This window comes from Dictyobacter formicarum (genome assembly GCF_016587435.1).
The window spans coordinates 173014-284205 of record NZ_BNJJ01000012.1 but is presented as its reverse complement, the minus strand read 5'-3'; the positions used below and the strand labels follow the sequence as shown (position 1 = coordinate 284205).

The following is a 111192-nucleotide window of genomic DNA, read 5'->3' as shown; positions in this document are numbered from 1 at the left end:
GTAGAGTCAAAGGTGAAGGGAATGGCAATCTTTACACGCCAGTATTCTATGCACCGGAGAAAAAACTGCTCTGGCATAATGAGAACTCCTTCAACGCCAGTTGGCCCAGGAAAATCTGGTTTTATTGTGCTCAACCTGCCAATGTCGGCGGCGAGACTCCCATTGTCGATAGCCGCGCCGTCTTCCAGCGCATCGACCCCGACATCCGCGAGGCGTTTGTGCGCAAACAGATTATGTATGTTCGCAACTATGGCGAAGGGCTCGGATTATCCTGGCAAACCGTCTTTCGTACCACCGAGAAAGAGAAGGTGGAAGCCTATTGCCGCCAGTCGGCCATTGAGTTTGAGTGGAAAGATGGCGACCGGCTCCGCACCCGTCAGCGCCGTCCCGCCATCCTCACCCATCCTCTCAGCCATGAACTCCTCTGGTGGAACCAGGCAACTCACTGGCATCCTGCCTGCCTGGATGCCGACATTCGCGCGTCCTTACGCTCGCTCTTTGCCGAGGATGATCTGCCGCGCACCTGCTTCTATGGGGATGGCTCTCCGATTGAGGATGCGGTGATGCAGGCCATTTGCCAGGTCTATGCCGAGTTGGAAGTCAGCTTCCCCTGGCAGCGGGGCGACATTCTGATGCTTGATAATATGCTCGCTGCTCATGCACGCAATCCCTTTGAAGGTCCACGCAAGATTTATGTCTCCATGGGCGATATGCTGAGCCTGCACGATGTAGAGAAAGAGGTAGAGTAGTGCAACAAATAAGTGAGGGATTTTCCCTCTCTCCCCAACAGACACGACTCTGGTCACTCCAGCAACAATGTACAACATACCGGGCGTATTGCATGCTTTTAATCGAGGGAGAACTCGATATCGTAGCTCTGCGTCGAGCTACCGAAGCTGTTTTTTTGCAACATGAAATCTTTCGCACGACCTTTTACCGTTTGCCTGGTATGGAGTTCCCGGTACAGGTAATCAATGATCGCCTTCTCTATACCTGGCGACAGGTTTCCAGTGAAGCTGATATCGATCAACAGCAGGAGGAGATGGATAGCTTCCTCCTGGAGTCACAGCATGCGCCCCTCGATGTTGAAAAGGGGCCGCTTATACATTGTTCTTTGCTATCTTTTCCAGATCAAAAACATGTACTTTATATAGGTGCATATCCATTACATGCCGATGTACAGACGCTCTCTAACCTGATACGAGAAGTCTGCCTCCATTATAATAATTCTGCTACAACGAATCAAAGTCAGGAGACCGAGATTCCTCAATATACACAATTTTCTGAGTGGCAGAATTCCCTGCTGGAGGAGGATGGAAAAGCATATTGGTCAAGGCAGAATATTTTTCCTGCCTTGATGCCCACGCTCCCCTATGAGCGCCAGGAAAACCTGTCAGCACAATTCAGGCCACTCACCGTTCATGCTTCTATTGAAGCTGAATTCCAGAAAAGTATATATGCTTTGCTTAAACGATATGAGTGTTCCCTCCCGGTCTTTTTCTTTACTTGCTGGCAAGTATTACTCTGGCGCTTTCTAAACCAGGATGAACTGGTGTTTGGCCTGGGTGTCACTGACCGTCTCTATGATGAATTACTTGATATCGCCGGGCCTATCGCGAAATATATTCCATTTCTCTCTCATCCGAACAAACAGCTACGATTCTGTGATTTTTTACGCAAAGTACAGGAAGACTATGACGCGCATGGTGAACAGCAACTTTACTTTGCTGTAGACGATCCCACGACCACATTGTTGTATCCCTTCGGCTTTGATTACTACAAATTTTCCCCGGAGGTTACGAACGGAAAAATCTCTTTTAGCCCTCACCAGTGCTCTATCAGTAGCGAGCCCTTTAAAGTAAGGTTACTGATACAGGAACATGCTGAGGCTTCTCTAAACCTCACTTTAGAGTACAATGCTAATCTATATGATATTCAAGATATACAACTGCTCTCCGGTCAACTGCAACATCTGATAAAAGACGCGGTGCTACGACCTGAGTGTAAACTGAGCGAGCTAGAGATCCTGAATGTAGCTGAGAGAGATCTGGTGTTGATGAAATATAATCAAACAACCACACCATATCCTCAAGAGATGCTTCTACACCTGCTGTTTGAGCGTCAAGTAGCTCAAACTCCAGATGCTATCGCAGTTGTTGATAAAGATCATCAATTAACCTATCAGGCCCTGGATACCCTCGCGCATCAAACGGCTCAGTACCTACAAAGATTACCGATAGGGGCAGAGGATCTTGTCGGCATTTATCTAGAGCGTTCGGTAGCGCTGGTTATAGCAATCCTGGGAGTGCTCAAGGCCGGAGCTGCCTATGTACCACTCGATCTCTCTGCGCCATTGCCGCGTTTGCGCTTTATCGCGTCCGATGCTCAACTCAAGATAGTACTGACGACTCAGCAGTTACAATCACAGATGACGGAGTGGCCTGAGCAAACGCCAATCGTTTCTTTAGAAAGTATGAGAGAGCAGTTCACCAGCACACGAGAGCTGCCTCCACTTGCCAGCCATTATCTTTCTACTAATAACCTGGCCTATGTCATCTATACCTCCGGCTCTACAGGTAAACCGAAAGGGGTAATGATTTCTCATCAGGGGGCAGCCCACTATGTACAGTGGTGTAGTCAGCACTACGAAGTTGCCTCTGGCTGGGGGGTGCCAGTACATTCGCCGATAAGCTTCGATCTGACAGTAACGGCTCTATTTGCCCCATTAGTGGTAGGCCGTGTGGCGTGGCTATTGGAGGAGGGTAAGGAGTTAGATGAACTTGCTGAAGTGCTGCGCCAAGCAGACCAATGGAGCCTGTTGAAGCTAACGCCAGCCCACCTGAATCTGCTCAACCAGCAATTAGAACCGCATGAACTCTCAGAGAGTAGCCGGGCCTTGATTCTTGGTGGAGAGGCGTTAAAAGGCGAACACATACGACGCTGGCAACAGGAAGCACCTCAGACGCGCTTGATCAACGAGTATGGACCGACAGAGACGGTTGTTGGTTGCTGCATCTATGAGGTCACGCCCGATGAGGAGATCAAGGAGCAGGTTCCCATCGGACATCCTATTGCCAATACACGATGCTATGTGCTGGATGAGCGAGGGCTACCGGTACCGATTGGCATTGTTGGTGAACTCTATATAGGAGGCATTGGCCTGGGCAGGGGCTATGTGGGTCGTGCGGATCTGACGGCAGAACGATTTGTACCAGATCCATACTGCAATATAGCAGGAGCCAGGATGTACCGGACGGGAGATCTGGCTCGCTACAAAAATCAGCAGGGCATATTAGAGTATCTGGGAAGGGTCGACCGTCAGATAAAGTTGCGTGGGTATCGTATTGAGTTGGGAGAGATTGAGAAACTACTAGAGCGACATGAGAAGATAAGAGAATGTGTGGTGGAAGTGTTTGAAGAGCCAGATCTTGATAAGAGTCTGGTTGCCTATGTCGTACCTAATAGCAAGACAATGCTTGAACCGGCAACACTCCGTGATTATCTCAGTGACCACTTACCAGCTTACATGATTCCCGAAAGTTACGTTATCTTAGAGGCATTGCCACTCACAACCAACGGAAAAGTCAATCGCAGCTTGCTTCCGCCTCCGGATAAGAGCCGCAAGGTGTCTGATGAAGACAAAGCTGTAGCGCCACGTGATATGGTAGAATTTCAGCTCCTGCAAATCTGGGAAAAGACATTAAAGGTACACCCCATTCTCATCACCGATAACTTTTTCGACCTTGGGGGCCATTCTATTCTCGCAGTTAGCCTGATAGCGCAGATCCGTAAGCGGCTGGATGTAAACCTTCCACTGGCAATTCTCTTTGAGCACAAAACTATTGCTGAGCTTGCTGCGGTCGTACGACAACAATTAAATGTCATTGAGGACCAGCTACCAGCAGATGTCACCGCAATAGTGCCACGTGATGTCGTAGAGTTCCAGCTACAGCAGATCTGGGAAGAAGTGTTGCAGGTGAATCCTATTCTTATCACCGACAGCTTCTTTGAACTTGGGGGAAATGACCTTCTAGCAGAACGTGTCATAGCTGCGATTCGCGAACAACTGGATATTAATCTTGCGCCGTCGCTTCTCTCTGAGCACAGTTCCATTGCTGAGCTTGCCATTGTTGTGCGACAACGGAGCAATGCATTAAAGACCCCGGCGCTCGTGACTATCCAGGCAGGAGCAACAACAAAGCGTCCTCTTTTCTGTGTGCATCCAGCCGGGGGAACCGTCTTCTGTTATACCAATCTCGCGCGTCACCTGGGGGCTGACCAGCCATTTTATGGGCTACAAACTCCAGATCTCGTTGAGAACGGCGGGACATATATCTCGATAGAGGAACTGGCCGCTCTCTATGTTCGAGAGATACAACGTATTCAACCGCAGGGACCTTACCAGGTGGGAGGCTGGTCCTCAGGAGGGGTAATGGCGTTTGAGATTGCCCAACAGTTAAGCAAACGCCATCAAAAAGTATCATTACTGGCACTCCTGGATGCCAATGTTCCTTTTACCGTTCGTAATCCAGATGCACAGATAAGGGAACTGGATACGAGCGATGCCGCAATAGTAATGGATATTATGTCGCGCAAAACATTTTCAATGGATGAAGATATCTCTATGCTTCCTCCCGTAGAACAGTTGCGCGCTGTGATGGAAGAAGGGAAAAAAGCGAACCTGGTACCTGCGGATACCGATCTCGACCAGTTTCGTCGTCTATGGCGCATTCAGATGATGAATGTACACGCCGTCAGAAGTTATATTCCTGATGTCTATCCCGGTCAAATTGACCTCTTCCGAGCAGAAGAATCTATCAAACTCGGGCGAGGGGCAAAGAAGGCATCTGTTCTTCCTATGACCTGGGCACTGACCGGTGGTTGGGAGACTCTGACCAGCCAGGAAATCCTGATTCACCAACTTCCGGGAGGTCATCGGGACATGATGAGCGAGCCAAATGTGCAACTTGTTGCAACGACCCTTAAAAGCCGTATGGAACAGATTGAAGCTTTTTTAATAAAGGAGGGCCAGGACGATAATCAGTAGAAGCATAAAGCAAAAAGATCATCCTCGTACAATTTTATCGATACCTCTAAATAGAGCATTATCAAGGGCACGTTATGCATCAATTGTTAGCAACCTTGATCGAATTTCTTGCCATTTCTGTTGTAGCTGCGCTGGTCTTTTTGCTCATCTACAAGGCAATACGTCTGTTTCATCGCTCGGAAAAGTGGATCTTGCCAACAATAGGCTGCCTACTTCTCTTATTAGTCCTCGAACGCGCTCTTCCCGTGCTCATCTATCGACCAGGTCAATATGCGCTGGCGGCATTCTCGCTGAGTTCCACAGTGGGCCTGGTTGCGGTCGTTGGGGCACTCTATGCATTGGGCCAGTTTGTTACACGCAAGAGCTATCTACTGGTCAAAAAACGGCTACACTCATGGGGAGCTATAAGCCTGAATAATATTCTGCGTATTTTGCGCTCATTTCACCCTTTTTTAGGCTGGAGCGTTCTGATTGTAGCGGCAATCCATGCTCTGTTATATATCCCCTGGCTGCTGGCACCTCCATCCCACACAGGCATGCCCTCCGGAGCCTCACTGATCAGTGGAAGTATTACCTGGGGCATACTGACAGTGCTGGTGGGATTAGGCACACTGGTGGAGAAAGCCATACGCCAGAAACGTATCGCATCCAGATGGCGGTTGATTCATGCTGCTACATCCTTTGTATTCTTCCTTACCATGATCATTCATATTGGCATCAGATAGGTTGCACGATCAAAGAAATCATAGCAAGGATATACCACAGCTATTTGTTGTGTCGTTGATCAATCAGGGAAGTTGTCAGTCAACTTCAGTTGGAAAGGATTACTGTTCGTTTTGAAGCAATTGTTCGGCTCACTGGACCTTGGATGTGGCCTCTTTCTTGCTTTTCACAATGACGTGATAGCGTGGAGCCGGTTTGGGATGAAAGCCAGGGGCTCATCCCGGCGATTTTCCACAGCAGTGTGGTGGGAGGCGATCCGTTGTTGATCGAGAATCCCCACCCAACTGCTAGGTTCCTCAGGCAAGAGCATCACGGTCGAGAATTGCCAACCGACGTTGATCGGTTTCCTGCAACGCGGCAAATTGGAAACGTAGATGATGCCTCGATGCGCACTCGTATGCGCCTCAGAGCGAGCAATGTTGCTACTATCAACACTGATCCACACTGGCTCGTGTGGCTTCACATGCTTCAGCAAGGCGGTAATCCCTGCTTCGCGCAAGACATCGACATTGATGTGCCCATCGTGCAACGCCTGATGCAGACTGGGCCATTGCCGTATAAAAAGGGCGGTTGAGACAATTCTGGCAAACTGCGCGCTTGACTTTCGCTGAGCAATGCATCGCACAGATTGAACAAGGCATCAGAACCGCGTTCAAAACTGTGGTACACCTGCTGACGAAACTGTTTCAATGTGTTAAAGTTCAAGAGGTAATGTCCTTTTTCTTTGTTTTGTTGATTCTAAACAACATTACCTCATCAGGCAGACTTTGACAATCAAAGCTGCCTTTTTTCTTGGGGTTATCTAAACTTCAATACAGTGGAACAATCATATTTTCCTTGAGAGAAGGGAACGCATATGACTTCCGAAGGTCAACTGCAAGAAGAGCGTGAAATGGGATTTTTGGATATTAATCCATTCATTAGATCAATGAAGGTTGTTATCCCTGGTAGCGCTGGAGAATTAGTACAAGGGCAAATGAATAATGGTGAACATTTTTTAGTAACAAATCCTATTAGATGTTTTTCAGAAATTCAAGTGAGCATCAGTGCTGGACATGGCATAGTAAGAACTTATCCAAATGAGTGTGTAAAGGTGAAAGATGCAATGCATCTAACCTTAGAACTCTTTAACATCACGGATGTGGATGTTCATGTTCACATCAACTCTCAAATCCCTATTGGGAAAGGGATGGCCTCATCAACGTCCGACATTGTTGGATCTATAGAAGCACTTGTACAAATATTAGGCAAAAACATCACTCCAGAGCAGATTTCGGAAATAGCGATATCTATCGAACCAAGTGATGGTTTGATGTATCGAGGAATAGTAGCTTATAATCATCGTCGTGGCAAACTCCTTGAATATCTTGGTGCTGTTCCACCAACAACCCAATTAATTATCGATACAGGAGGTGTTATTGATACAATGAAATTCAATAATACATCCAATTCATATACTGCAGATGAAATTGATATCCTGGCAAGAGCTTTCAACCTGGTAAAAGAAGGAATTCAGACTTCGAATTTAACAAAAGTTGGACAAGGAGCAACGATGAGTGCCAGGGTAAATCAACGATTCTTACAAAAAGACGAACTCGAATCCACCATAGAAGTGGCACTACGTTGCAATGCTTTCGGAGTTATCTGCGCGCATAGTGGGACTATCCTCTCTTTACTTTTTAGCATTGATAATACGCAAGGCCTAAAAAACGCTATCATGGAACTCAAAAATTGCTATCAGCAATATATCGTTGCTCAATCTATTCATTCCTGGTAAAGATAGCCAAAGGCAATAATTGATTTAAGCAGAAAAAGTGTAAGGGGAACGTCTATGTTTAATACCGCCGTTCATTGGATGCTGGCAATACAAACTGAATAAATTAATGTATATCCGCATTGAAAAGTGCAAGCAAACGCTTATAATTATGGATAATGTTCGTATTGCTTGCCAATAATATTTTTTACACATGCTACTTGCATAGCAGGATTGACAAAGATCAACGGTATTCTGCTAGTAACATTTTTCAGCTAAGGAGAAACAAGATGGAGGCAAATCAACACATTGATGCTTCACCTATGCTAGGTGAAGAATGTGTTATCAATCTAAATGATGATGAGAAAGATTCAATAAGGGCAATTACTGATAGGTTGTCCTTATGGGATATTGCTAACTTAGATACGGATGATATTTTTACACAAGTACAAATAGCCCAAAAAGAGATTCCGCACAGCTTGGCCAGCACCCTGATCGATTTTCGTAGAAATTCTAATAATTATGGCACACTCCTTATTCGGAATCTCCCTGTAGATCATGCTCTCCCTCCAACGCCTAACGGTAATCAAAAAGCGTTTTCCAAAACATCTGTGAGTGAATACGCCCTTTTAATGTTAATGATGTATTTGGGAGAGCCTATTGGTTATGCAGATGAAAAGGAAGGAGCAATCATCCAAAACACTTTTCCTGTTGCGGGCCAGGAGGAAAGATTAGAAAATACTGGATCTGTCTATTTAGATTTTCACACGGAATCTTGTTTCCACCCGAACAAACCTGATTACGTTGGGCTGTTCTGTCTTCGCTCAGATCATGATCAGATTGCGAGAACAGCATCAGCTTCAATTTACAGAGCTATACATAAAGTTCCGAGTAAATTGATTTCTATACTAAGACAACCCCTCTATAGAGCTCGAGTTTCCACTGCGTATGTCAAACCGGGTGAACCTGCTCTTTACTCACCATTCATGCCAATACTCTCAGGAGATACAGTCGAGCCAGATTTGTGTGTGAACTTCTTTGGAATGGAGGCAAAGAATCCAATAGCACAACTTGCTTTTGACAGTCTTAAGGCTGCGCTTTTACAAGTCGCTGTTGATTGCGTATTATTGCCAGGAGATCTACTAATCGTTGATAACCGCGTTGCAGCTCACGGCAGGACTGGATTTCATCCACGATATGACGGAAACGATAGATGGCTCCAAAGATTATTCGTGGTCGAGGATTTTCGCCTCTCAAAGCCCAGCCGTTATAGGGGGAAACATGTGTGTCTGCCTTTATCAGTAGAATTTTTTACACATAGTGATGAGAGCACCAAATAAAGGTGACTCAAAATCTCAGTAGGTGCCGTATAAGAAAGGTGTAATTATGGCAGCAAGTAAAAAGAGTTTCTTGAACTGCATTGGACACACCCCTATGCTAGAGGTCACAAAATTGTCGCCAAATCCTGCAGTTCGTATCTTTCTAAAGTTGGAAGGATTTAATGCTAGTGGTAGCGTGAAGGACCGACCAGCACTTTATATGGTTCGGGATGCAATAGCATCGGGACGGTTAAAGACTGGTATGACAATACTTGATGCGACCAGTGGTAATTATGGTATTGCTTTGTCAATGATTGGCAAATGTGAAGGATATCCAGTTACGCTCGTTGCTTCACGAAACATTACAGAGGAGCGAAAAAAACTCCTGCACTTTTATGGAACGAAGATAGTATATATTGATAGCACTTATACAAAAGACTCAATTGAATGTGCCAGGAAACTGGTAGAGCAAGATTCATTCTATTGCTACCTCTTTCAACATGGTAATCCCGCGAATGCGCGCGCTCATTATGAGACTACAGGGGTAGAAGTCATAGAACAGGTCCCGGAGATTGATGCTTTAGTATGTGGACTCGGCTCATCAGGCACACTGATGGGGACAGGGAAACGTGTTCGAGAACATAATGAAAGGGCAAAAATTGTCTCCGTCGAACCACGTGTAGGTTCCCGGATTCCGGGCTTGAGAAACCTCGAAGCGGAGGGATATTCCCCACCTCTCTTTGACCCAAGTTTTCCCGATCATCGGCTTCAAGTTTTGGAAAAAGATGCACGTGCTATGATTCGGACTATAGCACATAAGGAAGGCGTATTTATAGGAATATCAGCAGGGGCAGTACTCCATGCTGCTGTGCAAGTTGCTAGCTCGATAAAAAGCGGAAACGTAGTTGCAGTTTTGGCAGATGCTGGCTGGAAATATATGAGCGTTGGTATCTGTGAAGATGAAGACGCAAGCTAGCAAAGGTATTGTCAACTTGAGTTTGTTACACGCAAGAGCTATCTAATTTCAACGAAGTTCTTCTCCTGTACATTTCACATTAAAAGAAAGAGGTTAATCGTGGAAACCAGGCCAAGCATTCGCAATAGTATTAGAAAGAGTATCCAGGAACGACGTGAAGAGACAAAGCCGGGCAACATCACGTTGACAAAGTCAAGTTATCTGGCACCAGAACTAACGCTTCCGCTGGTCCTAGAGCCAACGATGATGGGGGTCAACCTAGCAACCTGGGCTACGCACAATCGGGAGTACGTGCAGAAGGAGTTAAATAAGCACGGCGCAATTCTATTCAGAAACTTCGCCATCGATTCTCCTGATAAGTTTGAGAATGTTGCACGCTCCATCGCAATTGACGGAGAGCTCTTTGATGAATATGGCGACCTGCCGCGTGATACGCCCGGCTCCAAAGTGTATCATTCAACGCCGTACCCGGCGGACAAGTCGATCTTATTTCATAATGAAAGCTCTCATATGCACCGCTGGCCGATGAAAATCTTCTTCTATTGCGTAAAACCCGCTGATGGGTTGGGTGCGACGCCGATTTTAGATTGCCGCAAAACCTATGAGCAGCTCGACCCGGCTATTATTCGGCGTATGCAAGAGAAGAAGTTGCTGTATGTACGTAACTTCATTGACGGATTGGATGTCAGTTGGCAACAATTCTTTGGCACAACGAATAAACTCAATGTCGAAGCGTATTGTCGCAAAGCAGGCGTAGCATTTGAGTGGAAAGGAGAAAATCGACTCACAACCAGGCAGATCAGCCCTGCGGTGGTACTGCATCCACAGACAGGTGAACCACTATTCTTCAACCAGATTCAATTGCATCACATTTCTTGTCTGGACCCGGATGTTAAAGAGTCGATGCTCTCGATGTTTAGCGCAGAAGATCTGCCGCGAAATGTCCTTTATGGTGATGGTACTCCCATTGAAGATTCCATTGTGAATGAAATCTCTGCAATCTATGATCGCCTGGCAGTACGCTTCCAGTGGCAAAAAGGAGATGTCATCATGCTGGATAATATGATGGTAGCTCATGCACGAGATCCTTTTGAAGGAACACGTAAAATACTTGTGGCTATGGCAGAGATGGTATCACAGAAAGCTATCCTGGACAAAAGTAGTCCACAGTAATACTGGATCTGCATTGACTGCCTGCCTCCTATACGCACCAGAGTTTCCATAGCAGGCAGCAGTGCCGCCATCGAAAGGCCCTAATGATGCAAAGAAAACCCACACACAAAACGCCAGATACACTGAATTTGCTGACACTACGACGGAACTATACCAACCCACATCAGTTGTATACATCCCTGAGAGAGCAAGGTGCTCTCCACTTTGATAGCACTAGCCAATGCTGGCTGGTGACAGGGCACCAGCTTACCGCTTCAATGCTGGACGACCCTCGTTTTATCTCCGGTCTCGGTTCAGGCTCAGCCTCAAAATCAACATCAGGGCGTTTCTCGCCCGTTAGCCGACAAATGTTATTTATGGATGGGGAAACCCATCATAAAGCACAGGCTGTTATGCTCAGACCTCTGGCACAGATGGTCAAGGAGATGCCTCCCACCATCAGCAAGATCGCCCAGGATGCAATTCAAGCAGTGAGCGCCACAGGAGAAATCGACGCCGTAAGCCAGTTTGCAGCGCCCATCTCTTTATTGACAATCGCTCACGTTCTTGGCATCCCTACGGAAGATAGAGAGCTACTTCAACAATTGGAGCAATGGTCTGATACCTTTGGAGACATCACCAGCGGCTATTTCCGTGGTGCGGGTCAGGATGTGCAACGGCTAGAGGAGTATTTTCGTCAGCTGATTACGCAAAAAAGACGCCATCCAGACGAGAGTCTTCTCAGTGCCTTTATCGCTGCCCACGATATCTTCCCAGAGGAAGATGATCTCGTTGCAAACTGCATGATGGTTTTCGCGGCAGGTCGTATTACGTCAAAAAAGTTGCTGGGCAATGGTCTTACCTTTCTGACACAGCATTGGCAGCAGTATCAGGCTGAGATGCAGACCAATCCTCACTTTATAAAAGCACTTGGTGAGGAGCTTCTGAGAATAATAACACCAACCCGCTACCTGATTCGCGAGGCCAGCGAGGATATTGTATTTCCGGTTTCGGCCTCCCACACCCAACGGATTCAGCAAGGGCAACGTGTGTTGCTTTTTCTAGAAGCTGCTAACTATGATCCTGCAATCTTCCCTCATCCTACAACTTTTGATCCACATCGCCGTCCCAATAAACATGTCGCATTTGGCTTTGGACCACACCAATGTCCGGGCGCGACTCTGGCACGGATGGAGACACAATTGGCACTTGAAACAATCTTTACACTTTCTAATCTTCGCCCAAAACCCGGGGTAAAGCCAAGTTGGAACCCTAATCCAAATCTTGGTGGCTATACGCATAACCCTCTCATTTTTAGCCGCTAATCAGGCTCTCTCTGGAAACATTAATCGTTGGGGCTCACGGTCCTCAATGCCTGTGGAGAGTCCGTAAGACCTGGGGCGGTAAAAACCAACCCTGGCAAGACTCAGCGAAGCAGGAAACCCCGCAAGTGATTGTGGGAATCCTCCGGCTTTCGCCGTGGGGAGGATGTCAAGATATTCACTCATTCCCACCTGTATAAGAAAGCTTCCCGCAATGGTCACACTATAAAGATGACCCATCACCGGGTTCTTTTCTGTTTGCAGTCGATGAAAGTATCGACTGCAAACAGAAACCAGACTGCAATCAAACCACTCCGGGCCAACTTTCTATAAAAGAAAAACTTTATGCCAGGGAAAGCTCTGTCTGAATGCATTCTGTAAGCAACTTCATCAAAAAATCAGGATGATGTAAACCAAAGAAATGATCCCCTTCAAATATCTGGACACGAAAAGGTCCCCGGGTATAGCCCTGCCAGGCCCGGAGATCCTCACAATTGGGGACAAACTGATCGTGTTCGGCTCCAAAAACTGTCAGAGGAAAATCAAAAGGTTTATCCAACGGAGATATATCCTGAGACAGCATTTCAGAATCATGCTCTACCGCCGGGATAATTGAGAGAATATAGTTATATTCCGGCGAGCCTGGTTTATAAAAACCTGTCATGACATCAACAAAAGCAGGTGTTTTCATAAATGCAGTCTGTGCTGCCCGCTCATGCGGAGCCATACAACCGATAACAATAAAGTGATCTGGTTGCACTCCAGCTACTTCGCGTAAATAGAGCGCGACCTCATACCCCCAAAGAGCTCCGACACAATAACCATGAAAAACGATTTTCTGTCTTTTGCGAGTATGAGTAAGCAATGATTGACCAACGGCAGCGATAATCTGGGAGTGATCTGTATAGTCTGCCATTTCCTCCCCCCTATTAGGAAGTTGGATGGCACACAATTCTATGGTTTCTGGCAAGCGCCTGGAGTAAGCATCCCACATCCACGCGTCAGATCCACCAGGTGGAAAGCAGACAAGTCGCACTTGAGCATGCTCATTTGGACGAGAGATACGGAGCAAGCCATCAGGTGAAAGAAACATAAAACAATCCTCCATGCAAAAGAATTCTACGGTGTTACTTGATCAGGCGAAATCCCGTAAAGACTATATTTGAGTCATCTTCTCATTGCTCCTATTTGCCCATTATGTCTACTGAAGAAATTAGGGAGCGCAGATTTCTTTCAAGGAGAATACGACCATACGCTAGCAGATCCTTTTCTTGCAATATATCTCTCCCTGTACCGTCACACTAGCAGCTACACTATATAGGTCAGGGTGGCGCCAGCAAATCATACATATCGTACAAAGTTGCGCGAGCACTAAGTACTTGAGTATAGCAATGGCAAAAGGCTTTGAGTAATCACATGGAGGAGAGCATATCGTTCCTTACGCAGAAAAAAATGATCACCAGCAAAGAAATGCATCTTAAAGGCACAGGAAGTTTGCTTTTGCCATGCAGAAATAGCCTCTCGCGTCACATCTTTATCCTGTAATCCCCCAAAAACAGATAGTGGACATTTCAGTAGTAGTTCCTTTTCATATGTATATGTTTCACATAATGCAAAATCGGCACGCAAAAGTGGTATGACCATTTTCAGTAACTCAGCATTTTGTAATACCTCCTCCGGCGTTCCCTTCAACCGACGGATCTCTTCAATAAATGCAGGTTCTGTTAGATTGTGAGATGGAGGATCAATATCTTGAATATCTGGAGCACGCCGACCAGAAACAAAAAGATAAATCGGGCGAGTCTTATGATTCATTCGACGCAATAAACGAGCAAGCTCAAAACTTACAAGCGCCCCCATACTGTGACCAAAGAAGGCGTATGGCATATCGAGATATGGCAACAGAGATGGCATCAGAGATGCCAGCAGCGCATTTAGATTCGTAAAGGGCGGCTCCATCACGCGATTCTCACGACCAGGGAACTGCACAGGACATACTTCAATATTTGGCGGTACATTCTCTGACCAGGTGCGAAAAATCGATGCCCCTCCACCAGCATATGGAAAGCAGAACAATCGCACACGAGCACCTGACTTACGTTGCAAGTATGGAAACCAGACATTTTTAGTTTGAGCATAGTAGATATTCACGCGAGATCACACCCCGGTCGTAGCCCGGTACGAAAAGGATACCAGGCATTATTATACGCAAGCCTTTTGCTTGCAGCCGTCCGGGCATTAACGTTAATAATAGAATCTAATCGAGCCATAATGTCTCCTCACTTCATATTTTTAACTTTTACAGCTCATATGGCGTCATAAAACCTGATTATCAAAAGCATGCTCCGCTATTTTTGCAAACAAATTTAATATCTGCGTAAGAAGATGCTCTATCCTATTCATTCCTATCAATGGATACGCTACAATGGGCAATAATGATTAAATGCGTTATTTGCAAGAGATTACCTATATGATAAATACTGTGCATTTATGAAAAGAGCAAACACGTGATCGTTTTCTGTACACGCTATCTTTTCCAAAATCACTCATAGTAAGTGTACTAGGAGATGTTGCGAAAAGAAATGCTTATGAAGAGGCTAATGAAGATAGAGTAAGGGGCTACTGAGGTTTTTTAGGGGCTTTCAAGAGGCTAGATAGAAATCTGCCTGTTTATAGGCTTCAATACTACCTATAAATATGAATTGGGAATTATTCAAGCAGAAGCTCAACAAATGACACGGACAGTGACCGCGTTGCTCACACTCGCCCGTATAGATACAGAACAGGCAATCTTTGCCCATGAGCCTATCGATGTTAGCGAAGTGATTCTTGATGTCATAGAGCGCCTTGTTCCTCTGCCCAAAGATATCAGGTAGAACTGTCGCTAGGGGCAATATTAACGTTCTTAGTGCGAGGCAATCACGAGTATCTTGCGCTCATGCTTACAAACCTCATCGAGAATGGACTGAAATATACCGCAGGGGTTGGCAGGCACGTCCACATTGAATGCCATACTGAGGAATGCATACGAATACAAGATGATGGTCCAGGTATCGCAGAGGAGCACTGGCCGTACCTTTTTAATCGTTTCTTTCAAGTTGTTCCTACTGGCGTATCCAGGGAAAGCACACGAGCGGAGGACCCCACACCGTCTTCCAGTGGTTGTGGTCTGGGTCTGGCTCTTGTTAAGTGGATAGTCCAGATACATGGCGGCAAAGTGCACCTTCAGAGCCGCGTTGGACACGGATCATGTTTTGAAGTGCAACTACCGATCCACAGGGTTTCAGGCACATCAGCAAACAAGAGAAGAGCCTCTTTGTAGCCTCTCTAGCCTCCTCAAAGCCTTTAATAGCCCCTTGAATTTCCTGGGGTAGCCGCTATAGAGCCGTTTCTTTTCCTCTGGTTTCCTTGTACACTTCACAACAGGAAGTCCTGGGAAAGAAAACGTCAGCATCACAATCCTTTCGTTGTAGCGTTTGCTCCGACAAAAATGAAAAGAAGCACATTTTTCCTACTTGCATAAAGGGTATGGCAAAGTGGCAGGGCGTGTCTGCCATGTTCGGGCATAATGCCCCTGTGATCAATGTGATGACAGTCTGTGATCCTTCTCCAGGAAGTTGCTCATTACCATTATGAGTACACGGAAGCATTGCCGCATTCTCATTTCCTACACACATGCCAGATCACTTGCAGAAATCCACCAGGGTATTTCAAGCCAGCATTCAAATAGTTTACGCCTATTGCATTAAGACGTACCCAGACCCGACACCTAGCAGTAAATACGAAGAGAGTACATCCTCACAAGACACAACTCTTTCAGAATTGCTCACAGCAGCGTGGTCGATTCTGATTTCATTGTTTATCCCATACTCATAGATTATCGGTTTTCCACTGGAAAAGTTGCGAATACGTCAGGAAGAGCTTTATGAAAGTACAAGAATTGATTGCAAGCGTCATGAATGTCCCGTTATCGCTCATTACATCTTCTACAGGTCCGGACACATTGGATGCCTGGAGTAGTCTTAAACACCTGGAATTAATAGAAGCCATTGAAGAAGTGTATAACATAAAATTGACAACACGAGAGATACACACATTAACCTGCGTAGCCGATATATATCATATTTTGCAACAAAGATCGATAAAAATAGATAGCAACACAGTCGATTGACCGACCGCTAAATAAGAGACAACAAAGCAGTTATACGCATCCAAACAGTTCATTAAAAATAATGACAAAAAGGAGATAATGGTGAGCTTGCTACAAAAGCGTCAGAGCTGGCAAAAGATTGTTAGCACTGAACGTGCGGTTCAAGAGCGATTAATAATCTTGAGTACCTTCACAGCGAATCCAATAGTTCCATATCTTGGCCTTGCGTTAGAAGAGCTTGGTCTTCCTACAGATGTCAGGATTGGGCCATATAACCAGATGGCGCAGCAATGCCTGGACGAGAAAAGTGAGACCGCCAGGTTTACGCCTACCATTCTCGTCGCCTGGCCACGACTGGAAGATCTCTGGGCTGGACGGGATCTTCCATTAGCTGAGTCGGCCGAAAGTTTTGTCCAGGAAGCCCTCGAACTGGCAGACATTTTCCTGGAGACTATGCGCAACTGGCAAACAACGCTGGTTTTCGTTTTGCCTGCTATCCCTGAGGAACGACCACTGGGCATTGGTGATGCCTGTAATGTTACAGGCATCTTTGCTATTGCAACCGCAGTACGCGAAGCACTCCGCCTCCGACTCGCAAAGCAATCAGGAGTACTGTTGCTTGATTTAGAAGAAGCAATTCGTTCAATTGGAAGTGCCTCTGCCTACAATCAACGTCTCCTCGCAATAGCACATATACCCTTTTCTGAAACACTGTTTCATTCATTAGGTGAACGTCTGGCGCGGCTGCTTCTGTTGAGCAGAAAACCGGCGCGGAAAGTCATTGTTCTTGATGCTGATAACACGCTCTGGGGTGGTGTCGTTGGTGAAAATGGGCCACTGGGGGTTGATTTAGATGCGAATGGACCAGGAGCTGCTTACAGAGATTTCCAGGCTTTTTTGCTAGAATTACGGCGCACAGGCATGCTTCTTACACTATGTAGTAAAAATGATGAGGCGGATGTCTGGGAAGTTTTTGCGCGTCCTGAAATGCTCCTCAAGCCTGAGATGCTCTCTGCATGGCGCATTGGCTGGCAATCAAAGGCAGCCAGCATCCAAGAACTTGTCGATGAACTGAAGCTTGGAGTTGACAGTTTTGTATTTATAGATGATAACCCCGCCGAAATTGTAGAGGTGCAGGCAGTATTTCCTGAGATCGTCTGTATACAGATTCCGGCAGACCCCGTTGATTGGCTAGAAGCGCTCCAATCGGCAGGTGTATTGGATAGATTACCACCTCTTTCAGAGGATCTCAAACGAACAGGCTACTATCAACAAGAGCGCCTGCGTGCTGCCGCCAGGAAAGAAGTAACATCACCGGAAGCTTATCTGACACAGTTACAAATTGAAGTCAGGATGTTTCCACCAGCAGCCACCAATATACCCAGGTTAACACAGCTTATCGCCAAAACCAATCAATTTAACCTGAATTGTCGTCGTCGTTCCACGCTAGAGCTATCACAGATCTGTGCTGAACAGTCGTATATTGTGCATCTAACACAGGCGTACGACCGCTTTGGAGACTATGGGATAGTTGGCGCCTGGATTGCCAGGCTCAATCATGATGACATAGTATTGGATACGTTTGTCATGAGTTGCCGAGCGATGGGACGTGGGGTCGAGGAGGCTATGCTTGCCGATCTGTTTGAGGTTGCGGCAAAATATGGCAAATCAAACCTTGTAGCAACAGTGGAAGAATGTCAGCGCAACGAACCGGCCCGCACATTCTTCGCTCAATTTGGCTGTGAAACGCCGGGGATGAGCTATCACCTCCGTTGTCCTCAATGGCCATCCTATATCAAACGTCATTGACATCCTCCCCCGGCTGAAGCACGAGGGCTTCCTCGAATCACTTCGAGGGTTTTGACCTTGACCCGTTTTCGTAGAGCCTCCAGAGGTTGGAGCTGAGGAGAATGAAAACGTTTTTACGTACGTAAATTACGTATCTATACTGACGGCTTGCACGGCTTCCGGGTTCTCAAGCCGTTCGAGCAGCGCACACACCGCTTCCAGCGTCCGGCCTTCTCCCACTTCGAGGACCTGATGCCGTTCGACATCACACAGGATGGTGTCGTAGACCTGTCCTTTGCGTCTGGCAAACTCATCTATTCCCAGAAAGCGAGGGGCCGGCAGGCGACTTTCCTCCTCCAGCGTTCGCCCATGCTTCATAAGCTCCTCTTGGAGCACAGCTTGAAAGCAAGCCTGCGCAAAACGCGAGCCGGCGCCAAAGCTCCTGCCGACATCGACCAAGGGCTGCTTGAAAACCTGGTCCCCAATCGTTTGCCGCAAGCGTGCCGTGGTTCGGCGACACCATCCACAGGCACTATCGCGCTCGGTAAACACCTTTTGACACTGGTCGCAGCGAAAGCGCCGTTTGATGAGGATCAATTCCACCTTCATCATTTGACACGGGAGGTCGCGTTTGCGGCGAGGTCGCCGATCATGGATCTTGGAAGAGCTGTGCTGACACACTGGACACGGTTGGCGGCTGGCCGTGGATACGATCACCACGCTGATGGTTCCATCCTCTTGCCACTGTTGGTCACACATGCGAAAGCCGGGAAGGTTCAATGGGACCAACATCCCCTCGGTTTGGGGCGCTGCTGATGATGTGATATGCTGCTTGGACATAGCTTATTATTCGCCTCACTTGGCTGTTTTTTTGTTGGGTACCAAGTTGAACGAATGATGAGCTTGTCATTTTTTCTCCTCCCCTCTTTGTCTCATTTCACCCGCAAGGACAGAGACCCGAAAAAATCTCGCACCGTAAACACATTTTATTGACAAACTCCTCTTTCTGTGGGCATAATGCGAATACATCAATTATTATCTTTTACGGAGGTTCTGACATCTATGCCGGCCCACCGCTAACTCCCACGGGTTGCGCAACGAGGTAAACTCAAGCAAAGAAGAAAGCAAAAGAGATCTATCGAGACGGAGACGAGCTGGTCTCCGCCTCGGGTGAAGAGCGGTGAATTTGCTTACAGGTTGATGGCAGCCAGACCATGCATACCAAGCGTGAACGAGATCTCACCACCATGGTGCAGATCATGTTCGAGTAGATGCCAGATGACCCATTGACGGGTATAGGTTTGTTCTTCTCCATTCCCATCAGTCTCATGGAAAATCTCATCTAAATCGGCAATCGTCCAGCGCTGAAGGGCATCCTGGATCACCCGCCAGGTCTTTTCCAGTCCGCTGACCAGTTCGGCGCCAGATTGCTCAGGCTGAGCTGGAACATTCCGTGTATGGAGTGGAACGAGATTCTTGTCGTTCTCCTTGAGTACATAGTACAGCCATCCGGCGCGTGCCCCAATGATATGGCTCGCAATGGCGCCAATAGAGCGCAGGCGTGGCTCTGCACGCAGGGCAAGCTGCTCAGATGAAAGGGGCGCCAGAGCATGAACCAGGTGTTGCTGGTACCCATCCCAGCCTTTGTAGAAAGAGGCAACCGGGAAAGCATGTTCAGTCATGAATATGTTCTCATTTCTTGTGTGTCAAAACGCGAGGCGCGCTCCAGGGCACAAACGGCCCTAGGAAATTCTTGTTGGAGACAGAAAAAGCAGAGGTGATGCACTCAGGATGGGCAAACGAGGGAGATGATCCCTGTCACAAAGATTGGTTTTCGCTTGCGACCGCTATGCAAGAAAGACGAGAATGCCTGCATATTGCCAAAACGCGGTCCATTTTTGGAGTCGCGAGTTCAGGCTCTTTCGCACATAGCGGGTTCGGTGCATAGCCTCATTGAGATGCGTGTTTTGTCCATACATTTCACCTCCTTTCAGCTATCGAAGAACATTATTCAATAGACTGAGTATATCATCGTGTCTGGCGCTTTACAAGTACTTGCCCCTGGTCTTCCCAGCTCGTTTGGGTCAGTTTTACCTCAACACGTGCTTCCAACTAGTGAGTCGGGATTAGAGGTAGTTCCCTTTTTCATTGTCAAAAGAGCGGCGGTTCCCTTTTTCGTTGTCAAATGGCCCCAGAATCAAATTATCGTTGCCACACTAAAAGGGATTCATTGCCCCGAATCAGATTGGAAATTGGTCCCCAGTATCATTGACAAATACATTCTTGTCTTGCCAGGACTTTTGTCTCAGCTTGAGCAATCAACTCGGTCCTCCACCTTCTGTCTTGGAGAGCTATCAAACGCTACGGTTTGTCACAGGAAATCAACGGTTTTGACACTCTTGCGGACGCCCGCCAGTTCATTCATCAGAACCACTAACGATGCCAAAGCTGATGAATGAACTGGATGCTGTATGGAGACAGGAGCAAACCACTCAGGCTCCCTTACACATCCCACGTATTGCGCAACGAGGTTGTTGAAAAGTTAAACACCGCTTTGATATGCGGGAATTGTCCAGAACGGAGTTCTTTTCGCCTTGAACGAAGCAGAAACAGAAGGCTGAAGAGCGGAAACAAGGGAAGGCAAGAGGGATCGAAGAGCCAGCCGGAGAAGAGAGAAAAAGAAGCGGCCGGAGAAGCACGCTTGTTTGAGGAAGAGGAGCCGCGAGAAGCATGCGGTTACGCTGCGGCCCAACCGAAAGAGGCTGCAAAGCGTTCGGGAACGCCGAACAAGCGGATCGTTACCTGCCCAGACGTTTCGGGACGCGCATTGCGAGCCAACCGCTGTGCCCACGAGAGACGATAATGGGCACGCTCGGCACGGGAGAGTAACGCGGGAGTGACGGCTGGGGGAGCAGCGTTCGGGTCATTTCCTGGCTCTGCCTGGATCTCTATGCGCTGGTGGCGAAGCAGATGGATGCAGGCACGCCGATGAGTTCTACGGCTCCAGTCCTGCCAGAGGAGCGGAGCAGACCCAACCGTCACCGGATGAAGCAGGACGCTCACCTGACGCGGCTTTGCCGTTGCCCCGCCATTCCATTGGCACTGCTCACGTACTGGACAGGGACGGCAACTGCGAATACTGGCTCCATACACCACACGCAGGCTGCCATCGGCTTCCCAGCGTCGCTCATGGGCAACAAGCTGTTGCTTGGCAGGACAGCGTAGTGTGCCATCTGGCTGAAGCGTGAAGTCCTGCCCCGAGAAACGGCCTGCTTTGAAGGCGATGGCAACCGTCGGCTTGCCATATCCACAAGTGGGAGACTGCTGTTCGTTGGTTTCGGACGGAGCTTTCGCAAACTCGGTGGTGCGCAACGGCTCCGGCTTGAGTTGATGGCCCAGTTCCAGGCGTAGGTTCCACACCCATTGACTCACGATGCACCATGCTTCCTGGCCACAGGCAGTGTGACTACACCAACGATCGGGGTCGATCTCCTGATCTTCGTCTGCTAATATTGACTCAAAGGCCCCGCGATGCAGATACAACTCGACAACGTCGCAAACAGTGAACCCCTGCTGTGGCAGGTTCGTGAAGAAGAGTTCGTACACGACGCCCGCGCGGGTGACTCCAACCGGGCTCTTCTTTTCGGTGGCCGGATGGGTAGCCACGACCACGCGGCATACGACGCCCTCGGGTCCCACCGGGACCTCTGGACAATCGTAGAGGCTGCGCACTGTCCGACTTTCGGGACGCTGTTGCATCTGATCGGGAGGCAGATGCAGACGCGCCTGAACCAGCGGGCAATCCAGCACCGTGTATTCTTTGCCACGGGTCACGAAGGCGAAGGAAGCTACATCTGCGACCACAGCTCCCAGGCCATATTGTCCGTCAAGCCGCACCAAAGCACGCGCCTGGGGGAACTGGTATGCCGTGAGATAGCGACCAATGGCACCGAGCGCCTTTCGCAATTCCTCTCGGTAGCGCCCGTTGCCCTTGTTTCCAAAACTGCCGAGCCAGTGGTAGCTGTGGGCCTGACTTACCGTTGTGCGGGTCCGAACCACTTGCCCGCGTTTGCGTCCGGTGTAGCCAGGAGCACACACGTCATCCAACCGACGAAAAGCCAGGGACAGGTCGTCAGTCTGAGGCACGGCACGTTGCCTCGCCGCTTCTCGCGTGCCATCAATGTCAAAGACGATCCAGGCGTGACCCGCTCGATCCACCAGCCCCCCAGTCTGTTTGTCAGGTGTGAGTGGCCGATCGAGCAGATCATCGAAGAAAAGGTGCATAGGGCTTCGACGGGGGCTGGCGTCAACGCTGCTAAAAAACGTGAAAGAGCTGAGCGAGAGGGGAGCCGGTCGCGTTCAAACAAGGCCATGAACGGAACGGCGAACGGCTGGAGGCTCTCGTAAAACTCCTCCAGGGTGCGCTCCCCACTGATCGCATAGCCGAAGAGCACTGCCAGAAAATCGACGACTTCGTACCGCCCGAACCGCTTTCGCGCAAAGCGCACCTGCTCGCTGATCTTGCCGAGGACACCATGCTTGCGAAGATGCGCTGTTAGCACCACGACTTCCCCGAACCAGGAAGGGGTCGAGGGCTCAGACCGCGAGAGCGCCTGGATGCTGACCAGAGAATCAGCCATACCCATTGATTGTTCTCCTTCACGCTTTTTCACGCTTTCAACGCTTCGGACGACTTGCCTCATGCGCTTTCACCAGGCGTAGGTGTGCGCGTGCCTCACTCATTTCTCTTCCCTTTGCTGTGTTTCCAATGCGGGGTCAGTTGGTGATGGTCGCTGGTCTCCTGTTGGGATTGGCGAGCCAGCTCGAATGCGTTGAGCAAACGCGTCGAGAGATCGTGCGAGTGTTGTTGGTTCTTTGAACGGAAGGAGGTGGGTGTTGTCCACCCACTGGAGCGCACATGCCGGGTAGAGGCGTGCGAGTTGTTCACCGCCAGCCCGCCACAGCGCATTGTTGCGCTCAGCACGCTCCCCCTTTTCCCCAGCAGATTTCGTTGCCAGGGCAAGCTCGACAGGACAATCAAGCTGGTCGTAGGCCGAAAGGAGCTGTTCACGGTGCATATTCACCCCAATAGTCAGGTCTGCATACTCGGAAGGCGTGAGTCGATACCCCATGCCAACCAGAGAGAGCAGGCGCGGCCCAACCTTCATTGCGGGCGTATCGAGGCGGCGCTTGAGATCCTCAGGATCAGTTACAAGATTGACCGGGACGGCACCGTCAATGAGAAACAGCCCTGCTACTCTTCCTGGATGTGCTGCTGCATACCAGACAGCCAGATCGGCCCCCAGGGACCAGCCAACCACAAGCGGTTGCTCGCCAGCAACCCGGTCCATGATGACCTCGGCATCGCTCAAGAAGCCCTTGAAAGAGACATCAGACGAGCGCGTTGTTTTGCCATGATTGCGAAAATCGAAGGTGACAAGCCGATACGACTCACGAAGTTCGTGGATGAGTCGCTTCCAACTCACTTGTGTTGCTCCCCCTCCGTTGAAGAACAGCAGCGTTTGCCCCTGTCCTGTCTCGCTGACCGCGAGCTGGACCTCTCCGTTTGCTATCTTGTAGTGTTTTTTCTTTGTCCTCATGCGATCGTGTGTACCTTTCTTTTACCCAAAAAGACCCTGGAGGAGCGCCTCGAGTCCAAAGTCAAACTCCTGATCAGCATTCCACTGGGCAATCTCGGGCAATAACGTGTGGAGCCTGGGATAGTGCTCTGCCGGAAATTGTTGCCAGACCGTGGGACCATTGGGCCCTGGTTCCAGACCTGCGATCGCTTGCGTTCCAGTGCCAAGCAACGTATGCCCAACAATAAAGCCGACCAGGCACTGGAGCGCATAGATGGACTGAACGCCGGTAATCTGTGCCTGATGGAGTGTTTCAAGAAGGCGGTCTAACATCGCAAGAGAGGCTGATGTACGCAACGGGCTGGTTGCGATAAGCGGAAGCACGCGGGGATGAGCGCGCAGAACGTCTCGAAAGGCGTGAGCAATGGTCCATAATTCCTCACGTGGCGTGGCATGAGGATGCACAGGCAACGGAGCCTGAACAATGAGCAGTTCGATTACCCCATCAAAGACAGCTCGCTTATTCTCAACATGGTTGTAGAGTGACATCGCCTCAACCCCAAGCAAAGCGCCGAGTTTGCGCATACTAAAGCCTTCCAGACCCTCTTGATCAAGCAAGCGCAAGGCTGCTTCTAACACCCGTTGCCGTGTGAGTGACTCACCAGATTTCGCCATGACTCTCGTCTCCCTTATACTTACATTGTAAGTTTACAATGTAAGTATAAGGGAGAGCAAGAAGGATGTCAAGAGAACCTTTTCCAGTGTTCATTGGTGAGATTAACTCGTTGCGCAATCAGTGGGTAACTCCATCCTGTTTCATCTTCACTGAGTGAAACAAGCACCACTCTTCTTGCTCAACATACGATGTATCCCAAGAGGGGACAGGCACTCAATTGTCCAGTTTTCTCTCTTGTATCGGTCTGTGATTATCGCGCACAAGACCAATGATGAGAAATACAACGTATTACCGAGCAAACCCTCAATGGTGCTCAGAGGTATGGAGAAGCGCGGCAACAGAGGTGTTTGACAGAGATCTCCGGCGAGCATTCCGCTGACATTTCTTATTGATCCCACCTTTTGCAAGCTCATACTGGCCTTTTGCGCAGCTCTATAGAGAGATACTCGCATCCTGCAATGATTGCCAGAACTCTTCACAACCTCTTTGCGCACCTTAGGTTCCCTCAGCTTACCGTTTCAAACTATGCTGTTGTTTTGAAAGGAAAATGGTATCCAGATGTCACCAATCACGAAACACTATGAACTCGCCAAACACCATATGCTCGCAGGACAATCCTATGATGCGGACCTCCCTGATGGAGAGAGAAATGGATTGAAGAAGGTCAAGGGATAACCGGACACTTCTTGTATATTGGGCAGAAATAAATCAGGGATCAGTGCATATGGCTTCAATTACCCATTAAAAGGATGAAAAAATTGCCGAGTAAAAGAGCAATTTTTGTTCAGGAGCGCGAGGCCATTATGGCACAACAAACAAAGGAGAGCTTTACCATGAGTAATACTGCGTTCACACCCATCTTAATTCCTGATGTCTGTTATGGCATAACTGACGACGGAAAGCCTTTATTGCTCGATATCATGCGACCAGAGCCATTGCCAGAGAATTACATGCCCGTCGTTGTACAAATCCACGGAGGAGGGTGGTATCAAGGGCAGAAAGACGGCGAACATAACCGATTCTTCGCAGAGCAAGGTTTTTTTACCATCAGTATTGGGTATCGTTTGAGTGGTGAGGCTACCTTTCCAGCTCAGATTGAAGATATCAAGATGGCTGTGCGCTGGTTGCATGAACATGCCGAGGTGTACCACCTCGATACACAACGGATAGGTGCCTGGGGTCACTCTGCCGGTGGACATCTTGCTGCCCTGTTGGGAACCTCCGGGAACCGACAGAATCCAGAAGGCACACCAGTTGTTGAACGGTATTCGGTCCAGGTACAGGCCGTCGCTACTCTTGCGGGTCCCACTGATCTGTTGCGTATGGGAGGGTGGCACGATGCTCCTGATTCACCAGAAGCGCGTCTACTGGGTGGACCTATACAGGAACGGATGGAACTGGCTCGCTGTGCCAATCCTATTGCTTACATCACCAATGCTGTCCCACCTTTTCTGATCATTCATGGCACGCAAGATGATATTGTCCCCTTCCAGCAAGCCGTGTTGTTATATGAGGCGCTCAAAGCAGTTGATGCCGATGTGACATTCGTCCCTGTTGAAGGCGGTCATACCTCTCCATGGCGACTGGAGGATAGAGGTTCGTGAGGTGCTGGCCTTCTTCCAAAAACAGCTATGTGGCAGTGTCTAGAGAAAAGCAGAGCAAAGGGCTTCGCAACCGCTCGGAGTTCTCTTTGTTCAAGACGTTTTACAGTCGATGAACCGCCCTGTTGTGATCCAATCAGAGTCAACGAGGCAAGATTGTTTGCCATCTGGCTTGAGTGGACTGACAGAGTTCTCGCTTTCGATTTCGCAATAGCCGTGTAGCTCAGGGCTATTGCGAAATCGCCACTGGCAGATCCAGAAATAGAACAAATTGATTTACTCCACAAAATCGCTAGGACCTTAGCCTACCCTCATATATGTCTTCCATGATGGCAGGTCCAATCGTTGGTGCGCTTGCTGGCAATGAGCTCAGATGTTTTCATGTCGAGATCGACTATGCTGGACAGACAACGTACCTGGAGCAATACACTACGCCCGATCCCCCCGACATGGACCTGGTTGGATGCACCTGGCTACCTCACGTAGATGGCTCCTATCGCGTCCTGGAGATAGCAACGGATAGGGACGCTGCTCAGGTCGTTGAGCAGGTACAGGTGGGCGATCACCTTCTGCGCGTCGATCAACAGGATATACGCACTGCCTGCTTCATGGAGATTTCAGCCCACAACAAATTCTGATCGATGATAAACAAATAACAGGTTTCATAGACTTTGAGTTTCCCAGAAGTGGCGACCCCGCCTGGGATTTTGCCTACAGGGATTATTTCACCGGAAGCCAACCTTGAGGATCACTGTTCCTTACCCAATGGCTTCCTGAAGAAATATCGACCATCACCTTCATCAGCGATGGCCTTTGATGTACGCATTGTTTTGTGGCGCTTAGAACTTGGTCTTAAGCTGTTAGCATATCATCGCCATGACTCCATTCCAGACTACTTTGTACATATCAGCCTGCAATTTTTGCAATCCCTCCAGGAGATGCGTAATTTTCAGTAGAACCAGCGAATAAGAGGCGAACGGTCAGCCAACTCGGTGAGAGGATACCAACATACCAGGAGCTTCGCCTCTTCTGCTATATATGCGGGACCGCTGTTTCGACCAATTCTTGCACCGGTTTCAGGCCTTCAGGCAGAAGGTAAGCACGCAATGCACGATCATGGGCTACTCGCGGCTCACAAACCCATTCTCTCGTTCGTTTCCTGTCGATGGCTGCAAGACGGTTGTGGGAGCATCGCGCATGAAAACGAAAGATACAGCGGCAGCCAGAAGCATAAAGCCACTGCCAATAGAAAGGATGAGCACGATTCCGAGCGGTGCTGCCGCAACACTGCCAAGGGCGTTCCCAATCAATAACAGGAGTGAGAGGGTAGACACATAGGCCCCGAAGACTCGTCCTCGAAGACGCTCCTCGACTTCGGTTTGTAGCAGGGTCTGCATGCTGACGTGCCACCCCACATTCGGCGTCCCAGATAGGACAAACAAAACGAGGATCGGGATCAACGATCTGCTATTGAAGGCCCAGAGATAGGCCAGTCCTTCCCCCAACAGACCGACAGCCAGAAAACGTGTGGGAGAGATCCTTTTCGCCAGCGGCCCGACAAGCAGGCTGCCAACGAGGCTTCCCACCCCTAGTGCCGTGACCATGCCTCCATACTCCGCAGATCCCAAATGCAAGGCGGACGCCGGGAAAACCACAAAAACAGCGGCAATCATTCCATCGGCGAGCCCGGACAACGCGATGACGAGGAAGAGCACACGCAGGAGGCGCGCCTCCTTGACCACGCGGAGTCCCTCTAACAGTCATGCCAGTAGGTCATCCACTTCGTCATCGCCTCGGATCGTGGTGATGATTGGTGGCTCTCCTCTGTTGGAGTGGTTGGAACGAGCACAAGAGCGATCATGACAACAGAGCCAATGTAGGAGAGCCCATCAGCAATGAATGCACTCGCCGGACCCAGAAGGCTCAGCAGCATTCCTCCCAGCAGCGGTCCCACCAGCCGAGAGAAGCTTGCGCCCATGGAGCCGAGGGAGTTGGCCACCTGAAGCTGATCTTTGCTTACGATCTGGGGAGCTAAAGCGACTGATGCGGGATTGAAGAACTGGGTAATACATGCCTCCAAAAAGCTTACCACATAGACAAGCCAGAAAAGCTGAGGGACGACAACCACGAGGAGCAACATCAAGATGAACACAGCTCTCGCAAGATCGGCAATAATCATCGTTCGCTTGTAATTCCAGTGATCAACGAACACACCTGCCACCGATGACAACAAGACCCAGGGAAGTGCAGTCGCCATGAAGGTCAAACCCGCGATCAGCGCTGAGTTCGTGCGCGCATACACATAGAACGGCAAGGCTCCTCTGAGCACCCAATCGCCAAGGCTGGATATAATTCCGCCAAACCAGAGACAGGCATAGTTGCGATTGCGAAGAACGGCGTACATGATGCTACTCCTTTAGCAAATGAAATACATGACTGCTAAAAACGAGTGTAACATATCGCCAATGGCATTTTCTAGCATTCTATTACTTATATTGCTAGCAATTGATATAGTATATTGCCAAATTACCAGAGATGTAGGATACAACATATATGAGCGATAAAAAAAAGACGTATTATATGGCGGCACGGTTTCAGAAAGGTCACGGGCCTATCATTGATTGGCATATATTATCGCTACAACAACAAAATATGAATTTGAAGAATCTATTGGGGCTAGACGCTTATATCGCGGAAGTACAGACACGGTCCACACTCAACATGGTTCTGGTTATCCGCCATTTTAGATCGTTACATAGTAGACACTAAATGTCCCGTACGCCTGAAACCCAATGCGGCGATAGAGCGCACTTCCCATTGGCGAGGCCGCCAGCAGACCAATGCGATACCCACACGATCGTGCCTCATGCAGTGCGGCAAGCGTCATCATCGCGCCAACACCCTGACCTCGATAGCGAGGGAGCGTAAAGATATTTCGCAAGGATGCTGCTTCCACGCCGCAAAACAACAGAGACGTCGCCACCGGTTCACCATCGATGGTTCCAAGATAGAGACGCAGTGGGCTGAGATGATCGAGGTGCAGGCCTGAGTAGAGGGTAAAACACTGCTGAATGAGCTCTTCTGGGCACTCAGAGAAGCACACCCGCAGCCATTGCAGCAACTGCTCGTGGGTGCGAACACGATGAATGGCCAATCGAGACGATACCGGGAGGTCCGTATTCATTCGGAGCAGGTCTACGGCCATGACAGGTTCCGTTTCAGCATGGGTAAATCCGTTCTCCTCTAAGATGCGTCCCAAGTTGTCTGGACGAGAGGAGGGTCCCACGAACCAGAGAAATGGCAGATGGCGCTGTTGAAAATACTTACAGACACGAGAGATGGCAGGAGAAAGGCGGTCAGGCTCCAGCTGCGTCTGCAAAACACCATTGAAACTATCGGCATCGCTCCCCGTGGCATACCAGAGGAGGCCTAGATCATTGTGAAGCTCCGCCTGGGGGAGTCGGCTAAAGAGCATGCGCTCGGCAATGTGATTGGCATCATATGCCAGGGCAACCGTTGATGGCGAGAGATCTTGCAGGGCAGTGTTCACGAACGGGTCCACCTTTCTTCACTATCATATATTTCAATGTAAGAGCTAGAGAGCTCTTCCTCTTTCTTCAGCCCGGGTCGCGTTAGACGCGGCGATAATCCCAATCGTTCGTCCTCCTCCTTTCCTTTTCTGTTACCTCCACTATTTCCTGGCGTAGAGAAACTTCATATTCTAATCGAAGATTTCTGCCCCTTCCCAACTATTAAATGGCTCAGGCAATGTTGTCTTCGTTGCCTCTTCCAGAGGGAGGCCCTTGCTCATACATTCTTCTACTAAAACAACAAGAGCTGTAAGATAATGCCGGTTCAATGCCATGTCCGATCGCCCTCCTACCGGTCCGTGTCCAGGAACAGCAACAGTGAAATTGAGTTGCTCAACCTGTTGAAGAATATGCACCCATTCCTCAGGATCTCCGTCCCCTATCCAGGGATGCGTATGCACAAAAAGCAAATCACCCATGAAAAGTATCTGGTCATCGGGCAGATAGAGAAAGGCATCACTCCGTGTATGGCCGCCACCGTAGGTAAGCACCTCAACGGTTCTTTTGCTGCCATGAAAGGTCAACTGGTGCTCGAGAGTGAGATGAGGGATGGTTGGCTCAAATATGGGAATGGCCGTCAAGATCTCACGGCGTGTCGCTATCTCATGGGCCTGGGAGCGCCTCTTATCTACATCGGGCTCTTGCGCCAACTTGGCTTCCAAATTTCGGATATCGTTCTCAATGCTCAATTGCACCTTCTCTTTGCTCACGTCCACATGTTTGAGCAGATCTGCATAGGTTTTGCCAGTAGCAATAATATTGGCATCAGGATAAAAAACTTGATTACCCCACCAATGATCTCCATTCGGCCAATTGCTCAAGATGAAAGTGCCTGGATGTGGGAAGAGCACGGGCTGGATCAGTCATATTTTCCTCCCTGAAAAATGTCTTTTACAGACAGCCTACGTGAGCAACAACAATATATTGCGCATAAGTAGATGAATAAACCTTAAAGCAATTTTATCACCTAAATGATCTTCACCGTATATAAAAAATCGCTCAATCTTAACCTGTATCAAATCCATAAGCATAATATAAATCATAATGAGACAATATTTTTTATAAGGCTATCATCAACACAGAGCCATTGCATACGTTTGGAAAATGGGATAGTCGAATCTACTACCATGGATAACTTCGCAGCTGTAGCTTTTTGTGGGTCCCTTCATGAGAAGGGTCCCTGTGATCTATTGTAAGATCTTACATTAAGCACACATTTTCCGCTCATGCAGTCAGTTCTTGCTTGAATTAGTGAAGGGAGCCGCTGGCCGAGGCGAAAAAGACAGTATGGGCATGCGAGTAAAGTCCCTTCTTGAAACTACTGCTGAACTGCAGTTTCAGCAGAATTTGAAGCAACAGTATGTTTCTTTGGTGGAGTGAGGGGAGAAACCATGATGCTCGAATTGCTATTGGTAAATGGCCTGGAATCGCCACGGTTTTTGCCCCCAAGTCTGCACATAGAGATAAAGTTTCATGCGGCGGCTCTGGCAGTCACCTGCCCAGGCCGGTCGCAGGTCGCATAAGCACGATGCAAGCTGATCGCGGCCCTGAGGCGCTCGTAGAAGTGAGGAAAGCAGACAACTTCAAGAAGGCTCGTCGCCTACTTGAAATTTCGGCTCACTTAGCCAGATTTCCATCCCAGGAAGGATATCTGGCAACTCGACGCCAGTAATGGTCAACGAGAGCTCCGGGTTAGCGGGATCGGTATCTATCAGGAAATTCCCCTCTGCATCGCGCCAGGCGTCTATACCAAAGCCAGCTACACGGGCCTGAAGGATACGCCCATTCGGCAGACGGAGCTCAAGAGGGTCCCCAGACATAGGCATGATGATGTTGCTGGCAAGACTGCGCAGGAGGATACGCGGAGTGAGCCTGAACTTGCCTTCATAGGAGTTCGCGATGCCTTCAACGGTAAGTAAGTAAACCTGCATAAGAGCCCTCCTAAATGATCATTGCATGATGGAAAGTATCATAGTCGGTTCCGGCAGGAAAAGCAAGAGAGAGGGCTCATGATATACATCATTTTGCTTCGTGGGCGGAAATCGGATAATTCAACTTCGCATCGCCAAGATTGTTTACTTACAATCTTCCATATCGATACCCTGGATGAGGAGCGTCTTCGCCGGGAGAGTTTGTCTCCATGTGCAGAATTGGGGGCACGTGTGCAGGTTTGAGGGCAAAAACCGTGGCGATTCCAGGCCATTTACCAACTATCAAGCACGCTCAAGATACATTCGAGCGGGTATCAAAATGAGATGCAAACCTGAATATTACTAGCGACTGCTGATATAACCACAGTCGGGATGCCTCGATTGCCTAGAGGAGTGTAGAGGGTGGCCTCTCAAAAACACATGTATGGGTGTGAAAGAATGCACTTCATTTCCCCAGCTTTTTTGAGATTCCGCATCAGCCACTTTAATGCGTGCCGAGAGGTTCATCAGTCCAGAATTGCCAGCGCTGAATTGGCTTGCTGGACGGAAAAAAGCTCAGGATCGTAAGACACACCTGCCCACTGACGCATACGCATGTGCTCAGGATGCTTGGGATTCTGCAATGCCTCAAGGAGCAAAGTGTATCCACTGATCCCACCAGCATCCTCTGGGGGGCAAGCTCGTTCACCAGCCAGACAACGAGGGGTCACCCAGAGAGCATCCTCATGCAGATTTTCATCGTCCAGATGCTCAATGTTTTCAATCGTAATCTGGTGCATCCAGCCATCACCCAGGTCATATTCGTACGTCAGCTTCAACCAATCGGCCCAGACGGTCGCATCGAGCTTTGTTCGTCGACTATCTCTGATGCGTATGTCTGCATGCTCCCAATCAGGGTCGGGGAGACCATATATGGTTGTCTTCTCATTGATCGTCAATCTGAACAAATAGAGATGGGCGTTCTCCCACCCCATCACCACCTGAAGCATTTTATGAAGGGTATGCAGGCTGATGGCCCCGGGCACAATCATTTTCCGCCAAATAGGGGGCTCAATGCCAGTTAACTGGATGTGCAGGTAATAACGACTCTCTGACTGATAACTTCCCATGTGCGTCTCCGCTTCTATCTACGTGAAATTGTCACACAACAGACCCCAGCGGCTGAGGGTCAAATTGTTGCACTGGATAGAGCCGCTTGAGCTTGATGCGCGCGTCGGCTGTGCGAAATTGCCAGTTCACCGTGCCCACCTGCTGGTTGCGATGATCTTGCCAACTCTGCACCTGCCGACAAAGTTCCTCAATGGTGGCGATATTGTGGGCCAGACCTTGCCGTGCTAAGACACTCAACTCGATCTCGGCAATGTTGAGCCAACTCGCATGTTTGGGAGTGTAGTGGATTTCCAGGCGGTCGATAAGAGCTTTGGCCTGTGCTGGTGGAAACACCTCGTAAAACGAAGCAAGCGTGTGCGTATTGAGATTGTCCAGGACCAGGACAACTTTCTCCACCTCAGGATACTGCTCTTCGAGCACTTCTCGCATAAAGTGCGCCCAGTCCTGTTTGGCGCGATGCTCGGTCACTTTCAGGCAGCGTTTCCCCGCCAGCGGTTCATAGGCAATGAAGAGATTGGCACGACCCTCTCTCTCGAAGGTATAGTCTTCTCGTGCCACTTGTCCCGGCTTCGCCGGTTCAGGAGGATATTTGTCTTTGACGAGATTCTTCCCCATCTCATCCATACAGATCCGAGGCACTGTCGGGTCATAAGGCTGGCAATACACGTCCAGCACATCCTCCATGTGATAGACAAAGTCTCCGTCCGCTTCCTTGGGGAAGCACCAGGACTTTTTGAGCCACGGCTTGAGTTCGTTTTTTTGAGTGTGGTTCTCACTGTCTCCGGGCTGATATGCTCAACATAGCCCAGGCGCACCATCTGATCAGCGAGCAACTCCAGCGTTGTCGTCCATCGGGAGCTTTGCTACACGCCAGATGAATCAGTTGGGCCTCTCCCTTGCCATCCAGACAGCGTCGTTCAGGATGTTCTCGGGAGAAACTCCCCGCAAGGGCAACTTCCAGATTCTCTTGCACAAACCTCTGCTTGATGCGGATCACTGTGCGGCGACTGATGGAGAGCGCCTCGGCAATCTGCCCATCGGTAGAACGCGGTTTGTCTTGACTTTGATCACTCATCAGCAACACACGAGCTACCAAGTAGTATTTGGCTGGCGTTCTGCTCGTTTGTGCCATCGTTTCCAGAAACGTTCGCTGCTCTGATGTCAACTTCACTGGATAGCGGTAGTGAAAGGTTCTCATGTTTGGACTCCTTTTTCGTGAACATGTGCAGTTGAAAGAGGAAAGCATGCCAGTTCAATGCCACCGAATCAAAGTCGTTTTCTCCCTCCACATATGGATCAGCATTGAACTGGCATGCTTTCCTTCGCGTTTACGTCTCTTCCTTTCCCAGCATCAGCAGTGGCTTTCGTCCGTCTGCATGTGGACCAGTTCTCCCTCATGCTGTGGCATGTGAGAGGATTTCCCCAGGCGCATAGCCCGCGAACTCACCCATCTGCTCAGCAGCAGCACGAGTAGGGCAAGGAGGGCGCAACTTGCTCCGACCCAGCCAAGAAGGGTGACCGATGTGGTATGCAAAACCAGTCCGCCAAGTACCGCTCCACCTGCAATTCCCAAATAGAACGCGGAGTTGTTGAGGGCGAGAATAACGTTCGTGTGTGCTGGTGCCAGGCTGAGCAAACGATGCTGCTGGGGAACAAAGGGCAGGGACCCCAGGCACCCCAGATTGCCAACAGCACGATGCTCCCGATCAGCGTCGTCATCGCTACCGAGAGCAGCACCTCTACCAACACCAGTGCCACCAAGACTGGTAGCAGGAGACGCATCGGCCCAAACCGATCGGAGATCATGCCCCCAGACCAGTTGCCGATCACAACTCCTGCTCCGAACACGATGAGTGGTCCGCTCACATCTGTAATGTGCACATTGTTTCCCAGCAGCAGCGCAATATAGGTATAGATAGTGTACGTCCCTAGATTCCACAGCAGGCCGGGAAGCAAGGCGAGCAAGAGATAGGGCTCGGTGATGGGTGCCAGCCGAGCCTTCAATGATACCCTGCTAGACGCATCTGCTCTGGGCAAACCACACACTAGCAGTGCCAGAAAGGCCACACCGGCCAGTGCAACGATCAGCCCAAAAGACAAGCGCCAGCCGAAATGCTCTCCCACCCAGGTTCCCAACGGCGAACCAAAGACGGTTGCTACCGTGAGCCCCAGAACCACCAGGGCAAGCGCCTGGCCTCGCTTCTCTGGAGGAGAAAGCTGGGTGCCAATGGTATAAGCCAAAGGGGCATAGAGGGCCGCGCAACACCCGGCAAGCACACGAGTCAAGAGCAGAAAAAGAAATGTTGGTGCCAGGGCCGAACCAAGGTTCGCGAGAGAGAAGACCCCCAGAGCAATCATCAGTACGCGCGAGGCTGACCAGCGTCCGGTCAGTGCGGCAAGTACTGGGGCACCCAATCCATAGGTGAGGGAGAAGACCGTGACCAGTTGCCCGGCCAGAGCTTCCGGCGCACTGGTTTCTTTGGTGATCAGAGGAAGGACGCCAGCAATCACGAAGGCATCCGTTCCCAGGGCGAACATCCCCAGGGCGAGCAGCACGATGCGTGGATTGATGCTGCCAGTTTGTCCAGGTGAGGAACCGTCAGGTATCATTTTCAAGAGAGGTTTCCTTCTACCAAAACATTGTTAACAATGTTTGAGTTCAAACTATTATTCCATAACAACGGATGATATGATACCATCAAAAGAGCGCGTATGTCTAGATCAAAGAAGGAGAGTGCACCATGCCACGATTAACGCAGACCGGTGGCGAGAAGCGTGAGCCGAAGGATACTATGGAAGGAGAACGCCAACGAGACACTCCTCTATTGGCTGACGCCCCCTTGCCCCAGATCCGAGATCATACAGACTGGCTGCTCGAAGGGTGGAAGCAGCAGCGTCCAGACCTGGACGTTTCCCCGATCGCTGTCGTGACGCGCCTCAGTCGCTTGCAATCGTACCTGCAACCAGAGATTGCGGCGGTCTTTGAACATGCTGGTTTGACCACTCCTTCCTTTGCAGTCATCGCCACGTTACGCCGGGCAGGCCCGCCCTATCAGCGTTCCCAGCGGGCACTGATGGATGCCCTGCAATTGAGTGGCGGGACCATTAGTGTGCGAATCGATCGTCTGGAAAAGGAAGGCATCGTTCAACGGACGCCTGATCCCTGTGACCAACGCGGGGTATTGGTCCAGCTCACCGAGAAAGGTGTGGCGTTGTTTGACCAAGTGGCTCCTCTGCACTTGACGAATGAGGACCGCCTCCTGTCTGCATTGAGCCAAGAACAGCGTGAGCACCTCACTTCGTTGCTGCGCACACTGCTCTTAAGTTTTGAAGCACTGGACCCCGAAGACTCCCAACATCCGTCACACTGGCTAGGAGCCTCGCTCGCCTCTGCCCACGTAGCTCGGCAGGTGCGCCGGGCTGCTGGATTGCCAGAAGTGGCTGGCCTATTGATCCAGGCTGTCGCGGTGCCGGGTCCGTCAGCCAGGGCAGGATTACGCGAGGGTGACCTCATCATTGCCGCCAATGGCAGGGCCATCCGATCGATCGAAGATCTCTATGAGCAACTCAGGGCGGCAGGTCACGCACCGGTCATGTTGGACATTCTCCGCGGAGAGCAGCGCTTGACATCCCCTCTCCACCCTCATCATCGGAGAGAGAGCGTGTGATCGCTCGTTTCTTGACCTTGCCTGGTGGTTCCTCTCTCAAAGGCTTTCCCCCTGTCGAAGCTGGCTTGTCGGGAAGGAGTTGTGCGAGGGAAAGTTCAACTTGGTCTTTCAAGTCTTTCTGGGGAGAAATACTGAGCGGCGCTGTACTCATTGTTTTCAAAGATGAGGCCACAACTCTCCCACCCATCATTCGGCCTACCCTTTCCTTATCTACACTTGTGTGACAGAGTGAGGTAGTAGAAGCAATATTAGAGAATACCTGCTCCTTCAGTACCTCCAACCCTCCCCTTCCAATACTCCAATGCTCTTCAACCACTCCATCCCCAAGAAACATAGACTGAATAGTGTGCAACACGAGAAAATTACGCTGCATATTAAATTCCGACTAAAACAGTTCATAACAGGAAGGAACTCCACCATGCCACGTACGAGATCACAAACAACAGACACACAGTCAAGTTTGGATAGAACAGCAACACCTTCTGAGCCTTTACCGCCTCCTCCTGAGGCATTGATGGATACGAAGGAATTACTCAGCTTTCTGAAGCTTGGCAAGACGAAAATTTCAGAACTGATCAATCGAGAGGGACTGCCTGTCTATAAATTTGGCAATGCATATCGATTTGATCGCAATGAAGTATGGCAATGGCTTCAAAATCGTCGGCAAATGCGGTAAAGTAGAGGTATCCAGTCTTGCCTCTAACAAGAAAGAAGTACATGCAATGGTTCAAAGAACAACCAATTCTGAGCTTCCGGCAAGAAATGCGAGGCAGAAAAATGATTATGGGGATGGCACCATCTATGAACGTCAAGATGGGCGCTTCGTCGCAAGCCTGAGATCTTCCACTGGAAAACGTATCGAGCGCTACGCCAAAACGAGGAAAGAAGCAAAGGAGAAATTAAAACAGCTTATTCACGAAAATGAGCAGGGTTCTCTGGTCACAGAGCGCAACCAGAAGATAGGCGACTACCTCGACTACTGGCTGAAGATGCGCCGCGATTCCCTTGCCATCAAAGTAACGACTTATGTGTCGTACAGCAGTTATCTACATCGCAATGTTATTCCTGTGCTTGGGAACATTCCATTGCAGCAATTGACTGGTACGCACATCCAGAAGCTCTACACAGCGCTGCGCAACGATGGCATTGCGCCCAACACCATTCATCTCATTCATACCATTTTAAGCGCCGCCCTCAATGATGCCGTCAGGTGGCACAGGATAGCACTTAATCCGTGCAAACATTTGACGGCACCTCGGGCACAACGAACTGAGATAAAGTACCTTACGCATGAGCAGGCGATGCAGCTGGTGGAAGCCGCTAAGGGATATCGCATCGAGCAGATCATCCTGCTGGCCGTTTCTCTCGGACTGCGCAAAGGAGAAATCCTCGGTTTGCGTTGGGATGATATTGATTTTGATCAAGGGATCCTGACCGTCAGAAGGACCGTTTCCTACATTCCACCGCACGATGGAGAACTACACATGTACCTGGAAACGGATCCAAAGACGGCAACAAGTAAGCGCACCATTATCCTGCCAACCTTTATCCAGGAAGCGTTAAAAGCGCACCGCGCCCAACAACTCCAGGAGCGATTGAAGGCGGGAAAAGAATGGGAGCAGCATAACCTGGTCTTCTGCAGTATGCTGGGAAAACATGTCAAGCCATCGTCCTTACGGACACAATTTAAAGGGGCCTTGCAAAAGGCGAACTTACCGGACATACGTTTTCATGACCTGCGCCACTCGGCGGCCACCATCCTGTTGTCCATGGGCGTCAACGTCAAGGTGATCCAGGAACTGCTGGGCCATGCCAACATTAGCATTACGCTCAACATTTATTCGCATGTTACCCCTACCATGCAGCGGGACGCTATGAAAGAACTTGATCAGCACTACCAGATTGCCAGAAAAGGAGAGATCATGGTCGGGTCGGTTTAGCCATAAGAGCAGGTAGAAACAGGGTTTGTTCAATGCGGCTGGACGCCAATTTCTGACAGCCAATTTACCTGAACGAGACGGTTTACGCCGGTTGATAATGGTTCGGTACGCATGCACTTTTGAGCTCAAATCCTCAGAAAAGACATCCTCTACGCTCCCCACGATGAAGCGAAATTGGTAAGACTGGTATAAGACAAGTACATCTTTTTTCATTTCTACACAAAAAAGAGGACTGCAACTGTATTTTGCTGTGGAAAAATTTGGTCACATCTGTATTTAGTCAAACAGGTGATTATGGCGGCATTAAAAAAAGGGCAAAATCGGCTGTAGACCCGGGAAGCTATCTAGGAGATAGTAGAAAGCTCCTCCACGTATACTCAGTTTCATCAGAGGCCAGTAAAACCCAAATACAGTGGAGGATGTCCAGATGAAAAACACGATGGTAACCGACGCAGCACAGACAACAACGATAAAAACAATGAGCATTGAGGCAGATCCGGAAGTACTTAGCCTGAATGATTCTTCTCGTTTTTATCGCTATGAGATCGGGCAGGTGGATCTACTTTCTTCGGATGAAGTGAAAAACCTGGCCCAGCGGATCGAAAAGGCTCGGGTAGTGACGGGTAAACGGCAGCGCGGTCTACAGCGTACCCCAAAGGAGCCGAAAGAGGTCGAGGCAACGCGTGAGGCCGAGGAGGCTAAACGTCAATTGGTCGAGGCGAATCTTCGCCTGGTCATGCATATCGCCCGTAAGTATAGAGGCTTCGGTGTTGACCTGATGGACCTCGTCCAGGAGGGCAATATTGGGCTGATGCATGCCGTGGAGAAGTTTGATTATCGGAAAGGCTATCGTTTCAGTACCTACGCTACCTGGTGGATTCGCCAGTATATTACACGCGCTCTGGTTGAGCAGGCTCATATGATTCGTGTGCCCCTCTATAAAGTAGAGGAGATTAAGCGCCTGGGCCGTGTACGCCGTCGGATGCAGCAGGAATATGGTTTAGAGAGTGAGCCAACGCTGGAGCAGCTGGCACACCAGATGGAGGTCAGTGTCCAACAGGTTATTTCACTGCTCTCGACCCATCAGGAGACGATCAGCCTGGATATGCCTCGTAAAGGGGGCGACGACGAGATTTCTTTGAGCGATATCCTGGAGGATGATCCTATTTATTCGCCCGAACGCGTCGTAATCACCGAAACATTGAGAGAACATATTCACGACTTGCTTGATGCGTTATCCCAGCGTGAGAGGAGGGTATTACAACTCAGATACGGCCTGAATGGCCAGGGTGAACATAGTTTATCGGAAACAGGAAAAAAGTTAGGCCTGAGCCATGAGGCGGTGAGACAGGTGGAGTTTCGCGCCCTACGCAAGCTAGACCCACCCAGTCGCAGCAAAATGCTTCAGGACTTTTTGGGGTGATGCGATTGAGTCATTTCGATGATGAGGAACAGGAACTAAATTAGTTCCTGGATAAGACAAGGTTGAGCCGCTTTAGCGCCCGCCAAGCGCACCAGGCTCGACCTTTTTTTATGCTTTTTATTTAGTGATGCCAAAGGTGCGCGTTGAGCGTGTTCATTACCCCGACCATCAGGGTGAGATGGCTCACCGGCCCGGAGCGCTGAAGGCGCGAAGCGTCAGGGGCCGCAGGCACGACATGCGCGCATTCCAGGATGCCTGGTCAGCATTTTCATCTTGCTATCAGCCGCACATATTCCTTGCCAGGGAATTCCTACTCTGGCCAGGCATCACTCGATGATGAGTAATTCTAGTCTACCATAGCCCTCGGTACAGGTGAATGAAAAAAATATTAAATATTGACATTTCATGACCTGCATGATAAAATAATGACTATATAGTCAAAAAATTACTAAATATCCAATATATAAGCATGTGGTCATGGAAAGACAAGGAAGTCACAGAACCATCATGCGGTCAAGCAGTAAAGGAAGTCCATTAATGCCATCGATTCATACGCACACTTCGCTTAAAGAACGGCAGCGCGAGCAGCGTGAGCAGCTCATTCTGCAGGTAGCGGAGGAGGTTTTGCTTGAGAAGGGGTATTATGAAACTTCGATGGAGGAAATTGCTGTCCGAGTTGGTATCAGCAAAGGTACAATCTATCTACACTTTCGGAGCAAAGAAGAGCTGATTACAGCTATCCTGCAGCGAGATTTACGAATTGTGCTTGATAATCTAGATACAACCATTGCCCGGTATACAACTGCAAGATCGAAATTCGAAGCATTACTCACTTATCTCAATACAGGGCTCCTCTGTAAGAACACACAATTTTTATCTTCAATCTACAGCGGCGTGGATATTCAACGTAAGTTGAAAGAGCAATCTAGCTTTTTCAGGGAAGCCATTGAGTTCCTTTTTCAGCGTATCACCAGAATTATAGAAGAGGGCAAAGAGGCGGGAGAGATTACGACGACAATTGCGACTCCAGTTATGGCACGCACATTTTTGTCGCTGATCACTCCAAGAAGTTATGATGCACTGCTGCAACAAAAATACCATGTATCTATGAACTCTGATGAAACACTTCAACAAATAGGAAAAATTTTCTTTGATGGGATTGTAATTGAAAAGTAAGTTAACATAATTAAAATAAGTTAACTAATCGAAGAAGTGGAAAATTATACATGAAGAGTCCGACACAAGAAAAGCCAATGGACGGGATTATTATCGAGCGCAATTCAACTCCTCCATTGTCAGCTGGAATACACAGCGTTGAGCAGCCACGCTACTCTCAAAAAGAGACCCTATTGACGATGCTGGGTGTTTTGCTGGTCATGCTCCTGGCATCACTGGACCAGACTATTGTATCGACGGCCATGCCGCATATCATTTCTGAGCTGCAGGGCTTTGATCGCTACACCTGGGTCACGACAGCATATATGCTGACATCAACCGTGATGGTACCAATCTACGGAAAACTTTCGGACCTCTTTGGGCGCAAATCAATCTTCTTAATCGGCGTCAGTATTTTCTTGTTTGGTTCGGCCCTTTCAGGTGCGGCCCAGACCATGAATCAACTGATTGCTTTCCGCGCTATTCAGGGTCTGGGGGCAGCAGCCCTCCTACCGATTGCTATCGCGGTTGTCGGCGATCTCTTCACACCACGCGAACGCGGCAAATGGCAGGGCGTCACCACCGCCATTTTCGGACTCTCATCGATTCTAGGTCCGGCGGTTGGCGGTTGGATTACAGAAAATACCACGTGGCGCTGGGTCTTCTATGTCAATCTACCAATCGGCATAGTGGCGCTGTTCGTCTTGATCTTCCTGATGCCTTCCCTGCATAGAAAAGTGGAGAAGACAAAGATCGACTATATTGGTGCCTCATTGTTAGTGCTGGGAACGGTGCCGCTATTGCTTGGCTTTACCTGGGCTGGAGGAGACCTGCCCTGGCTATCGGCTCAGATCATTGGTCTCTTTGCCCTCTCAGTCGTAGCCTTTATCGGCTTCTTTAGCTATGAAATCAGGCTGGCACGCCGTGGAGAGCAGCCCATCATCGATCCACGACTATTCAAAAACAGCATTTTCAGCATCTCGATCCTGGTAACCATGATCATAAACATGGGAATGTTTGGCAGTATCTTCTTCCTGCCACTATTCGCACAGGGAGTGATGGGAGTATCGGCAACCAATAGTGGACTATTGCTCTCGCCAATGATGATCGCCTTAATGATTAGCAGCATCATCTCAGGTCAATTGATTTCTCGCTTCGGCAAATATAAATGGGTCGCGATCGTTGGTTTGCTCATCACAATCGTTGGCATGTACTTCTTGTATCGCCTGAACATTAATTCGGTGAATATGGATCTCTCAATTGCCATGATCATCGTCGGACTGGGAATGGGCTTTGGTATGTCCACATATACTATCGCCGTACAAAATGTCATGCCGGACAAAATTGGAGAGTCAACATCAGCTCTGACCTTTTTCCGCTCGATCGGTAGTACGGTTGCGCTAGCGGCGATGGGTTCGCTGATGTCATCGGCCTATGTACCAGCGTTCCATGATGCACTTCCGACCAGCTTGAAGCAGATGTTGCCAGCGAAACTGATCAATGCCCTTGACAATCCAAACATCCTGCTATCAGCGGATGCGCAGAAACAGCTACACCAGCAGTTCAGCACCTTTGGTCCCCAGGGGCAAACCATCTACAACCAGCTGATCGAAGCCGTAAAAGTCGGGCTGACCCAGGGCATTCACAACGTCTTTATCCTCAGCCTCGTACTGATGGTCATTGGTCTGATGGCAGTGTTCTTCTTGAAAGAGGTTCCCCTGCGCGGTAGTAATGCCAAAAGCAAGACGCAGAATCTCGAAGACATCACTCAAGAAGTCGAAAGTATCAGTCCAGCCATGCTGCATTAAATAGTTGGACAACGCTCAAAAAAGCTTGATTTTTGAACAGAAATCAGGTATACTTAATAAGTAAGTTTGAAGGAGCCGCAAAAGTGGCTCCTTTTTTGATCTATTTTCTTTCACTAGATTCTTCAACGGCCAACATATCTACACAAGTAGTACTGCCTATTCCGGTTACTCCCAATCCTCATTCCTCAAACATGTACAGATATAACAGTGGACATATCACAAATACTGCCGCCATAGTATTTCCTCCCCACGAATACAGGTAAAGAAAGAGTTGAGCCTGTATCCTTTACTTTTTCTCGAAAGCGAGCAAACACATGCGACACCGGTTTGCGCTTATGCTCATGCTCATCGGGTTACTGGTGATCACAGTAACACGCGCTGACACCACCTCGGCGCATCTACTGGCTGGCCGACCTGTTCCCTTTGCTTCCGACGCACGCAAAGCAAAGCCGACACTGGAGCCACAACCAGGAGCACCCTCAACGCCAGCCTCCAGCGTTAAAGTGACAGGACTGGTAAACACGCTCTTTTTCCATGGCTCAGAGAGTCGCAAAGAGGTTGCATTGACCTTTGATGATGGGCCAGACATCACCTACACACCAGAAATCCTGACAACCTTAAGTCAATACCACCTGCACGCTACCTTTTTTATGATCGGACAACACGTTCTGGCCTATCCCCAAATTACCAGGAGGATATATGCAGCAGGCCACATTATCGGCAACCATAGCTGGAGCCATCTCCGGCTAACAGCCATCAGTCCAGCACAGGTATTGTGGCAGATGGAACATACCAACCAGATTATTCAGCAAACCATTGGCATCAAACCGACGCTGATGAGACCTCCATATGAGGCCATCAACAGAATGGTACGTATACAGATTGCAAAAGCCGGATTAGTGCCAACCATAGGGGATGTCGATAGCAAGGACTGGCAACGTCCAGGTGTTGCTACCATCGTCCAGACAACCTTGAGTAAAACCCAGAAATGGCTCCATTATTGTGATGCACGATGGCGGTGGCAATCGCGCTCAGACAGTGGCGGCTCTACCCTTGATTATCCAGGCACTAGAACAGCGCGGCTATACTATCGTCCCCGTACAGCAATTGTTAGACCACTATGCCGGTAGAATAGGCGCCACCGCACACTAATCGTCAGGCCAGGTGTCCAAACAAGCGGTAACTGATTGAGTAATACACAAAAATAGTATCCCTTCCCTCTCAGCAATCTTTATAGAGGGAAGGGTTGAAATCAATTTTAAAATTTATGGACATGTATATCCTTTTATCAGCGATTATTCTCTTGATAAAACTGAAGGCGCAAGGCACATATCGAGGCAAACTCGGCTATCCCCGTTTCAAATCCAAAAAGAAAGGCATCGGTTCCTTTCGCCTCACAGGTGCGATCCATGTTTTCGCGGATGGTATTCAACTTCCCCGCCTGGGAACCCTGCGACTCCATGAGCATGGTTATCTCCCAACCACCGCCAAGGTTTTATCGGCCACCGTCTCGGAGCAAGCAGGTCGCTGGTTTGTGAGTGTGCAGGTTGAGGAGACTGTCCCTGATCCAGTACAAGCTACTGGTCAGGTCATCGGTATTGATTTGGGCATCAAGGCGTTGGCCACCGCCTCTGATGGTACTGTCATTGCAAATCCAAAAGCATTGCGCTCTCACCTCAAGAAGTTACGACGTGCTTCTCGTCAGCATTCCCGCAAGCAGAAAGGAAGCAAGCATAGAGTGAAAGCCACGCGCAAACTTGCTCGTCTGCATGCTCATATTGCCAATATACGCAAAGATACGCTTCACAAAGCCACCTCACAGATCGTGATGAAAACCAAGTCGCGTGATGTGAGACCCGCCGTGATCGTATTGGAAGATCTCAATGTTGCAGGTATGCTCAAAAACAGAAGTCTTTCCAGAGCAATTGGCGATGTTGGATTTGCTGAGTTTCGACGTCAGGTAGAATACAAAGCCCTGGAGATAGGCATCCAAGTGAAATTTGTCTCACGGTGGGAGCCATCCAGTAAAACATGTTCAAGTTGCAAAGCCGTGCGGGAAGAACTGGATTTAAGCGAACGCGTCTTTGTTTGCCATGCATGCGGTTTGGTGATCGATCGTGATGTCAACGCATCCTATAATCTGGCAGACCTGGCATAAGCGAGGAGTACCGTGAGTTACACGGGATTGAAGCCTGTGGACAGGGCAGCGCTGGCTTGATAGCAATATCAAGTGAAACTGCCCTGGATGAAGCAGGAACCAGACATCAGATATGGCTTGTCTATAAATGTCTAAGTTCTGGATAACGGATAGCAGGTAATAGTTAGCCAAGCAAAGTACCACTAAGGGCGCGATCCAGATTGTAGCATGAGCTGATCAAGGCGAGATGGGTAAAAGCCTGGGGGAAATTACCCAGCGCCTCACCGGTCGGGCTGGTTTCTTCAGCGTATAAGCCGACATGGTTGGCATAGCTTAACATCTTCTCCAATACCAGGCGCGCCTCGATCAAGCGACCAGCACGAGCCAGTGTCTCAACCAGCCAGAAACTGCAGGGGCTAAAGGTGCCCTCGCTCCCGGTGAGACCATCGCTGGCGGCTAGACCTGGAATATAGCGATACACGTGAGAATCGGTCGTCAGCTCACGCTGGATGCGGTCTAAAGTACTAAGCATTTGAGGATCTGTCGGTCCACAGAACTTGGTCAAAACCATCAATAGAGAGCTCGCATCCACCTCTTCACTGCCATAATACTGCACGAAACTCTTCTTATCAGCATTCCAACCATTTTCCATGATATCGTCATAAATTTCAGCGCTCACAGCTGTCCAATCGGCGATGGGTGCAGGCAAGCCTCGATGACGAGCAATGCGGAGAGCACGATCGAAAGCCACCCAGCTCATAACGCGAGAATGCAGAAATGGTTGGGGGCCACCGCGTACCTCCCAGATTCCCTCATCGGGCTCACGCCAGTGATCCTCTAACCACGTCAACAAGTGACGCAGATTCTTCCACAAATCATAGGAGATATCCTGGTGACGATTAAAGATATAGATGGAATCTATCAACTCGCCATAGATATCCATCTGCTTCTGCTTGTAAGCCCCATTGCCAATGCGAACAGGACCGCTCTTACGATAGCCCTCCAGATGATCCAGCGTAAACTCATCCAGTGTACACCGGCCATCAATGCCATACATTGGTTGCAGTGAACCGCTCGGTCCCAGGTCATGGCAACGGTCATCCAGCCAGCCCATAAAAGATTCGGTCTCATCGTAAAAACCCAGCGTCAACAGTCCATAGATTGTAAAGGCCGCATCGCGCAGCCACGCGAAACGGTAATCCCAGTTGCGCGGCCCACCAATACATTCTGGCAAACTGGTAGTAGGAGCCGCCACAATCGCTCCGGTTGGGGCATATGTCAACAACTTAAGCACCAGGGCCGATCGCTGCACCATCTCACGCCAGCGGCCCTGATATGTACACTTAGACATCCAGCGCTGCCAAAACTCCATCGTCTCCTGAAAATCCTTTTGAAAACGCCGCTCCGTCATTGGATGCAAGTTCACATCACTCTCACTCGTACATTCCAACAAAAAGTATGCCCGATGGTGAGCATGCAAGGTAAAATGCGCACTGACATTGCCCTGACCATCATCAGTTAGTGGGACATGAGTTGCCAGGCCAAGACACAAATCCTTACTATAGAAAGTAGCTCCATGTTCAAAGAGACGCACCGTATGCTCGTCGCGAGCATAATTAAATCGGGGAGAACAGACCATCTCAAAAGGCAGAGATCCCTGCACCACCGACACAGCTCGAATAATATGGTGAGGATGACCAACATCCCATGACTGCTGGATAGGCATAAAATCAATAATCTCACCGATGCCGTTACTGGTCAAAAAACGCGTCACCAGAATATTAGTCTCTGGAAAATACAATTGCCGTGTCCGACATTCGGACACAGGCAGATCAGGAGCGATCTTAAAAAAGCCTCCTTTTTGCGCATCCAGAATAGCCCCAAAAACACTAGGAGAATCAAAACGTGGAATACAACACCAATCGATAGAACCATTTTTACCAACAAGTGCAACGGTATGCAGGTCACCAATGACCCCATAATCCTCAATTGGCTGATAAGTAGCAGAGTATACTTGCTCCATCGTTATCCCTTTCCACAAACCTGGCAGGATAAATCCTCCCAAACAACCAACAACAGCCGACAGAAAACTGATGAATAAACAAGGTACGCAAAAAGCAGGCACCTACATTGCCAGTCGTAACATGTTGTACAACAAAATATGTTCTAACTCCAAATAAACGGAACCATCAACCATCAATAAAAAAACGCGTGCTTTTCAAGCACTTTCATAGCCATTTGGAGCTAAATAGATTCTTCAAGCAAACGAAACAGTACAATTGTTCGTATAAGACATATAAGGCCTACAACCTAATGGCCACACATATTTGTATGCCTTATTGTGCAGGCCCACAATCAAAAAAATGAAGATAAAGGTATAGCAAATGCTTATTCATTCACAGATTGTTGAATTTAAGGCGGGGGAAAGATCAACATTTAGTTACCTGGCTCACCCTAAAGGTGAAGAAACCTTTCCGGGTGTTGTCGTGCTGCAAGAGTGGTGGGGAATTGATACACATATGCAGCATGTGACCGAGCGCCTGGCCCAGGAAGGTTTCGTGGCGCTGGCCCCTGATCTCTATCATGGTCAGGTTGCCACAAGTGTCGAAGAGGCCCAGCAGCTCGCTCAACAGCTTGACCGTCAGAACGCCCTGCAAGAAATACGGCAGGCCATCGCTTATTTAGAAAACTCAGCCCTGGTTGACCCAAAAAAAATTGGGCTGCTTGGCTTCGGCATCGGCGGAAGCCTGGCCGCCATGCTCGCGTCCATGGGGGATGCCAACCAGGTAGGGGCACTGGTTATCTTTTACGGCGGTAGTGGTGATCCCGATGATCCCAGCCACGAACAGGCCATTCAGGCTACCGTGGCCCCATTCCTGGGAATTTATGGGGGAGAAGACGATACGATTTCCCAGGATTATGTTCAATGGCTACAAGAAAAGCTGGCTGCGCATGAGAAAAAACACCATATCATCGTCTATCCACAGGCAAAGCGCTCATTCTTCCATGCCAACCGGGACACCTACCGGGCTGAAGATGCAGCCGATGCCTGGCAACACACGCTAGCCTGGCTCAAGCAACATCTGGTCAAGGCCTGATTTCATTATAGTAGTGATCGTGCCGGGCATTAAATTTGTCCGGTACATCGACAATTAGAGCTCCACTCAAACATCAACTACCAGTACAGAGATATTATCACAACCACCACCACGCAACGCCATTTGAACGAGCCGATCGCACGCAACAGAGGCATTATCGTTAGCTCGCAACACCCGTTCAATCACTGGATCGCGCACCATCTCCCATAGCCCATCCGAGCACAGCACCAAACGATCGTGGGGCTGAAGATCAACCACAAACGAATCCACATGCAAATCCTCGCCCTGACCCACGCTGCGGTAAATCTTACTGCGCTCAGGGTGGGTATACACCTCATCAGGCGTAATCTGACCAAAGGCCACCAGCGAAGCCACCAGCGAATGATCACGAGTAACCTGCATCAAGCCAGTAGTATCGCGGAACAGATAGGTCCGGCTATCGCCCACATTCACTACATAGGCCCGCATATTGATCACCAGAGCGGCCGTCAGGGTTGTCCCCATCTCGGTGCCATCTGCCTGCGCCCGCTGATAAATCGCCATATTGGCCCACTCACCCCCTCCCACCAACATATCAGTAAAAAACTCGTCACTGAGCTCACGCCCCATAATAATATTCTGCAACACCGTATGCGACATACTCTGCATCGCAATCCGGCTGGCCAGCAAGCCATCCACATGGCCCCCCATACCATCAGCGACCACAAACAAACCGAACGGCAGCAAACGGCCCTGGTACGTATACGTCCCCTGAAACGCCACCACACTGTCCTCATTAGGCGCATCGCGACGTAGCAGACCTGTATGCCAGCCTACACCAATACGCAAAGGCAGGGCAGCAGGATGCTCGGCGGACAGAGCATCCAAAGGCACGGTTGAATGAGCAGGCTCAGCCGCCGGACGCGTCGGAACATCGGCCAGGCCTTCAGACACAGGCCTGCGGGGCAATACTAGCGATCCAGAATCGCCAGAGAGAGGAGAACGCTGTGGAAGGCGTAAGCGCGGCACAGCCACCCCCAGGCTATCGCCGCCATGCAACTGAGAAGAAACAGCCAGCGACAGTTGACTGGCTGGCAGCCAGGAGCCACTTAACGGTTGAGCCACCTGCAGCGACAACTGCTGATGATGTTGAAAAAGTGCCATGCAGATCTTTAACACCACAAACCATAAACATCCCCAGATCACCGACCAGATCAATGGATTCACCACACTCGTAAGGGCAAAGATGCCATGGGCAGGCCAGAGAGCAGGCAAATTCAATACGCTCTGGATCAAAGATAGCCAGGACTGTGGAGGCAAACCGCCTTCAGCCATCAGGAAAAAGACGAACAGGCAACCCAGCCCGAGCCAGGTCACATAACGCAGCCAGCGATGAATATCGTACATGGTCAAAAACTCTGCAAACATGCCTCATTCCTCTGGTGTGCCCAAAACGTCGCAATCCACAAATATTTCTTCAGAAAAGCGCGAAACAACCCATCTACAAGCAAGCACTACAGAGTGACAATTTCACTATACAGTCTCGGCCACGCGCTCCATCTCTTCCATTGCCTGAATATACAATTCACAAACAACCAGCGTTGCGTCATTCTCACCCAAATGGTGGGCCAGGCGATCCTGACACACGCCAACACGGTCCATGCGCGCTCGAATAAAAGCATGGCGAGCGTCACCACAAGACAAACCCGACAAACCGCGGCGCATCGCCACCAGCTCCAGCTCAATTTGCTGACGAAGTTTAGCAATCTCACTCATAGCAAGCAGATCCTTCTTGAAAACAATTGCAGGTACAGTACATATCAAAAAAACAAACAAATAAGCAACTAAAGACTAAGAAACGATATAAAATGTTTCAACACAGCTTGCAATGTAAGCAGTTTGCAATGCAAAGAATATGTCCAAAGTATAAGCAGATAACATTTCTGACATCTCCCAGATCGCTTTTCAAACAAAAAACCATCACAAAAGGAAGCAAAAATATCGCAGGTCGGTACGATCAACACCACCTCCCAAAAATGATTGGCAGGATAGATATAGGCAGTAAACAGCATATTAATTGATAATAAAAACGTATGTACCAGAAAAATTGACGAACGTAAGAAAGAATCTTAGGGGGATAAGCAAGAGTATATATGCTTCTGGTGTGCGGCAGGTTTAACACAACTGAAGTTGAGGTATAGAAAACGCAGAAAGGCAAATAACCTTATAAACAATCAAAAAAATGTTTACAAAAAACCATAACATTTTTTCTCATCACAAACCAGGCGTCTTATACTTCTTATGCCACCTGTCTTATAATATACTTAATGCGATGTACAAGAATACAGATTATCTGACAAAGGCAACACATAAAGCCTCCACATCAGACGCATATTCACCTGTTACCAGAAAGGAGAAGCAAGCGTATAGGGGATTATATAGAGATAAGTTGATTGGCAGCCAGCAGTTTCAAAGTCGGATCCCTCAATGATTACAACCCTGATAGAGTTGCTTCCATTAATTATAGCCAGCGCGATCCTACCCTCATGGATTACCGCGACAATATTTCTGCTGCAGAGCCAGCACGGCCTCAAAAAAGCCATAGCCCTGGCTGGGGGAATGGCCATAGCGCGCCTGGCACAGATAATCCTTTTTGGCTCCATCTACAGTAGCATAAATATCAAAAAAGTCCTCGTTATTTCACCCATTCTGATCACGGCACTGGAAATAGTAATTGGCATATTCTTCCTTATCTCTGCGATTAGAGTTCTCTTCTACATGAGCGACCTGGATGAGCTGCCGCTCACATGGGAGGCGCACCTGAACAGGGTAGGACCCTGGCTCACGTTCGGGATTGGCGTTCTCTGGTTGCTGGTATCCGGCAAACTATGGATGTTTACCTTATCGGCAATTGGCATTATCAATAGCGCAGATTTAGGGACATTACAGCGCCTGCTGGCCTATACCTTTTATCTCGTCGGGTCCCAAATCCTGATCGGCCTGCCTATTGTGGTCTGTATCATCCTACCAGGCAGGTCGGCCTCCATTTTAAAGGCCTGGTCCGATCTGCTCACAAAGTACTATCGCCCCATCATTATCAGCATATCGAGTATTTTTAGCTTCTACTTCTTATGGCATGGCCTGTACAAATTATTCACGTAGTATGCAATCAATAGCCTGAACAGGGGAATCGCGACCCGCAAACTGGCAACCTACGTACGCTACAGCCCTCTCGGAAGAATAAAGCAAAATAGGATAGCATCCCGCTCTTTGCCAGGGATGCTGTCCTATGTATGCTCGCTTACAAGTACGGTTAAATTAATCCTCGTTGAGGCGCAGTGCCTGGCCAAGGGTGGGGCGCGATACTACGCCGACCATAGTAACAAGGGCAATGGCGTACAGACCGATCAGAGCAATCAGGCCCCAGATAAGGGTGGACGGGAATATGATATGCGTTGGGAAGGCTGATTGTAGTGAGTAAAGCTGGTCGTTATTAGCCAATGTACTATTCAGGTCAGTAAAAGAGAGCGCAGGAATCATGGTATTAGCCAGCACAAGTCCAAAGCCAACGCCCAGTAGCAGACCAATGCTATAGACAATAGCCTGTTCCCAGGTTAACATGCTGGCAACTTCACGCGGCGTCGTACCAATCGCTCGTAAGATGGCAAAGTTTGTCAGGCGCATACGTGCACTGAGCCAGGAGGCCAACAAGTCTCCAATCAAGGCCAGCAGGAGAGCCGTAATCGTACCAACAATCATCAGTCCGGTCAGAATCAGGTAGAGCGGGTCGGTATTGAGAGAGGCCAGAATCTGCCAGCGATCCTGCATGTTCGTCAATACATATTGTGTCTTTTTCAAGGCTGTCCGTATGCTGATTAATGATGCATCGTCAGATTTTGTATGCAGCCAGATATGATTGATGGCAGGAACATCAGGCACAAAAAAACCTTTATTCAATTTGTGCAATTTGTTTGTGTAAACCGTTGTGTAGGTTGAATAATCCATCAATACGCCACCGGGAATTACGCTGCCCTTACCACCTATGGCAATCCGATCATTAACAGTAGGAATATGGGGCACAACGCCAATGACGACACATGACATATCAGAGACATTCAAACCGCTGATGCGAACCGTCAGAGTCGAGTTTGTATGCAGTAAGAGGCTATTAGCAGTATTGGTATCAATGATGACCGGCAGCACCCCTAGCTTTCCAGATAACTGGCGCCTGGAGATCAGCTGTGTCAGGAGAGCATTGCCTTTTTGCGCTTCCTGCTGAGACGGCCAGATGACCGCCGAGCCAAAACTGGAGGCATCAACCGCCCGCAACTCCATGGTGATACCACCGCCGCGACCACCAATCGCCTGCGTCTGATAGCCGGAGCTGGCTGCGATGATGCCTGGAATGCTCGTGTAGCGGCTCGTCAACTTTGTTGGATCATGCTGATTTATTTGTGAATACGTTTCGCCACTGATATCAGCACCAACCTGGTAGATGGAAATATCCTGAATATGCTGGGCCTGAGTCGCCATATAGACCAGCGTAAACAGCGCAAAAGCTGTGGCCAACGCCAATAACAGGGTCATACGAATCGCCTGCCGTGGTGTACGCCCAATCTGCGCCAGGGCCAGCATAGAGACAGCTCCGCGACCACGTGTAACCACAGAGGACATCAGACGCAGTAACAATGGAAACACACGCAAGAACAGGAACATCAATCCAATGATCAAAAAGAAAGGGGCGATAATGGACAACGGTGTAGCAATCAAGGTTTTCGCGTCACCCTGAATCACATCACTCAGGCTGGTCAGATAATACGAAACCCCATAACCACCCAGAGCAATAATGGCAGCGATAACATCCAGATTCAAGCGCTGCCAGAGGGGACGCTTGTTACTACGAGCCGACTGACGGCGTATCGCCAGCACATCCGAGCGAGAGGCACCAAAGATGGAGAGACTCATCGTCAACCAGACCACCAGAATTACCGCCAGCGCATACCAGATGCCCTGCTCAAGCGCGGCAACGGGATTATTGGTAATCACATTCAAAGCATCGCGAGAAGCCTGCGGCAGGATGCGCCCAGAAATCGAAAAGATCAAAAACACCGACAGAGGCAAGCCGATCAACAACGCCACAATGCCTAATCCAATACATTGCGTCATCAAGGCCCAGAAAATCTGACTACTACTGGCGCCGCGTGAGCGCAAGACCGCGATCGCCTCAGACTGACGATCCACCAGCAGATTGGTCATCAAACTGACAAAAAAGAGGATCAGCACCATGATCATAATCGTCAGAACAGCCGCTGGTATCTGTGCCACCGAGATCCGACTCCGGAAGCGTTCAAGGTTACTAGGAGTATCAGAATAACTGAAGAGCGAACTTGCCAGGTCCATCTTGGACACATATGGGAAATTATTGGCAGCATCCTGAACAAAGGTACTGTCACCATAGTTGGCCTGATACTGACTCTGCAACGAAGCCAGTTGATTAATCAAATTATCCAGATTGCCAACCGTAGCCATAGTAGGATTTAAATGATAGGACCACAAAAAAGAATAAGCACCAAGAGTAGAAAAAACAGCATCAGACTTATTCAGGGTCCGCACATGCTCAACAATGGAAACCAGGCGATCCTCAGAAACCATCAAATTATACGTATAGGTCAGGCGGCCCTGGGAGGAAATACTGGTCGGCTGAAAGTTATTACCGTGCCAATATGCACTATTGGCAGGATCAATATCAAAAAAGCCTGACACGCGCCCCGTTATTAAAAATTTTTGCTGCGGAGGAGAGGGCAAATCAGAATATGGACCAGGCAGCGGCTTGGCATAATAATTCAAATACAGCGGAATAGTAGAGCCGATTTTCACACCCAGGCGCTGTGCCGTCAAAGGAGTCACCATCACATCGATAGTATTCGCCTGAGCATTAGTAGTAGCAGCCACTTGTCCTTTCAAATGAGCCAGGTGAGACGCTGCATGAGCTGTATTCACAGCACTCACCACCAATGAACGACTCTCCTTTGATGGTGTAGCGAATGACAAATCGCCACTCACAAAGGAAAATTCAGGGTCCAGCACGAACGAGCCCAGACTTGGTTTAATCAACGATTGAAACTGATCATGAACGGCCGTAATCGAAGCAGCCGACAAAGCAGCCACATTCGAAGTAGCCACTATCTCAGAATCATCGGGAGTCGAACGTAATGTAGTACGCAATCCCGCCGTCGACATCACATCAGAAAAGAGCGGAATAGAACCAGCAATCAGTACGGCAGCAATCATGCCAAGGGCAATGATGCCCATCAAAAAACCTGTTTGTCTCCAACGCCACAATGCAAGTGTCACCACAGATGAAAAAGGGGAAAGACGACGACTGCCTCGTTGAGATCGTGTTGATTTGGCCATGAAATCCTCTTCTTAATTCAGGGACGAAATAGATAGAAATAGATATTAGAATGCGCCTGAATGCCGCACCTTTTGCGCCTTCGGCCCCTGACACTACGCGCCTGCGGCACTCAAAAGGTTTTTTATTCGTTGGTGCATTCGGGCAAAGCGCGAGTGCACCAACGAATAAAAAAAGGCTCAGGCACGCATGTGCCCGCCCGTACGGGGTGCTTTGCTTCTCATGGTGATAGGCTTCGGACACATTCTTAGAGACTGCTGGAAAGCCATGATGCTCAGTGTGAGCGCACATGAGCTTTTCCCGATAGCAAGCTCCAAATGCCATTGCGGTGTTGTTGCAGAAAGCGCGCCTTGCGCGCTTTCTGCAACAACACCCAAAAGATTCATGGGGGCGTCAGCGCCCTTACAGGTATAGGTTTTTTGAATTCGCGCCGGAAAAGCGGGGATGCAAGGGGCGGCGAGCCCCTTGACTGGGGGATTGGGGGCTGTGCCCCCAACTCCTCCTCCCTCTCCTTGCCGCCCTGCGAGCGGCATCAGGGGTCTCAGGGGCTACGCCCCTGAAAAACCTACACCTGTAAGGCGTCAGCGCCCCCACCCGGGTGCGCGACATTCTCCCGTCAGGGATGACATTCAAAAGTCTCTTAGATCGAAATGTAATTAGATCCTTTTTTAAACTCCCATACTCTATAGTATGCACTCACTTATTTAGATAGGTCAATGCTTGCCGTAGATGCGAGGCTTGTCTTCGCTTCATCCTTTTCCACTTGAAACAATTTTTTCTTTTCTTCTATATTGATATTCTTCAAGGCATGAATCGCTCGCAAGGGGCACGCCTACGAGTCGTGTTTTGTGTTGCTTGCTTTGTTCTAAAACAATAAAAAATATACCGGCATATATAGCTGAAATATAGACAGGATGAGTTACAATTAGGTGTAAGCAAAATTGGGAGGACACAGAGAGTTATGGTACCGCTCGTGGTCGTAGATGGTCATAATTTGTTGTTCAGGGCCGCCTTCGGCTTTCCAACACCGATCAAAAGTCGTTCCGGTGTGGACCGAACGGCCATCTTTGGTTTTTTCGCCATTGCCCGTAAGGCCGCCCTGGAGATTGGAGATGCTGAATGGGTCGTCTTTTTTGATGGACTACAGGGAACCGCCAGTCGTCTAGCCGAGCATGAGGAGTACAAGGCTCAACGTGTACTAAAAGATCCAACTATTTTTACCGCGATGCCCGATATCAAGGCTGGCCTGGACGCGCTACAGATTCGCTGGATAGAGCAAGAAACCTATGAAGCGGATGACCTTATTTCGACACTGGTCACCGATGAGGCCCAGAAAGGCCGAGATATCTATATCATGTCGACCGACAAAGATTTTTATCAGCTGGTCAGCCAGACTACCAGAATTCTCAATACTGCCCGCAAGCGAGAACAATGGATTATCCAGCATGAAGATATCCTGACCCAATTTGGTATAGCACCGGCACAATGGTGTGATTTCAGAGCCCTGACAGGCGATCCATCCGACAACATCAAGGGCATCGCCGGCATCGGTCCACGTACCGCAGCGCGTTTACTGGCCGATGGACTCCAGTTAGAAGAACTGGCGGCCAGCGGTAGATTAAGCAAGGCCTTAGAAGCGAAGGTGCTGGACAGTTGGGAGAAGATTCAATTGAACCGCAGGCTGCTCAAAATGCGCTACATCACCAATCCAGTGTTAAGTACCCTTACTACCGGAACAATCACCAGCTGGCCACCAGCCAAAGATGTATTGAATCAACTCCAGCTATGGGACTGACACAACAAACATTACTCATTGTTGCGCTCTTGATACACCTGGGAACCAGATTCGATAGAAACCGAACCAAGTACATTCTGACTGAGATCACAGTCAGCAATGACGCCACGCCCACCTTGAAAAACAGCGATCCCTTGATAAGCATGATGATGAATCAAACACCGACGAATAATTGGATTACTTCCCCACATTACCTCAATACCAGCCATTACATTATCAAAAATCTCACAATCCTCGATAATACCCTGGCTCACGTCGCTCACCAGAATACCAGACCACTTACCTTTATAAATCTTGCACGAGCGAATAACAGGAGTACTATGATGCTTAATCTCAACCGCTGAACTGAGGTTCGCATATACCTCACAATCCTGCATCAAGCCACGAGCCTGCTGATAGAAAGTTACCCCGCTCCCCCAGCCATGATGTAATTTACAGGCCGAGAGATCAGCGATGCTCTCCTGAAAAACAGCGACCCCCGCCTGAGCATTGGCATAGATATCGCAACGCAAAAATCCTCCCTGGCTACAATCCTGAATAAGGGCACCATACCCTTTCCCCTCACACAATGTACAATCTTGCAGTGACAAATCACTATTCTGGAACGCCGCAGCCTCAGCCAGACCATTGCGCTGCACAGTACACTGCTCGAGCTTGCAGCTCCCCACGGTGCTCACAAGCACCCCATAGCCAGCACAATCATGAATGTGGCAACACCGCACACTGGCAACCGTCTCTGGTCCAGAGACAACCAGGCAGGCATATGAAGCCGAGGAGAGATCACAATCCACAATCGCCACCCGCCCAAAAGAGACATCCACCGCGCCATAATGACTGGGTTGTACAGCCAGGTGATTACGCACAGTCAAACCCTCAATATGGATATCATTCGCCTGAAGAGAAAGACAGGGGAGATCGATACTTTCAATAATAACTGCCTCACGGTCACCACAACCAACCAGAGATATAGCCTTATCGATGATCAAAGACTCGCGATAGACACCGGGCTCCACCAGAATGGTATCGCCACTAATAGAAGCCTGTAAAGCAGCCGTTATAGAAGGATAAAAAACAGGATTTTGGGATGATAAAGACACTACACGTAATGCTAAAGTATCATCCATACCAGATAATTGTTGTGAATACAATGCATATTGCTCCAAAAAACACCTCCAACACCTCAACCGCATAAACGCAACTATAAAATTTTTTACATGAATGTATATGTTTTATATGAATCAATAATTTTCAAAGTACAAGTTCCACGTTGTACTCTAAAATGATTTATATAAGGTAGGATAATTCAGGTGAGCTTAACTTGTCAAGCAGTTTATCAGCAATAACCAGAGATTACCTCTACCTCTAATTATAATCTGCTCCAATTTGGAAAAGAAGTGCAGAGGAACAAACATACATCTCTAGTGCTAAGCCAGAAGTGCATGTATAAAAAGTGCCCATTCATAGAGGCAAACTGGATTTAAAGCGTTGCCAGTTCTCTATCACCATAGCTTCCAGGTTTGCAGGATAGGTAAATCCATATTTACGAGCAAGCTCACGGCCAACATTAGCAACGATGGTGCGATGAAGTTCAATAGTAGAGCAGAGCTCAGGTAGATTACGAATTGGAGCACCAAGCATCGTCAAAGCGTCAGGACCGGGAGACCGCCCAAGAGTACGAGCCACCTGAGAAAAGCTATGAATCGTCTGCTGACGCAGATCGCCACAATCCTCACTCTTGGATTGGATATACCAGAGACGCATAATTATATTGGCCTCGCTCGAAAGCCCTAATGGCACAAGAAGATAGAGATCACGAAAAAGAACCTTGCGATGCTTATGCGTACTAATCCAGAAATCCACCACTAATTGTTCCACCGTAGCCGCCACCACAGGCAATGCTTCCTTGACGATCAATCGATTCTGCTCATCCAGCATACGCTGAAACGGCTCGGAGCGACATCCCAACACCATCAGAGGTTCTGCGGTAGGAAGTTTCTCGGTACTTTGAACAAAAAAATCAAAAATCTCACCATTGGAAAAGACAAGATGGTGAAGAAAAGCATTGTCCCCAAAAGAAATAAAAGAGTGGCCTACCACCGCTGTCTGCGTAAACAAATGCTCAAATACAGGCTGGCGCCAGGCATCCAGCTGCTGTGGAGAAACAGCCACGCGAAAATCGACATCGCTCATCACATCGCCATTTCCACTCGCCAGGCTACCTCCAACCCAGAGAGCAAGCACATCATCTCGCTCCCAAAGAGTAGAGGCTACTTGCACGATAGTTGCTCGCTGTGGAAGAGCGGGCAGCATCTCAAGAGATAAAGTCTGCATCTTCAAGCGCCTTTTTTGATAGTATTGCTTCATTGTGAAGCAAAATAACTTTTTCTTTAGTATAGTCGAAAAAACGCAAATAGAAAAGAGTTCAGAGATTTAAAATACCAGAAGTGGATTCTGGGTCCTCCGAAGAAGGATAAAATATTAAGCCTGGCAAACGCTAGCGTGGGTTTGACAATATTCTCAGGTACTGCAGACTTGTGATACTATGAACTCAGTCGAACACACGTCATTAACAACACATAGCATCATTACCTACCGGCCACCAAACTATTTTCAAAAGAAGGCAACAGGGGTATACAATGGCAGGCATAGAAAGTATTGCAAACAACGCTAATATCAACAATGAATTTGAGCGCGTCTATCCATCACAACCTATCCCAACTGAGCAAGCTCTCTGGTTTCCTTTTCAAGGACAAAAGCTGCTGGTAAAAACCCAGGATCAAGGCATTACCTTATTGCAAGGAGATCAGGAACTGCTAGCCAATATTAAACACGAAGAACTGCTTTACATAGGACGCTACAAAGGACAGCCATGCATAGCCAGCGCGCTAGATCCTGAGGAGCCATTGCCTGGCGATTGGAAAGCCTTTGGATTACGCGAGCTCTACAACCTGATGCCTGGCTTCGAATACAATATTGCCACCTATGCATCCCAACTAATCAACTGGCACAAGACAAGTCGTTACTGTCCGGTTTGTGGCTCACCAATGGTATCAGTTGAAGGGGGCTGGGGCAGAAGTTGTGTGAGAGGAGATTACACAGGCTATCCAGCCGTCATACCGGCCATTATCGTATTGATTCATGATGGAAAACGCATGCTCATGGCCCACAAAGCTGGATGGGGTAAACGCTACGGACTCATTGCAGGCTTCGTAGAGCCAGGAGAAACGCTCGAAGAATGCGTCCATCGAGAAGTCAAAGAAGAAGCCGGCATTGAAATTGAAGATCTGCAATATATGAACAGCCAGCCCTGGCCATTTCCCAGCCAATTAATGATCGGTTTCATGGCACGCTATAAAAGCGGCGTCGTCCAGCCCCAGGACAACGAACTCGACGATGTACGCTGGTTCAGTTCAGATACGCTACCAGAGCTGCCTCCACCGTCCAGCTTAGCCTATATTCTCATCTCGAGCTGGCTCAAGCAATACGGCAACCAGCAATAACGATCTCCTGCTAAAAGCTTTTGGATTCCGTCTAAATAAACAGATAAGGAGTTGTGACGTCTGCAACCCCTTATCTGTCATTATGTATATGCGGTACCACCAGCAGAGTATATACACACATCTATATAAAGTAGTATATTAGGATATAATAACTATATCCTCCTTTTTATTCCTCAAACACCCCACTCCTTTTTATAATGATATTATGTGCGCGCTCCGCGACGCCAAAGAACGGCAGCGGTCCCCCGATCTAAAAGCTAGGAAGAGTATTTGAAGCGCGAAAGATTTTAACGAGGATATATGAAAGCAAATATTATTACCGATCGCCAGCAATGGAACGATTTTATAGCGACTTCCAGTGGGTGCAACATTACCCAGACGTATGAATGGGGAGAGCTGCTGGCGGCAAACAAAGAGGAAGCCCTGCACATAGGTGTCATCAACGCCGAAGGTCAATTATGCGCCGCCATATTAATTCTCATCGCGCGCATTCCAATTCTGCCTTTTCCCTACTTCTATGCGCCGCGCGGCCCCATTATAGAAGATCCAGCCGGGCATGCCATGGACATTTTACTGGCTTTCGTCAAAACCGAGGCGAAAAAACGTCATGCTTTTATGCTAAAGATAGAACCTGGCATCCTCGAACAGGACAAAACATGGCTGGAAGCGCTCAAAAAACAAGGCTTCCGCACCAATCCAGAAGCGCGCCATCTAAGACATGAGTGGGTGCTTGACATACGTCCAGATGAGGCAGAGTTGCTGGCAGGCATGAAAAAGACCTGGCGCTATTGTGTTCGATTAGCTGTTCGTAAAGAAGTCAAGATTCGCAGTGGCAACGGGCCGGCAGACCTGGATATCTTTTACCAGCTACTCAACACAACTAGCGAACGCGACAACTTTTTTATCTATGGCAAAGATTTTTATGCCCGACTCCTGGCACTTTATGGAGAACAAGCCAGGCTACTCATCGCCGAACATGAGGGGCATGCCTTGGGAGCAGCGCTGCTCATTGTGCATGGACGCTGGTGCTGGTATATGTACGGAGCATCCAGCAATGAGCAGAGAGAACGTATGCCCAACCACCTGCTGCAATGGACCGCCTTCCGGTGGGCCAAACAGCAAGGCTGCTGGTATTATAACTTTCGTGGCATTCCCGACCAGTTGGAAGAAGAGCAGCCAATGTGGGGAATTTACGTCTTCAAAAGCGGTTTCGGTGGTTATCCTATACGCGCTATTGCAACCCATGATCTGGCCTACAATGCCGCAATCTACCAGGTTTACCGGCTACTTCTAAAAGCCAAAATATGGTACAACAGCCAGAAAGAGCCGAAACATCTCACAGCACCCGCAACAAGGTCATCTACTATCAAGCAACAGCAACCAGCAGAAGAACAGACAGGCAGACCTGCAATTCAAACCAACAAGCAACAACCTGTCATTACTAGTCCCACTAAAAGTTCACAGGAAGAGCAAGCTTTAATAACAACCAGATCCGACTCAACCCATCATCCACGCAAATAACAGTCCCGATAGCCTCTCTGGATCAGATAGACCTGGCAATCCAGCGAGGCTATCCAGTAGACTCTAAGAAGAGCGTTTAGCGATTCCGCGAAAGAAAATCTTTTGTACACAGAACATCACTTCCTCGCGCGTATACCCCTCCTCTTGAAAAAGTCGGCGATGGGAGCGTGGAGACAAGACGCTAAAAAAGCTATTGAGCAAGATACCGGTAGGAATATCGGGATCAAACTCGCCGCGCGCCTTCCCTTCCTCTAAATAAGCCATAACTTTATCGGAAATGCGCTGTAAAGTATCCAGAGATTTCTGTTGCAAAGCAATTTTAAAATCTTCGCTATTAAAAAGGATAAATAAAAGGTTGGCCCGCTTTCCGGAAGGGTCCTTATGCATAATGCTCACGATAGACTCTAGCTTTGCCTGAGCACTCATCTCGGCAGCGACAGGTTGCTGCTCAATAGCTTGAAGAATCTTCTGCATTTCACGTTCAAAAAAAGCAAACATCAGATCTTCTTTTTTGGCAAAATGCAAATAGAGCGTGCCTTTCGCAATGCCAACACGCGCCGCAATCTCATCCATAGAAGTGTCGCGATATCCCTTCTCCAGCACTACATCTTGCGCAACCTGCAGGATAAGTTCTTCACGTTCAAGGCGCTGCTTTTCCTTGAGAGATCGATGTTCTGGCACCTTCATATGGTTGTCTCCTTGCTTAATCGGCCACCCCATAACTGCTGTGACTATCTCTTTTAATTTATGACTTCTCGGTCAACATTTTAACTATTCAGTCAAAAAATGTCAAGAAGCAAAAGAAAGTTCAGTTCTATAGGAGAGTTGTCCTTTGTCAGTTGACAAGCATTCTGAACAGCAAGTACAATCGCAATATATTTTGAACCCCCAGTAAAATTTCGTATTTCATGAATGAATGCCAATATACATACCAATATGTTAATCACTACCATATAGAGCAACTGTTAGGTAAAAGTGACCTATCAGAGGTTTACCTTGCCGAAAATATCAAAAATCAAACGCGCGTAGCATTAAAATTGCACTACGGGGATTGGAGGGGTGAAAACGCCGAAAAATTCCTGACGCGGACCGACTCCTTAACACATCTCAGCCATCCCAACATCGTACCTATCCTGGATTTTGGCATAAAAAATAACGTAGCATTTATAGCCATGAAATACGTTCCAGATGGGAATCTGCGCCAGCGCTATCCACGCGGAACACGAGTAGAACTGGCAACAATCATCGAATATGTACAACAAATTAGCGCAGCCATCCAATATATACATGATCTAGGGCTTGTACATCGAGATATCAAGCCACATAACCTGTTAGTAGACAAAAACACTGGCATCATGCTCAGTGACTTTGGGACAACCATCATATCGCACAGTCTGAGCCCAATCCAGGCATCGCTGCGCGAATTTGAGGGAACCGCTCCTTATGCAGCCCCAGAACAACTTCAGGGCAAACCATGCAGAAATAGCGATCAATATGCACTGGGCATCATGATCTATGAATGGCTCAGTGGAGACTGGCCATTTAACGGCTCTTTTTATGAGGTTACCCATCAACACCTGTTTGTAGCACCACCAGCCTTTAAAGAGCGTGGCCTGAACTGCCCTACCAACATCGAGCAAGTAATCTTGCGCGCCCTTGAAAAAGACCCTGCCAAACGCTTCCCCAGTGTCAAACGCTTCGCCGAAGAATTAACCTGGGCCGCAAAGGTCGCCCAGGCCAAAGGACTGAGCTGCGAGCCCCTGGTTCCAGACACAACAGACAGTATGCGGGAAACAGCCCAAATCAGGCGACAATTTAAAACGCCATTCACCTTCAAACCTCAATGACTCGTATAACATCAATATTATGTAAATCTCGAATACTTTATAAAAAAAGCAAGATCTCAACTTATTGGTACTAATTATCTATGGCTCAACAACTCAGGTTAAGATATCTCCACCTAAATTGGTACTTTTATATCATTTCTCCACCATAGCACGCAAATACCGCACCAAACATGCTACTATCCTAATCAGATCCTCATCAAAAAGCACCAAAATATTTCAAACCGTTTCAATGCATGCAAATGTATAAATACATCTACTAAATCACTTGTAGCAAAGGAAGAAAAGGAAACACAAAGCATGCATAAAGAAATTCGGAAAAGCAAATTTTGGACAGGAGAAGAGCCAGAGATGAAGGATGTTAGCGCCGGATAAAGAGAAGCCAGTAGTGGTCGGTTAACAGCTTACATATATTTTTCAAGCCAGGCCATCAAACAACAGCTTAGACATAAGAGCAGACAAGCGGTTGTCCATAAGTAACCTGATACAAAGTCAGGAAACTATAGCAACCGAAGAAGTCGATTTTTTAAGTCGAAAAGAGGTTTTAGACCGTGCAAACACTGACCAGACCGAAGCGTAGCGTGGGACCAGAAGCCCTCAAGCGTAAACGTCAAAGGCGTTTCTCGCCATTGATGCTGATCGGAGCCAGCGTGCCCCTGATCGTCATCTTAGTAGCAGGCATTATCATCATCGTCCCACGTCTCAATTCACACGCAGCCGACGCCAATGCAGACTGCTCACTCATCGTGCCGCCAAATCCACTCAGCGCAAAAGGATTGGCCACGCCTTATCAACTGGTTGCTACTGATCCCAATGCGGGACCTTGCAATGAAGCTAACGTCGGACAGGCTGCCTTTGTACAGGGTGCGATCATTGATCCTGCAACCGGAAAAATATCTATCTACAATCCATTAGTCATTGATAAAGGGACCCAGCCTGCCGCGCAACCGGTTGTACCCACGCTACCAGCTAACGCAGTAGTTGGCCTCTGGTTTGGCTTCAACGGTAACAATCTGACCTTAAAAAATCACAACAATAGCCTGGACATGGGGCGCTGTACCAATGGAGCTAACGATTCTATCTTCGGGCAATTCGCCTACTGCAATGCCCGAGCCTTCTTCGCGGCGGCCAATCTGGCTATTCGTCGAGGACAGCTCACGCCACCAGCACTGGGAACAGCCGCCGATGGCATGCCATGTCCTACAGTTCGTGACTTCAGTGTCATCGACATGGACCAGAGCGACAACGTCACCACCACCTATCTTGTCACCGGCAATGGTATTGCTCAGAACACAGCGGCCAACGCAGCAGCGCTGCAAAACGCACAGGCCCAGACCAACGCCAGCGACAACCGCCTGTTATCTGTAGCACTTGATGGAGCACTCAATTGTCAATCATGGATGGCTCCCGACCTGGCAGACAACGGCAAAATGGTACCTGCACTACCACTGAATGAATTGCAGGCAGCAGCTCGCCAGGCGGCCCCTATGGCAGTTGTTCCGATGGGAGACCCAATGGTTCTCAACAACAACAATCCTGATCCTAATAAAGTCAACCTGTATCGCCGTGGCGTCGACCAGGATCCAATAGGCAGAGCTGACAACGGCAACACCAAAACCTACTGTAAAAACTTTCTCAATATCGCCCCAACACGCATTCAACTGGATGCCCAATTTACAAAGAATCGACCATCGCCTGATCCAGCAGCGGCTAACTCGCTATTCACCTTCCTGGCACAACGCTTCAACGCAGCTTTCGGTGACGGCGGCTTGAATTGCGCAAAATTACTCAACATGCAAAGTCCAATTCAAGTTACTACCGATGGCAACGGTGTCGCCACCGACGCAACCATCAATCTGGGCAATGGCAATAACGGTGGTAACAACGGCGGTAATGGTGGTAACGCGTCAGCGCCAAATTGTTCGGTCAATGGTACCGTTATCAACGGCTGCACAGGCACCACAACCATTAACAATCAAAGCTGTCAGGTAGCCTTTGACAAGGCTAACAATCAGGTTAATTTTAACTGTGGCGGAGCACAAAATCAGCCTGATCAGGGCCAGCAAACGCCGGTGCCACAGGGTCAACCAACCCCAACACCGCAGGATCAGCCAACCCCAACGCCTCAAGGGCAGCAGAATCAGCCCGGTCAGGCTCAGCCAACGCCGACTGCGGTTCAGACACCAACAGCTCAAAGTACACAAACCCAGAGCCTGCAGGTTCCAACAACTCAAGGCTCGCAAGATCAAACCCAGCAAAATATCACGGGATATCCCTTTAACACCGACTGCAGGTACCACAACCAGCAGACATAAATAAACACTCAACAAACCGCCGCAGGAGTCCCCTGCCTTTGAGGCATGGGGAGGAATGCGGCGTTCCTTGTTGGAGGAGAGAAGAGGGGCAGATTTACACAAGGAAGGTATTGACAGGGATGGGTGCATGTGGTACATTTGTTCGCATGAAACAGACCATCACGGCCAAACTCAAACTGCAGACCACTCCCACCCAGTTCGCCGCCTTGCGCGCGACCCAACTGGCCTATCGTGATGCCTTGAACCACGTGAGCCGCTACAGCTTTGCGCATGGGAAGACCAGCAATCGGCGCGCCTTGCAGCAGGCGTGCTACCATGACCTCCGCCTGCTGTTTGGCTTGCCCGCCCAGATGGCCTGTAATGTCCCCCGCCAGGTGGGGGCCACCTACCAAACGCTCTGGACCAAAGCCAAGCAGAATGCCCAGGCCCGCAAAGCCGGCTGGACCAGGAAACGCTACAAGGGTCTCGATCAGCCGCCGAAGTATGTCTCGCCAACCCTGACCTACAACTATCGGCGCGACTACTCCTTCAAGAAAGAGCAGCAGGTCAGCATTCTGACCCTCCAGGGGCGAGTCGTGCTCCCCTACCGCGGCTACGAGAGGCATGTGGCCCTCATCGGGCAAGGTGCGGTCATCGGAGCTGCCAAGCTCTGGTATGACAAGCCACGCAAGCAGTTCTACCTGCTGGTCTCCCTTGAACTGCAGGTGGCCGATCCCACGCCCCAGACCCATTCCAGGGTCGTTGGCGTGGACGTCGGTCAGCGCTACCTGGCTGTGACGGCCACTCCCACCGGGCACGCCTCCTTTTTCCCCGGCAAACAGATTCGAGCCAAAGCGGATCATGATGCACGCCTGAGAAAGCGGTTGCAACAGAAAGGCACTCGTTCCGCCACGCGACGCCTGCTCGCCATCAGCGGACGAGAGAGACGGTTGAAACACGACCGCAACCACCTCATCAGCCGGCGCATCGTGGATGCCCACCCGCAGAGCCTTATTGGCCTGGAAGAGCTGACCCACATTCGTGAACGCACCAGGCGCAAGCGAGGCAAGAAGGCGAGCAAGAAGCAGCGGCGGGCCAACCGTCATGCCTCCTCCTGGGCGTTCGCCGAGTTGCATGGCTACATCGGCTATAAGGCGCTGCTTTCAGGGAGTCTGGCCATCAAGGTGGACGCCTTCCACACCAGTCAGGCGTGTCCCAGATGTGGCCATACCGCTGAGGACAACCGCCCCAACAAGGGGCTGCTGTTTGTGTGTCAGCAGTGTGGGTATCGGCTCCATGCGGATCTGATCGGAGCCAGAAATGTGGTGCTGCGGACGTTGCTCACCCGGCAGGACTGGGTAAGTACGGGGATGTTGTCGGTATCCCCTGATGTGTCGTGCGAGGAAGCCAAAGCACGAAGGCGGCAACGCTATCGTGACTTGCGGTGGAGCACAGACACAAGCCTCCGCCTTCAGGCGTGAGGTCACTGACAATTAACTAGACAGTAGCAAAGACTCCTCTGCTTTCTCAAGAGATTTCAAAGGCAGAGGAGTCTTTTTTACTGCAAATGAACAAAGGAAAAAATAAGTCCCACACTCAAAAAGAGCAATGGGACTGGAGGGTCTGATAAGCTTTACGCTTTCTGACTGGAAAGGATTCGGGTCAGCTTGGTACCGCAGACTACGCATGTTCCCTGCAATGCAGGCTTGCCATTCTTCATCGTAATCTGGTGGGCCTCTTTCATGTCGCGTTTTTCTTTACACTTAACGCAATATGCGATATCTGCCATTAGCTATATCTCCTCACTAATAATCTTGAAGATTTCTGGTCTGCATGAGCCTAATGTTAAGAGGCAGTCATGCACTTCTCTTGTTGTAACGGTTCACAACCGCAACGAGACTCACTTGCAGGATTTTAACATCCCAAATGGACAAAATAATGCGCGGCGGAAGCCATTTAAGAACGCATCAAGTTGCCACAAATTGTGAAACTTCACCTGGCTATTCGGGCAACTGTAAACCAAAAGGTAAATAGTGCACTAGATCTAATTATACTCCTGGCCTACAGATTTTCAACAAGCAAGCTATTCAGCAAAAACAAAACAGCCAATCAGTACCATTAGATATGGTAGTATACCATATCAAGCAAGATCATGGCACCGCACACGCATATAGAGGACACTGATTAAAGACAGGATACCCAGAATAACAGAGAAACTCATCAACCCATAGAAGCCAGCCAGATCCACAGCTAGACCTCCAATGGAAGCACCAATGAATTGTCCAAGGCCAAGAACAACGGAATAGAGGCCCATTACAGCACCACGCTTCCCTGCCATACGCTCTGAAATCGACGCCATCTGCGTAAGCGATGCGGGCGTAAAGCCACTGAGCAGCAATACCCCCAACATCACCAGCGGCAACAAAATCCACAGCGCAGTCCACGCACTACTGGTCAGTGCAGAAAGATTTTCACCCAGGCCGTTAATAATAGTGAGGGCAATCACACACACCCCCAGACCGACCAGACCAATGATCATCACAGTCGTACGGCGCAAACGCGGCAAAATCAACATCCAGACTCCCATACCAGCCAGGAAGAATAGCCCAAAGCCACCCAAAGCCAGGGTTGCAATATCTTTACCAAAACCACCATACAACAACTGGTGAGGATGGCGTAGATCCGCGGCCGGATTGGGATAGGTCAGCATAATTACAAGCAACGTAATCCAGGCGCCAACCAGCGTATTGACAGAAAGCCAGGCAGGCAAAAACGTGAAAATATATTTATTACGCAGCAATTTTACGCTTTCCATGAGTGAACCATGGCTCTTAGACTGCTGGGGCCGATGATGGCTCTCTTTGATAAGGAAAACGACAATCAGCAAATTCAGCACATGCAAGCCAATCACTACCAGAAAACCCCAATAACCCAGCCACTTACTGAGCTGGCCACCACATGGAATCCCCAGAGCCAGGCCTCCCACTGTGGCAACTTCAAAGGCAGTCATCACCCGGGCACGTAACCGGGCAGAGCCCACAGTCATATCTGTAATAAATCCCAGACAGGCAGGGGCATTCAGCGCCGTCATAGCTCCTTCTAGTAAGCGGCCACAAAGAATAAACAAGAGAAGCAACAACAAATGTGCATCTATATGAGAAGCATCCGGCCGAGGAGAAAAACAGGCAGCCAGCAAAAGACAGCAAGACGCTAAGGCTCCCATAACAGGGGCAAACAACAAGAACGGTTTCCGCCCTAGTCGATCAGATAGACTACCCGCGATTGGAGCTAATGCCAGCTCACTGATATAGAATGCCTCCAGCACCAGGGCAACCAGAGTGGCGGAGGAAAAATGTTCACCCAGATAAAAACCAAGCAAGACAAAACTGAGGCGACTGGCAGCACGTAAAAGAAAAGCTGAGCAGATATTTGAACCAATAGATAGGTAAGAAGGACGGCTATAAGATATGGGGACAACAGCATACCCCTGTAACGATGAAGAACGATGAGAAGGAGAAGCTGCTTGCTCAATTGTATTATCTTTATGAAGAATATTTTGCTTCATATAATCCTTCCACCTGATTCACTTATTCACCAACAGTTTGGTGCTTATTATAATTATATCCATAAGCAATGATAAAATAAGTATGCCATAACATAGTCTCAAAAAGTCGTAAAGTTGTCTTCCTGTTAACAACATATGTTACAACGACAGACATAGCCCAATAACCACATCTATTATTGGTTATAATTGACCAGGATATCATTTTCGGTGTAGAGTGCAGCAAGCAAAAACTATAAGAAGTTTTCAAGATTATGAGATAAGTAGATGATAGGCTATCTCAACGTTTATTTCCCATACGAACCACAATAAAAGGTATAACTGAAGTAGGCCCTGGCTTATATATCATCGCTTTCATCATAAACCCACACCAGAAAAGGTAGCATCTAAACATGAATAGAATAGCAGCAGATAAACATACCGAGATGCGTATCGAACCGCTACAAGCACAAATCGATCAGAAAATAGACATCCAGCTAAGCCATTTAGCGCCACGACAAGACGTAACAATCACAGCAGCAACACAAGACGATAATGGGATCACCTGGCAAGCCACAGCCACCTTTCGAGCCAACGAAAAAGGAGCAATCCAGGTAGCCAATCAACGTCCTCTCAAAGGCACCTACCTGCAGAACCATCCTATGGGACTCATCTGGTCCATGTACCCCAGGGTTGATGAACAGAACCAAACCCTGTTCGTCAAAAAAGATTTGCAACCTTTAAACATCTATTTCAACGCAGAGATACCAGGATATTCAAGCATCGAAATTGTCCACAAACGCACATTCTTAGCACCTGACATCAAAATAGAGTCGATCCAGGAGCAGGGATTGATTGGAACCTTTTATACTCCCGAAGCTGGCGGCCCGTATCCAGGTATTATCCTGCTCAGCGGCTCCAGTGGAACCAGCAAAGATCAAGAAGCGGCCCTGCTCGCGGCCCATGGATACAATACGCTTGCTTTAACTTACTTTGGTGTTGCGCCACTACCAGCTAGCCTGCAAGAAATTCCTCTAGAATATTTTAAAAAAGCCATAGACTGGCTACGAGCCCGACCATCAGTACAAACAACTCAGGTAGTCATCATAGGCCTATCCAAAGGTGCTGAAGCAGCCTTACTAGTCGCAGCCACGTTTCCTGAGATCAACGCCGTCATCGCCTATGCTCCCAGTGCATTAATTCATCAAGGGCTTGGAGCAACCTCTGAAGATAGTAGAGAACGCTCATCCTGGACCTATCGTGGGAAACAATTGCCTTTTATACCCTATCGACCTTCTATAGCTTTTCAGGAGTATATTCTCAGACAACGCCAGGCTCAATTGCCAGTTGCTTTTCGACGCGCCTATATGGAAAGCCTGCAAAATCAGCAATATCTTATGCCTGCCATGATAGCAGTTGAAAAAATCAGAGGACCCGTTCTGATCATTTCAGGGCAAGAAGACCAGATGTGGCCATCAACTCTATTTGGAGATATGATTGACGAGCGCCTGAGCAAGCATCATCATCCCTATTTCCATCAGCATATCAGCTATGCAGAGGCCGGACACAAAATTGGCTATCCATATTTGCCTACAACCATTAATCAGGCGCGCGGAAACGCCTATGGAGGAACGCCAGCAGGAAATGCCTATGCCGCTGAACACTCCTGGCAGGCAGTACTCACCTTTCTGGCCAGGATATTCTCTTAGAGAAAAGTTTTTTTGAAAGTGAGCAGACACTTCACAAGAATCATACAATATGCTACCCTTACCCACAAAGCACAAATATAGGCAAAAAATAATAGCAGTCTTTATAAATCATTCGTACGCTACTATATCAGAGGGGCACACAAAAGAACGCGAAACCGCCCGGTACAATAATAATAGGACCAGCCCCTTTCGCAAGCATATAAAAATTTGTGTTAATTTTACACCAAGTATCCTGAAGGGGATTTCTGATGGAAAAACATCAACAGCAGGAACTCAATCTTGTTCCAACTGAAGAAACCGAATCATTCATCACTGAAGAAATCGAAAGCGACAGCGAACTCTCAACTCTTCTTGATCAGACCCTTGCAGGTATCACTGATTATATGACCGAGGAAGAGGCCACAGAGTATATTGCGCGTATTCTGGATGGCGTGGAAATCGAGAGTGAAAATACACTCTTCGAGAATGTTACTCCATATATTCCAGAAAATATCAAAGTTACTAACTATCGGCCAGACCAGGCGGTGCGTGAAGCATCATTAGCCCAGAAGAGCATGTGGAAGCCAGGAGACGGGGAAATATCATATCTAGCTTCAAATACACTGGAAGTATATCTAGGAACGCCTGAGCGACCATTGGAAATCCCACAGGCACTTAAACAAATTCGCCAACTTAGTGAAAGCACAGTACTGACTGCGCGTATTGTACTGGGGTTATGGAATATTCGCCGCCACAATGATCGTGTCTCAAAAAATGGCAGCGTAGCGATCTTATTAGAAGAAATTTTGCAATGGCAGGGTGTACAAAAGCATAGCCGGGTTGCCCATCCTGGCGCGAACAAACGCTATACAGATGGCTATCGTACCGAGCAGAAGCAACGTGTCCTCCAGGATCTGGCCCTCTTAGCCTCTTGTAATGTACGAGGAAACTGCACCATCACCGTCAAAGGAAAGTTAGTCTCGATCCAGGTGGATGGTACGTACATGCGCTATTCAGTTGTCAGTCGTAAGACGCTGCTCAATGAAAGAATCATTGTTGGCTTTCTGGTATCACCGGGCGACTGGATCAGCACTTATGAACAACATCAAAACTATTATCTGGCAGAAGTCGACACCCAAATCTTCAAGCTCAATCCTCAGAATGATCGTTATGCGTTGCGTATGGCCCTCTATCTAACTGAACGATGGCGTGAACAAGCCAAACAGGGCGATTTTAGTACGCCCCTCATGATGTCAGAATTATTGGCGGCCAGCATGATAGAAGTAGATGAACGACACATGACTTCACGCTTCGTACCACGTATAGAAGCCTCATTGGAGAAACTGGAAAAGATGGGGATTATTGGCAAGCAACAGTGTCTGACAGAGGTTGATAGAAATCAGACGCGCTGGAGTAAAGATTGGTTAGCCTCCCGTTGGGAAATCTTACCCCCGCTCAAACTCATTCAGGAGTACCAGGCCATGAATAATCCGTTGCGCAAACGCTTACGTAGCAAAACACGTACACGCGAACGTGAGCAAACACAATAGCGTCAAACTAAATCGGATTCATTCCCCACCTCATCAGCACCAGATTAAGCTCAATCACGGCCGATATCAAGACCATTAGCGCTATACCCCACCAGGGTATGGCGCATTTTTTATGTCGAGGCAGTTAGATTCCCCACCGGGGTCCGGTGCAAATCAGATTCATAAAGCTACAGCATCCCCACCAGGGTATGGCGCAAATATATGCCAATATAGAAAAGCGTCCCCACCAGGGTTCGGAGAATCTATGTCTAAAAACAACAACATTACCCCCACCAGGGTCCGGTGCATTTTTGGCTGCTGAGCCAGGCTTACCCCCACCAGGGTCCGGTGCATTTTTGATAAGTATTTGTCATTTATCCCCACCAGGGTGTGGCGCATTTTTAGTAGGTGTACTGCCACTTACCCCCACCAGGTTCCGGTGCATTTTTGATAAGTATTTGTCACTTAACCCCACCAGGGTCCGGTGCATTTTGACCTTGTCTTACATCCTCTAACCCCACCAGGGTTCGGTGCGTTTTTCAGCTGCTGAGCCAGGCTTAACCCCACCAGGGTCCGGTGCATTTCTACGCAAACATAAATCTGCATATTTGTATTTATCAACAAGATATTTCTGCGTAAAGGAGAACAAGGCCGTACATATATATAAGGACGCATCAGATTGCCACATATCAATAAACCCCACCGGAGTATGGCGCATTTTTCAAAAAGGTTTACTTCTGAAATCAGATCATTCCTTACTTCATCCACTATCGTCGTCAGGTAAAAAGACATAGTCCCTCAATCCGTACTTATATATAAGTAGGAAATTACAGCTGCCACATTACAAAACTAACCCCACCAGGGTCCGGTGCATTTTTAACCAGAGCAGATATAAAGAGGCTTCACAAATCCCAAGGGATAAGTAACATAACCCCACCAGGGTATGGAGCATTTTTGGTAGGCGTACTGTCACTTACCCCCACCAGGGTCCGGTGCATTTTTCCAGTCATCCATAATCCAGAACCCCACCAGGGTTCGGTGCATTTTGACCTTGTCTTATATCCTCTAACCCCACCAGGGTCCGGTGCATTTTTCAACTGCTGAGGCAGGCTTAACCCCACCAGGGTCCGGTGCATTTTTCTGATAAAACAGGAAAATTACCCCACCAGGGTATGGCGCATCAAACCTCACAAAAACCTCACACACACCCCACCAGGGTTCGGCGCAAATTCTACTGATTGTGATAAAAAAACAATGACGATGCTAAATGATTTGTATAACACAGAAGACAATTAAATTGAAAAAAATCGATTTTTACATATGTCAACAAAAGCCTGTATACATGAATAAAAACCTGAAAATGGAATATAAAGATGCAAAGTCAGAGCAACAAACGGCAAAACAAGGGAGCAAATACACTAACGATCGATGTTTATACCAGAAGTACTGTGCTCAAGAATGCAATCCCCACCAGGGTTAGGAGAAAACCCCACCAGGGTTAGGAGAAAACCCCACCATTGTTAGGTGCATTTTTGAGCGTAAAACCATCTGAGTAATAAGTAATTACTAGATGACACTCCCACTAGTAAAATACGATTTAGCAAGGTACTATGTACATCACAACTTGAAGTGCGCGCACCAAAGTGAATACACAATAGGTTTACATAGAATTTTAGCCTCTGTACTGAGTGGGGGGAAAACAATATTTTTGTAACGGTTTCTTTCCAATCAGACAAGCAAACAATAAAGGCAAATATGAAGGAAAAAATGTGGAAGGCGTAGGAAATATGGGGGGTATTACAAGCGAATATATCAATTTCATGGCACCAAAATTTGTCAGCGAGGAAGCGGAAACGTATATGCAGCAAAGTATGTTAGAAATTCAGAAAGAGCAGAGCCAGAGTGACAACAACCCCTGGAAAATGCTGTCTACAAATGCTGCCCAAATCAAGGACTACGAGCAAGTAGATCCATACACACTAGATATTATTGCCAAATTATTTCCAAGTGGTGGCCTCGAATTCCTCGCCCTGATATTGCGCCATGCAACGATCAAACAAGCTACACTGCCAGAAGTGGGAAAAATTGGAGAATATGTTGCAATTATCAGCACACGCACCCTGCGTACACTGGCCAGCACAATCAAATGGGGATATGACACTACCCACAAATATGTCACTGTTTTCTGTGCTTTGAATTTGATACGCAAAATCAAGCACCACAAAGAGCTGCAAATCATTTTTCCACTGGGAAAATATCAGCCACCACAGAATTTACATGCGATCGATAGCTTGATCACCAAGAGCCGTCCAAAGGTTCAGCAATTCACCAGGAAGGTCAAAGAACGCTTTCTAAGTCTCAATCTGCTATCTTCACTGCATCCGCACCCAAATGAGGCTCTAGCGCTCTCTAAATGCGATCCAAAGCTACAGCAAACATTCATTGATCCTATGTTAGAAATTATCAAATCAGAGGGAATAGATCCGGCAAAGGGACAGCATATTGTATTTCGCCTGGTAAGTGAAGTACTGGGGAAATTACTTTTTCCCAAATTGTTTACGGCAATAGCAGAACAGCAGAATCCTACCATGACAACGATCGAGACACAGGCAGACACTTACCATTACCAAAACTCAACAAACATAGAGCAACAGCTCTACAATCAGCCTGAGTCTACCAGGTCTACCAATATTCAGGCAAAAGTAAGACCGAATCAGCAAAAAGTCTACCTTGAGGGTAGACTTTCTCCAGAAAACAAAACAAATTCGCAAGAAAAGTCTACTAAATTAGAAAAGTATCCTGTTACAGAACAAAAAGTCTACCCTCAGCAGCAAAAAGAGTCTACTTTGCGACCATTAGCGGTAGACTCTGTGCTCGAATTGTTATATACCTATAGTGATTTACTGGATGATCCAACGGTAGACTGGGAACAGATGGGTCTACCTAAAGATTTTTTTGAGGACCTCTATGCTCAGATATATACTTACTATACCCGTATGCACAATAAAGGACTACTTGTGAATACAAGAGGGCATATGTGGCGATCGGTTGAGGTCAGTATCATCAAAAAACTAGCTACTACCTATGGTGTAGATGGTATAGCAGCTTGCACATATATTTTCCAATGCACAGGACGCGAGTATCAGCCACCAGTAGTTCAGCCAGTAAAAGTCTACCCGACAGAGGCTCCTCAGCCAAAAAAGCGGCCTTCACGAGATCAATTGCCGGAAGACTGGTATCAGCCACCAGATAACCGCGATGAGCAAGAGGTAGACTTGCAGCAGCAAAAAGTAGACTTGCAAATGACCACGGTAGACGCAGCACCCCAAAAGTCTACCGCACAAAAGACTTTTTCGGACAGCTGCAAAGTTGAGTATCTTGCGAACAACCAGCAAATCGAAAAATCTACCAGCGCGGTAGACTTTTCAAAAACCGACAGCGAAAAATCCAAAAAAGTCTTACGCATGCCAGTGCAGCTAGACTTAGAAATCTATGGCGAAGAATTTTATAACGTAATACGTAAACGTAATATAAATATATTATTTAATAATATATATAATAACGTTACGTTACGTAGTAAAGCAGCTAAATTCTTAGCACGGCTATTTGACAATAAAGATAGTGAAAAAGTTTGTAAGCTGAATGAGAATCTCTTGAAGAAATACAAACCAGAAGTTATCACTACAGCTTTTATTGATACCATATTGTCCATGCATGAACCTGGCTATGACTCACTTCAAAATCCGGGAGCTTACTTCACTTCTCGTTGCAAGTACTACCAAAACCAGGAAGCCGATGAGGAGACGCAGCACCTTGTTAAATTCTATTCCAGCATGAATTACGATGAGTTAGTAGCTGAAATGAAAATAGTAATCGACAGTGAAAAGAAACTGCGGACTAAAACCTATCGTGGTAAGACACAGTTCTGATCTTCTCCTGGCTCGTGTTTTCGTTTGATAGCGCTTTAATTGCTATTGCATTCCCGGTGCATCCCATCCCTATTAATTTATATCGACCACAAAAGGCTAAATTCAAATTTGTAATACAAGGTTTACTGAGAGGCGTGCCAGTGGGCATTAGAACGAGAAAACTAGTAGTGAGTGCTAAAAATCTTGCAAAGCCATTTCCTGAGCCTCTCAGCGTTAAATAGAGCTAAAGGGATAGGTTTGCCTTATCCCTGAAATATTTCGCTAGCATCACTGAATACGGCAATTCGCATGATTATTAACCTCTCTGGTTTTTTATCTTCTTCTCGTGTATATTATTTTCTACAATAAAATGGATCTTGATCCATTTTATTGTAGAAAATAGTATTAGGATGGTAGAGTAATGACTGAATCGTCAGAACTTGATTGGCTGGAAACATTAAGTAGCATGTGTGTCGTCCAAGAGGCAGCCAGGTTGCTTGGAGTGAAAACTAACCGCGTTCATGCCATGATCGAGGACGAAATGCTTCCCTCTCGTCTTGCCTCGGTAGAAGAGATTGCGCAGCTGCTATCCAGCAAACGTATCAAAGGCGTACCTGGATCTGGTATTCGACTCATCCCTCAGTCTGCGGTTGCGGCCGCCGTTGGACGCCGCAAAAGAGGCTGGCCAAAGGGTGTCGCACGCCATTAAGCCGGAAAAAAGATTCCAGCTTTGCTTGCAATTAAACCTCGTATACGTGTACATCTACGTATACGTGTACGTATACGTAGATGTACACGTATACGTAATTTGAGCTCAAATAAGTCCAAAAATGAGCTTCTAATGCCACAAAAAGCCTTTTATCAGTCCGCTAGTGTGTGTTACAATGCAAGAGCCTATGCGTCTTTTATTGTAGAGAGCGCACGTATACGTGTACGTGTACATCTACGTATACGTACATTTTGAAACGCCGAAGACAAACAATTACTTTATTTCAAGAGACAAACCGTTCCTTATATATAGGGATGGTCTTGTTATGAAGATGGTAAGGGCAGACACAATACAGAGCATATCCTGGGAGCAACATTGTGAAGGTATAAACATTCCCCCTATATATAAGGAACAGTTTTCTTCAGATGGATGCTCGCAAAAGGAGCCAGGTAACCGGCAAAAGCCTTTCGCAAAAATAAAGGAAGAAGGCTTTTAACCGTGATCGTGAGAGAAGGATCACGTTATTTGAAAGGGATAAACAAAAAATCATGACAAGAATTTTCGCACTTTGCAATAACAAAGGCGGAGTCACCGTGCGTCCGTAAGGCGCTTTTTGCACTGCCCCCAAGGGGGCCACGAGTGGAGAGAACCCGTGTGATCGACGAGCTTACCAGAGATGGAAACATCACAAGGGAACATAGCATGCTCGTAACGCATCGAGCCTGGAAGTCAGCCTACAGGCGGCGATGCAAGATCAAGAAGTGGCATGGCTAAAGCTGCATTGCTTTAAACCCAGTTCCTTGGCCCTAACCCGCCGGGGTGCGCGAACGCTGATTGATACGCGCACAGAGGAGTTTACAGGAGTTATTCGTGACGACATCTGTACTCTCCAACATCCTCTCAGCGTACCAGAAAGTACGTCAAAGGAACGAACGGGAGCCTAAACCACTTGCAATGTGTAAAAAAGAAAGCTAAACGGAGATCACCTACGTCGGGATGCCAGTACATTCTGGCTATGGAGATAGCTCCTGAAAACTCGATATGGTGACGGAGCTTCCATAGTAGTCCGAGATGGGTAATAACCATTACATGGCGAAGGGAAGCAGGTCATTCAATTGATAGCACGCGGAGGTATGCGCAATGCAAGACGCCGAAGTGGTTCTGTCAATGCTAGGTCGAAAATCAACCGAAAACAGTGAGTTTGTTTTTGACAGGCTGTACAGAAACTTGTTCAATTCGGATTTTTACCAGCTGGCATATAGCAACATCTATGCCAGGGAAGGAAATATGACCCAGGGGATAGACGATAGCACTATCGATGGTTTCAACAAAGCCAGGGTAGAGAAGCTCATTGCACTACTCAGGCAGGAAACCTACTATCCAAAACCGGTCAGACGAACATACATTCCCAAAAAGAATGGTGGTCAGAGGCCGCTGGGGATACCTTCATTCGAAGACAAGCTCGTGCAAGAAGTCATCCGACTCCTGTTGCAAGCGATCTACGAACCGGTGTTTCAAGACACTTCTCATGGGTTTCGACCCAACCGAAGCTGTCATACAGCACTGACGCAGATCAAAACAACCTGTAAAGGAACGAATTGGGCCATTGAGGGAGACATCAAGGGATTCTTTGATACCATCAATCACAAGATACTCTTAAACCTTCTCTCTCGAAAAATCAGTGATGGAAGATTGCTCAACCTGATTGAGCGTTTTCTCAAAGCGGGATACATGGAATTTAAGCAGGTTCACAACACACTCACAGGAACCCCGCAAGGGGGAATTGTGAGTCCAATACTGGCAAACATCTACTTGCATGAGTTGGATCTGTTCATGAAAAAAATCTGTGAGCAGTCCACAACAGCAAAGAGAATCCGTAAAAGGTATCAGCCCTACCAAGAGTTGAACATGCAACGGTACTATGCCAGGAAAAACGGCGATCACGTGCGCGCTCAAACACTGCTCAGGCACATGCGAACCATGCCATCCATAGACCCACTCGACCGAGAGTATATCAGAGTCAATTACACGAGGTACGCAGACGATTTTGTGGTGATGATCAACGGCAGTAAGAGCTTAGCGGAACAGATATGGAAGGAAATTGGTGCGTTTCTCCAGCAGGACCTCCAGTTGGAATTAAGCATGGAGAAAACATTGATCACGAACGTATCTGACCAAAAAGTTCGCTTTCTCGGATACGAGATAGCCAAGACCCTGGAAAATACGGCTATCACAACGGATACCAGTGGCCGAAAAAAGCGGACTGCCAACGGGACAATACAACTGCTCGTACCAGGCGATGTAATAAGAGAAAAACTCAAGCCATTTGTGGCAAATGGAAAAGCAGTCCATCACAACGCCCGAATCAATGTTCCTGTACTCGACCTCCTCCAACAATACAATGCGGAGATACGAGGGCTCTACGAGTACTACAGCCTTGCAACAGACGTAAGCGCGAAAATGGGCAAGTTCAGGTACTATCACTACCACAGCCTGCTAAAGACAATCGCCCGTAAGGAAAAATGCTCGATAACAAAAGTCTTAGACAAATATGGCGTGAGCGTGAAAGTGAAACAAGGAACCGGCACCAGGAAAATCTTTGGAGTCGTATACGAAACCAAAGAAGGTCCAAAGACCATGACTTATTTCAATGAACCGCTGAAGAAAAAGGACAAACCACACGAGGGAAGAAATGCCAATGGCATCATTGAAACAGTCATCCCTCAGAGGCATCAAATTTTAGATAGGATGAATGCCGGAAAGTGCGAACTCTGTGAGCACGAATCAGCAGACCTGGCCGAATTTGAAGTCCATCACGTCAGAAAGCTCAAAGACATCAAGCAGAAGTACTCGAAACGGGGAAGCCATATACCCAACTGGGTATTGGCAATGAGCAGTCTGAATCGGAAAACTCTCGTGGCATGCAAATCGTGCCACGATGCAATCCACACAGGCACAAATGCTCACAGCATCAAGAAAGCTGTTAAGGGAAAAAATGAGAACTAGGAATGGCTGGAGAGCCGGATACACTGAAAGGTGTACGTCCGGTTCGGAGGGGGGTTCACGCAAACCTGCTGTAGCGATGCAGCAAGGCGGCGGGTTCCTACCCTACAAAACGACGACAGCCGTCAACCTTGGCTATGGCCTGGCGCGTGCTGGTAAGCGTGTGCTCGTAGTAGATACTGATGCTCAGAGTAATAGCACATACAGTCTGTTGGGAACGCTGGATCAAGAGCAAACATTATTTGATGTGCTAACGCAAGGTGCCAAACTGGCTGATATTATTGTGGAATCTGTCGGTCAAAAAGGATTATTTGTTGCTCCTAGCTCAATTAATTTGAGTGCTGCGGATCTGTTGATGGCATCTGCTCCTGGCCGTGAACATAAACTTGCTCGTGCCCTCAATCAGGTCAAAGAGAATTTTGATTATATCTTGATTGACACTCCTCCTAATCTAGGAGTGCTGACCGTAAATTCATTTATTGCTTGCACAGATGTTATAATTCCAATTGCTTTAACTACGTATGCTTTGATTGGTATCAGTATTCTTGAAACCACCATGCAAGAGCTACGCGAAAACCTGGACGTTTCCCTCCCGATTTTTGGTGTGGTGGCCAATTTGGATGACCATACACGGTTGAGCACAGATGTTTTGAGTGCTGTACGCGAGCATTTTGGTGATTTGGTATTTGACACGGTGATTCCGCGCAACATTAAAGTCGAGGAGGCACACAACCAGATTGCCTGCCTCTTTGATTATGCCCCCAACAGTACGGGAGCAATAGCATACTCAAAACTGGTAAAGGAGGTACTCCAGCGTGCCGAAGGAAACTAAGAAATTTATTAATCCCCTGCTTCGTCCCAGCCAGACTACCGATGCCAGGCCAGCTCAACAATCTCAACCAGACATAGTGGACGAGCCTGTAGAAGAGCCTTCGAGGGGAGCGTCATCAAGGAATTCAGAAACACGGCTTGAGCCGGCCTCGAAAGCGGAGCCGACTCAAACCGGGAGTACTCAACCTTCTGCAGCGTCCAGTGAGCCTGTTGGCAGACAAACGCGCTCCACTGAAAATGACAGTGGAAAGACGCTACCTGTGGAAGAGATTCCTGCCAGTGCGCGCCCTAGTGCGCGCCGCGGCTCAACAAGCGCCGCGACACCAGCTAAAACCGAATCGCAGGGCCGGGCCGCATCGCGCTCACGCGATGCCTCTACAAATATAGATGCTGCACTATATACAAGGAATAATTTTTCTGCCGAGCCTATAGATTTTTCATCCGAGGATAGTGCATTTGAGGAAACTTACGCGACCTACAATCCAACCGCCTCTTCAGAGGACAGCCGAGCGGCGGCCAGGCGCCGCCGCAGCTTGCAGCCCTTTGAAACTACTCATGAACGTATTACTCTCTGGATGGATAAGCAGTTAAAGCAGCGCTTTGAAGCACTGGCCTATCAGCGTGAATTGCCTAAAACTGCGCTGATTAATGAAGCTGTTAGCGCTCTGCTCGAAAAATATGAAGCCCATTAACCTCTCTATTTAAACAGAATCGCACAAAGCCATAAAATTTAGATCCCTACTGAAGGAACACCTGGCACTCCATATGTGCCAGGTGTTTTGTGTTTGCGCGACCGCCCATTGTCCAGCAAACATAGCGGTAACCAATGTCAGAAAAATTTGTTGTTAAAAACTATAAGAAAATCATTGATTGATTCGAATAAAGATTAAGGTTGACGCCCATCAATACAATCAGTGCGCTCTAAGCAAGTCAATATAATTATATATTCATATACGTAATCTCGTGGACCACCCCATCCCATTTTTGTACACGTACACGTACACGTACACGTACACGTAGACGTAGACGTACACGTACACGTAGACGTAGACGTAGACGTACACGTACACGTAGACGTAGACGTAGACGTACACGTACACGTACACGTACACGTACACGTACACGTACACGTACACGTACACGTACACGTACACGTACACGTACACGTACACGTACACGTACACGTACACGTAGACGTACACGTACACGTACACGTACACGTACACGTACACGTACACGTACACGTACACGTACACGTACACGTACACGTACACGTACACGTACACGTACACGTACACGTACACGTACACGTACACGTACACGTACACGTACACGTACACGTACACGTACACGTACACGTACACGTACACGTACACGTACACGTACACGTACACGTACACGTACACGTAGACGTACACGTACACGTACACGTACACGTACACGTACACGTACACGTACACGTACACGTACACGTACACGTACACGTACACGTACACGTACACGTACACGTACACGTACACGTACACGTACACGTACACGTACACGTACACGTACACGTACACGTACACGTACACGTACACGTACACGTACACGTACACGTACACGTACACGTACACGTACACGTACACGTACACGTACACGTACACGTACACGTACACGTACACGTACACGTACACGTACACGTACACGTACACGTACACGTACACGTACACGTACACGTACACGTACACGTACACGTACACGTACACGTACACGTACACGTAGACGTACACGTACACGTACACGTAGACGTACACGTACACGTACACGTACACGTAGACGTACACGTAGACGTACACGTACACGTACACGTAGACGTACACGTAGACGTACACGTACACGTACACGTACACGTAGACGTACACGTAGACGTACACGTACACGTACACGTAGACGTACACGTAGACGTACACGTACACGTACACGTAGACGTACACGTACACGTAGACGTACACGTAGACGTACACGTACACGTACACGTACACGTACACGTACACGTAGACGTACACGTACACGTAGACGTAGACGTACACGTAGACGTACACGTACACGTAGACGTACACGTACACGTACACGTACACGTAGACGTACACGTAGACGTACACGTACACGTACACGTACACGTACACGTAGACGTACACGTACACGTACACGTTGTCTTATAGACATCAGGCAGAAAAAATGACTACTCACAGCGAGAGGAATAACCTTTTGGGTTGGGCGATGTTCGATTAATTCACGTGTACGTATACGTATACGTGAATTTTTGTTGGATTTTGATGCAAATAAAAATTGGGATGGCAGTGATGATTACGATAAGGTCGCAATTTGCCATTCTAAAGCTGCTGGAGGGCTTTGGTCATGCAAAGATATATAAGTTTACCTTTTGGCTGAGTAAGGGCCTTTCCTGATCCTCTGAATCCGTTTTAGCTCAGGCATAGTATTCACATTTAAATGTTGTTTTTGATAGATCAGCAATTCACCTGTAGCGGTTTACCGTGCTAAGGTGAAAGTGAGCATGCAAACAACCATTGTAAAAGGTGATAATAAACTTTGTTTGACTATTCGTTGGGGAGTTAAAAAATTTCTATGGCTATCGTTGTTTTGCGTGAGCCAACGCATGTATACGTATACGTACACGTGTACGTATACGCGATTAAAACAGATTAGAATTTCCTATATACATATGGCGGAGAATATGCGACTGACTTTTATCGTCGGTGACGGACAATTTTTATGGCTTTATAAATATCATAAAAGTTGAATAAAAATCAGCGATTTAGTAATAGGGAAGGAATACATGATATGCAGCACGAAGCTTTGCTTAAATTTATAATTGAACAGGTGAAGCACATTAAAGGTGTAAAAGCCATTGTCCTGGGTGGATCATATGCGAATAATACACAGCGACCTGACTCAGATATTGATATTGGCCTGTATTACACAGAGGATCAACCTTTGGACGTTGAGGCGGTGCGCGCAGTAGCACGAACCCTCAATGATTTTACCGATCCTATTGTGACCGAGTTAGGTAGTTGGGGCACCTGGGTAAATGGAGGAGCCTGGCTGACTATTCAAAATCAGCGCGTTGATTTTCTCTATCGCAATCTGAATTTTGTAGCAGCTACCATTGATGATTGTTTGCACGGCAAGATTGTATCTGATTATTGGCAGCAGCCAGCCTATGGTTTTCACAGCTTTATGTATTGTACAGAAACATCTATTTGCCAGCCACTCTATGATCCAGAGCATGTAATCGAGCCTTTAAAGGCCAACGTTAGTTCTTATCCTTCACAGCTCCAGCGAGCAATCGTTAGAAATTTTCTCTGGAGCGCTAGATTTACTCTGGATAACATGCGCAAGCCAGCTAAGCGTGGGGAAGTATATATGACCATCGGCGGATTAGCACGAACTATTCACTGCCTGGTGCAGGTGCTATACGCCCTCAATAAAGTCTACTATTTGAGCGAGAAAAGGCTTGCGGCCGATATGGCGACATTTAGCATCAAGCCGGTTGATTTCCTTGAACGTATTACAGTTTTACTTGGCGCAACTGGCACTACTAGCGATCAGTTACAGAAATCAATCGCTGACGCGGAAGAATTATATAGGCAGGTTGATCGATTAGGAAACGATATTCTCAATCAAGCCGAGTAGAAAAGTTTTGCCTGTGGCTTGATTGAGAATAGAGGATCATGTTTAACTATGATTATTTTGAGACCCGTCTGTTGGCCACGCTATCAGTGGTAGGTGAGTATCAGCTTCAATTTCTAGTAGCCGATTATACTTTGCCAGCCGCTCACCATGAGTAATTGAGCCAATTTTGATCTGGTCGCCGGCCCAGCCCACGGCCAGGTCGGCCAGCCAGTTATCTTCAGTTTCTCCACTGCGAGCACTGATTGTAACGCGCCAGTTGGCTGAACGTGCCAGTTGGCACGATTGCGCAGCTTCGCTGAGTGTACCGATTTGATTAACTTTCAGCAACAAGGCATTAGCCGCCTGATTCGCGATGGCACGCTGAATACGTCCGGGATTGGTACACAGGAAATCATCACCCAACACAAGAGTCTGTGACCCGATACGAGCATACAGATCTGGCCAGTTATTCCAGTCGTCTTCGGCCAGCCCATCCTCAATACTGACCAGAGGATAGCGCGATAACCAGTTCCCCAAACGTTCAATCATGGCAGCACTCGACAGCTGTTCATGATCAAGATGATATAGTTTATCCTGATAAAAATGGCTGGATGCTACATCAATGGCCAGCATCACATCTTTTCCCGCTACATAACCAGCCTGTTCAATTGTTTCCACGGCATCCGCTAGCATCGTTTCTGTATCAGGAAATGGTGGCGCCAGACCTCCTTCATCTGCTGTGAGACTGCGGGTGCCATATTTTTTGAAGGTTAACTCGCTGGCAGATTGATAGACGGCAAAGGTCACAGCCAACGCCTCATCCATCGTTTGTGCCGCCGCTGGTACCAGCAGAACATCCTGAATATCCACCTGACCACCGGCATGTTTACCACCACTGAAAAGATTAATAGTGGGTCGCGGTAACGTACGTAAAGGAAGTTCCTGCATATCAGCGAAGTGCTGATAAAGTGGATACTGCCGCTCCTGGGACACCGCGCGCGCAAAGGCCAGTGAGACAGCCAGAATAGCATTAGCTCCCAGACGAGATTTATTCGCGGTAGCATCTAACTCAATTAAAATAGTATCGAGTTCCTGTTGACTGGCGAGTAAGCGTCCTGCCAGTGCAGTATTAATTTCCCCATTAATATTAGCGACGGCTTTACGGCAACCCAGGCCACGATAGCGGGCAGGATCATTGTCTCGCAATTCATGTGCCTCGGCCGCTCCAGTGGAAGCTCCCGAAGGAACCGAAACAATGCCAACGGCTCTACTTTCCAATTCACAACGCGCCTTTACCGTTGGGCGTCCTCGACTATCCAGAATTTCCCAGGCCTTAAGTTGTTTGATGATTGTCGTCATACTGACCGATCCTCTCTATAAACTGCGCAATAAGTGCGGGAATTGTAGCTGGATGGGCATCTATAAAGCTCAAAATAACCTGGCGTTGCCGCACGCGTTCCTGTGCAGAGAAATACTCTAGCATAGAACGGCCAGCGACTCGAGCCAGCATGCAGGCCAGCGTATGGCGAACCGCCCGTTCTTCCAATGCCACCAACCAGGGAACTTCGCCCAGTGATTTCTTATAGCTTTGGAAATAAAGATTTGCGGCCCGCGCAAAATCCTGACGTTGCTCGACAAGATGATGTGATTTGCTCAAAAGATGGGTGAGCGAAAACCCAATATCGAAGGCAGGATCACCATAATGAATGACTTCATGGTCCAATAAAATAAGTTTATCCGCATGCACTAAAATATTTTTTGGACTATAATCGCCATGCACCAGCGTCAATCGGTTGCCGCGGGTTTCCTGAACCAACGTTTGAATAAAGGTATGAGCCTCCGGAACTTGCGCGGCGGTATAGAGATAATAAGGTTCGATGCGTAGCGACTCAAAAAACGAGGTATCCGCAAATACGTTGGCTAGTTCCGTCTGTCGTTCATAGGAATGGCGGTGGATACTTCCCAGCAATTCACCAAACTGAACGACATGTTGAGCTTGTAAGTGGCCTGCTAATAAAAGCGTTTTCCAGTTAGCATGTGGTTGTGGAACGGCTTGCATAGCCAGCAAATGTTGTGTGTGATCTTCAAAAACAAAGGGTGTAATCGTACCGGCAGGAGCCAGTTGTGAGAGCCAGCGGATACCAAGTGCCTCACGATGAATACGCTCAGGACTACTAAACCAGTCAGTGGCCACACGTAACTTTGCGAGCGCTTGTTTGACGACCCAGCTTTCTCCATTGACACGTTGTACAAGCACGGTACGATTAGAGATACCGCCAGCAAGCACCTGAATAACGGGATCTTCACCTGGCCCTATTCGTCCACTCAACTGCAAATAGCGTTGAAGCACACCAGGCTGTTCAATATCCAGCGCACCATCATTGATGTCTTGTTGCATAAGTTCCCTCCCTGCAATATAGATTTAAATGGGGCGTAAGGTAACGGTCCAGGAAGTAATATAAGTGAGGTGTTGTATGTGACCTATAGTTGAAGAAGATTACTGAAAATGCTTCCGTAAGTAACTGCTCTGTACTTGCGGAAGCATTTTCAGTAATCCGGTCTGGTCCTCTTACTGGGCGGCTTTCTGTTCCACCTGTCGATACTGCCAATCTTGCTTGAAAAGATCAAAGAAAACATCTTTATGTGGATGTTCGGCAATGAAATCTTCATTCAGTTTGACACCCAGGCCAGGACCTGACGGTAGCGGGAAACTACCATCAGCTGGATCTACCTCGGGCATGCCAGTTACGACACCTTTGACCCAGGCATCCGCAAAGTCATTAAAGTGCTCCTGGATCTTAAAGTTGGTAGTGCTGGCAGCCAGGTGCAGGGCAGCCACGGTTCCAACCGGGCCACAGACATTATGGGGCGCGATAAGCATGTAGTAGGCATCGGCCCAGGCGGCGATTTTCTTGGTTGCCAGGAGGCCGCCAGAATGGGTGATATCTGCCTGAACAATGTCTGCTGCCTGTAACTCAAATAATTCGCGGAACTCGTAAGGTGTATGTAAACGCTCACCAGTCGCAATTGGAATCCCCAGCGAACTTACGGAGTCACTAACCTTTTTCAAAACCGCCAGATTCTCTGGTGGCACCGGCTCTTCAAACCAGCCTGGAGTGAAGCGAGCCATTTCACGCATCATTTCCGTTGCAGTGGAAGCATTGAAACGTCCATGCATCTCCACAAAAATATCTATCTCGTCGCCAACCGCTGACCGTATGGCCTCAATGAGTGAGATCGCTCGTCGCTTTTCTGGACGACTTAACTCATAGAAGCCAGCTCCAAATGGATCAACCTTGAGTGCGCGATAGCCGCGTGCCACAACTTTCCTGGCGGCCGCGTGGAATTCTTCCGGCGAGCGCTCTACTGTATACCAGCCATTGGCGTAAGCTGGTATGCGTTCTCGAACAGCACCGCCCAGCAGTTGATAAACAGGCACATTAAGGGCCTGCCCCATGATATCCCAGCAAGCAATTTCAACGGCTGCAATTGCCGACATCATGATCTCACTGGGCCGGGCAAAATCGCGCCTGAACATTCGCTGCGTTAGATCCTCAATCTTGAAAGGATCAGATCCCAGAATATGATGTCTAGCAGCTTCATTAAGGTAGCCCAGTAGCGACTCGGTATGATTGACCATGCGAACCTCGCCCACGCCACGCAGTCCCTCATCTGTCTCGACGACTACATATGTTAAATTGCGCCAGGGCGTACCAAGGACAAGTGGACGCACCGCACTGATTTTCATGCTATTTATCCTTTTTTGTATCAGATCATCATCCTACACGCAGAACGATTTTGGTCGCCGCCACACTACCGGCAATCAATTCAGCAAAAGCAGCGGCGCCACCAGCCAGGGGACGTTCTTCCAGCCAGTCTGTTTCGGCCTGCAACAATCCCTGTTGCAGGTAGCCAAAGGCGAGATCAAAATCAACTGGTGTGTAGCTAAAGCTACCACTGATCGTTACTTCTTGCCGGACCAGGTAGTTTGCTTCCAGTGGTGAAGATTCGTGATGGAGGCCAATAAAAACTACCTGCCCACCGGGAACTACGGCCTGGACCGCTTGCGAGCGCGTGCTGTTCAATCCGACTGCATCGATTACCGTATCGACCCCACCCGGGAAGAGCTTTTGAATGGTATCCACAACGTCTTGTTCACCTACATTGATGGTTGCCTGTGCGCCCCAACGGCTCGCAATAGCCAGCCGTGAAGGTGACATATCGCTGATCACAATTTTCTGGATACCCAGTGCCTTTGCGGCGGCCAGACAGAAAAGTCCAATCGGCCCGGCTCCTAGAATCAAAAGACTCTGTTCTGGCTGCACATGTGTCAGAGAGACGGCCCTGACAGAGCAGGCTAGCGGCTCAGTGAGGGAGGCAATTGAGGTCGACATCGTGTCGGGCAAAGGATAACAGAGATGAGCGGGCACAGCCACATAGCCAGCGAAGGCGCCCGGCCGATGGATGCCAATAATCTGTCGAATGCGGCAGAGATTTGGCCGATTGGCCCGACAGCGATCACACTGTCCGCAGGTAATTAAAGGATTGAAGGTAACACGAGTGTCTAAGCGAGCCGGACTATTATCATGAAAGATACCTTCTGTCAACTGCACGACCTGTCCGGCTGCCTCATGGCCCATAACCAGTGGCGGTTTACGCAGACTATTTTCGCCCAGATAGCCGCTCAGCTCTGAACCACAAATACCTGCCGCACTTACCTTGATCAACACCTCGCCTGCTTTGAGGTCAGGTATCCGGGTTGAGCGCAGTTCCATCGTACGTGGCCCAAGCCAGGTTAACGCTTCCATATGTTGCGTATTACTCATCCCCTCTATCCTTTCAGTTTATATTTCTATGTCGTGCATCCGAAAAGACAAGCATTAGCGTAAAACGTTTGTCAATCTTCCTAGATTGCCAACCTCAATTGTTACTTGATCGCCCGCCTTCAACCACGGAAATTCAGGATGTCCCGAGATCACGCCTTCAGGCGTACCAGTGACGATCGTGTCTCCCGGCTCCAACGTAATATACTGACTCAGATAGCTAATGATATAGGGAACAGAGAAAATCATATCCGCAGTGTTTGAGTCCTGGCGTATCTCGCCATTCAGCCAGAGCTTGATGCTCAATTTTTGCGGATCCCCCACCTCATCAGCGGTTACCAGGTAAGGGCCAATGGGCAGAAATTTATCAACCGTTTTTCCAAGCATCCACTGCGACGTGCGGAACTGTAGATCGCGCGCGCTCAAATCATGTCCGTTACAATATCCTAGCACGTAGTTGAGAGCTTCATGCTCTGAAATATTGTGGGCGCGACGTCCGATTACCAGTGCCAGTTCAGCCTCATAATCATACTGTGTAGCGTTGGAGGGCAGAGGAATTTCTTCGCCAGAGCCAGCCAGCGTGTTGGCATATTTAGGAAATAATACTGGCGACTCAGGCACGGGCATATTAGACTCAGCCGCATGGCGACGATAATTCAATCCTACACAGATAATCTTGCCATAACGTGAAGCACTGGGACCATACTGAATGTTCTCTTCGGCCAGCAACCAGTCACCACTTTTACCTGCGGCGGCAGCTACTAACTGGCGTAAGCCCTGTAAATCTACCGCTTCACCACTGCAGAGCTCCTCAAAAGTAGCAGGAACCTGCTGGCTATTCAATGCGGCCCGTGCCGCAGCGACATCGATAATGCCGCGATTAGTTTTGATTCCTAGCTTTAAACCTATCGGTGAATGAAAAGTTAATAGACGCATGGAAGATATTCTCCTTCAAAAAGTTAGATGTACATGGTCAAACACTATAGCTATTCCTGAACATACAAAACACCTGGTTAAGGTTGTTCCTCGATGAGGCGTTGCTCGATATGTTCAAGATGGGTGAGCATCGCATGATGGGCGGCCTGGGGATCATGTGCCTTTAAGGCGGTGATGATCGCCTGGTGATCTTGAATGGTTTGAGCAAAAACACCAGGGAGTGTCGATGTACGTTGGCGACTGGCACGGCCAAGGCTGCGAATGCTAACCATGAAACGCTTTAAAAGAGGATTACGCGCGGCCTGCGTGATTATTTCGTGCAGGTCCAGATCCGCCTGCAGGTACACTTCCGGATTACTGGGGCCAACTTTGGAACGTTCAACGCAAGCCTCAAGTTGAGTGAGTTCTTCTTCTGTGATATGCTGAGCCGCCAGCGCGCAAATGCCGGGCTCTAAAATTTTCCGGGTTTGAAAGAGCTGCAAATAAGTAGAGTCATCCAATGAAAAGACGAAATCAAGATGCTCAACCAGGGCAGATGGTTCCAGTGCTGTAATGTATGCGCCTGATCCATGGCGTAGCTCAACCACACGCATGATCGATAGCGTACGTAACGCTTCGCGTAGAGAAGGACGGCTTACCTGCATCATCGCAGCCAGTTCCCGCTCGGGCGGCAGTTTATCGCCAGGACGCAACTTTTTTTCTCGAATCAGCAGCAAAAGATGACTCACGATATCTTCCGCCACTGCAGATTTTGGTATTACCTGGAATGATGACATCACATACCCTATCCAGTATAGCAACTAAAATTGGTAAGATGACTTGTCCAAAACGTACCATGACAAAATCTTATTGTCAAGTAAATGGCGAGAATAAGTAGTAGAGAAGATACAAAAGAAGCAGGAGGACGAATGTCCTCCCGGAATTTAAAGTGTCGTAATGCGGATAGAACTCAGGCGTAAAATAACTCTGCTACCAGTGAGGTGAATCGGGCCCTCTGAAAGTGTATCAGTTTTTGTACTGATTGCATCGCTGATAGATTTATCATCGATCAAAAGGCTTACGCGATCCCCTGAAACCTCAATGCGGAAAGTGTGCCACTGGGTACCCGGCTCATAATCCATTACTTCAAAACTATCTCGGTCCATAGAACCGAAGGGATCAATGTCGGCTTGTACCTGAGGATGGCTACCATTGGGGCGAACGCTGGTCGATAACAAATTAAGGATACCGGCGCGATAACCATCTTTACCAGGTTGCTTATCAGCACGGATGAGTACATTACCACCATTGCTGGCGACATGTACAATCTGTAGCCGCGCTTCAACTACATAATTAGGAACTTTGGGCTGATAAGGGATGGTTAGCGACAAATTGTCCATTGGCTCGGTCTGCAAATTTTTACCCAGCAGTTTCCAACCAGGTGAAGCGCTCCAATGATCTAAACCAGAAGACCAGTTAGATTCATAGAGTAATGTACCCGCAGGCACTGGTGTGGCGGTGGGTACATGAGGAGGTTGTGTAGGTTTAACCGACGTTGTTCCCCCAATAGTTCCACAGCTAGCAATCCAGAAAGACAAAAAAGCAAGTATAGTTATGCCAGTGGAAGCTCTCAGGCGCTTGATAAAATTGTGCATCATCTTTTCACTTCCTTGTGATTGTCTGCCAAGAGGCAAGCAAAGCTGTCCAATAAAACCAGGCATGCCATTCTCCTTGTACATTGTACATAATAAACATAGATATAAGAGTCCTTATTATATATATACGATGTTGAATTGCTTAACCTCCCATATAAAGACATTAACAGCGGCGAGCAAAGAAAGAATACAAAAGAAGCTTGCCTGTTTTGTCATCCTCGTTATACTAGTGACGTATCCCTATGTTGATGGTGGGTGATAAAGCGGCCCGGTCCAGGGTGGAGTTGATGGGATGGCAAGTGCGGAGGACCACTTTGGCGAGCATGCCAGAGCATTTGGTGAGCAAGTACGCGCAGCGCTAGAGTTGCTCCTGGAAGCGATAAATAAAGCTTCGATAGATAAAAATCAGCTGTTTGAGATAGTTGGGTGTGAGTCCGATGGGACATATCTGTCCATGCGCCATACGCTGGATGCTCTCTACCAGGCCGCGCTAACTATAACTATGCGCCTGATTGTGCTTTTATATATGGAGGCGCGGCACCTGCAGCCTTATCACGGGAGCATGGATCAGCCATATACTAGTCTTGAATTGCTCTATCAAGGATTGCAATGCTCTGCCTCGCAAACTCACTATGGCGCCTGGACTCGTATAAAGCAGCTCTTCTTACTCTGTTATGAGGCCTCAGATACCCATACGCGAGATCTGTCTGTACATAGAGAGCAGTTGTTTCAGCCGGGTGATCAGCACAGTGCTCACGTACTGCAACGAGCACTGGCCATTTTTGAGTCGTGGGACCTCCACCTTCCTGATTCCAGCATCAAACGCCTGCTGACAACATTGAAAACCAGTCGCCCCAACGCACCTCATGCCTGCATCGATTTTAAAGAGTTCGAGACGGAGGTGATTGGCCTGACGCATCAGGACCTATTGGATTGGCAACTCTGCTGGAATGAGCAATACCTGTACCTGGTGCAGAAGGAAGGCGCGCGCAAAGGTTTGGGTACATTTTATACGCCGCCCGAATTGGTCAGGGCGATAACAGAACATACGCTAGAGCCGCTTGTATATAGCAGAGATGACCAGGGAACGCTTATTCCACAGACACCAGAAGAGCTTCTGCGCATAAAAATTTGTGATCCAGCCTGTGGGCCTGGTTTTTTTTCTGCTGGCAGCTCTGCGCTATCTCACAGATGCCTTTTGTAAAGCCTATTTTGTCCATCGTTGCACATCTATGGTCACGCCAGAACAGCGAGCCAATATAGGCAGGCTTGTGGCCGAACAATGCCTCTACGGTGTAGATCTCAGTCCATTTACGATTGAACTGGCGCGTATCAGCCTGTGGATCGAAGTAGGAGCAGCTCAGGCGCCCTTAAACTTTATCGATCACAGGATCAAAGCTGGCAATGCCCTGGTTGGCACCTGGTCTCACCTTTATCTGGAGTATCCCATTATGGCCTGGCTGCGCGAAGGGGGAGATGATAACCATACCCATGGCGTGCACTACTTCGCCCACCAATGGAGTACAGATCTCGCAAAAATGCGCACCGATACCATCAAACCAGAGCTACTACAGCAACTACTTCACTCCCAGGAGCATAAAGCCACCACGACTTTCCTCCATGAACATCCCGTTGCTAAAGACTATCAAGGGCAAAAACGCCTCTTTGATCGCTGGTGTGCGCTCTGGTTCTGGCCGCACGAGCACCTTGACGTTATTCCTACGCCAACTACATTCGCTCAGACGAGCAGCGCAGTAGAACAGATCGTTGCCACCCTGGCCGAAAAAATAGGCTTTTTTCACTGGGAGTTAGAATTTCCTGACGTCTTTAACGCCAACTGCTGGGGCTTTAACGCCATCCTGGCCAATCCACCCTGGGAAATGTTGAAACCTTGTTCACGCGAGTTTTTTCGGAGTTACGATCCGCATTATGTAAGTTATGGCAAGCAAGAAGCATTGGCTGCCCAGCAGCGACTATTTACGCAGGACAAAAAAATCGAGCATGCCTGGTTATCATACCAGGCGTATTTCAAAAATATGGCAAACTGGGTCAAGCATGTGGCTTCCCCATTTGGTGATCCAATGACGGCTTCCGGTGGAGAGTCCTTCAGGCTGTCCTCTGGTCCATTGAACAAACAATTGTATGCTATCTGGCGCAGCCAGCGGGTACGACATCAGCAGCCAGAGAGCAATACGCACCCACCATTTCGTTACCAGGGTACGGCCGATTTGAATAACTATAAATTGTTTCTAGAACTGGCACACTATCTGCTCCAGCCACGCGGACAGCTTGGGATGCTGGTGCCTGCCGCTATTTATACAGACCAGGGTGCCGTCGCGCTAAGGCGATTGTTTTTAGAGCAGTGTCAATGGCGATTATTATTTGGATTTGTGAATCGACGGCGCATTTTTGCCATTCATAGCTCCTTTAAATTTGTGATCATGCTATTAGAAAAAGGCGGCTGCACCGAGCAGTTAATGCTGACTTTTAATCAGGAAGATCCGCAGGCATTATCAGAGCGGGGAGAACAGCATCTATTATCTATCCCGCGCCAGAAGATTGGATCTTTTAGCCCAACATCCCAGACTATTCTTGAGCTCCATGACCAACGGGATCTGGACATCCTGGAAAAAGTTTATCAACAGAGCGTGTTGTTAGGAGCGCAGACAGAACAAAGTTGGCGCCTGCGCTATGCGCGCGAGTTGGATATGACCAACGATTCTCATCTTTTTGCGCCAGTTCAGCAATGGCAATCCCGGGGCTATGCACCAGACATATTTGGACGCTGGATCGATCGCCAGGGCAGGATGGCTTTGCCCTTATATGAAGGGCGCATGATTGGTGCCTTTGATCCCGCTCACAAAGGATGGGTGCACGGAAAAGGACGGAGCGCGCAGTGGCAGGATTTACCCTGGACCCACAAGCGCTTACAACCTCAATTTCTCCTGGCTGCGGAGGCCTATCGGAGTAACATGAAAGCTGTAGTGGGCAACAAACTGGCTTTTATGGATATTTGTTCGCCCAGTAATGTGCGTTCGATGTATGCCAGCATCGTTAATGGTTTACCCTGTGGCAATGTGACACCGGTATTGCAGCCCGCTAACAGTAGCATCGCCAGTGTGGCGGCCCTGGCAGCCAATCTTAATTCGCTCGTTTATGACTACTTTTTGCGCTGCCGCTTAGGAGGCGTCCATCTGAATTATTTCATTATTGCCGAGACACCTCTGGTATTACCAGAACGCATACATACGACCGGTTGCGCTCGATTGGCGGCCCGGCTGAACTTGATTATGCCCGGATTTGCTCCTCAATGGCTAGAGCTACGAACCCTATATCCAGAACTGGGACAGCACCATTGGCGTCAGCTCTGGGCGGTGACCGAACATGAGCGCTTACGATTACGCTGTATGCTGGACGCCATTATTGCTGACCTATATGGACTCGACTACGCGGATCTTGCCTGGATTTTGCGCGCCGATCGTCGGCATATCAAGGGTTTCTGGCGTGTAGATAAGGAGAAACCAGAGGCTGTGCGTCAGACCACCCTCACATTGCTGGCTTTTGATCACCTCAGATGCGTAGGGCGCGAGGCTTTTGAAGCGGAAGGCTGGCAGTTTCCAGCCAACATTGCCCATCAGCTGGGACCACGCTTTACGGACTGGCAGAGTCAGGGCTGCGTTTCAGAGAGCTGGCGAGAGTGTGAGACCCTGGCCGCTCAATTTTCTAGTTATCATGCCCTTTGCCATCACTGACGTTAGAAATAAGATCAGATTTTACTTGTATTTACCATGAGAAATGATCCCAACGGGCAGTAAGCTAAAACTTTGATACCATGTAACGGGCTGATCGCATATACTTATACTATCGAACAGGGGTGATGTAGTAAGCGATTACGGTTGAGCAGTTGGGCAATCAGGGGGATTATGAAGGGAGGAATGTCACATGCATGGTGATCAAGAACATAACCGAGCAGTCAAACAGACCGCCTATCTATGGACATGGTGGCAAGGAGATCCTTTACCTTTCTTCGCAGAGATAAAGGGTTGGCATGTAGAGACATCGGATGATGTACCCATGATAGCAAAAATGTCTAATATAAGCAAAAAAAGTGCTGAAGCCCGTTTTCAAATGGGACATCTACCATACCTGGCTTATCTAGACAATAACCTGGTAGCCTATGGGTGGTCCGCCGTGCGAGAAGCTGAATTCGGCAGCCCTGGCATCCATTTCCAGCTACCTCTGCATAACCTGTATCTCTACCACTTTATGACACTGCTACCATGGCGCGGCCACGGCTTCTATCCACGTTTGTTACAGGAAGTGATTAAACGCTCGGAGGCTGATTATCAACGCTTCTGGATTATCCATCAAATCTCTAATCAAGCCTCCAGAAATGGTATTGCCAGGGCTGGCTTCCACATTGCGGATAGCATTGTGCACGTAGCGAAAAATGGCCAGGCCCTATTGCCTGAGGCCAATGAAGATCGAGCACGAGCCGGCGCGGAATTGTTGGGACTACCGCTGTTGGCAAGACACTGACGTATGGTACGGTATATAATATTTTACTGCTACTGGACGTCCCAATCTCTTTTTTATGTTGGTGCAAAACATGCGCTGTGCGCATGTTTTGCACCAACATAAAAAAAACCTCTTTTGAGCTCCGCAGGAGCGTAGCGTGAGGCGAAGAGACCACGATGGGCGTGGGAGTCAGACACAGTCTAGTAGCGGCCTGGGTTAGGCTGTGTACTATCGAGGTCGGTAAAACTAGACTCTCGAGCCACCTTTTTGAATGCAATATTTTTCACGAGATCTATGATATTGAATGGAGCAAATAATCTATGCAAAAAACAATTGAATTTGACCAGTTGACTATTCGCCAGGCCACACGTGCCGATGTGCCTGCGATTGTACGCCTGCTGGCCGATGATATTCTGGGAAAACAACGCGAATACGATCAAGATCCTTTGCCCCAGGCGTATTACACAGCGTTTGAACGGATTGATAGAGATCCAAATAATGAATTGATCGTGGTTGATCTGGCTGGAGAAGTGATTGGCACACTTCAGTTTACTCTTATTCCTTTGCTCAGTTTTCAGGGTAGCACACGGGCCCAGATTGAGGCGGTGCGCGTTGATCAGCGCTATCGGAGTCATGGCATCGGCCGCTATCTATTTGAATGGGCAATTGAGCGGGCACGACAGTCCGGTTGTCGGTTGGTACAACTTACCACCAATGCCAGCCGCGCCGATGCGCACCGCTTCTATGAGCGCCTTGGCTTTGTTAGCTCACACGTCGGTATGAAGCTGGATCTCATCAAAACACCCGCCAACCAACAGGCACAATAGTTACTTCGCCGGTAATTATATCTATGAAAGCAGGTCCAAAGCGGGAGGTGCAGGTACGTCGCGATCCAGCGGATGGGCGGCGAGCCCTCCTGCCGGGGGCATAATCTAGTCCCCACAAAATCCTCTTCCTCTCCCCGCCGCAGGCGGAAAGCGTGATTTTTAGATAAAAAACCTTGACATGGAGATGCCTTTTAGCTTACTATTATTTGTATGAACGACCAACCAAAAACGAAACAGAAAAGAACCTGGACCCATCAGGCGGACAATCGAGAACGTTTGATCGCGGCGGGCTCGGCTATTCTGGCTGAGAAGGGGATTGAAGCGACAACCGTGAAGGAAATTGCTCGGCGTGCTGATGTCTCGCCTGGCCTGTTTCATTACTATTTTGCCACTAAAGACGATTTGTTGCTGGCGGTGGTCTATGAAGCAGGTGCCCGTTTTAATCAGCAGCTGATGCGAGAGTTGCAGAGCATCTCAGCTCAAAAGCAATTTCCTGAAATCGCTATGCTGGCGGTAGCCGCGGTGAGTCGCAGAGATCCGACATGGTATCGATTGCGCTATGAACTTTACGCCCTTGGCCTGCGCAATCCCGATTTTATGCCCGCCGTGGCCGAGATGATTGCTAAGGGGCGCCAGAGTATCGTTCAGACGATTCAGGAGCATACCGGTATGAATGAGGAGCAGGCACAGGCCGTTGCCGCGATCTTTCACGCTTGCACCGATGGACTTGCGCTTCAGCAAATTGCCCAACCCGGCCTCGATCTTACTGAAGCTTATCGTCTGGTTCAGAGTCTGCTCATGGTTGAAGCGCCAACAGACAAATAAAAAATTTTCTCTGTAAATTTGGTTGGCCGTACAAACAAATATTTTAGTTGTTACTGGTTGAGTGTGTATCCGAATAGTATCGTAGCGATCTGATAAAAGAGGAGCGAACCGATGACTACTATCTCATTAGAGAACAATGTGGTAACTACTATTAATACCTTTATTGTTGAGTCTCAACATCAACAGCACGCCCTCGAATTGCTGATTGAGATTGCCAGAGATCTGCGTCGGGCTGAGCCTGGTTTTCTCTCCGCCAACTTTCATAAGAGCGCGGATGGTACGCGTGTGGTGAACTATGCCCAGTTTACTGATCAGGAGTCGGCGCGCAAAGTTGGCGCGAAGGTGATAAATGACAAAGACGACCAGCGATTGGCCGAGCTTCGTGACATTGTCACCCCTGATTCTCGTGTATACGAGCTCTGCGCTGTTCTCGAAGGATAAGAAAAGGATTGCAGGAGGGTGAGTCTGATGACGAAGACATATCGGGTGACATTTTTCGTGCGTCTTGGTAATCTGTTCGCAACAACCATGACGCGTTTAGGCTTGAGAATGGGGCCAATCCAGCTACTCACGGTGCGTGGCCGTAAAAGTGGCGAGCCACGTACAACTCCGGTCGCTGTAGTTGAGCAGGATGGCGAACGCTACCTTGTGGCTCCATATGGGGCAGTCAACTGGGTGCGCAATCTACGAGCAGCTGGCGAAGCTATCCTCACGCGTGGTCGTTCTTCTGAAACTATTCGAGCGCGGGAACTCACGCCGCAAGAGGCCGCTCCCATTCTGAAAAACTCACTGGGTGGAGGTGGCATCTTCACCCATGGCTACTTTAATGTGACCTCGGAATCCCCTTTACAGGATTTCGAGCGCGAAGCCCCACAGCATCCGGTGTTTGTGATCCAGCGCGCTTTTACGGTTGCTTAAGGCTTCAGAGGCAGTCCCCAGATGATGCTGCAGGCAACCTGAAAGGGCACGATTCCATCGGGATAGGTGGCCGCCAAATTTTTCTGGCCTCCTGGTCAAAGGTGGCTGCCTGCTCTGCGCCCATATGCTCTCTGGGGAAGCCGCTGCGGGCGTGATAGGACACGATATAGTTGTTGATGGATTGGGGATAAGGGATGCAATAAAAAGTAAATATATGCGATAACACATAAAAAAGGATTGCGCCATCCATCCATAGAAATGCACAATCCCTAAGATTGTACACTATCCATCCATAGAAATGCACAATCTTTTGTTCTGTATGTGTAACCGTGTAAGGGACTCCTGCGCCTACTTAGATTAACCACATCCATGTGGGAATCTGGTGAGCGCTTGAGTCGCTTTCCTTACTCGGCCATATACAGTGTGACAAGGTAGGTAGCTGAGCCGCTATGATGTGCATGCATCTCCCAGAAGCTCTACATAACATATTGTTGACAGCTCAACCATATGTCCAGACCTAAAAATAAAAATTATCTTTCGTCCCTGAAGGATAGCGATAAAAAGTCAACTAGAGAGCTGATTTTGTTATGCACCCCATGTTTGCTGCTCTATCCAAAGGTATAGATGCTAGCAGCAGACGTGCGACAAAATAAGACATACCATTAGTTGCTTTTATCTGATAAAAATATATACTAAAAATAACGCAATGTCAATATAATTGAGGGTATTTTTGATTGCTTTAAGGTAATAGTCATAAGTTGTGCTTATAGTGTTCGCAAGCCATCAAAAATAGCACGAATGTGTAACACTTCTGAGAATGCGAGCAATGAATTCACAAAGGTGTGGAAAAATATCAGGCCAGCCACACGGTTTCATCCCAGAGAGGAAGGGGAATGATGTGATTTGCCTGGTGGGCTGCATGGCTGCTGAGCAACTGGGAGACAGTGACGCCGATCAGGCGTACGCGCTTGGGTTCTCCTTTTAGTTGTTCCTGCACAATGGGCGTGAGGAGCGCGACTATGCTATCAGCGTCCTGTACCGCCTGGAGAACGGTGACGCGGCGCGTCATCAATTGAAAGTTGTTCCAACGTAGTTTGAGGATAACTGTCTTTCCATACAGATCCAGTTCTCGCAGGCGGCGCTCGACCAGCTCTGCCATCTGGCGCATGATCTGGATGACGCGCTCGGGATCGCTGATATCTTCAACTAGGGTCGTTTCTTTGCCGACTGATTTGCGGATACGCGTTGGTTGGACCGGGCGCTCATCTTGTCCGCGCACATAGTGGTAGAGAATGCTTCCCTGTTTGTGCAACAGTTGCTGCAGTTCTTGTTCGGTCAGACGCTTCAGGTCGGCGCCTGTTTCGATATCTATTTCATGTAGGCGGGCAGCAGTAACTTTGCCGACACCGAAGAATTTATCAATCGGTGTTTGTTCTAAGAACTCAACGGCACGCTCGGGAGGAATTACTGTCAGACCATCTGGTTTGCGGTAGTCAGAGGCTAGCTTGGCAATAAATTTGTTGAAAGAGACGCCTGCTGAGGCGGTGAGGCGAGTTTCGGCATATATCTGTTGCTTGATGGCTCGCGCCACCTGCGTGGCCGAAGCAATGCCCTGGCGATTATTCGTCACGTCCAGGTATGCCTCATCTAAAGAGAGTGGCTCAACCAGTTCCGTGTAGCTGCGGAAGATCTGCATAATCTGGGATGAAACTGCACGGTAGGTATCGAAGCGTGGTCGAACAAAGATAGCATGGGGACAACGCTGATATGCCTTCTGCGCTGACATTGCGGAATGAATGCCATATTGGCGCGCCTCATAAGAGCAGGTTGCTACCACTCCTCGACGCTGCGGATCTCCTCCCACCACAACTGGCTTACCCCGCAACTCAGGATGATCGCGTTGCTCAATTGAAGCATAGAATGCATCCATATCTATATGTATAATCTTTCGCGTTGGCTGCATTCTCGTTTCCTGCTCCTGAAGCTACTTACCACCATCTCTGGTGTGCTGTTAGTACGGCTATAGCGACAGATCTCATCATATCATTTGTGATTTCTCTTTGCTATAGCTTATGTTTACCTGTGCGTTTTAGTAATTCCTCATGTTTGCTGCGCACCACCGGGTCTTGTGGATCCAGTTGCCGTGCGTGCTCATAGGCAGCAAGCGCTTCTTCATGACGACCAAGGCGCCGTAGAATAGTGCCTCGATCGGAATAGGTCTGGGCTAGCGTTGGATTATAGCGTAGGGATTGATCGTAGGCATCCAGGGCCTCGGCATATCTCTTCAGGCTATAGAGGATTTTGCCTTTATTGATGTAGGCGGTCGCATCTGTTGGGGCCAATTGAATAATATGCTCAAAGTCCGCCAGTGCCTCCTCATAGCGATAAAGTTTACGCAACGTTATACCCTGGTGATAATAGAAGAGTACATTCTTTGGATCTAATTGGATCGCATGTTCATAAATAGCCAGTGCTGCCTCATAGTGTTTGAGCTCGTGCAGTACTTCGCCATGCTGCTCCAATAAGCTTAAATAGCCAGGGCGGAGACTATCGATCTCTGGATGCCGCTTTAGCCAGTCTGCCGTTGTTTGTAGTGCATGCGCGATCTGCTCACTATTACCATATTGCTTCACGATGGTCAAATAAGTGATCCATACCGTATGCTGTTCAGGATGCTGCTCCAGCCAGGCGACCAACGACTCCAATGCGGTATTGTGTTGTTCTTCGCTACCATGCTGTTTAATCAACTTTAGATAGGCGGTCCAGACGTGGACGCAATCCATGTGTTGCTCCAGCCAGTTGCCAGTCCGGGCAATCTCCAGCTCAATTATGCTGGCTGTTCCATAGTGTTCAACCAGGCGGAGATAGGCTGCGCGCACAAAAACGTCATCTTTATGGGTATCCAGCCAGCATGCTGTAAAATCGAGGGCCAGACGGATCTGGCTTTCGTTCCCATAGTATTTAAGGAGTTTTAAGTAGACGGCTGGGATACTGATATCCTTATTAGCTGGTAGCGACATTAAGTAGCGGCTAGTAATGGTCAGGGCACGCAAGATCTGGGGCGTGGAACCGCAGTATTCTACCAGGTCTAGATACGTTTCCAGCACAAAAGCGTCCAGGTTGTTGTTGTTTAGCCAGGCCGTTGTTAGATCGAGTGCTCTCAGGGCCTGTTCGCGGGAACCATAGCGTCTGATCAGACTTAGATACATTGTGAGGAGATAACCATCAGAGGCTTCAGTTGCCAGCCAGTCAGTTGTAAAGCGTAGTGCCTCATGGATTTGCTCGTCAGTGCCATGATATTTAATTTGTTGTAGATAAACGGTGAGCAGATAAGGATTGGCGCTATGCAGCGTGAGCCATCGGTTGGTGAAGTCCAGTGCCTGCTGGAGCCGTGCCGCCGAGCCATGGCGACCAAGTAAATTCAGGTAGGCTGAGAGCAAATATGCGCTGGTGCTGGCAAGCGTTAAGAGTTGCTCCGTAAAATTCAGCATCTCCTGGATGGTTCTTTGCTCTCCATGTTTGCTAACAAAATTCAAATAGTGAACCAGCAGATTATCATCAGGCGTATTGGTTTGTAGCCAGTTTCCCACCAGGACGATGATCTCGCTAATCTGTGCTCTATTTCCAGCATGCTCAACGAGTTCGATCACGTGCGTAAGGGCGTTACTGCTCTGTTGTAAGAGTGGAGCCCAGGAGGCTAGTGAGTCTAGAAAAGTTGCTATCTGCTGCGGGGTACCGGAACGATCTAGCAACCTGATATAGGTCGTGAGAATATGAACGTTTTTTGTATGTCCAGCCAGCCAGGCTGTCAAATTATTAATCAAGGCCTTGAGTTGTGGTGGGGATGCATGTTGTTCGGTCAGCTCTAGATACGTTTTGACTTCGATGCTTTGACGCTTAGGTGTCAGCCAGTTGATTGCTTGCTCGATGGCCAGTGTCATATGTTGAGCATTACCTCGACGCAGCACCAGTCCCATATATGCTATGCGCACCCCTGAATCCTGGAGATGGACAGCTGGTAAGGTAGTTGTAGAGACAATTGCCATATCGACCTGTTGTGTATTGCCGTAGCGCTCAACCAATTTTAGATATGTTGCCCGCAGCCTGGCTTCATCAGGATGGATGGCCAGCCAGCCGATCGTTGCATCAATGACTTTCTGAATGGTTTTTGGTTCTCCATAGCGGTAGAGGAGCTTGAGATAAGCATTGCGCACATAAGGATCTTGTGGATGGGCAACCAGCCAGCTGGCTGTCTGCTTAAGCGCCTCAACGATATCTTCGGGCGATCCCCATTGTCCTATTAAGTTTAGATACATGGCACGCGTATTAACACTTTGTGGATTCATCTGCAGCCAGGTCTGTGTGGTGTGGATCGCGGTTTGCACCTGTTCTGCCGTACCATACTGTTCGACAATTTTGAGGTAAGTCACACGGATAGCACTGACCTGAGTATTGCTAGCCAGCCATGACGCGGTTTCATCGATAGTTTGCGAGATTTGTTCAGGATGGGCATAATGGCTGATCAGCTCTAAGTGGGTCGTACGGATAGCATGATTTTGAGGTTGTGTGGCCAGGCTATGTGTGGTCAGCTCAATGGCGGCTAGAATTTGTTCCTCGGTCCCATAGTGCCGCATGAGATCCAGATATGTGCGCAGAACGTTGGTATCGGGAATATTCATAATAACTTGAAAATCATCTACATTGAGGATGGCACTGATCAACTCTATATTGCTACGACGTTCTAGCGATTTCAAATACACCTGACGAACATAGTTGTCCTGAGGATTGGCGGCCAGCCAATCAGCGGTATTGGCGAGCAGGGCCATTATCTGCTCATGTGTACCACAGTGCTCCACAAATTTAAAATACGCCTGACGAATATTTGAGCTGGCTGGATGCTGTTCTAGCCAGTGGGCTGTTGTCTCGATTAAACGGGTAATCTGTTCATCTGTACCGCAGCGTTCAACAAAGGTCAGGTAAGTCTGGCGCACATGGGTATCTTCGCTATGCTGCGAGAGCCAATCAAAGGTCTGTTCAATCACCTGCGTGATCATTTCCGGTGTGCCGTAGCGCTCCACCAGGCCGAGATAGGTATGGCGGACCTGCGTATCATCAGGATTTTTCTGTAGCCACTGTTCGGTTGCGTGCAGCTGGTCCGCCAGTTGTTCTGCGGTGCCCCAGTGCTCGATAAACTTTAGATAAATCTGGCGCACGTTGATATTTTGGGGATTGTCGTCTAACCAGCGGGCCGTTTCTTGTAGTAGGTGTGAGATATCGGACAGCGTGCCGTGGCGTTCAATAAAGCCCAGATAGGTATGGCGTACATTGGTATCTTGAGGATTGGCTTCTAACCAGTGCGCGACCTTACTCATTAACGCCGATTTCTGTTCCGCGTTGCCCTTTTGCTCCGTTTGTTTGATCGCGGCTATCCAATCCAGTTCGGTCTCGGGTGTCCTATGGAGTCCCTCTAGCGTAACCTGTTCAGCCTTGTTGATATCTCCTACTATAGTATAGAGTTGGGCCCAGTTGATTAATTCGGCATTACCACAGGCAGTGATCAAAGTGTGCAGTTTGGATTCGTGTTTGATCAGCGCGCGATGAATAGTTGAGTGCGAGGTTTCGCGCGCCACATATTCGAGCAAGCGTTGCAGAAACATACGTTGCTCGCGTCTGGTAACACTGGTTGCTGCGATGTAGGTGTCGAGTAGTTGTGCCGGATCTGACTGGTAGAAATGGATAGCGGTCCGAGCGACAAGTGGACTGACAGTGCGAATGAGGGCCGGAAAATTGCTGTCCCGAAAGATGAGATCCTGGTTGGCGGGGTGGGACAGGGCGCTATCGATAGCGATTGTGGGCTCCAGCTGTGGCAGCAAAGACTCGGGAATCGCCAGCTCATATTGACCGGCAAAATAAATATATTCGAAGAGCTGATAGAGTTGCTTATGATAGTACTGTAATGTAGACAAACTCTCATATACGCTGGAGGCAAAGTCTTCTTCAGTCAGTGGACCAGGAACGGCTGATAAGTGAGCAAGAGGTGTCGTATTAGTCAGGCTGTTAAGGGGTAAGTTTATAATCGAATCGGTGTCATCATTCATGGGTTTTAATACTTTCTCTTGCTATACCGAACTAACTCCATGTGTATCTTTCTCTTCAATCCTTGCTATTGGCAACAAACTCCTTCGGGTGACCGGATGGGTAACAAATTAGTGATGTTTAATATACTAGAAATTTACTGACAATACAATAAAAATTAAAAAAAGAAAATACTTTTATTGTTGTTTACACAAGGAATATAAGTGAATAGATTTGAGGAGCTAAAAGATAAATTGGCAGTCCCTCACTCGCGAGTGAGGGACTGCCAATTATAGGATCAAAGAAATAGCAGGAACTAGTCAGCGATAACTGGTAGCTTACGCAAATATTGGGTGTCGGTCAATTCTTTGAGCATGAAGGCTGCCAGATCAGTACGGCGTGTTCGCTGATCTTTGGAAGTTGGACGCAACGAGATGCGATATTCATCGGTACGTGGATAATCTGATAGGCGAGCTGGCCGTACCACAACCCAATCCAGATTGCTTTTGCTGATTTCGCGCTGCATCAGTTTCATGTCTTCATGCACTTTTCTCATGAAGAGCGGAACCAGGACGGAACCATACAATCCCTGTGGTGTATACTGATCATCGGTGGAGGCAGCGGTAACGCACACCAGGCGGCGAATCCCATTTTTTTGCATCGCTTGCAAAATATTTTTGATGCCCTCAGAAAATAAACCCTCTGGCTTATAGGCGCCTAGCAATCCACGTTTCCGTGGACCCACCGTGGATAGCACCGCATTTTTGCCCTGCATAGCAGCATCTACCGAAGGTAGGTCAAAGATATCCGCCTTCACGATGTGTAAGCGTTCATGCTGAAGAGGGAAATTGTCTGGATTACGCACGGCAGCCGTGACATCATGTCCAGCCTCAAGTGCTTGCTCAACCAGAGCCCTACCAGTTCTTCCTGAGGCTCCAAAGATTACCAGTTTCATCCTGTCTGTCATCCTTCTTTCTAAAAATCGCTGTTCGCGTGTTGCATTTTCATAGCCATCGGGTTGCGGTGACTCACCAGCCTGGTGACGCTAAATATGATATGGTTATGTTCGCATCACTGTATGCTTCATTATACATGATATCGGTATTTTTTGTTTTCCCGGGCATACGATTTAAGATCAACTCAATTGGTCACAATAGTGTGCGCATCGCTTCTGATCCTCCCATGGAGAGGCTTTTGTTTTTGTCAGCGGTGTCACATTTGTTATTCTAAGGGCGTGTTGATATATGGTCAGAAATCTTTGAATCATACTCGTTACATAAACGATGTAGCATATACAGCCTTGAAAGATGTGCTCCTGCCTGCACTGGTGCAGGCAGTGTAAGTAGCTGGCACGAAACTGGAAAGAGAATTGATCCATGAGTAATGATAGTGAAGCGGCACAATTTGCCCGAACGTTAGCCAATATTGGACGGCGTACACTGTATAGTTGCGAAGCCCTGCCTGACGATCTATTACAGTGGTCTCCCCCTTTTTCAGATGTTGGTTCCCCGCTCGCACACGCCATTGATCTGGCCAGAGACATTGAAAACTGGGTGCTGGTCCCAATTGGAGGAAGGCAGCCCCTGTTAAACCAATCGCTCGAAATCAAACCGATCCGATCATTGATTGCTCTCTCGACCTGCTATAGTCAGTGGATTAAAAGTGTACACACTATTTTAGATAATATACCCGACTCTTTTATGAATTTGTTTGTAGAGTCTCGACCTCTACAGGGGAAGAGCCGTAGCAAGCATCGCCCGACCGTACACACCTGCCTGCTTACGGCGGTTGAGAAAAGCGCTTACCATCTGGGTCGGGTTGAATCTGCCTGCCAGGTTGTAAGCTGGAATAGCATGCCTCTGGCAAAGTCCGATCTGGTGCACTTGCGTGGCGTACATAATACTGCCATCAGTGTGCCTGGTTCTTAGATCAGAATGTGTCTGATTCTCCGCACGCGGAGAATCAGGTTGTTCCTTTGTGTACGGGCACATGTGCGCCTGAGCCCTTTTATACGTTGATGCCGCATTCGCGCAAAGCGCGAATGCGGCATCAACGTATAAAAGACCTTTTGAGCGCTGGAGCCGAAGGCGCGCAACGTCTGGCTTTCAGACACACTCTAAAACTGTTTTGAGCACGAGGGTGCGAACCGGCTAGATTTTTATTGAAATTTGTTGCACCTGAAGATGAGGTCGCCTGCTCTGGTGTTCCTCAAGCGTTTCGACTGGCAGTTTTAGGCTCCTCAAACGTTTCGACTGGCAAGATCAGGGGTTCATAATCCATCTCTTCGATCGTGCTCTCATATTTGTAGAGTTTTGTGCGCGCCGCCAGCGGCGCAGATGGTCCTGTGCCTGGGGACGATGTGCCAGCGCTCGTTGGACGTCCGAATGTATCCATTGGCAAGGTAATGGGTTCATTATCCACCTTGCGCGACTGTTGTGATGTATAGCTATAGCTACCGCGAGAAGTTCCCATCGAAGTAAGTCGAAGGTTGGAATTTGACGCTCTCTCTTGTAGTTGTTTGAAGCATTCCTTGACTTTATTGCGCAACTCTTCACCGCGCATTGGCGCGATCAGTACGCCTGCTGCCACCCCAAGCATCAGGCCCTGGAGAAACTTTCCCATTATGTTTCGCCTTTCTATACAAATGCATGTACCTGAGTAGCCAACAATAAAGGCGTATACAAATCCTTTCAAATACACGTTTTGTCATGAGCCGGAGTTTCAATAGAGAACGCTGTTATTAGCAGACGTTGCTATCGAAACTCCGGGACACTATGATGCTACTCAGTCGGTTTTAGCTAAATTGTTGCTCACCTAGCTTCACGTTAAGCACCATCTGTTGATCTCCTCGATAAATGCGCAGCGTTACAGTCTGGCGTGGACCCTTGTTGATCAGGATATCCTGTAGCATGGTCGTATCCTCGATGGGGTGATTATCGGCCTCTACAATGATATCTCCCCTTCTCAGTCCAGCCTGGGCCGCCGCACTATCGGGCCTTACGTTGACGATCAGCGCACCGTGATTAACCGGTAGCTGGGCCTGATAAGCGATATCGGGATCGACGCTGATAGCGTTGATGCCCATGTCGGCGCGTCCAGATTGTGTAACGTGACCCGATTCAATCAGTTGTGGCGCGATGAACTTGACGCGGTTGGATGGAATTGCAAAGCCCACGCCGGAGGCCGGCGTTTTGAACTCGGGATCAATTGGCGCCAGCGTCGGAATGCCGACCAGATCGCCCTGCATGTTTACCAGGGCACCACCACTGTTACCAGGGTTGATGGCGGCATCGGTCTGAATCGCATTGAGAATCAGAATATCTCGACCTTCAGTCACATTACGGCCCAGGGCACTGACAATGCCGCTTGTCACCGTTTGCGTAATGCCGAGCGGATTCCCAATTGCCAGTACCGGTTGCCCTACCAGCAGGCGCGATGAATCTCCAATTTTTGCCACAGACATATGTTTGGGGGGATCGATCTTGACGATTGCCAGATCATCATTGGGATCGGTGCCAGCTACGGTTGCGGGCAGTTTGGTGTTATCGTAGAGCACGACCTGGTAGTTCATGCCGTTGTTAACGACGTGGTTATTGGTGACGATGTAGCCGCGTGGATCAATGATTACGCCCGATCCCAGGCTAGGGCCCCGCTCGGTCTCGACGTTAATTTGTACTACCGAGGTACGGAATTTGGCCGCGACCTGTTCTGTCGATTGATTGGTCGTAAAGATCGCTCCGGCTGGATGGGTGGCGGCACTGGTGGCGAGCCAGCCTCCCAGCGCGCCCATCAGCAATGCGATCAATGGCAGGGCAATGAGCATCATCATATTGCTCGGTTTTTTACGCTGATAGCGCGTGATACCTGGCGGAGCAAAACCCTGGGGTGCCACGCCCTGCGCCTGGTAAGCATACTGGCCAGGTGGTGATGTAGCAGAGGTGGTTGGCGCATAGGGGCTCCCACCTCCCGTTTGTCCAGGCCTGAATGGTGGCGGCACATTCGAGGAAACATTACCGGGCGTAGCACCCGCTGCAGGACCGGCAGCAGGTGGCTCATCGGGTGGATAGTAAGAGCGATACACTGGTTCCGCATATGGTGATGGCTGGTTGGCTGGAGGACCTCCAGGTGGAGGATTCTCGGTTGACATATTATTGGATGGCTGGCTGGGTGGTTTGCCGGTAGCAGGTGGTTGTCTACGGGTCACATTAGAACGATATATATCTGATTCTGCCTCGAGCGGCGCGTATCCAGGAGGCTGTTGTGCAGATGAAGTATCACCAATTGTACCACCTTTAAACGTATCCTTCAGGAAGCGTGGAATGTAAGATCTTGGCGCTTTATGCGCCTCGGTCTGCTCAACAGGCTTCTCTGAAGATGCGTCAGATGCTTGCTGCGGTATATTGGATGATTCCGAAGGATCTGGTTTTTGATCTGAAGATGACATTTAGGAATCCTCCTCAATCATGATTGGCTAGGAAGCACAGGAATGACAACAAATCCACAAGAATAACTATAGCGTGTATGCTCCTATTTGTACTCCTCCAAAAGATGGATTGGTGGCAACCCTCCATAATGTGGCTGTTGTCAGCAAGATCGGGATGCAGGTGTTATCGAGGTGAGTATCGGCTCTGGTATTCATGAAGGGTATAGGCTGGATGACTCTGGTATTCATGACAGGCAATGGACATGATATAGTATGGGTAATACAAATCAGTTCTGCTTCGAATAATAAGGATAACCATGGTACAAAAGCATACGCTATCGTTTGCGCCTGGCACAGTTGCTTTAGTGGGATCTGGTGAATATTTACCTGTGATGAACGAGACCGATACATACTTACTCAGTACCCTCGGAGGAGCACAGCAGACGCATATTACATTATTGCCTACGGCCAGTGGGCTTGAACCGGGTCGACCTGAGTATTGGAATTCACTGGGCTTTGAACACTTTAAACAATTGGGTGTTGAGGATATTCGCTTATCCTCAATTATTGACCACACGGGCAGCAATGATCCTGAGCAAGTAGCTCTGTTGCAGGGTGCGAATTTCTATTATTTTTCAGGCGGCAATCCACGCCATATTTTAGAAAGTCTGCGCGCTACTCCGGCCTGGGAACTTATCGCTGCGGCCTATCGGCGCGGCGCTATCCTGGCCGGATGCAGTGCTGGCGCTATGGCGCTTGGCTCAGTATTGATATCGCCTCGCGACGTCTATGCCAATCAGGCTCCCCACTGGTTGCCCGGACTCGGCATTGTGCCGGAGATTGCTGTTTTTCCACATTTTGATCGCATGCACGGAAATGAAATCTGGGCCAGCGGATTTAAGCGTATTCTGGCATCATTACCCGATGGTCATCGTGGCCTGGGGATCGACGAAGACACCGCTCTGGTTAGGATGGCAGTGGAGACGGAAGGTAGTCCTGCCAGCTGGAAGGTTATGGGCCGGCGTACCGTTACTCTATTTGAAAAAGATGGAAGCGAACAGATTTTTCATGTGGGCGAAACCGTAAGCAGCCTGTGATCCTTCCCTTCGGGCGCATAGCTATGTCGAGGCGGCTGGACCTGTATTGTGAGTCAAGACAAATAATTAGAAGTGCTGGCGTAGCTCTGCGAACGTTTGTAAGGTAAGATGTTTACCGGGTCCAGCTGTCTCGATAGCCTGTATTTCAACTGTCCAGGTATGAGGATGGGGGATATACACTGTATTTAAATTAGCTGCGCGAGCTGAATTAATATCTGAGCGTGGCGAATTCCCAATCATCCAGGTAGCGGCTGGCTGTAACTGTAGTTCCTGTACAAGTTGAACATAGGCGGCGGGATGTTTCTCAGGTACAACAATCGTGTGTTCAAAGTAACCGGCCAGGCCAGAGCGTTCAATTTTTAATTGCTGTTCTTCCGCATGTCCTTTTGTGAGTAGAATAAGCTGATGTCGATGCGTCAGATCAACCAGTGTTTCTTCCACGCCAGGCATGATTTCCAGCGGATGACTGGCTAACTGCTGGCCAAAACTACGGATCTGCTCAATATCTTCTGTGCTTACCTCCCGTTCAGCCAGTTGCTCATAGACAGCGATCAGGCTGCGCGTAAAATTCGCGAAGCCATAGCCTGTCTTTATTTCAACTTCATTGAGAACGGCCTGTACCTCTTCTGGCTGGAGCGATGAATGATTCAAGAAGCGGATAAAATTGCTGGTAGCCTGTTCGAAGTAGATATTATTCTCCCACAACGTATCATCAGCATCAATGAAAAGTGTGTATGACATAGTTGGTCCTATTGTGTATATAAAATTGTCTGGAAAGGTTCGCTTTCTGCTTGAGGTTGTTGATACTCATGTACAGGAAACTTTATCAGAGTACACACGTTTACGCAAGAGCTTCAACCTCTATACAGCGCCAATCAGTTCTCAAGTAGGGGAGTGCAGGGGACAATCGTCCCTTACAGGTATAGTTTTTTTGAAACTTC

The 111192-nt window shown here is 48.5% G+C and carries 88 protein-coding genes and 1 pseudogene; 48 read left to right on the top strand and 41 right to left on the bottom strand.

Going from position 1 to position 111192, the window contains the following annotated elements:
* The 3 genes from JMI88_RS21910 to JMI88_RS21900 form a co-directional block, all read left to right on the top strand.
* A partial coding sequence (locus tag JMI88_RS21910) for a TauD/TfdA family dioxygenase (protein ID WP_201364102.1) occupies positions 1-749 on the top strand: 749 nt, incomplete at its 5' end.
* The gene (locus tag JMI88_RS21905) at positions 749-5047 is read left to right on the top strand and encodes a non-ribosomal peptide synthetase (protein ID WP_201364101.1); all 4299 of its coding nucleotides are present in this window, start codon (positions 749-751) and stop codon (positions 5045-5047) included. The genes JMI88_RS21910 and JMI88_RS21905, both read left to right, overlap by 1 nt.
* Before the next feature lie 74 nt (positions 5048-5121).
* Positions 5122-5772, top strand: a complete 651-nt coding sequence (locus tag JMI88_RS21900) for a hypothetical protein (RefSeq protein ID WP_201364100.1) — start codon at positions 5122-5124, stop codon at positions 5770-5772.
* A 164-nt stretch (positions 5773-5936) separates the two neighbouring features.
* Here JMI88_RS21900 and JMI88_RS21895 read toward each other — a convergent pair whose 3' ends face one another.
* On the bottom strand, positions 5937-6395 hold the full coding sequence (locus tag JMI88_RS21895; RefSeq protein ID WP_201364099.1) for a transposase: 459 nt from the start codon (positions 6393-6395) through the stop codon (positions 5937-5939).
* A 231-nt stretch (positions 6396-6626) separates the two neighbouring features.
* Between JMI88_RS21895 and JMI88_RS21890 the strand changes: the two genes are divergently transcribed.
* From JMI88_RS21890 to JMI88_RS21870, 5 genes are all read left to right on the top strand, one after another.
* On the top strand, positions 6627-7547 hold the full coding sequence (locus tag JMI88_RS21890) for a GHMP family kinase ATP-binding protein (RefSeq protein ID WP_201364098.1): 921 nt from the start codon (positions 6627-6629) through the stop codon (positions 7545-7547).
* A gap of 266 nt (positions 7548-7813) precedes the next feature.
* Positions 7814-8863, top strand: coding sequence for a TauD/TfdA family dioxygenase (locus JMI88_RS21885; protein WP_201364097.1), 1050 nt, complete (start codon positions 7814-7816; stop codon positions 8861-8863).
* 46 nt (positions 8864-8909) lie between these two features.
* Positions 8910-9818: a PLP-dependent cysteine synthase family protein gene (locus JMI88_RS21880; protein ID WP_201364096.1), complete on the top strand. Its 909-nt coding sequence runs from the start codon at positions 8910-8912 to the stop codon at positions 9816-9818.
* A 99-nt stretch (positions 9819-9917) separates the two neighbouring features.
* Positions 9918-10991 carry a TauD/TfdA family dioxygenase gene (locus tag JMI88_RS21875; RefSeq protein WP_201364095.1) on the top strand — a complete coding sequence of 358 codons (1074 nt, stop codon included), beginning with the start codon at positions 9918-9920 and terminating at the stop codon, positions 10989-10991.
* 83 nt (positions 10992-11074) lie between these two features.
* A complete protein-coding gene (locus JMI88_RS21870; protein WP_201364094.1) occupies positions 11075-12295 on the top strand; it encodes a cytochrome P450 in 1221 nt (406 codons plus the stop codon).
* Between the two features lie 340 nt (positions 12296-12635).
* Here JMI88_RS21870 and JMI88_RS21865 read toward each other — a convergent pair whose 3' ends face one another.
* The 3 genes from JMI88_RS21865 to JMI88_RS40170 all read right to left on the bottom strand — a co-directional run bounded on the left by JMI88_RS21865 (position 12636) and on the right by JMI88_RS40170 (position 14562).
* Positions 12636-13385, bottom strand: a complete 750-nt coding sequence (locus JMI88_RS21865) for a thioesterase II family protein (RefSeq protein ID WP_201364093.1) — start codon at positions 13383-13385, stop codon at positions 12636-12638.
* Positions 13386-13663: 278 nt separating this feature from the next.
* Positions 13664-14443 carry a thioesterase II family protein gene (locus JMI88_RS21860; protein ID WP_201364092.1) on the bottom strand — a complete coding sequence of 260 codons (780 nt, stop codon included), beginning with the start codon at positions 14441-14443 and terminating at the stop codon, positions 13664-13666.
* A complete protein-coding gene (locus JMI88_RS40170) occupies positions 14440-14562 on the bottom strand; it encodes a hypothetical protein (RefSeq protein ID WP_268906006.1) in 123 nt (40 codons plus the stop codon). The genes JMI88_RS21860 and JMI88_RS40170 overlap by 4 nt, the downstream gene beginning before the upstream one ends.
* 462 nt (positions 14563-15024) lie before the next feature.
* On the opposite strand from JMI88_RS40170, the gene JMI88_RS21855 reads away from it, so the two are divergent.
* The 4 genes from JMI88_RS21855 to JMI88_RS21840 all read left to right on the top strand — a co-directional run bounded on the left by JMI88_RS21855 (position 15025) and on the right by JMI88_RS21840 (position 18251).
* Entirely contained in the window at positions 15025-15168 is a 144-nt protein-coding gene (locus JMI88_RS21855) for a hypothetical protein (protein WP_201364091.1), read from the top strand.
* Positions 15169-15200: 32 nt separating this feature from the next.
* Complete coding sequence (locus tag JMI88_RS40760) at positions 15201-15614, top strand: sensor histidine kinase (protein WP_373323932.1); 414 nt, start codon at positions 15201-15203, stop codon at positions 15612-15614.
* 603 nt (positions 15615-16217) lie between these two features.
* Complete coding sequence (locus JMI88_RS21845) at positions 16218-16463, top strand: acyl carrier protein (protein WP_201364089.1); 246 nt, start codon at positions 16218-16220, stop codon at positions 16461-16463.
* A gap of 87 nt (positions 16464-16550) precedes the next feature.
* The gene (locus JMI88_RS21840) at positions 16551-18251 is read left to right on the top strand and encodes an HAD-IIIC family phosphatase (protein WP_201364088.1); all 1701 of its coding nucleotides are present in this window, start codon (positions 16551-16553) and stop codon (positions 18249-18251) included.
* Between the two features lie 126 nt (positions 18252-18377).
* Here JMI88_RS21840 and JMI88_RS21835 read toward each other — a convergent pair whose 3' ends face one another.
* From JMI88_RS21835 to JMI88_RS21815, 6 genes are all read right to left on the bottom strand, one after another.
* On the bottom strand, positions 18378-19070 hold the full coding sequence (locus JMI88_RS21835; RefSeq protein ID WP_201364087.1) for a transposase: 693 nt from the start codon (positions 19068-19070) through the stop codon (positions 18378-18380).
* 350 nt (positions 19071-19420) lie between these two features.
* Positions 19421-19912 carry a DinB family protein gene (locus tag JMI88_RS21830; RefSeq protein WP_201364086.1) on the bottom strand — a complete coding sequence of 164 codons (492 nt, stop codon included), beginning with the start codon at positions 19910-19912 and terminating at the stop codon, positions 19421-19423.
* Positions 19913-20966: 1054 nt separating this feature from the next.
* Positions 20967-22376, bottom strand: a complete 1410-nt coding sequence (locus tag JMI88_RS21825; RefSeq protein WP_236023003.1) for a hypothetical protein — start codon at positions 22374-22376, stop codon at positions 20967-20969.
* A complete protein-coding gene (locus tag JMI88_RS39480; RefSeq protein ID WP_236023002.1) occupies positions 22265-22903 on the bottom strand; it encodes a hypothetical protein in 639 nt (212 codons plus the stop codon). Before JMI88_RS39480 ends, JMI88_RS21825 begins: the two co-directional genes overlap by 112 nt.
* Before the next feature lie 66 nt (positions 22904-22969).
* Positions 22970-23830 carry an alpha/beta fold hydrolase gene (locus JMI88_RS21820; protein WP_201364085.1) on the bottom strand — a complete coding sequence of 287 codons (861 nt, stop codon included), beginning with the start codon at positions 23828-23830 and terminating at the stop codon, positions 22970-22972.
* A 21-nt stretch (positions 23831-23851) separates the two neighbouring features.
* Positions 23852-24484, bottom strand: coding sequence for a TetR/AcrR family transcriptional regulator (locus tag JMI88_RS21815; protein WP_201364084.1), 633 nt, complete (start codon positions 24482-24484; stop codon positions 23852-23854).
* 834 nt (positions 24485-25318) lie between these two features.
* On the opposite strand from JMI88_RS21815, the gene JMI88_RS21810 reads away from it, so the two are divergent.
* The 3 genes from JMI88_RS21810 (at position 25319) to JMI88_RS39475 (ending at position 27042) form a co-directional block, all read left to right on the top strand.
* A complete protein-coding gene (locus JMI88_RS21810; RefSeq protein ID WP_201364083.1) occupies positions 25319-26089 on the top strand; it encodes an alpha/beta hydrolase in 771 nt (256 codons plus the stop codon).
* Between the two features lie 323 nt (positions 26090-26412).
* Positions 26413-26724, top strand: a complete 312-nt coding sequence (locus tag JMI88_RS21805; protein WP_201364082.1) for a hypothetical protein — start codon at positions 26413-26415, stop codon at positions 26722-26724.
* Positions 26725-26757: 33 nt separating this feature from the next.
* The gene (locus JMI88_RS39475; RefSeq protein WP_236023001.1) at positions 26758-27042 is read left to right on the top strand and encodes a hypothetical protein; all 285 of its coding nucleotides are present in this window, start codon (positions 26758-26760) and stop codon (positions 27040-27042) included.
* A gap of 165 nt (positions 27043-27207) precedes the next feature.
* Here JMI88_RS39475 and JMI88_RS40165 read toward each other — a convergent pair whose 3' ends face one another.
* The 8 genes and pseudogenes from JMI88_RS40165 to JMI88_RS21760 form a co-directional block, all read right to left on the bottom strand.
* Positions 27208-27828: an MFS transporter gene (locus JMI88_RS40165; protein ID WP_201364081.1), complete on the bottom strand. Its 621-nt coding sequence runs from the start codon at positions 27826-27828 to the stop codon at positions 27208-27210.
* 11 nt (positions 27829-27839) lie between these two features.
* A complete protein-coding gene (locus JMI88_RS40160; RefSeq protein ID WP_201364080.1) occupies positions 27840-28490 on the bottom strand; it encodes an MFS transporter in 651 nt (216 codons plus the stop codon).
* A 339-nt stretch (positions 28491-28829) separates the two neighbouring features.
* The gene (locus tag JMI88_RS21785; protein WP_201364079.1) at positions 28830-29636 is read right to left on the bottom strand and encodes a GNAT family N-acetyltransferase; all 807 of its coding nucleotides are present in this window, start codon (positions 29634-29636) and stop codon (positions 28830-28832) included.
* Positions 29637-29807: 171 nt separating this feature from the next.
* Positions 29808-30497 (bottom strand): MBL fold metallo-hydrolase, encoded by a 690-nt coding sequence (locus tag JMI88_RS21780; protein ID WP_201364078.1) that lies wholly within the window; start codon positions 30495-30497, stop codon positions 29808-29810.
* Between the two features lie 762 nt (positions 30498-31259).
* Positions 31260-31607 carry a hypothetical protein gene (locus tag JMI88_RS21775; protein WP_201364077.1) on the bottom strand — a complete coding sequence of 116 codons (348 nt, stop codon included), beginning with the start codon at positions 31605-31607 and terminating at the stop codon, positions 31260-31262.
* A 506-nt stretch (positions 31608-32113) separates the two neighbouring features.
* Complete coding sequence (locus tag JMI88_RS21770) at positions 32114-32716, bottom strand: plasmid pRiA4b ORF-3 family protein (protein WP_201364076.1); 603 nt, start codon at positions 32714-32716, stop codon at positions 32114-32116.
* Between the two features lie 31 nt (positions 32717-32747).
* A pseudogene (locus JMI88_RS21765) lies at positions 32748-33915 on the bottom strand (IS630 family transposase).
* 257 nt (positions 33916-34172) lie between these two features.
* Positions 34173-35327: an MFS transporter gene (locus tag JMI88_RS21760; protein WP_236023004.1), complete on the bottom strand. Its 1155-nt coding sequence runs from the start codon at positions 35325-35327 to the stop codon at positions 34173-34175.
* 131 nt (positions 35328-35458) lie between these two features.
* On the opposite strand from JMI88_RS21760, the gene JMI88_RS21755 reads away from it, so the two are divergent.
* From JMI88_RS21755 to JMI88_RS21720, 8 genes are all read left to right on the top strand, one after another.
* Positions 35459-36385, top strand: a complete 927-nt coding sequence (locus JMI88_RS21755) for a MarR family transcriptional regulator (protein ID WP_201364074.1) — start codon at positions 35459-35461, stop codon at positions 36383-36385.
* 418 nt (positions 36386-36803) lie between these two features.
* Positions 36804-37061, top strand: a complete 258-nt coding sequence (locus JMI88_RS21750; RefSeq protein WP_201364073.1) for a helix-turn-helix domain-containing protein — start codon at positions 36804-36806, stop codon at positions 37059-37061.
* A 46-nt stretch (positions 37062-37107) separates the two neighbouring features.
* The gene (locus JMI88_RS21745; protein WP_201364072.1) at positions 37108-38325 is read left to right on the top strand and encodes a tyrosine-type recombinase/integrase; all 1218 of its coding nucleotides are present in this window, start codon (positions 37108-37110) and stop codon (positions 38323-38325) included.
* 427 nt (positions 38326-38752) lie between these two features.
* A complete protein-coding gene (locus JMI88_RS21740; protein WP_201364071.1) occupies positions 38753-39748 on the top strand; it encodes a sigma-70 family RNA polymerase sigma factor in 996 nt (331 codons plus the stop codon).
* A 537-nt stretch (positions 39749-40285) separates the two neighbouring features.
* Positions 40286-40924 carry a TetR/AcrR family transcriptional regulator gene (locus tag JMI88_RS21735; protein ID WP_201364070.1) on the top strand — a complete coding sequence of 213 codons (639 nt, stop codon included), beginning with the start codon at positions 40286-40288 and terminating at the stop codon, positions 40922-40924.
* 50 nt (positions 40925-40974) lie between these two features.
* Positions 40975-42711 carry an MDR family MFS transporter gene (locus JMI88_RS21730; protein WP_236023000.1) on the top strand — a complete coding sequence of 579 codons (1737 nt, stop codon included), beginning with the start codon at positions 40975-40977 and terminating at the stop codon, positions 42709-42711.
* Between the two features lie 314 nt (positions 42712-43025).
* Complete coding sequence (locus tag JMI88_RS21725; RefSeq protein ID WP_201364069.1) at positions 43026-43841, top strand: polysaccharide deacetylase family protein; 816 nt, start codon at positions 43026-43028, stop codon at positions 43839-43841.
* A 116-nt stretch (positions 43842-43957) separates the two neighbouring features.
* Positions 43958-44869, top strand: a complete 912-nt coding sequence (locus JMI88_RS21720) for an RNA-guided endonuclease InsQ/TnpB family protein (protein WP_201364068.1) — start codon at positions 43958-43960, stop codon at positions 44867-44869.
* 163 nt (positions 44870-45032) lie between these two features.
* On the opposite strand, the gene JMI88_RS21715 is transcribed toward JMI88_RS21720, so the two are convergent.
* Positions 45033-46871, bottom strand: coding sequence for a glycoside hydrolase family 15 protein (locus tag JMI88_RS21715; RefSeq protein ID WP_201364067.1), 1839 nt, complete (start codon positions 46869-46871; stop codon positions 45033-45035).
* A gap of 361 nt (positions 46872-47232) precedes the next feature.
* On the opposite strand from JMI88_RS21715, the gene JMI88_RS21710 reads away from it, so the two are divergent.
* Positions 47233-47946, top strand: a complete 714-nt coding sequence (locus JMI88_RS21710) for a dienelactone hydrolase family protein (RefSeq protein ID WP_201364066.1) — start codon at positions 47233-47235, stop codon at positions 47944-47946.
* Positions 47947-48012: 66 nt separating this feature from the next.
* On the opposite strand, the gene JMI88_RS21705 is transcribed toward JMI88_RS21710, so the two are convergent.
* Both JMI88_RS21705 and JMI88_RS21700 read right to left on the bottom strand, forming a co-directional pair.
* The gene (locus tag JMI88_RS21705) at positions 48013-49353 is read right to left on the bottom strand and encodes a PP2C family protein-serine/threonine phosphatase (protein WP_201364065.1); all 1341 of its coding nucleotides are present in this window, start codon (positions 49351-49353) and stop codon (positions 48013-48015) included.
* 105 nt (positions 49354-49458) lie between these two features.
* A complete protein-coding gene (locus JMI88_RS21700; protein ID WP_201364064.1) occupies positions 49459-49701 on the bottom strand; it encodes a hypothetical protein in 243 nt (80 codons plus the stop codon).
* Positions 49702-50412: 711 nt separating this feature from the next.
* On the opposite strand from JMI88_RS21700, the gene JMI88_RS21695 reads away from it, so the two are divergent.
* Positions 50413-51087 (top strand): GAP family protein, encoded by a 675-nt coding sequence (locus JMI88_RS21695; protein ID WP_201364063.1) that lies wholly within the window; start codon positions 50413-50415, stop codon positions 51085-51087.
* A gap of 156 nt (positions 51088-51243) precedes the next feature.
* Here the strand turns inward: JMI88_RS21695 and JMI88_RS21690 are convergent, their stop codons facing one another.
* The gene (locus tag JMI88_RS21690; RefSeq protein WP_201364062.1) at positions 51244-54339 is read right to left on the bottom strand and encodes an FtsX-like permease family protein; all 3096 of its coding nucleotides are present in this window, start codon (positions 54337-54339) and stop codon (positions 51244-51246) included.
* 959 nt (positions 54340-55298) lie between these two features.
* Here JMI88_RS21690 and JMI88_RS21685 point away from each other — a divergent pair.
* The gene (locus JMI88_RS21685; protein ID WP_201364061.1) at positions 55299-56132 is read left to right on the top strand and encodes a 5'-3' exonuclease; all 834 of its coding nucleotides are present in this window, start codon (positions 55299-55301) and stop codon (positions 56130-56132) included.
* Positions 56133-56143: 11 nt separating this feature from the next.
* Here JMI88_RS21685 and JMI88_RS21680 read toward each other — a convergent pair whose 3' ends face one another.
* Positions 56144-57295, bottom strand: a complete 1152-nt coding sequence (locus tag JMI88_RS21680; protein WP_201364060.1) for a right-handed parallel beta-helix repeat-containing protein — start codon at positions 57293-57295, stop codon at positions 56144-56146.
* Between the two features lie 295 nt (positions 57296-57590).
* Positions 57591-58463, bottom strand: a complete 873-nt coding sequence (locus JMI88_RS21675) for a hypothetical protein (RefSeq protein ID WP_201364059.1) — start codon at positions 58461-58463, stop codon at positions 57591-57593.
* 305 nt (positions 58464-58768) lie between these two features.
* On the opposite strand from JMI88_RS21675, the gene nudC reads away from it, so the two are divergent.
* Both nudC and JMI88_RS21665 read left to right on the top strand, forming a co-directional pair.
* On the top strand, positions 58769-59632 hold the full coding sequence (gene nudC / locus JMI88_RS21670) for an NAD(+) diphosphatase (RefSeq protein ID WP_201364058.1): 864 nt from the start codon (positions 58769-58771) through the stop codon (positions 59630-59632).
* Between the two features lie 300 nt (positions 59633-59932).
* Positions 59933-61153, top strand: a complete 1221-nt coding sequence (locus tag JMI88_RS21665) for a lipid II:glycine glycyltransferase FemX (RefSeq protein WP_201364057.1) — start codon at positions 59933-59935, stop codon at positions 61151-61153.
* Between the two features lie 63 nt (positions 61154-61216).
* Here the strand turns inward: JMI88_RS21665 and JMI88_RS21660 are convergent, their stop codons facing one another.
* Complete coding sequence (locus tag JMI88_RS21660) at positions 61217-61840, bottom strand: TetR/AcrR family transcriptional regulator (RefSeq protein WP_201364056.1); 624 nt, start codon at positions 61838-61840, stop codon at positions 61217-61219.
* 221 nt (positions 61841-62061) lie between these two features.
* Between JMI88_RS21660 and JMI88_RS21655 the strand changes: the two genes are divergently transcribed.
* From JMI88_RS21655 to JMI88_RS21645, 3 genes are all read left to right on the top strand, one after another.
* Positions 62062-63000: a serine/threonine-protein kinase gene (locus JMI88_RS21655; protein ID WP_201364055.1), complete on the top strand. Its 939-nt coding sequence runs from the start codon at positions 62062-62064 to the stop codon at positions 62998-63000.
* Between the two features lie 548 nt (positions 63001-63548).
* Positions 63549-65312: a hypothetical protein gene (locus JMI88_RS21650; RefSeq protein ID WP_201364054.1), complete on the top strand. Its 1764-nt coding sequence runs from the start codon at positions 63549-63551 to the stop codon at positions 65310-65312.
* A 146-nt stretch (positions 65313-65458) separates the two neighbouring features.
* Positions 65459-66772 (top strand): RNA-guided endonuclease InsQ/TnpB family protein, encoded by a 1314-nt coding sequence (locus tag JMI88_RS21645; RefSeq protein WP_201364112.1) that lies wholly within the window; start codon positions 65459-65461, stop codon positions 66770-66772.
* A gap of 152 nt (positions 66773-66924) precedes the next feature.
* On the opposite strand, the gene JMI88_RS21640 is transcribed toward JMI88_RS21645, so the two are convergent.
* Together JMI88_RS21640 and JMI88_RS21635 are read right to left on the bottom strand one after the other, a co-directional pair.
* Complete coding sequence (locus tag JMI88_RS21640; protein ID WP_201364053.1) at positions 66925-67080, bottom strand: DUF5679 domain-containing protein; 156 nt, start codon at positions 67078-67080, stop codon at positions 66925-66927.
* A 351-nt stretch (positions 67081-67431) separates the two neighbouring features.
* A complete protein-coding gene (locus JMI88_RS21635; RefSeq protein ID WP_201364052.1) occupies positions 67432-68856 on the bottom strand; it encodes an MFS transporter in 1425 nt (474 codons plus the stop codon).
* A gap of 389 nt (positions 68857-69245) precedes the next feature.
* Between JMI88_RS21635 and JMI88_RS21630 the strand changes: the two genes are divergently transcribed.
* From JMI88_RS21630 to JMI88_RS21600, 7 genes are all read left to right on the top strand, one after another.
* Positions 69246-70541 carry an acyl-CoA thioesterase/bile acid-CoA:amino acid N-acyltransferase family protein gene (locus tag JMI88_RS21630; RefSeq protein ID WP_201364051.1) on the top strand — a complete coding sequence of 432 codons (1296 nt, stop codon included), beginning with the start codon at positions 69246-69248 and terminating at the stop codon, positions 70539-70541.
* A gap of 248 nt (positions 70542-70789) precedes the next feature.
* Positions 70790-72070 carry a hypothetical protein gene (locus tag JMI88_RS21625; RefSeq protein WP_201364050.1) on the top strand — a complete coding sequence of 427 codons (1281 nt, stop codon included), beginning with the start codon at positions 70790-70792 and terminating at the stop codon, positions 72068-72070.
* Positions 72071-73818: 1748 nt separating this feature from the next.
* Positions 73819-75978 (top strand): hypothetical protein, encoded by a 2160-nt coding sequence (locus tag JMI88_RS21620; RefSeq protein WP_201364049.1) that lies wholly within the window; start codon positions 73819-73821, stop codon positions 75976-75978.
* Positions 75979-76378: 400 nt separating this feature from the next.
* Positions 76379-76666 carry a hypothetical protein gene (locus JMI88_RS21615; RefSeq protein ID WP_201364048.1) on the top strand — a complete coding sequence of 96 codons (288 nt, stop codon included), beginning with the start codon at positions 76379-76381 and terminating at the stop codon, positions 76664-76666.
* Positions 76667-77806: 1140 nt separating this feature from the next.
* Entirely contained in the window at positions 77807-79672 is a 1866-nt protein-coding gene (ltrA, locus tag JMI88_RS21610; RefSeq protein WP_201364047.1) for a group II intron reverse transcriptase/maturase, read from the top strand.
* Entirely contained in the window at positions 79662-80501 is an 840-nt protein-coding gene (locus JMI88_RS21605; RefSeq protein ID WP_201364046.1) for a ParA family protein, read from the top strand. Before ltrA ends, JMI88_RS21605 begins: the two co-directional genes overlap by 11 nt.
* On the top strand, positions 80485-81192 hold the full coding sequence (locus tag JMI88_RS21600) for a ribbon-helix-helix domain-containing protein (RefSeq protein ID WP_201364045.1): 708 nt from the start codon (positions 80485-80487) through the stop codon (positions 81190-81192). Before JMI88_RS21605 ends, JMI88_RS21600 begins: the two co-directional genes overlap by 17 nt.
* 255 nt (positions 81193-81447) lie before the next feature.
* On the opposite strand, the gene JMI88_RS21595 is transcribed toward JMI88_RS21600, so the two are convergent.
* Complete coding sequence (locus JMI88_RS21595) at positions 81448-82686, bottom strand: hypothetical protein (protein WP_201364044.1); 1239 nt, start codon at positions 82684-82686, stop codon at positions 81448-81450.
* Positions 82687-83344: 658 nt separating this feature from the next.
* On the opposite strand from JMI88_RS21595, the gene JMI88_RS21590 reads away from it, so the two are divergent.
* On the top strand, positions 83345-84196 hold the full coding sequence (locus JMI88_RS21590; RefSeq protein ID WP_201364043.1) for a nucleotidyltransferase domain-containing protein: 852 nt from the start codon (positions 83345-83347) through the stop codon (positions 84194-84196).
* A gap of 42 nt (positions 84197-84238) precedes the next feature.
* On the opposite strand, the gene eno is transcribed toward JMI88_RS21590, so the two are convergent.
* The 7 genes from eno to JMI88_RS21555 all read right to left on the bottom strand — a co-directional run bounded on the left by eno (position 84239) and on the right by JMI88_RS21555 (position 91571).
* A complete protein-coding gene (gene eno, locus JMI88_RS21585) occupies positions 84239-85534 on the bottom strand; it encodes a phosphopyruvate hydratase (protein ID WP_201364042.1) in 1296 nt (431 codons plus the stop codon).
* Positions 85509-86573: a phosphotransferase family protein gene (locus JMI88_RS21580; RefSeq protein WP_201364041.1), complete on the bottom strand. Its 1065-nt coding sequence runs from the start codon at positions 86571-86573 to the stop codon at positions 85509-85511. The genes eno and JMI88_RS21580 overlap by 26 nt, the downstream gene beginning before the upstream one ends.
* A 171-nt stretch (positions 86574-86744) precedes the next feature.
* On the bottom strand, positions 86745-87923 hold the full coding sequence (locus JMI88_RS21575) for a mandelate racemase/muconate lactonizing enzyme family protein (protein WP_201364040.1): 1179 nt from the start codon (positions 87921-87923) through the stop codon (positions 86745-86747).
* Positions 87924-87951: 28 nt separating this feature from the next.
* Positions 87952-89001, bottom strand: coding sequence for a galactitol-1-phosphate 5-dehydrogenase (locus JMI88_RS21570; RefSeq protein ID WP_201364039.1), 1050 nt, complete (start codon positions 88999-89001; stop codon positions 87952-87954).
* A 54-nt stretch (positions 89002-89055) separates the two neighbouring features.
* A complete protein-coding gene (locus tag JMI88_RS21565; protein ID WP_201364038.1) occupies positions 89056-89934 on the bottom strand; it encodes a fumarylacetoacetate hydrolase family protein in 879 nt (292 codons plus the stop codon).
* Between the two features lie 77 nt (positions 89935-90011).
* The gene (locus JMI88_RS21560; protein WP_201364037.1) at positions 90012-90662 is read right to left on the bottom strand and encodes a FadR/GntR family transcriptional regulator; all 651 of its coding nucleotides are present in this window, start codon (positions 90660-90662) and stop codon (positions 90012-90014) included.
* Positions 90663-90857: 195 nt separating this feature from the next.
* Complete coding sequence (locus tag JMI88_RS21555) at positions 90858-91571, bottom strand: 3-keto-alpha-glucoside-1,2-lyase-like domain-containing protein (RefSeq protein ID WP_201364036.1); 714 nt, start codon at positions 91569-91571, stop codon at positions 90858-90860.
* A 289-nt stretch (positions 91572-91860) separates the two neighbouring features.
* Here JMI88_RS21555 and JMI88_RS21550 point away from each other — a divergent pair, with 289 nt between their 5' ends.
* The 7 genes from JMI88_RS21550 (at position 91861) to JMI88_RS21520 (ending at position 98656) form a co-directional block, all read left to right on the top strand.
* Complete coding sequence (locus JMI88_RS21550) at positions 91861-92772, top strand: DNA methyltransferase family protein (protein ID WP_201364035.1); 912 nt, start codon at positions 91861-91863, stop codon at positions 92770-92772.
* On the top strand, positions 92702-95320 hold the full coding sequence (locus tag JMI88_RS21545) for an Eco57I restriction-modification methylase domain-containing protein (protein WP_201364034.1): 2619 nt from the start codon (positions 92702-92704) through the stop codon (positions 95318-95320). Before JMI88_RS21550 ends, JMI88_RS21545 begins: the two co-directional genes overlap by 71 nt.
* A 190-nt stretch (positions 95321-95510) precedes the next feature.
* Entirely contained in the window at positions 95511-96107 is a 597-nt protein-coding gene (locus JMI88_RS21540; protein WP_201364033.1) for a hypothetical protein, read from the top strand.
* A gap of 299 nt (positions 96108-96406) precedes the next feature.
* Positions 96407-96913, top strand: a complete 507-nt coding sequence (locus JMI88_RS21535; RefSeq protein WP_201364032.1) for a GNAT family N-acetyltransferase — start codon at positions 96407-96409, stop codon at positions 96911-96913.
* Positions 96914-97123: 210 nt separating this feature from the next.
* Positions 97124-97738 carry a TetR/AcrR family transcriptional regulator gene (locus JMI88_RS21530; RefSeq protein WP_201364031.1) on the top strand — a complete coding sequence of 205 codons (615 nt, stop codon included), beginning with the start codon at positions 97124-97126 and terminating at the stop codon, positions 97736-97738.
* Between the two features lie 111 nt (positions 97739-97849).
* A complete protein-coding gene (locus JMI88_RS21525; RefSeq protein ID WP_201364030.1) occupies positions 97850-98179 on the top strand; it encodes an antibiotic biosynthesis monooxygenase in 330 nt (109 codons plus the stop codon).
* Between the two features lie 27 nt (positions 98180-98206).
* The gene (locus JMI88_RS21520) at positions 98207-98656 is read left to right on the top strand and encodes a nitroreductase family deazaflavin-dependent oxidoreductase (protein WP_201364029.1); all 450 of its coding nucleotides are present in this window, start codon (positions 98207-98209) and stop codon (positions 98654-98656) included.
* Positions 98657-99509: 853 nt separating this feature from the next.
* On the opposite strand, the gene dinB is transcribed toward JMI88_RS21520, so the two are convergent.
* From dinB to JMI88_RS21505, 3 genes are all read right to left on the bottom strand, one after another.
* Positions 99510-100619 (bottom strand): DNA polymerase IV, encoded by a 1110-nt coding sequence (dinB, locus tag JMI88_RS21515; RefSeq protein ID WP_201364028.1) that lies wholly within the window; start codon positions 100617-100619, stop codon positions 99510-99512.
* Positions 100620-100719: 100 nt separating this feature from the next.
* Positions 100720-104754, bottom strand: a complete 4035-nt coding sequence (locus tag JMI88_RS21510) for a tetratricopeptide repeat protein (protein ID WP_201364027.1) — start codon at positions 104752-104754, stop codon at positions 100720-100722.
* 293 nt (positions 104755-105047) lie between these two features.
* A complete protein-coding gene (locus tag JMI88_RS21505; RefSeq protein WP_201364026.1) occupies positions 105048-105686 on the bottom strand; it encodes an NAD(P)-dependent oxidoreductase in 639 nt (212 codons plus the stop codon).
* Between the two features lie 421 nt (positions 105687-106107).
* Here JMI88_RS21505 and JMI88_RS21500 point away from each other — a divergent pair, with 421 nt between their 5' ends.
* Complete coding sequence (locus JMI88_RS21500; RefSeq protein WP_201364025.1) at positions 106108-106659, top strand: hypothetical protein; 552 nt, start codon at positions 106108-106110, stop codon at positions 106657-106659.
* Between the two features lie 280 nt (positions 106660-106939).
* Here JMI88_RS21500 and JMI88_RS21495 read toward each other — a convergent pair whose 3' ends face one another.
* Together JMI88_RS21495 and JMI88_RS21490 are read right to left on the bottom strand one after the other, a co-directional pair.
* Positions 106940-107353 (bottom strand): YtxH domain-containing protein, encoded by a 414-nt coding sequence (locus JMI88_RS21495; protein WP_201364024.1) that lies wholly within the window; start codon positions 107351-107353, stop codon positions 106940-106942.
* A gap of 172 nt (positions 107354-107525) precedes the next feature.
* Positions 107526-109175, bottom strand: a complete 1650-nt coding sequence (locus JMI88_RS21490; protein ID WP_201364023.1) for a S1C family serine protease — start codon at positions 109173-109175, stop codon at positions 107526-107528.
* Positions 109176-109471: 296 nt separating this feature from the next.
* On the opposite strand from JMI88_RS21490, the gene JMI88_RS21485 reads away from it, so the two are divergent.
* Positions 109472-110251 carry a Type 1 glutamine amidotransferase-like domain-containing protein gene (locus tag JMI88_RS21485; protein WP_201364022.1) on the top strand — a complete coding sequence of 260 codons (780 nt, stop codon included), beginning with the start codon at positions 109472-109474 and terminating at the stop codon, positions 110249-110251.
* Positions 110252-110317: 66 nt separating this feature from the next.
* Here JMI88_RS21485 and JMI88_RS21480 read toward each other — a convergent pair whose 3' ends face one another.
* Positions 110318-110992, bottom strand: a complete 675-nt coding sequence (locus JMI88_RS21480) for an HAD family hydrolase (RefSeq protein ID WP_201364021.1) — start codon at positions 110990-110992, stop codon at positions 110318-110320.
* Between the last annotated feature and the right edge of the window lie 200 nt (positions 110993-111192).

Bases quoted from the DNA above. Each gene is read 5' to 3' on its own strand.
- JMI88_RS21760 (WP_236023004.1), bottom strand. From the start codon at position 35,327: ATGATACCTGACGGTTCCTCACCTGGACAAACTGGCAGCATCAATCCA.
- JMI88_RS21695 (WP_201364063.1), top strand. From the start codon at position 50,413: ATGATTACAACCCTGATAGAGTTGCTTCCATTAATTATAGCCAGCGCG.
- JMI88_RS21580 (WP_201364041.1), bottom strand. From the start codon at position 86,573: ATGCAACAAGACATCAATGATGGTGCGCTGGATATTGAACAGCCTGGT.
- JMI88_RS21495 (WP_201364024.1), bottom strand. From the start codon at position 107,353: ATGGGAAAGTTTCTCCAGGGCCTGATGCTTGGGGTGGCAGCAGGCGTA.
- JMI88_RS21605 (WP_201364046.1), top strand. From the start codon at position 79,662: ATGAGAACTAGGAATGGCTGGAGAGCCGGATACACTGAAAGGTGTACG.
- JMI88_RS21645 (WP_201364112.1), top strand. From the start codon at position 65,459: ATGAAACAGACCATCACGGCCAAACTCAAACTGCAGACCACTCCCACC.
- JMI88_RS21755 (WP_201364074.1), top strand. From the start codon at position 35,459: ATGCCACGATTAACGCAGACCGGTGGCGAGAAGCGTGAGCCGAAGGAT.
- JMI88_RS40160 (WP_201364080.1), bottom strand. From the start codon at position 28,490: ATGTACGCCGTTCTTCGCAATCGCAACTATGCCTGTCTCTGGTTTGGC.
- JMI88_RS21505 (WP_201364026.1), bottom strand. From the start codon at position 105,686: ATGAAACTGGTAATCTTTGGAGCCTCAGGAAGAACTGGTAGGGCTCTG.
- eno (WP_201364042.1), bottom strand. From the start codon at position 85,534: ATGACGACAATCATCAAACAACTTAAGGCCTGGGAAATTCTGGATAGT.
- JMI88_RS21615 (WP_201364048.1), top strand. From the start codon at position 76,379: ATGACTGAATCGTCAGAACTTGATTGGCTGGAAACATTAAGTAGCATG.
- JMI88_RS21710 (WP_201364066.1), top strand. From the start codon at position 47,233: ATGCTTATTCATTCACAGATTGTTGAATTTAAGGCGGGGGAAAGATCA.
- JMI88_RS21635 (WP_201364052.1), bottom strand. From the start codon at position 68,856: ATGAAGCAAAATATTCTTCATAAAGATAATACAATTGAGCAAGCAGCT.
- JMI88_RS21830 (WP_201364086.1), bottom strand. From the start codon at position 19,912: ATGACTGAACATGCTTTCCCGGTTGCCTCTTTCTACAAAGGCTGGGAT.
- JMI88_RS21870 (WP_201364094.1), top strand. From the start codon at position 11,075: ATGATGCAAAGAAAACCCACACACAAAACGCCAGATACACTGAATTTG.
- JMI88_RS21530 (WP_201364031.1), top strand. From the start codon at position 97,124: ATGAACGACCAACCAAAAACGAAACAGAAAAGAACCTGGACCCATCAG.
- JMI88_RS21705 (WP_201364065.1), bottom strand. From the start codon at position 49,353: ATGTTTGCAGAGTTTTTGACCATGTACGATATTCATCGCTGGCTGCGT.
- JMI88_RS21835 (WP_201364087.1), bottom strand. From the start codon at position 19,070: ATGTCCAAGCAGCATATCACATCATCAGCAGCGCCCCAAACCGAGGGG.
- JMI88_RS21525 (WP_201364030.1), top strand. From the start codon at position 97,850: ATGACTACTATCTCATTAGAGAACAATGTGGTAACTACTATTAATACC.
- JMI88_RS21625 (WP_201364050.1), top strand. From the start codon at position 70,790: ATGGAAAAACATCAACAGCAGGAACTCAATCTTGTTCCAACTGAAGAA.
- JMI88_RS21565 (WP_201364038.1), bottom strand. From the start codon at position 89,934: ATGCGTCTATTAACTTTTCATTCACCGATAGGTTTAAAGCTAGGAATC.
- JMI88_RS21890 (WP_201364098.1), top strand. From the start codon at position 6,627: ATGACTTCCGAAGGTCAACTGCAAGAAGAGCGTGAAATGGGATTTTTG.
- JMI88_RS21725 (WP_201364069.1), top strand. From the start codon at position 43,026: ATGCGACACCGGTTTGCGCTTATGCTCATGCTCATCGGGTTACTGGTG.
- JMI88_RS21880 (WP_201364096.1), top strand. From the start codon at position 8,910: ATGGCAGCAAGTAAAAAGAGTTTCTTGAACTGCATTGGACACACCCCT.
- JMI88_RS21715 (WP_201364067.1), bottom strand. From the start codon at position 46,871: ATGGAGCAAGTATACTCTGCTACTTATCAGCCAATTGAGGATTATGGG.
- JMI88_RS21520 (WP_201364029.1), top strand. From the start codon at position 98,207: ATGACGAAGACATATCGGGTGACATTTTTCGTGCGTCTTGGTAATCTG.
- JMI88_RS21570 (WP_201364039.1), bottom strand. From the start codon at position 89,001: ATGAGTAATACGCAACATATGGAAGCGTTAACCTGGCTTGGGCCACGT.
- JMI88_RS21740 (WP_201364071.1), top strand. From the start codon at position 38,753: ATGAAAAACACGATGGTAACCGACGCAGCACAGACAACAACGATAAAA.
- JMI88_RS21775 (WP_201364077.1), bottom strand. From the start codon at position 31,607: ATGCAGGTTTACTTACTTACCGTTGAAGGCATCGCGAACTCCTATGAA.
- JMI88_RS21750 (WP_201364073.1), top strand. From the start codon at position 36,804: ATGCCACGTACGAGATCACAAACAACAGACACACAGTCAAGTTTGGAT.
- JMI88_RS21820 (WP_201364085.1), bottom strand. From the start codon at position 23,830: ATGAGGACAAAGAAAAAACACTACAAGATAGCAAACGGAGAGGTCCAG.
- dinB (WP_201364028.1), bottom strand. From the start codon at position 100,619: ATGCAGCCAACGCGAAAGATTATACATATAGATATGGATGCATTCTAT.
- JMI88_RS21665 (WP_201364057.1), top strand. From the start codon at position 59,933: ATGAAAGCAAATATTATTACCGATCGCCAGCAATGGAACGATTTTATA.
- JMI88_RS21745 (WP_201364072.1), top strand. From the start codon at position 37,108: ATGGTTCAAAGAACAACCAATTCTGAGCTTCCGGCAAGAAATGCGAGG.
- JMI88_RS21510 (WP_201364027.1), bottom strand. From the start codon at position 104,754: ATGAATGATGACACCGATTCGATTATAAACTTACCCCTTAACAGCCTG.
- JMI88_RS21500 (WP_201364025.1), top strand. From the start codon at position 106,108: ATGAGTAATGATAGTGAAGCGGCACAATTTGCCCGAACGTTAGCCAAT.
- JMI88_RS21540 (WP_201364033.1), top strand. From the start codon at position 95,511: ATGCATGGTGATCAAGAACATAACCGAGCAGTCAAACAGACCGCCTAT.
- JMI88_RS21685 (WP_201364061.1), top strand. From the start codon at position 55,299: ATGGTACCGCTCGTGGTCGTAGATGGTCATAATTTGTTGTTCAGGGCC.
- JMI88_RS21485 (WP_201364022.1), top strand. From the start codon at position 109,472: ATGGTACAAAAGCATACGCTATCGTTTGCGCCTGGCACAGTTGCTTTA.
- JMI88_RS21490 (WP_201364023.1), bottom strand. From the start codon at position 109,175: ATGTCATCTTCAGATCAAAAACCAGATCCTTCGGAATCATCCAATATA.
- JMI88_RS21805 (WP_201364082.1), top strand. From the start codon at position 26,413: ATGATGGCAGGTCCAATCGTTGGTGCGCTTGCTGGCAATGAGCTCAGA.
- JMI88_RS21555 (WP_201364036.1), bottom strand. From the start codon at position 91,571: ATGATGCACAATTTTATCAAGCGCCTGAGAGCTTCCACTGGCATAACT.
- JMI88_RS21865 (WP_201364093.1), bottom strand. From the start codon at position 13,385: ATGTTTCTTTCACCTGATGGCTTGCTCCGTATCTCTCGTCCAAATGAG.
- JMI88_RS21815 (WP_201364084.1), bottom strand. From the start codon at position 24,484: ATGGCGAAATCTGGTGAGTCACTCACACGGCAACGGGTGTTAGAAGCA.
- JMI88_RS21735 (WP_201364070.1), top strand. From the start codon at position 40,286: ATGCCATCGATTCATACGCACACTTCGCTTAAAGAACGGCAGCGCGAG.
- JMI88_RS21655 (WP_201364055.1), top strand. From the start codon at position 62,062: ATGAATGAATGCCAATATACATACCAATATGTTAATCACTACCATATA.
- JMI88_RS21550 (WP_201364035.1), top strand. From the start codon at position 91,861: ATGGCAAGTGCGGAGGACCACTTTGGCGAGCATGCCAGAGCATTTGGT.
- JMI88_RS21630 (WP_201364051.1), top strand. From the start codon at position 69,246: ATGAATAGAATAGCAGCAGATAAACATACCGAGATGCGTATCGAACCG.
- JMI88_RS21900 (WP_201364100.1), top strand. From the start codon at position 5,122: ATGCATCAATTGTTAGCAACCTTGATCGAATTTCTTGCCATTTCTGTT.
- JMI88_RS21675 (WP_201364059.1), bottom strand. From the start codon at position 58,463: ATGCAGACTTTATCTCTTGAGATGCTGCCCGCTCTTCCACAGCGAGCA.
- JMI88_RS21640 (WP_201364053.1), bottom strand. From the start codon at position 67,080: ATGGCAGATATCGCATATTGCGTTAAGTGTAAAGAAAAACGCGACATG.
- JMI88_RS21770 (WP_201364076.1), bottom strand. From the start codon at position 32,716: ATGGGAAGTTATCAGTCAGAGAGTCGTTATTACCTGCACATCCAGTTA.
- JMI88_RS21855 (WP_201364091.1), top strand. From the start codon at position 15,025: ATGACACGGACAGTGACCGCGTTGCTCACACTCGCCCGTATAGATACA.
- JMI88_RS21730 (WP_236023000.1), top strand. From the start codon at position 40,975: ATGAAGAGTCCGACACAAGAAAAGCCAATGGACGGGATTATTATCGAG.
- JMI88_RS21660 (WP_201364056.1), bottom strand. From the start codon at position 61,840: ATGAAGGTGCCAGAACATCGATCTCTCAAGGAAAAGCAGCGCCTTGAA.
- JMI88_RS21700 (WP_201364064.1), bottom strand. From the start codon at position 49,701: ATGAGTGAGATTGCTAAACTTCGTCAGCAAATTGAGCTGGAGCTGGTG.
- JMI88_RS21590 (WP_201364043.1), top strand. From the start codon at position 83,345: ATGCAGCACGAAGCTTTGCTTAAATTTATAATTGAACAGGTGAAGCAC.
- JMI88_RS21810 (WP_201364083.1), top strand. From the start codon at position 25,319: ATGAGTAATACTGCGTTCACACCCATCTTAATTCCTGATGTCTGTTAT.
- JMI88_RS40170 (WP_268906006.1), bottom strand. From the start codon at position 14,562: ATGGCTCGATTAGATTCTATTATTAACGTTAATGCCCGGACGGCTGCA.
- JMI88_RS21480 (WP_201364021.1), bottom strand. From the start codon at position 110,992: ATGTCATACACACTTTTCATTGATGCTGATGATACGTTGTGGGAGAAT.
- JMI88_RS21885 (WP_201364097.1), top strand. From the start codon at position 7,814: ATGGAGGCAAATCAACACATTGATGCTTCACCTATGCTAGGTGAAGAA.
- nudC (WP_201364058.1), top strand. From the start codon at position 58,769: ATGGCAGGCATAGAAAGTATTGCAAACAACGCTAATATCAACAATGAA.
- JMI88_RS21690 (WP_201364062.1), bottom strand. From the start codon at position 54,339: ATGGCCAAATCAACACGATCTCAACGAGGCAGTCGTCGTCTTTCCCCT.
- ltrA (WP_201364047.1), top strand. From the start codon at position 77,807: ATGCAAGACGCCGAAGTGGTTCTGTCAATGCTAGGTCGAAAATCAACC.
- JMI88_RS21845 (WP_201364089.1), top strand. From the start codon at position 16,218: ATGAAAGTACAAGAATTGATTGCAAGCGTCATGAATGTCCCGTTATCG.
- JMI88_RS21535 (WP_201364032.1), top strand. From the start codon at position 96,407: ATGCAAAAAACAATTGAATTTGACCAGTTGACTATTCGCCAGGCCACA.
- JMI88_RS21575 (WP_201364040.1), bottom strand. From the start codon at position 87,923: ATGAAAATCAGTGCGGTGCGTCCACTTGTCCTTGGTACGCCCTGGCGC.